Here is a 112,148-nt window from a genome sequence, read left to right as displayed (position 1 = left end):
GGCCATGGCGGAGGTCCGCAAGAAGATTCTGCGTCTTGCGGATACCTCCGTGTCGGTGCTGATCACCGGCGAAACGGGCACGGGCAAGGAACTGATCGCACGCAGCCTGCACGACTTCAGCGCGCGGCGCGACGCGCATTTCGTGGCGCTCAATTGCGGCGGTTTGCCCGAGCAGGTGTTCGAGAGCGAACTGTTCGGGCACGAGGCGGGCGCGTTCACGGGCGCGATCAAGAAGCGCGTTGGCAAGATCGAATGGGCGAATGGCGGCACGCTCTTTCTCGACGAGATCGAAACGATGCCGATGGCGCTGCAGATCAAGATGCTGCGCGTGCTGCAGGAGCGCGTGGTCGAGCGCCTGGGCGCAAACGAGCTGATTCCGGTGGATTGCCGGATCGTTGCCGCTTCGAAGGCCGACCTCGCCGAAGTGTCTGCCGAGGGCGGCTTTCGCGCCGACCTGCTGTACCGGCTGAACGTCGCGCAGATCGAATTGCCGCCGCTGCGCGAGCGGCGCGAGGACGTCCCGCTGCTGTTCGAGCATTTCGTGCTCGCGGCCGCGCGGCGCTTCGGTACGCCGGCACCGGTCGTGACCGCTGCACAGGTGTCCGAACTCATGACGCACGCATGGCCCGGCAACGTGCGCGAGTTGCAGAATGTCGCCGACCGCTTCGTGCTCGGGCTGACCGGCGACAGCCTGCTTTCCGCGGGCGCGGCTACCGTGAAAGGGGAGACGCTGGCGGATCAGCTAGCGTATTTCGAGCGGATGCTGATCGAGAACACGCTGCGCCGCCATCACGGCAACGTTGCCCAGGCGAGCGAGGAGCTTGGGATGCCGAAGAAAACGCTCTATCACAAGCTGCGTCAGCTGAAGATCGCGGACCGCGACTCGCTGGGCGACGAGAAGGACGACAAAGACGCCTAACCGGCTAGTTGGTGCGGTACGTGGTCGTTGACGATTGCAGCTTGGTGAGCGCGCCGTTCTTGAGCCGGAACCAGCCCTCCGAGCCTTGCATCACGACTTCGTCGGGCTGCCAGAACACGCGCTTGATCGTCATGCGTGTGGTCACGTGCTGCACGAGCGGCGGATTGCGTCGAAAGTCGTACAGCACCGGACCGTAGGCGGTCTGCACGAGCATGCGCGTAATCGTGCTGTTGTCGTGGCCCACTTCGTCGAAATGCGCGAGCGTCTTCGCGTCGAAGCGGTCGAAGATATCCTTGCCGAGGACCGCCACGAAGTCGCGGTCGTCGCGCACGAATTGCACCGTGCCTGCGGGGGTGGCGAACGAGCCGGTCGCGTCGCTTTGCGCATGAGCGCAGGTCACGAACGAGGCGGCGGTGAGTGCGGCGAGTAACAGTCGTTTCATGTTGCTTTCCAGTTGGTTCGCAGCATTTTCGTTCATTTCTGTCGCTGCGTCGAAAGCTTAAGGGTCGAGAGCGCCGCCAGCAAGCGTCGCGATCGCGTACACCGTGCTGAGCGCAGCTACGCGGCGCAGACGTCTTCAGCCTGATTGCGCCAAACGCAACGCGCGCAGGATTTGCCCCTCGTAGGCTGGCCAGTTCCTTGCTGAGTTTTCGATTGCGAGCTTCACCAGGGGCAGCCGCTCGAACAGTGCATCGGTGAGGCGGCGGTAGTCGCGATAGAGCGCTATCAGCCCCTCCAAATCTTTGTATCCTCTGCGCTCGCAATAAGGCGCCGCGAGCTTCCAGTTCACCTGATAGTCGATCCAGGCGGGACCGCGCTCCGCACATACGGTTCGCACCGCAGCCTCGACATCGTTCTGCCAGAGGTAAATGACCAATGGATCGAGCGGGGCGATGACGGCGGCCAGCGCGTCCGCGTAGTCGAACATGAGCGCGGGCGGCGCTTCCATCAGCAGCAGGTGAGTCAGGTCGCCGTGGAAGAGCTGGCCGTCCATGACGGGGATGGCGTCGCCGCGCTGTCCGGCCTCGACAAAAGCCGTCCACCGGGACAGCGCGCGGGTTGCAAGATGTTGTGGCGTCGCGTCCCGCCAGGGTTCGAACCAGTGTTCGAGTTCGTCTGTCGCGCGAACCGGGTGAGGCGCCGTTCTTTCGTGGATCGGCAACGCCCGTTGTCCCGCTTCGTGCAGGCATCCAGCGATAAAGCGCATGATCGTGGACTTGCCCGAGCCCATGATGCCCTCGACGATCACTAACCGATGAGGCCGTAAAGAACCCATGCAGCCGGATGTCGACGGCGAATTTTCCATGTGCTGGCTCGCGGTTGGACAGAGCGCAAGTATACCGCCGCAAGCGTGCCCCGCCGGTGGTAAACGGAAGAGGCGCCCTGGCCGCGGAACAGTGTCCGCGGCCAGGGCGCCTCAGGGTACGGCTTTTTCGTGCGACCAGGTGGCCGCCCGGTTCGGTCAGTTCGGCACGTAGCCCGTAGGCAGCGTCGCATTGGCGCTCGCCACCGAAGCGTTCTGCGAAATCACATAGACCGGCGATTCGGTCAGGCTCAGCGCGACTTTGCCGTTGCTGTAGCTCTTCGTCGTCGGATTGCCCATTTCGTCGAGCACGGTGACCGTGCCGCTCGTGCCGGGTGCATCCACCGCGAGGCTGTAGCCCACGCTATAGGTCGAGCTGTAGCCGGCGCTCGCGCTCCACACGCTGTTGTTGTGCGTCCAGAGGGCCGTGATGACCGCGCCGTTGCTGAGCTGCTGGAACGCGTAAGCGTAGACCCCCGAGGGCGTTTTCTTCACCGGACCAAGCGTGTTGGTGCCGTCGAGAATACGCGTCATCGCCGCGACGGCCATGGCCGCCGGTTTCGGGCTGATGTTCTGCGCGCCATACTGGCCCTGGGCGTCGGCGAGATCGAAGAACGTGCCGTAGCCCACGAGGCCCGGGAAGTCCGCACCGTAGAAGATCCAGGTTTGATCGGCGCCTTCGCCCAGAATGATCAGGTGGCTGCGCGCCACCACCGCGCCTTGTGCGTACAGGATATTGCCGGTCGGATAGTTGGGACCGTACGACGAACCGTTGTCGTAGCTGATGCCAAGCTCCGTGCTGAACAGCTTCATGCCCGGCTTGTAGTCAGCCGCCATTTCGCTGCGCAGCGCGCGCATTTGCCCCATCAGCGAGCCGGACGCGTTGGCCGGATCGGTTTCTTGACGCTCGGGCGGGAACGAAGGCGAGCTGCCGTTGATGTCGTAGTAGCTGTGCGTCGTCACGCCGTCGATGTCCTGCGCGTAGCCGAGCGGCGCGAGGGCTTTCAACTGGTCGGCGGTGCCGGACGGCGCCGTATCGGTCGGCCCCATCACGACTGCGTGAGGGTCGGTCGAGTGGATACCTTGATAGACGGCTTGATAGAGCTGCACGAATTGCGTGTTCGTGCCTTGCCATTGGGCATCCGGTTCCCAGGTGAGCTGGTAGTAGTTGGCCGCTTGCTGCGGAAAATAAGTCGTCCGAATGATGTTCGATTCCGTACCGATCCGGCTCATGTAGTTCTGGTAATACGCGAGATCGGTGGGCGGAAGCGATTCGTCCTCGAACGCGCCCGTCGGGCTCGCCCAGGCGGGAATGCCGTCCAGACGCACGAGGCGCATCACGTTGCCCGTGGTGTAGAACGGGTCGAGATTGTTGGCGTTCGGGTTGAAGGTGTTGGGGCCGTTCGGCTCCATGTTGTACAGCTCGCGATGGTCGTACGTCCACGAGATGCCGAGCGAGGAGAGCACCGAAGTGTTGTCGTCTTCGCCTTGCATGCCGAAGCGATGCAGGTCCTGGTGCGGATACGTAACGGTCGGCACGATGCCGGCCAGATTGGGCAGCACGCCGAAGGTCGCGGTGCCGGCGGGGCGGGTGCCCAGCTCGGGGAGCTGTCCGCCCGCGGTGGCGAGCTTGGCGGTCACGGCAAAGTAGCCTGCGAGCGTCGACGAGCAGCTCAGCGTGGTCGTCACCGGGCCTGCCGCCACGCGCAGGCTGCCGCTCGTGACCACCTTGCCGAGATGGTCGCTGATCGACCAGTTCACGGTGTCGGCTGCGGGCGCATTGGTGGTGAATGCGAGGGGAAACGCCGTACCCGAGGCGAAGATACGGCCGCTCTGCGTGGTCGGCGTATCGACGCTCACCAGCTCGCTGCTGGAGCTCGCGCTCGATTTCACGGCGGAGCCGCAGTGCAGCGTGCCGTGCGTGCTGGTGGCCGCATTCGCGCTGGCGTCCGTGGCAGTCGCGTCACTCGCGCTTTGTGTCGTGGCCGAGGCATTGGTCGCATCCGTCCCGGAGCTTCCGGAGCTGCCACCGCCGCACGCCGCGAGGAATAGCGACGACGACAGCAAGAGATAGAAGAGTTTCATCGATCGAAAAAAAAAGACAAAACGACGCCCAGCCGGCGACGGCGCGCAATGGCGCTCAGATGCTGGCTAAGGTCTGAAGAATGAGATTTAACGGACGCCGCACAACGGCTCGATGAGCCCTGCGCCCGCTACGTGCGCCGCGCGGCTCGCGCTATTGCGCGAACCTGCGTATCTGTCCTTTTGCTTTCGCGCGGGTAAATATTGCACCCTCGCTACGGCTGCCCCGTCGGGAATTTCGGCCCTGCGCTGGATCCCTGAAGGAGGGGAGACGTGCGCAATTTTTTCGGACGAAGATTACGAAGTCACTGCTTGAAGTCAGACGCGCGGCGGATATTACCGATAATTCCCCCTGGCATGTGAAAATCAGACGTAACAAAATGTCACACGAATTGTGTCTAGTTTCAATTACCGAAACTTAGTCAATTTCCGCCAATAGCAAGGTATTAATTACCTCAAATGCAGACGGTAATGCTTACTGCATAGATTGCGTGTTTCACCTGCTATTGCCCGCAATATCGGCAGTTCTGGGACGGTCTGAAGTGCACGGATGTAATTAATTCTTTGGTCTATATTTCCCTTTTAATTCCCTTTCTGATTTATTCGGGTCGGACGTTAATTGACTCTGCTGATATTATTGCGGCCATGCGAATCGATCCCTATAGCCTCGAGCTGTTCATCTCGGTCGTGGAGGAAGGCTCCATTGCCCGAGCGGCCAGCCGCAACCACATTGCGCCGTCGGCACTGAGCCGCCGCATGGCGGATCTGGAAGCCGCGATGGGGCTGCCTTTGCTGATCCGCTCGCCGTCGGGCGTCGAATTGACGGAGGCGGGCCGGCACGCGTTTTCACGCGCGGCAGCGGTACACGACCAGTTGCAGTCGCTGGCGCGTGAGGTTCACTCGCTCAGCGGCGAGGTGGCGGGTGTGGTGCGCCTGTTCGCCAACGCGTCCGCGATCGTTGGTTTTCTGCCGGAACGGCTCAAGGTCTTTCAGGCGCGCTACCCGCTCGTGCAGATCGCCCTGACCGAACAGATCAGTGACGAAGTCGTGCGGGCCTGTATGGAGGATCGCGCGGACGTGGGGATATCCGCGAGCGGCAGGATTCCCGGCGCGCTGGATTCGTGGCACTTCGCCAACGACCCGCTCATGGTCGTGCTGCCGCCCGAGCATGAACTGGCGGCCATGCAGGCACTCACGTTCAACGACGTGCTGCGTTTTCCGCTCGTGGCGCTGCAGGCGGGCGGCTCGCTCGACCAGATACTCAAGGAGCGCGCCGCCGCTGCGCGCGTGCCGCTCAAGATTCCGGTGACGGTCAACAGCTTCGACGCCCAATGCCGCATGGTCGAGGCTCGCCTCGGCATAGGCATCGTGCCGACCAGTGCGGCGTCGGCCTTCGCGGGCTCGCAGGGGTTCGTGCGCCGGCCGCTCGACGAGCCCTGGGCGACGAGCCGCAGTCTGCAATTGCACGCGTTGCGCAAGTCGACGCGCCTGAGGGCCGTACAAGCCTTGATCGATACACTCGTCCAGCGCGAGGGTTAACGAGAACATCGCGAACGGCGATGCCCCCTTTGCCGATCGAGCACTTCATCGCGCCGCCCACTGCCGTCTAGATTTCCCCTCAAGGAGAAATTGGATGGCAACCCTGGAATTGACTGGCCGCGTACTGTTTCTTTGCAATGACCCGGTGCAGGTCGAGCGCCAATTGAATGGCGCCGCTCTGGAAGGCGTCACGCCGGACGCATTGAGAGACGACGTCTCGACCGACGAGATCACGCCGATGAGCGTGCTCACGCGCTTCGACGATCGCCTCGGCCGCGTGCCCTATCTTGGTTTTCAGGCCGGCGGGCGCAATCCTGTTGGTATGGATTCCGTACGAAATGGCGGATTCAGCGTGACCGTGGCCGGGAATCGCTACGGCAAGGGATCGTCGCGCGAGCACAGCCCGCTGGCCGAATACCGTGCAGGCATCCGGCTCGTCATCGCGCGCAGTTTCGAGCGCATCTATCGACAGAACGCCGACAACATCGGCCTGTTCACCTCGACGGACTTCGGGTTGATCGAGCGCATCCGGCGCGGCGAACCGATCGACATCGAAGAGCTGGTTGCCTCCCGCGACGGCCTTGCGGCTTCGATTCTGCGCAGCGGCGGGTTGTTGAAATACGGCGCGCAATGCATGCGGCAGATCGCGCATGCCACGCAGCGAGCGCAGAACGCGCCGCTCACGTTCGCACAGAAAATCCTCGAACGCCATGTATTGCGCACGGAGCACACGGGCGAGTCGCTCACGCCGGGCGCGGGCATTTTCGTGCGCGCGGACTGGCGTTTCATCCACGAGTACTACACGGGCATGGCGGCGCATATGCTGCATGCCGCGTTCGGCAAGCCGCTTTCGCTGCACGATCCCGAAACCATACTTACGTTCGAAGACCATCTTTCGTATTCGCATAAGAGCGATCTGCATGTGCGCAATGGACTGCTGCCCGATGTGCGTGAGCTTTCGGCTGCGCACCGGCAATTCGCGCACGACTATGGCTTGCGCAATCACGGCTATTTGAGCGAGCTGGATGGCGGCATTCGCGAAGGCTCCGAAGGCATTTCGCACGCGATGATGGCCGAACGCTATGCCCTGCCGGGGCAGCTCGTCGTCGGCACCGATTCGCATACACCGCATAGCGGGGCGCTCGGGTGTCTCGCGTTCGGCGTGGGTACGACCGACATGGCGAATGCGTTCGTAACCGGCGCGGTGCGCATGACGGTGCCGCAGTCGCTGCGCGTGAATTTCCACGGCCCTGTTCCTCGAGGCGTGACGGCGAAAGACCTCGTGCTGCATCTGCTCGCGCAGCCCGCAATTCGCGCCGGCGCAGGCGTGGGAAAGGTGTTCGAGTTCGCCGGCTCCGCGATCGCGCAATCGAGCACCGACGAGCGTACGACGCTCACCAACATGGCGGCGGAACTGGGTGGCTTCACGGGCATCGTCGCGCCCGATGGAGAAACAGTGCGCTTTTTGCGGGAGCGGCGCGGCATCGAATTCGCCTTCGAGCCGTGGATGTGCAGCGACCCGGACGCCGCGTATGCCGAAGTCATCGACATCGACTGCGCGCGCCTCTCGCCGATGCTCGCCGCGCCTGGCGACCCCGGCAACGGCGTTGCACTGCATGACCTCGAAGTGCGTCCGCGTATCGACATCGCCTATGGCGGCTCGTGCACGGCGGGCAAGCGCGAGGACTTCGACCACTACCACGAAGTGCTGGCATGGGCGGCGGCGCACGGCCTGCGCGTGCCCGCGGACGTGAAGCTCTACCTGCAGTTCGGCACGTCCGACGTGCGCGACTATTGCGTGCAGCGCGGCTATATCGAGGCCTTCGAGCAGGTTGGCGTGATTCTCCTGCAGCCCTCATGCGGTGCGTGCGCCAATTGCGGACCGGGGGCCTCCGTCGACGCGGGCCAGGTCACGATCAGCGCGATCAACCGCAATTTCCCGGGGCGCTCGGGGCCTGGCCGTGTGTGGCTCGCGAGCCCGCCGACGGTTGCGGCGAGTGCGCTCGCGGGGGAGATCGCCTCGTTTGACGAATTGAAAGCGCGATATCCGTGAGCCACGTGCCACGAATCATTGATGCCAACTACTACATTGGAGACAAACATGGCCATTCTGGAGGGCGCGGCGAATCTGCGCGCCGCTGACCATGGAACACCCGCTGATGCGAACGCGGTTGCCGACGGCAGTGCGCAGTACGGCGCGATATCGGCCCGTCTCGACCGGCTTCCGGCCACGCGCGCGGTCTGGAAGCTGATCTTGCTGCTCAGCCTCGGATTCTTCTTCGAACTGTACGATCTGCTCTTCACCGGTTATGTCGCGCCGGGCCTGGTCAAAAGCGGCATTCTCACTTCGACCACGCCTGGCCTCTTCGGCACTTCGGGCGTGGCGAGTTTCATTGCCGCGCTGTTTTGCGGCCTCTTTCTCGGCACGGCCGCGTGCGGCTTCCTCGCGGACCGCTTCGGGCGGCGAGCCATCTTCACGTGGTCGCTGCTGTGGTACGTCGCGGCGAACACGGTTATGGCCTTCCAGGATACGGCGAGCGGCCTGAACCTTTGGCGTTTCATCTCGGGAGTGGGCATAGGCGTCGAACTGGTGACCATCGGCACGTACCTCTCCGAGCTAGCGCCCAAACACCTGCGCGGCAGAGCGTTCGCCGTGTGCCAGGCGATCGGCTTTTCGGCGGTGCCCGTCGTGGCGTTTCTTTCGTGGCTTCTAGTGCCGCGTGCGCCGTTGGGGCTCGATGGATGGCGCTGGGTCGTGCTGCTGGGCGGTATTAGCGCGCTCTTTGTCTGGTACTTCCGGCGCAATCTGCCCGAGAGTCCGCGTTGGCTCGCGAGCAAAGGCCGCACCGAAGAAGCCGATGCGGTGCTGGCGGACCTCGAAGAAAAGGTTGCGCGGCAATACGGAGCGCCACTGCCTGCAGTCGGCCCGGCCGACCCGGTGCCGCGAAAAGCAGGATTCGCGGACATGTGGAAACCGCCATACGGCAGACGCACCGTTATGCTCATCGTCTTCCATATCTTCCAGACAGTGGGCTTTTACGGCTTCGCGAACTGGGTGCCCACGCTGCTCGTGAAGCAAGGTATTACGGTCACGTCGAGCCTCATGTACACCACGGTGATCGGTCTTGCCGCGCCGCTGGGACCGCTGCTCGGCTACTGGATTGCCGACCGCTTCGAGCGCAAGCATGTGATCGTCGGTATGGCGGCGATCAATATCGTGAGCGGGTTGCTGTTCAGCCAGGCGTCGGCGGCGGTCGCGATCGTGACGCTCGGCGTGCTCCTGACGCTCGCCGGCAACATCATTTCGTTCACCTATCACACATACCAGCAGGAGCTTTACCCCACCGCCATCCGTGCGCGTGCCGTGGGCTTCGTCTATTCGTGGAGCCGGCTCTCGGCGGTGTTCAGTTCCTTCGTCATTGCCTTTACGCTCAAGGAGTTCGGCGTGACAGGCGTATTCGTTTTCATAGCGGGGGCGATGGCGCTCGTGATGGTGTCCATCGGCTTGATGGGGCCCCGCACGCTCGGCAAGTCGCTGGAGAGCATTTCGCATTGAGCGATCCCCGCTTTCTACCCAGGCATGTTTACGCAATTTTTTCGTAAGAGAGCCACCTTTTTCTGAAATTGTTCGGTCGACCGGCGTAGCCTTCCAAGGAGTTTGATCAGTAAAGCGCTAACGCATATGAACAACAATCCCGGTGATCGGCGAGGCGCTCGTTCGCATGGCCTTCGCGCTCTCGTTCTGGCGGCGATCCTGGTGGGTGGTTCGCTCAGTGGAACGACCTATGGCGCCGACGCATCGGTCGTTGCGCCGCCCGAGCCAGCCTACGACGCCGTCCCACAGGGCATACCGACAGCCGAAGACATCGCGACGATGTTGAACGTGCGGTTTCATATCGGCCTGCACGATGCGCTGAGAATCGGTGAGGCGGTGCTGCAAGCCGCACGACGCGACACGATCTCGCCGATTCTGCTGCTCGCCGTCATCGCCGTCGAATCGAATTTCAACCGCTTCGCCGTGAGCGTCGCCGGCGCCAGGGGGCTCATGCAGATCCTGCCGTCGCAGCACAGGGATGTTGTCCTTCATGCTTCGGATCTGACCGACGCGGGCACCAACGTCAGCATCGGCTCGTCGATCCTGCGCGACTATATCGAGGCGTCCGACGGGGACGTTCATGACGCGCTTCTGCGCTATAGTGGTGGCGCTAAAGACTACCCGCGGCGCGTGGCCGATCGCGTAAGCGTGATCAAGACGGCATTCCCCGGCGAGCCGCGTATTCCGGCATCCGAAGCGGCGGCGCAATTCAAGTATTGACGCTTGCGTGGAGGTACAACAACCATGATTCAGCCAACTGCTCACCTTACTGAACCCATCCTGTCCGCGGACTCGTCCGTATGGTTTTCGGCGTATCGGTTCGGGTGGGGATATTGCGCTTATTCACTGCCTTGTGAGGTGGTTTGTGAAAAGCTCGGTGCGACGGACGAGTCCCCGAAACAACTCATGCTGGCATTTGCGCTCAATAAATCGAGGCTTGTTCGCGTAATCGAGCGTCGATATCCTCTACTAGTCAACGAGCGGATCACGCTGGCAGCCGCCGATCTCTGAGTGCGTTCTGGCTGGCTCGCCAATATAGACCCGACTGATCAGGGCGAATCCCCCGGGACTCTACGTCAACGGGGGCTTCGCTTTTGCCAGTTGCAGTTCGTTCATCCGCTCGCACTAACGGCGTTGCATCTTGATGACGCGCGACACCTGCGCGGACGTCAATCCACATTTTTGCACATACGGCGCGCAGGAAGGCGGGGTGACGAAGGACTCGCCCGCAGCAAACAGGCCTGCAAACCGGTACGAGTCGGTGTCCGTCTTGATGAATACCGGGATGGCATCGCGTTGTGCCGAGAGCGTTCGCCCCGCCGCATTCGCAGAAGCACTGCTGTTGCAGATGATGACATCCGGCGCTTGCGGATTGAGGTCCGTCCGCAAACAGGCGGCGACGACCTTTCCGTTCTTCGTGGGAAGAAATGCCTGCTTGTTGCCACCGCAGACCTGGTGAATGAATTCGCGAGTGTAGTTCTTGTTAATTTCAAACATGGAAAAAGCTCCTGAATCGACTGCTGTTGATTTCCACTCGGGGTATGGCCGAGCGGAATGAGGGTCCTTTGCGTATTGCAGTGACGTGCGAACCGATCGGGTACGAGCCGACGGCTGATCAACCGCAATCGCGGTGTTCAGATAACAATGAGGGTCACGCGGAAATGCTGCCGGGACGCGCACCGTTCGCCTGCTGGCAAGACGGTGGCTTGAGGAGAAAGCTCAGACGTCTTGTCTGTCAGGCAAGGAACAACCAGGGGGGCGAGGACATCGGATGTTCATGGAACATCTCCGTATTGGATTACCGCAATATTTTAATGCGCTATCTTTTTGCGGCAAGTAAAAAGAGCGTAAAGCCGTTCACAGGATGGTGAATTCAGTGCCGCTCTATATATGCGTTATCGGTCGTGCTGCAAGCGACGGCTAGCGTGCGACGCAGGCGCATGCCGCCAGCCAATTAAGGTAGGACGACTGAGTACGGCGCTGTCATCGGCACACCCAGGGAAGTGGACCGTATCGACGAGCCTGAACCCTAACGTATGGTAGAAGTCGAGAAGGCTGCCCGCGGCAACTGGGGTATCGAGAGCCAGTTGCGCATACCCCAGGGCTGCTGCCCACCGATTGGCAAACGACAGTAGTGCCCGGCCAATGCCCAGGTGTTGCCAACGCGGATCGACACCGTACCGGTGAATCGTTGCAACGTCCTGGCGCCGGTAGTGGCGGCAGGGTGAGGAGAGGTTAGTCCCCTCGATGGTCAGCGTTCCCACGAGCTGACCCTTGCACGCGGCGATAAAGCACGCCTCTGCTTTCGCGCTTCGCCGCCGGCCGGATTCGCGGCTTGCGTAGTAGCTGCTAATTTCCTCTTTCCTGTCGAGGCTGGAAGCGGCGCTGCGAAGCAGCTTCGCAATCAGTTCCGATGAATCGTGATGGATGTCGAACCGGCGGATCTGGAGCCGGACCATTTCAGATGGATCCAGGCTGAGCCATTCGTCGTGTTCTTCTGTTGCGATCATGAATGAATTGGTTTTGGAGTAAAAGAGCCGGTGCCTCAATGCAGCAGCGTGACGGGCGTTGCGCGCAGACGCCAAACCTTCATGAGCATGCCGAGCTTGCGTAGCATGCCGAGATGGCTGGCGTCGACGACGACGATGTCGGCATGTCCGCTTTCAACGCAACGGGACACGCTTCGCACGAACGGGCCGCAAATATAGCTCGATGTGTAGGGCACCCCGGCATCGTCGAGAATCGCGCAGGTTTCGCTGAGCGCGTGGCTCAGGTGACGCTGACTTTGTTCGCGTAGCTCGTCTTCCGACCAGAACGCGCTGGTGCGCTCGATGGTGACGTCTTCAAGGACTTCCAGGATCTCGACTTCAGCCACGCAATGTTCGGCGAACAGGAAAGCACTGTGACGGGCCGCCTCGGCCGCGCCACGCGCGTCAAAAATGGGAATCAGTATTTTCAGCACGTTCGCTCTCGCCAGAATGGGGCTCAGCGTTGCCGCGTGAGCACGGAAGCACGGAGATCGATCGAGTGATCGCCTTCGTACAGCGTAGAACGAAGCCCGTAAACATGGTGCAAAAAGATGGTGCTTCACGGCATGGCGCATGCGCCGCTCGCCGTGTTGAGCGCGCTAAGCGTCTTGCGTGGCAGGCGCGCGAATGGGGGCGCACGCATAGCGTGCGCCAGGTGGAGCGGCGCATCAAGGCGTACAGCGGGCGTTCGCTGCGCGAGTGGCACTCGCTCGTGAAGGCCGAAGGTGCGTATTTCGCGGCCACGGAGCGCCTCGTCAACGGTCAGGCCTTCGACTGGGCGGCGTTCGCCCAGGACGAAGGCTTCGCGGATCAGGCGCACCTGAGCCGAACGACCCGCCGCATGACCGGCTTCTCGCCCACCGACTTCGCACAGCGCTATGTCGAGGACGAGTCGTTCTGGATGTACCGGTTGTGGGTGTGAGCCGGCGCGCGCGCAGGCTAGCGATCCACCCGCTGCTGCCACTGGGCCGGATAGCGGTCGCCCACGACCTGGATCTCGTTGAGCGCCGCTTCGATGGCGGCGAGATCACCGGCGCTCAACTCGACACTGGCCGCGCCCACGTTCTCGTCGAGCCGGGAAAGCTTCGTGGTGCCAGGAATCGGCACGATCCACGGCTTTTGCGCGAGTAGCCAGGCCAGCGCGATCTGCGCGCGCGTCGCGCCTTTGCCGTCGGCGAGGCGGCCAAGCACGTCGACCAGCCCCGCGTTGGCCTTGCGGTTTTCCTCCGTGAAGCGCGGCACCATGGCGCGGAAGTCGCTCTGGTCGAACGACGTGCGCTCGTCGATCGCGCCGGTCAGAAAGCCCTTGCCGAGCGGGCTGAACGGCACGAAGCCGATGCCCAGCTCCTCCAGAACCGGCATCACCTTGTGTTCCGGCTCGCGCCACCAGAGCGAATATTCGCTCTGCAGCGCCGCGACGGGCTGCACGGCGTGGGCGCGGCGGATGGACTGCTCGCCCGCTTCGGAAAGGCCGAAATGCTTGACCTTGCCCTCGCGGATCAGGTCCTTGACCGTGCCGGCCACGTCTTCCATGGGCACGTTCGGATCGACGCGATGCTGATAGAACAGGTCGATGCGGTCGGTCTTCAGGCGCTTGAGCGACGCCTCGGTCACGGCGCGGATGCGCTCGGGGCGGCTGTCCATAGGCTTCTTCGAGTCGCCGTCCTGAAAGCCGAACTTCGTGGCGATCACCACCTGGTCGCGAATCGGCGCGAGCGCCTCGCCAACCAGTTCTTCGTTGACGAAGGGCCCGTAGACTTCAGCCGTGTCGAAGAACGTGACGCCACGCTCGAACGCCGTGCGGATCAGGCGGATCGCGTCGTTCTTTTCGGTGGCGGGCCCGTAGCCGAAGCTCAGGCCCATGCAGCCAAGGCCCAACGCGGAAACTTCGAGGCCGTTCTTGCCGAGTGTGCGCTTTTGCATGTCTTGCTCCTGTTTGTGTGAACTGAAATGACCGGCGCTCCCATTCGCGCGGGAGCCGTCTTCTACCCGACCGAGTGTAGGTTGCTGCACACTGCTCAACAATCCCGCTAAACTTGCATGGGGTATTGAGGAAAATTCACAAATGGTGCGCACCGGCTTATCTGAACTGACGGCCTTCGTGACGATCGCCGAGCAGCGCAGCTTCAGCGGCGCAGCGCGCGTGCTGGGCGTTTCGCCTTCCGCGCTCAGCCACACCGTGCGCAACCTCGAGGCGAAGCTCGGCGTGCGCCTCCTGAACCGCACCACGCGCTCCGTGGCGCTGACCGAGGCGGGCGAGCAACTGCTCAGCCGCGTGCGGCCCGCCATGGCCGATCTCGAAGACGCCGTGAACGACGTCGCGACCGCGAGCAACCGGCCTTCGGGATCGATCCGCATCAGCGCCTCGGAATCGGGGGCGCGCCCGCTCATTCGCCATGTGCTGCCGGGGTTCCTCGCCCGCTATCCGGACATCCGCGTTGAATTCGTGGCGGACTCGCGGCTCGTGGACATCGTGGCCGGCGGGTTCGACGCCGGCGTGCGCGTGCTCGAAGACGTGCCGCGCGACATGATCGCCGTGCGCTTCACGCAGGACATGCGCTTTGGCGCGGTGGCCTCGCCCGCGTATCTGGCGCAGCATGCGCCGCCGCGCGCGCCGCACGACCTGGAGCACCACCGCTGCATCCGCTTTCGCTTCGAGAGCGGCGCGCTGTTCCGCTGGGATTTCGCGCACCGCGGCAAGAGCGCCAGCATCGACGTGGACGGGCCGCTCACGCTCGGCAATCTCAACCTGATGGTCGAGGCGGCGCTCGCCGGGGTGGGCGTGGCCTGGGTGCCGGAATCGCTCGTGGCCGACCATGTGGCCGCCGGGCGGCTCGTCCACCTGCTGCCCGAGTGGGGGCCGGTGTTTTCGGGGCTCTGCCTTTACTATCCGGCCAATCGCCATCCGCCCGCGGCGCTGCGCCTGTTCGCGCAGGCCGTGCGCGAATGGGCCGATGCCGCACCGCAGCGCAAGCCGCAAACGTGAAAGGACGCGATGAATCGAACGGGCCTGCAATGTATTGTGTCCCGCGCCCGCGCCGATACAGTGAGATACAAAGCCTCTCGCGGCATGCGGTATAAACCCATCATTCCCTGCACACGGAGTCCGAACATGCACGCCGATGGATTTGCGGTCCGCCGCCGCACACCGCTGGTTTCGCGGGCGGCGCGGCAATGAGCGCGCTGCACTGGCCGCGCACGCTGTTCGCGCGCCTCGCCCTGATCCTTTGCGTCGGCCTCGCGCTCGCGCAGGGGCTGTCGTTCAAGCTCACGATGACCGAGCGCAACGACGCCACCGCGACCATGATGACCGATTACATCTCGCGCGAAGTCGCCATCTCCGTGGCGCTGCTCGACCACCTGCCCGCGGCCGAACGCGCGGCGTGGCTGCCGCAGCTCGCGCGGCGCACCTATAGCTTCATCCTCGGTCCCGGCACGCCGGGCGAGCCGCCCGAGGCGAGCCGCTCGAAGAGCGTGGCCTCGGCCATCGCGGCGGGCCTCGGCGACAAGTACGCGCTCACGACCAATTCGGTGCCCGGCAAGCGCGAACGCCTGCAGATCCACCTGCGGCTGTCCGACGGCTCGCCGCTCACCATCGACTACCGCCCGGGTCCCGCGCTGCCCTTGTCGGGCTGGCTGCCGGCTGTGCTCGTGGCCCAGCTCGTCGTGCTGGCGGCGTGCTGCTGGTTCGCGGTGCGCACCGCCACGCGGCCGCTGCACGAACTTGCGCGCGTGGCCGACGCGCTCGGCCCGGACCTGAAGGCGGAGCGCCTCGAGGAAGAAGGGCCCTCCGAAGTGGCGCGCGCGGCGCGCGCGTTCAACGCGATGCAGCAGCGCATCTCCGCGCACGTGGCCGAGCGCATGCAGATTCTGGCGGCCATCTCACACGATCTGCAGACGCCGATCACGCGCATGCGGCTGCGCGTGGACCAGATGGACGACGAAGCGCAAGCGGGCAAGCTCGCGCAGGACCTGCACGAGATGGAGCAACTGGTGAAGGAGGGCGTGGCCTACGCGCGCACGCTGCACGGCACCGGCGAAGCGCCCGCCCGCGTCGACCTCGACGCGCTGCTCGACAGCCTCGTATGCGACTACGTGGATGCGGGCTCGCCCGTGACCTTCGAGCGCCGCCTGAACGTGGCGATCGTCACGCGCGTGCAGGCGCTGCGCCGCATCGTCGGCAATCTCGTCGACAACGCGCTGAAGTACGGCAGCACCGCGGCCATCGAGGTGAGCGCGTCGCCGCAGGACAAGACCGTCACGATCTCGGTGCTCGACAGCGGCCCCGGCATTCCCGAGGAAGCGCTCGAAAAGGTATTCGAGCCGTTCTACCGGCTCGAGACCTCGCGTAACCGGGGCACGGGCGGCACGGGCCTGGGCCTCGCGATCTCGCGCCAGCTCGCCGTGGCGATGGGCGCGCAGCTCACGCTGCGCAATCGGCCCGAAGGCGGACTGGAAGGGCGGCTCGTGCTGGGCGGCGCGCAAGCGTGACAGGCGGCGCGCCATAAGCGCCCGGTCGTGTGAGTCAAGCGCTCACTCAAGCGAGCGGAATGAACACGTTGAACTGGCCTTCCTCGGGGTGGCGCGAGCGATGGCCCTTGCCCACGGTGTCTTCGCACAGCACGACCGTGCCCGGTTCGCAGTGGCGCGTGTCGCCGTCGCTCGTTTCGAACTCGACCCAGCCGGTCATCCAGATCACGAACTGACGAACCGGCGTGGTGTGCCAGTCCGCCTCCTTGAGGCCCGCCGGCACCCAGCCAAAGCGCACCGCCTTCGCCGGCTCCCACGTCGAGAGGTAAATGGGCGGGATGTTGGGAAATAGCTCAAGCGGGGTGAGCGGGATATCGATGTCCTCGAAATGGGACTCACCCTGGGCGTCGGCATAGATTCGCAGACATTTCATAGGGATCTCCTGGAGCCGTTCTCTCAGTTTCGCTCGCTATCAGCTTGCGAGCATAAACAATGCCGGTTTGTTGCGGGCCGGCTGCGGTCATTGCCGGCCGTTTCAGGTCGATATGCTGCGCGCCGAATCTGCGCTAGCGCACATTGTCGTCCCGAATCGGGCGGCGCGGTTCCGGTTTGTACGCGGCACGTAGCAAGTTCAATCACCCAACGAAATCAACCGAGCGGAGAGCAAGATGAGCACGTCGACGAACACGACCAACTGGAAGGGTTCCTGTCATTGCGGTGCGGTACAGTTCGAAGTCCACACGGCGATCGAGCCGGCCGGGCGTTGCAACTGCAGCCTGTGCCGGCGTAAGGGCGCGCTGATGAGTCCGCCGTTCGAGGGCGGCGAACTGACGATCCTCGCGGGCGAAGACGCGCTCACTCTGTATCAGTTCAACACGCGCGTGGCGAAGCACTTTTTCTGCAGGCACTGCGGCATTTATCCGTTTCACCAGACGCGCAGGGATCCGGCGCGCTGGCGCGTCAATCTCGGCTGCCTGGAGGGCGTGGACGTCTACGCGCTCGAAGCGTCGGTTGCCGACGGTGCTAGTCTTTCCCTGGTGGAGGACGCATGAAACGCCTGCTCGCCATCCTGTTCTTCGCGGCGAGCGGCCTGGCTGCGGAGATCGCGCATCCGGTGTACTGTTCGTGCATTGCCGAAACCCGTTCACGCCTCGCGCGCAAGGAGAAAAACACCAATGACGGAAAAGATGGATCACGTTCTGGTCGTCGACGACGATCGCGGCATACGTGAACTGGTCGGGGCCTACCTCGAAAAGAACGGCATGCGCGTGTCGCTGGCCGCGAACGGGCGCGAAATGCGCTCGCTGCTGGAGGGCGGCGCGCCCGACCTGATCGTGCTCGACCTCATGATGCCCGGCGACGACGGGCTCGTGCTATGCCGCGAGCTGCGCGCGGGCAAGTTCCGCGCCGTGCCCGTGGTGATGCTCACTGCGCGCAACGAAGAGACGGACCGCATCGTGGGCCTGGAAATGGGCGCCGACGACTATCTGCCCAAGCCCTTCGCCGTGCGCGAACTGTTCGCGCGCATCCGCTCGGTGCTGCGCCGCACACGCATGCTGCCGCCGGGCATGGAAGTGAGCGAGGCGGCGCAACTGCTCGCGTTCGGCGACTGGCGGCTCGACACGACGGCGCGGCATCTGCTCGACGCCGAGGGCACGATCGTCGCGCTGAGCGGCGCGGAATACCGGTTGCTGCGCGTGTTTCTCGACCATCCCCAGCGCGTACTGACGCGCGATCAGCTGCTGAGCCTCACGCAAGGCCGCCAGGCCGATGCGTTCGACCGCTCGATCGACCTGCTCGTGAGCCGGCTGCGCCAGCGCCTGCGCGACGAGGCGCGCGAGCCGCGTTACATCAAGACGCTGCGCAGCGAGGGGTACGTGTTTTCCTCGGCGGTCACCACGGTCGAAGCGCCGGAGTAACGCAGGCCCGAGTCAGGTCTGGCCGAAGAAACGCAGCAGTTCTTCGGCCACGGCTGCGGGCTGCTCCTCCGGCAGGAAATGGCCGCAGTGGGCAAGCGTCGCGCCTTGCACCTCTTCGGCGTAATGGCGCAGCGGACCGGCCATGTCGGCAATCGAGCCCTGATCGGCGCTCAGCGCGAGAACGGGCATTGGTAATTTTCCGCGCGCGCTCAACTCGCGATTCTGGCGCGCCGAAACATCGGCCGCGCGGTAGTAGGCCAACCCCGCGCGCAATCCGCCTTCTTTCGTGAACACGCGCAGATATTCGTCGATATCGGCATCCGTGAACGATTGCGGATGCGCCGTTTTGCGGCGCAGAAACCACTCCAGATACGCGCGCTCCTTGCCCGCTATCAGCAGCTCCGGCAGATCGGGAACTGCATGGAAGGCAAAGTGCCAGGTGCGCCACGCGCGCTCGGGCGCGACGGGCAGCGCGTCCGGCAGCGTGATGCCGGGAATGCCGGCGTCGAGCAACGCGAGGCTCGACACTTCAGCGCCGAATAGCGCCGCATAGGGGTAAGCCACCCAGGCGCCGACATCATGAGCGGCGAGGTGGTAGCGGCGTGCTTCGAGCTTGCCGAGCAGCGCGTGCAGGGCGGTTGCGAGCGATTGCGTGTCGTAGCCAACCGGTGGCCGATCGGAGTCGCCCTGGCCGGGCAGGTCCGGTGCGATTACGCGATACCGCCCGGCGAGGAGCGGCATGACCTTGCGCCACGCGAACCAGCTTTCCGGATAGCCGGCCAGCAGCACGACTGTTTCGCCATCCTTATTTCCGCCGATTACGTAGTGAAGCCGCGTGCCATCGATGGTTTCGAAGCGATGCGCGAAGCCGGGCAGGATGGGGTCGGCCAGCGAGGCTGGACCGTGGTCAATGATGCGTGAGGGCGTACTCAAGGTGTGACACTCCTATGGGTTCAGGGAACGTTGACATTGATTGGAAATAATCATTTCCAAATTAGCCAAAAAAATTTCAACGCAGTAGACGCATGGCTTCGGCGGCGACGGCTAGCATGTCACGCTGCGTGCGGCCGGATTTGCCGATCAAACGAAAGCCGTGGAGCAGGGCGAGCAAGGTACGCGCCATGGCCGGGACATGGATTTCCGCTGCAACCGAACCGTCTTGCTGGCCTTGCTGAAGGAGTTCGCGCAGCATCTCTTCGGTGCGCCGCATGGCGGCTTCGACGCGCGTGGCGACTTCGTCGTCGAAAGTGGCGAGCGCCGTTGCGCTGGAAACCACGAGGCAGCCGTGCCGGCCCTCGCTGCCGTGGGACGATTCGGCATAGAAGAGGAAGATGACGCGAATCTTCTCGCTTGCTTTGGACTGCTTGTCGATGCGATGGCGCAATTCGGCGTTGCGCGTGGTGACGTAGTGGTCGAACGCGGCGAGAAAGACGCCGCGCTTGTCGCCGAAGGCCTTGTAGAGGCTCCCTGCGGTCAGGCCCGTTGCTTCGCTGAGATCGCCCACGGAGGTGGCGTGGTAGCCGCGCTCGCGGAAAACGCGCACGGCGCCGTCCACGACGGTTTCCATGTCGAATTCGCGCGGTCGGCCGGGGGAGCGGGCCAGGGGTTGGGATGGGTGGTCGGATGCCATGGGGATGATTATAGGAAATGTTTATTTCCTAAACAAGGGGGCCGTCCGAAAACATTTCAAGATGAAAACCGGACTTGGAATTCCTCCCTGTCATCGCACACTCGACAGCCTTGCCACGATTCGCCGACACCGCTCGCCGGACTTCATCCGTTAACCCGGCATCATGTTCCGGGGCTCCTCGAAGCCGCCAGTTGTCAATCTTTGACCCGCTAGCACTGAGATGCATCAAAAGATCCCCAGTTTCAGTCTATACCTCATTGAGACCGTGTCGCCCGCACTATATAACCGAGATGATCCGAAAGCGAACATCTTCGCGGTCTTCTCAAGCCCAGATCGCGTTTGAAATCTTGGTCTCGCCTCCCCAAAACCAGTTGCGAAGTCAATTTCCATAAAAGACAAAGAATGCGGACTTTTCCAGAGAGGGGAGTGACCGGCATCTTACTCCGCCTCTTATTTGCCCTGATTCTCGAAGGTTGCAAGAAAGAGCCCTATATGCTTGGGTTGGTCGGGTACAACTATACAGACCGAGAAATTGCTGATTTTTCGGTGAATGGTCAATGGGTGCAAATCTCGTGCTAAGTACGCCGACCTCCGGTGGAGGGAGCAACATGTGTTGCGTAGTTATGAGCCGTGACACGAAGACGCCGTTCTGGGTCGATGTCGACTACAAAATGAGCGCTCTCGAATCCTATCCACCGAGAAAGATTATTGAGCCGTCATCGCCTTACAGAAAAGCGAGGGTCGAGGTGACCGGTCCTGTTCCACAAGATCCAAGCTATATCGAGATCCACTTTTATCCGGACGGTCATATCAAGGCGGCGCTATCAGGCCGAGATGGCCCGTCACCGCCACGGCTGAAGCTTGAGCGCCGCTTACCCTTCGTGCGTTGAAACGCAAGGACATCAAATGAAAACGAAGAGCGCCTTTCTGCTGCTTCTATTTTTCGTCCTGCCAGTTATGGTATTTAAGGGTTGCAAGAAAGAGCCTTATATTCTTGCGATTATCGGCTATAACTACACGGATCGTGCTATAGCGGATTTCTCAGTTAATGGTCAAGGGGGAAGTAACGTCGAACTTAGTACGCCTGATGCTGGTGGAGGAAAGGAATCCTGTTGTGTCGTTATGAATAGCGACACGAAGACGCCAATCTGGGTCGATGTCGACTACAAAATGAGCGCTCTAGAATCCTATCCGCCGAGAAAGATTATTGAGCCGTCAGCGCCTTACAGAAAAGCGAGGGTCGAGGTGACCGGTCCTGTTCCACAAGATCCAAGCTATATCGAGATCCACTTTTATCCGGACGGTCATATCGAGGCGGCGCTATCAGGCCGAGATGGCCCGTCACCGCCGCGGCTGAAGCTTGAGCGCCGCTTACCTTTTGTTCGTTGAAACGCAAGGACATCAAATGAAAACGAAGAGCGTTTTTCTGCTGCTTCCATTTTTCGTCCTGTCAGTTATGGTATTTCAGGGTTGCAAGAAAGAGCCTTATATGCTTGCCATTATCGGATATAACTACACGGATCGTGCTATAGCGGATTTCGCAGTTAATGGTCAAGGGGGAAGTAACGTCGAGCTCAGTACACCTGATGCTGGTGGAGGAAAGGAATCCTGTTGTGTCGTTATGAATAGCGACACGAAAACATCATTTTCGGTCGACGTTGAGTTTCAAATGGATGCACTCGAAGCGTATCCTCCCCGGAAGATAATTGAGCCAGCAGGGCCATACAAAAAGAAGAGGGTTGAAGTCACAGGCCCCATTCCGTCAGACCCAAGCTACCTCGAGATTCACTTTTATCCGGATGGGCATATTGAGGCGGCCCTATCAGGCCGAGATGGCCCGTCACCGCCGCGGCTGAGGCTTGAGCGCCGCTTACCTTTCGTTCGATAGAGGATAGTCATGCTTGACGATACCCAGGTTCCGCAAATCGCAGGTCTGCGCCCGCTGACTTTGCTTGAGCGAGAGGCGCGCGCTGCTGCGATGGCCTGTATGGACCCCGCGAAAAAACCGGGAATGGCAGATTGCTCACAATCGATTTGGATTTCATTCTTTTTCGACGGTACTGGAAATAACCGGTTCGTAGATACCCCCAAGTCGAAGCATAGTAACGTTGCACGTCTTTTTTTTGCACACGAAGCAGATACGGGGGTTAACGGTCGATATCCGATTTATATCAACGGCTTGGGCACACCATTTCCAGAGATCGGCGAGCATGCGTACAGCCCCATAGGTTCGGCATTCGGAGCCGGTGGCGAAAAGCGCCTGCAATGGGCGCGCAAGCAGTTTGACGAGCGCATTCAAAAGGCGAGGGCACGAGCAAGGAATCCGAGGCAGCCAATCCGGATGATCAACGTCGCCCTGTTTGGCTTTTCCAGAGGTTCGGCGCTCGTGCGTGCCTTCGCTGTGAGGCTTGCAAGGGAGTGTCGGAAAGTGGGGGACGGCTGGCAATATCAAGGGTACCCAATTCGCCTATACTTCATGGGCTTGTTCGACACAGTTGCGTCGGCCGGACTGCCGGCGAGCTTCCAGCTTCTGGATCGAAGTCCGATGATCCAGATTGCGACTACGACGGTTTCCGCAGTCCTGAGTTCCGCTCTGGTGTATGTCCCAAAGGACGGGCACTACACCTGGGCAAAGGACCTGAAGATTCCACCGATGGTTGAGCAATGCGTCCACTACATTGCGGCACATGAGGCTCGGGATTCGTTCCCACTCGATTCGGTGCGTGACGGCAAGAGTTATCCACCCAACTGTATCGAAATCGTCTATCCCGGTGTGCACTCCGATGTTGGTGGCGGATACGCACCGGGTGAGCAAACCCGTACGCTGAAAGAAGACGAAAAACTGAGCCAGGTTCCGCTGCTGCACATGTATCGAGCCGCAAGCGCCGCTGGTGTTCCGCTTCAGGCATTGAACACCATGGCTGGAAAGGTTCAGGAGACATTCAATCTTTCCCCGAAAACCGCGTCACTTTTCGACACTTACCAAAAGTTTGCCCACGCATCCGGCCCGGTTGAAAATGTGGTCGCCGAGCACCTTTATCCGCTGTATCTAGCGCGTAGCTACCTGTCCAAACTAACGGCCGACGAGGCCGCGCGCGCTCGTATACCCGCAGCAAAACAGGTTCTCATGCGAACGGGAAACCAGAAACTTGCAGATGCCCTGGAAAAGGAACTGGCCAGAATCACTGCCGGCGGGAATGCCGTGAACGTGGCGGCAGCAGACGCGGAAACGCGCAAAATCGATGGCAAGTCGCTCAGCTTGCGTGAGGCGATGCTGGCGCGCGCGTACGAAGACGTGTCCTTGATCACCGGCTCCAGTGAGACGCGCCAGGCGTTGCTAGATTTCTTCGATTACCTTGTACATGACTCCGTGGCTGGCTTTGGTATGGACGCCTCGAAGTTACAAAACTGGAGAATGATTTACTTCGGGAATCAGGGTTATCAACCCGCGAACGACTGGAGCGTAGCGGATGCGAGGGAGCCAGACGAAAACGCGGATGCCATTGCATGACTGGCGACAGCATGCGCCGTTCGCTAGCTTTGGGGGCGAGTGACGTAACTTATACGCCGCCCGTGGTTCCAGCGTGGGCGGCTCTGTCGCGGCAAATGGGTGCGGTGTCAGGCAGTGGCCAGCCAACCCCCCTCACTCCACACTCTCCCCCCGCCCCTTATGCTGCGCCGCCAGCCTTTCCTGATGCGTCGGCGGCACTGGATCGTAGTGGCTCAGCTGGATGCTGTAATTCCCATGCCCGCCCGCGAGCGAATTCAGCCGCGACTGATAATCGTTGAGTTCGGCGAGCGGCACCTTCCCCGCAATGACCATGGCCTGCCCACCCATCGTGCGCGTGCCATGCACCTGCCCGCGCCGCGCGGAAAGATCGCCGATGATGTCGCCCATCGCGGCCTCGGGCGTCATCACCTCGATATCGACAATCGGTTCGAGCACGATAGGCTGCGCTTTCAGCACCGCATCGATAAACGCCTTGCGGCCCGCGGTAACGAACGCCACTTCCTTCGAATCTACCGGATGGTGCTTGCCGTCGTACACAATCACGCGCACGTCCTGCATGGGAAAGCCCGCGAGCGGACCGCTGTCGATCACCTGCAAGATGCCTTTCTCCACCGCAGGCATGAACTGCGAAGGAATCGCGCCGCCTTTCACGGCATCCACGAACTCGAAGCCCGCCCCGCGCGGCAGGGGCTCGACGCGCAACATGACTTCGCCGAACTGGCCCGCGCCGCCCGTCTGCTTCTTGTGGCGGCAATGGCCCTCGGCTTTGCCGCCAATCGTCTCGCGCCACGCAATCGTCGGCGGACGCGTCACGACGTCGAGTTTGTACTGATCGGTGAGCCGCTCCAGCATGTAGCGCAAGTGCAGTTCGCCCAGCCCACGGACAACGGTTTCATTGGTCCCTTCGGGGTGATCGATCTGCAGGCAAGGATCTTCCGCCGCGAGCTTTTGCAGCACTTCCCACACGCGTTGCTCATTGCCAGGCCGCGCCGGCTCGATAGCAAGCCCGTAAATCGGATTGGGAAACGCAGGCGGCGTGAGGTGAATGTTGCCGTCCTCGGGCGCGTCGTGCAGCACGGCGTCGAAGCCGATATCGTCGGCCTTCGCCACCGCGCAGATATTGCCGGGCCCCGCACGCTGCACCTCCGTATGCTCCTTGCCCTGCAGCATCAGCAGATGCGCCACCTTGAACGGCTGCCGCGCGTTGCCGATATAAAGCTGGCTGTCGCGCGTCACCGTGCCTTGATGAATGCGAAACACGGCGACCTTGCCGATATACGGGTCGATCACGATCTTGAACACATGCGCGAGCACGTGCTTGTCGGCATCCGGCTCGGCGCGCACGGGTTCCTTGCCTTCCTTGCCCTCTACCTCGCGGTAGAACAGCGGCGGGTTGCCTTCGGTGACATTGGGCAAGAGCCGCACGAACACGTCGAGCAGTTGCGCGATGCCCGCACCGGTCGCCGTGGAGGTGAAGCACACCGGCACGAGATGCCCTTCGCGCAACGCGCGTTCGAACGGCTCGTGCAGTTGCTCGGGGCTAACGGCTTCGCCTTGTTCGAGGTACAACTCCATCAACTCGGGATCGAGTTCGATCACCTGGTCGACGAGCGCGTTGTGCGCGGCTTCCACCGAATAGAAATCGGCTTCGCCCGCCGGGTTGAAAAAGCAGTCCACCACTTCGCGGCCGCCTTGCGCAGGCAGATTGATCGGCAGGCAAGTCTTGCCGAAGGTCTCCTGGATCTGCGCGAGCAGCCCCGGCAAATCGACCTTTTCCGCGTCGATGCCGTTCACGATGATCATCCGGCATAGCTTGCGCTGCTGCGCATACGCCATCATGCGGGTCGTCGTCATTTCGATGCCGGTGCGCGCATTGATGACGATGGCCGCCGTCTCCACCGCAGGCAGCGCGCTCATCGACATGCCGGCGAAGTCGGGGTAGCCGGGTGTGTCGAGCAGGTAGATGCGCGTGTCCTGGTGGTCGAGATGGGCGATGGCGGAGTTGAGGGAGTGGTGGTACTTGCGTTCGAGGGGATCGAAATCGCAGAGGGCGGTGCCGCGATTCACGCTGCCTGGCGCGTGCAGCGCGCCGCCCTGGTGCAGGAGCGCTTCGGCAAGCGAGGTCTTGCCGCAGCCGGCATGGCCGACCAGAGCGATCGTGCGGATGGCTTCGGGACTGTAATCCATGGCCGCCGTCGTCCGTTAGTGGATGTTCGGCAATTATTGGCGATATTTCCGCGCTCTGCCAATCCCAAGCTCAAAAGAAGCGTGCACGAGGGCGCGCACTGCGGCGGTCGACAGTTTTCGCTGCGCTGCAATATTCAGGTGAACTGTCGAAGATGCCGCGAGGGCGCAAGCGGCTCAAAACTGAGGGGACGGATCACTCAACGTTCGCGCGGCGGGCCGGACCGCTCGATCAGCGCATTGAGCAGTTCGATCGGCAGCGGGAAGACGATGGTGGAGTTCTTGTCGGCGGCGATGGTGGTGAGCGTCTGCAGATAGCGTAGTTGCATGGCCTGCGGCTGCTTCGCGAGGCATTGCGCGGCCTGCAGCAATTTTTCGGACGCCTGCAGTTCGCCTTCCGCGTGAATCACCTTCGCGCGGCGCTCGCGTTCGGCTTCGGCCTGGCGGGCGATCGCGCGAATCATCGTTTCGTTGAGGTCCACGTGCTTGATCTCGACGTTCGACACCTTGATGCCCCACGCGTCCGTTTGCGCATCCAGCACTTTCTGGATGTCGGCGTTCAGTTGCTCGCGCTCGGCGAGCAGGGCGTCGAGTTCGTGTTTGCCGAGCACGGCACGCAGCGTGGTCTGCGCGAGCTGGCTCGTCGCGTCGACGTAGCGCGCGACCTGAATCACGGCCTTTTCGGGGTCCACCACGCGAAAATAGACCACGGCGTTCACTTTCACCGAAACGTTGTCGCGCGTGATGACGTCCTGCGAAGGCACATCGAACACCACGGTGCGCAGGTCGATGCGCACCGCCACCTGCACCACGGGAATGATGAGCACGAGGCCCGGTCCCTTGACCTTCCAGAAGCGCCCGAGCATGAACACGACGCCGCGTTCGTACTCCTTGAAGATGCGGATGGACGATAAGGCGATCAGCACCACCAGCGCGATCAGAAGACCTGTGAAGCCGAACGTGAAGCCGATCATGAACGTTCTCCCTTGTCGTTTGCCTTGTCGTGTGCCGCGCCGTGCAGCGGAGTGACGGTGAGCATGAGGCCGCTGCGCGAGCTCACGCGCACGCGGCTGCCGGCGGCGAGCGGCGTGGCGCACGCCACGTGCCAACGCTCGCCGTGCACGCGCGCCCAGCCCGTGGAAAGGGTTGCGTGGCCGGGGCGCGGGTCGGGGTGCAGGCCCTCGTCGATCACTTCGCCAGTGGCGCCTACCATCGCCTCCGCGCCGGTCACCACGGGCCGCCGCCGCGCGCGCAGCGCCACGCTGGAGACGGTGGCGACGAACGCCGCGCCGCCGAGCGCGAGACCCGCGATGAGCGGGATGGGGATGCCGTAGCCGGGCGCGCTGGTGTCCATCAGCATGAGCGCGCCGATGGCGAACGCCACGATGCCGCCGAAGCCCAGCACGCCAAACGTTGGCAGAAATGCCTCCGCGATGAGGCACGCGAGTCCGAGCAGCACGAGCCCGAGGCCCGCGTAGTTCACGGGCAGCAGCTGCATGGCGAAGAGGCCCACCAGCAGGCAGGTCGCGCCCGCGACGCCGGGCAGCACGAAGCCTGGGTTCGCGAACTCGAAGAAGAGCCCGTAAATGCCGATGGTCAGCAGAATCAGCGCGACGTTCGGGTCGGCGACGATCGAGAGGAAGCGGTTGCGCCAGTCGGGCGCGACGACTTCAAGCGGCGCGTGTGCGGTGGCGACGCGCAGCGTGCCCGCCGTCGTCGTGACGGTGCGGCCGTCGAGCTGGCGCGCGAGATCGGCGGGGTCCTGCGCGATCAGATCGATCACGTGCTGGTCGCGCGCTTCTTCGTCCGAGAGGCTCACGGCCTCGCGCACCGCACGCTCGCCCCACGCCGCGTTGCGCCCGCGCAGCTGCGCGAGGCCGCGAATGTAGGCGGCGGAGTCGTGCATGACCTTGCGGGCTTCCGTCGATTCGTTGTCGTCGGGGTGCGGGGCCGAGGCGCCGGAGGCTGTCTCGGGGGCGCCTGGCGCGCCACCTGGAAGGCCACCGCCACCGCCGCCGCCCACGCCGATCTGCACCGGCGATGCCGCGCCGAGGTTGGTCCCCGGCGCCATGGCCGCGAAGTGGCTTGCGTAGACGATATAGGTGCCCGCGCTCGCGGCGCGCGCGCCGCCGGGCGCGACGAACGCCGCGACCGGCACCGGCGAGGCGAGAATCGCCTTGATGATCTGGCGCATCGACGTGTCGAGCCCGCCGGGCGTATCCAGTTCGAGGATCGCAAGCGGCGCGTGCTCGCGCGCGGCGCGCTCCAGCGAGCGGACGATGAAATCGGCGCTGGCGGGCCCGATCGCACCGTTCACCGTCATGACGACGACGGGCGCCCTGGCCGCCGCGAACGCATCCGGCACAGCCAGCGCGGCCGCCAGGGCGGCCCACGCGACCAGCAAGGCGACGAACACGACGGCGCGAGCAAGCCGCGCCGTGAGCGGATGGTGCGGGTGAACGGGCGGTGCGTCGTGCACCGCGGCATGCGAGGGGCGATGATCGCGCATCGGGAGTCCGGAACGTGGCGCACGTTCCGGTTCACAGATGGGGCAAGAGCCGATACCTCAAGATTAGGCGCTTTCCGCCCAAAGCGCGAACCGGCCCGAATGGCGGGAATACGCGCCGAACGTTGCGCCGCACACTGATTGCGCGGCTCCGAAGACAATGGAGGAATCGAGATTTGGCGCGCCGGGCTTCGTGGCGAACATCCGGTGGCCGGCAAGTCGTTGCGATCGCAACCAAATGGCAAGAGGGCTGCGGAAGCGCGCATGGACCCATTCGGCGGCGAGGCCTATGGACGCGCGAACTGGCGGCCGCGTACGACTCGAACGCGGTCGCGCATTGCATCCTCACGCGCTACCAGGATTCGGTGCGGCGGCGATGGCAGGAACGACGTGCTCACCCGGCGGCGTCTGGACGACCGGCCGGTCACGCATGCGTTGCGTGGCCAGGCGCACGCCTTTGCCGGCGCGCTTCTGGCTGCGCCGGGGTGGCGTCCCGATGCGGCGCGCGCGGATGCCCCGGAAGCCGAGGTTTGGTTGGGCGCCGCATAAAACCCGACCGCTCGATGCGGCCGCGTGTTACTTCTCGTCCCTCGTTTGTGCGGGCAGGGACGCTTGCTGCAGTCAGGCGCGGATTAGTACCAGCGGCGCTGAGCTTCTGCGAGCAGTTCGCAGTATTCGAGGTGACGGTTCAGCGCTTCGGCGCCAAGACGACGCAGTGCAGCCAGGACTTGAGTCACTTTTTCGACGATTGCACCCATGATTTCCTCTTTGCTAGGGTTAGTGCCTAAGGGATAACCCTTATTATAGAGATTTCAGGGCGGAATGCAAGGCGCGAGGAGGCTAAGTGTGCAGTGCAGCAACACTTTTGATTCGCCCCTTATTGGCGTGCTAGCGGCCGCGCCCAGCCGCCCGGGCGCCATCTTGTATCGCACTGTGTCTGGCCGTCTGCCCGACAAACGCGCTTGCAAAAACGGGCTCACGTGCAAACAAGCCAGATACATCGCGGCGTTCAAATGTCTCCTACGCAAGGTTGATACACAACAGTGCGCAACCACTCACCCAACGTCAGGAGAAACACCATGAAGCTCGCACACTCGCTCGCCGCCGCCGCTCTTGCTGCCCTCGTTGCCGTTCCCGCGCTCTCGTTCGCGCAGTCGAGCCAACCGGTGACCCGCGCCGAAGTGAAGGCCGAACTCGTGCAACTCCAGAAGGCCGGCTACAACCCCGCCAGCGATAACACGCAATACCCCGCGAACCTGCAAGCCGCGCTCTCGCGCGTGAGCGCCGAAAGCGGTGCAGCGGCGTCGGCGTTCGGCGGAGCGGCCGAGGGTGCGTCCGCAGCAGGCAGCCGCACGCACGCCCGCGCGGCATCGAATGCCGCCGGTGCGAATGAAGCCGGCCAGGACGTCGTTGGCCTCGGCCCGATCTACGCTCACTCGTAATGCGCGCGGCACCACGCCGCGAAGTTTGCCGCGCACCGGCAGGCTTCGCGGCGTTGCCGCGTCTAAACCCGGCCCGCTCGTTCCCAATCGCGCGCCGTGCTGCTGCTACCATGTGCGTGCATGCCCGCGCCGCACACGCGAACGCTTTCACGTTCGAGTTCAAGGCGCATCCATGCGCATCGAGGCGCCATTCGCGCCTGCACCCCGAAGCTCGCACGAGGTCAACATGCCGGGAACCCAGATCCCCACTTCCGCTCGCCCACGCATGATCCTGTTCAGCGCGCGGCAGTACGACGTCGACACGTTCACCGAGGCGAACAGCGCTTTCCAGTACGAGCTGCACTACCAGGAATCGCATCTCGATGCCGATACTGCCGTGATCGCCGACGGCTACGACGTGGTGTGCCCGTTCGTGAACGATACGGTCGACGCCGCCACGCTCGAGCGCCTCCATAAGGGCGGCACGCGACTCGTGGCGCTGCGCTCGGCGGGCTTCAATCACGTCGATCTCGCGGCGGCGCAGCGTCTTGGCATCACCGTCGCGAGAGTGCCCGCGTATTCGCCGCATGCGGTAGCCGAGCATGCCGTCGGGATGATTCTTGCGCTGAACCGCAAGCTGCCGCGCGCCGTGTCGCGCACGCGCGAAGGCGACTTCTCGCTTGCCGGGCTGCTCGGTTTCGACCTGCATGGGAAGACGGCCGGCGTGATCGGCACGGGCATTATCGGCCGGTGTTTCGCGCGCATCATGGCGGGCTTCGGCATGCAGGTGCTCGCCCACGATCCGGGCCCGCCGGCCGCCGACTTGCTGGCGCTCGGCGCGCGCTACGTGCCGCTCGATACGCTGCTTGCGCAGTCCGACGTGGTGAGCCTGCATTGCCCGCTCGTGCCCGCCACCCGACATCTGATCGACCGCCACGCGCTCGCGAAGATGAAGCGCGGCGCCATGCTCATCAATACCGGACGCGGCGGGCTCGTGGAAAGCAGCGCGCTCGTGGATGCGCTCAAGAGCGGCCAGCTGGGGCATCTCGGCCTCGACGTGTACGAGGAAGAAGGCGGCCTGTTCTTCGAGGACCACTCGGATGCGCCGCTGCAGGACGACGTGCTCGCGCGTCTCCTGATGTTTCCGAACGTGATCGTCACGTCGCACCAGGCGTTCTTTACGCGCGAGGCGATGAGCGAGATCGCGCAAACGACGCTGCGCAACGTGGAGGCCTGGCGTAACGGTTCGCCGGGCAATCTCGTGGAAGCGCCGCACGGCTAGAGCGCAACGCGCACGTCAAGACGCAAAAGCAAAGCGGGGCGCGCCATAAGCCGCCCCGCTTCTTTGCATTCTACTGCTACGCGATCACGCCTCGACCACGCTGAGCGTGACGTCGATGTTGCCGCGCGTCGCCTTCGAGTATGGGCAGATCTGGTGTGCCGTTTCGACGATGCGCTGCGCCGTCTCGCGATCGACGCCCGGCAGGGTCACGTTCAGGCGGCCGCGCAGCTTGAAGGCGTCGTCGGCGTTGACGAGGTCGATCTCGGCGTCGACCGCCACGTCGCGCGGCAGCGTCGTGCCGAGCTTCGTGGCGGCGCGGCCCATCGCGCCGATGAAGCACGCCGACCAGCCCGCCGCGAACATCTGCTCCGGGTTCGTGCCCGGCGCGCTCGATCCGGGCGGCGAGAGCTTAACGTCCAGACGCCCGTCTTCGCTGCGGGCCGCGCCGTCGCGCCCGCCGGTGGTGTGGGTCTTGCCGGTGTACAGCACTTTTTCTGCCTGGGTCATGGTGTTTATCTCCTGAGGTTAGCGTCGTGGGGACAAGGATTTAGCTGCCGCGATACAGCTGCTGGAGCGCGGCGAGCTGGCCGTCGTGCTGCGCCTGAACCAGTTCCTGGCGAACCTGTGCACGCGTGATCTTTGCGTTCGCCGCATTGCTGGCGGGCGTCCATGCCTGGCCTGTCTGAACCGCGGGTTGCGCCGCGCTCGATTGAGCGGGCATGGCGGCGAAGACCGGAGCGGCGGTGAGGACTGCGGCGCTGGCGGCAAAGGCGAGGGCGAGCTTCGATACGTTCATGACTTTCTCCTGGGAAGGGTTTGGAAATCCGTCCGGTCATCAGCAAGTTCCGGCGTTGATGCATTAAAACCACCGGACGTATCTGCCGTGTTTCATGAACGCCGCGTTTTGCAAGGGTATGTGTCTGCGCTCTGCGCTTATACATTGCGATACAAACTAGCCGCTTTTGCGTCCCGCTCGCGTCGCATCGATCCTGCCACGCCGACGCTTTTTTGATTTGTTTTGTGTACGCGCTTGCAACAGACACATTGGGATACATGGCGCTTTTCCCGCCCGGTTATAAATTCACCAGGGCGTTTTGCCTGCCGCCGCGAGCGCGATCGACCGAATCGAACGATCCGCTGCCGCCGGCTCATCAACGAGGCCAAGCCGTTCGGGCGCGGCCTGCATGCACAACAAGGAGAAGTGGTCATGTCAGATCCCGTCAATGTCCGGCGCCGTCGCCTTCTCGGCACGTCGCTTGCCGGCCTCACGCTCGCGGACTTCGCATTCGGCGGTCTCGCGCACGCACAGTCGGCTGGCGGCGCGGAAGGCAACACGCGCACTGGCAACGGCGTATCGTTCGGCCCGCTCAAGCAGATCAACGCGGGCCTGCTCAACGTGGGCTACGCCGAGGCGGGTCCGAAAAACGGCCCGGTGGTGATCCTGCTGCACGGCTGGCCGTACGACATCCATAGCTATGTCGAGGTCGCGCCGATGCTGGCCGCATCGGGCTATCGCGTGCTCGTGCCGTATCTGCGCGGCTACGGCAGCACGCGCATTGTCTCGGACGACACGCCGCGCAACGGCCAGCAGGCCGTCACCGCCGTCGATCTCATCGCGTTCATGGACGCCCTGAAGATCGATCAGGCCGTTCTGGGCGGCTACGACTGGGGCGCGCGCACGGCGAACATCGTCGCGGCGCTGTGGCCCGAGCGCGTGAAGGGGATGGTCTCCGTGAGCGGCTATCTGATCGGCAGCCAGGAGGCGAACCGCAAGCCGCTGCCGCCGCAAGCCGAGCTGCAGTGGTGGTACCAGTTCTACTTCTCGACCGAGCGCGGCGCGCAGGGTTATGCCGCGAATCGCGACGCGTTCAACAAGCTGATCTGGCAACTCGCCTCGCCGAAGTGGAACTTCGACGACGCGACCTACGAGCGCAGTGCAGCGTCCTTCCAGAATCCGGACCACGTGGCCATCGTGATCTCCAACTACCGCTGGCGCCTCGGCCTCGTGCAGGGCGAAGCGAAGTACGACAGCCTCGAGCAGCGTCTCGCCGCCGCGCCGGCCATCACCGTGCCGACCATCACGCTCGAAGGCGACGCCAACGGCGCGCCGCATCCCGCGCCGGCCGCTTACGCGAAGAAGTTCACGGGCAAGTACCTGCACCGCAATCTCGACGGCGGCATCGGCCACAATCTCCCGCAGGAAGCGCCCAAGGAGTTCGCGCAGGCCATCCTGCAAGTCACGCATCTGTGACGGGGGCCGCGATGCAAGCCCGTATTTTCAGGCATCGCGCGCCCCTCGCGCTCGCACTGCTCGCGGGTCTCGCGCAGGGTCCCGCCGCATGGGCCCAGCAAGGCGCGCAAGCGCCGGGGCAGGCCGCTTCGCCGATCTACGGCGTGACGGTTCCGCCCGGCTACCGCAAGTGGGAAATGATCGCGCCGGCCGAGGAGGCCGCGCCGCTCGACGAACTGCGCGTGGTGCTCGGCAATCCGGTTGCGATCAAGGCCATCGAGAATTCGACGCTGCCGTATCCCGACGGCACGATCCTCGTGAAGCTTGCGTACAAGCGTAAGCAGTCCGACGATTTCGGGCCGGCCACGGTGCCGGGCCAGCCCACGACCGTGCAGGTGATGGTGAAGGACTCGCGCCGCTATGCGTCGACGGGCGGCTGGGGGTACGGGCGTTTCATCAACGGCGTGCCGGCCAACGCGGCGCAGCATCAAACCTGTTTTGCGTGCCACGCTTCGAAGGTGAAGGATCGCGACTACGTGTTTACGCGATTCGCGCCTTGACGGGATGCCAGGGCTCCTGATTCAGGATCGGTGACATAATCCCGCAGTCGTCTTCAAACGGATCGGGAGAGCCCCATGCAGCGGACATACCGTGGAAGTTGCCATTGCCAGTCGGTGAAGTTCGAAGCCCTAATCGATTTCAGCAAGGGCACGGGAAAATGCAACTGCAGTTTCTGCGGAAAACTCCGTCTTTGGCTCGTCCAGGTTCGCCCGGAAGCCTTCGTTCTGCTCTCGGGCGAAAGCGATCTCACGCATTACGAAGGGAACAACCCGGTAGCCCATCATCCGTTCTGCAAACATTGCGGCGTGCACGTGTTCGACCGCGTCGATATGCCGAACGGGACGGGCTACCCTTACATCAACGTGAATATCATGTGCATCGACGACTTCGACCTGAACGAAGCGCTGGATGCACCGATCTCCTATGCCAACGGTCTCGCGAATGACTGGGGCAATCCGCCTCGGGAAACGCGGCATCTCTGAGTGTTTCAGGGCGCTCGTCCAGCATATTGAGCGACGCCGGGCTCGCGGGCGTCCACATCGGTCTTCTCCCTTTTTGCGGGTACGCGCGCATGTTACGCGTATAGTCGGTCTCTTCGTTCGCGATCTCGCAGGGAAAACATGGCGCAGAATATTTACGACGATCCGGCATTCCTCGCAGGCTACAGCCAGCTCCCGCGCCAGGTGCTGGGGCTCGAAGGCGCGCCCGAATGGCCGGCAATTCGCGCGCTGCTGCCGGATCTGCGCGGCAAACGCGTGGTCGATCTGGGATGCGGCTTCGGCTGGGCGTCACGCTGGATGCGCGAGCAGGGCGCAGCCTCGGTGCTCGGCATCGACATTTCGCAGAGCATGATTGCGCGCGCGAGGGCAGATACGACGGACCCCGCGATCGAGTACCGTATCGGCGATCTCGACACGCTGAGTCTGCCCGGCGAGGCGTTCGATCTCGTGTACAGCGCGCTGGCCTTTCATTACGTGGCGGATTTCACCCGCCTCGTGCGTACCCTTCGCGGCGCGCTCGCAAGCGCCGGCCAACTCGTCTTCACGATCGAGCATCCCGTGTATATGGCGGCGGCGAACCCGCACTGGATCAGCGGCGAGGCGGGCGACCAGCGGGGCCGCAAGACCTGGCCTGTCAACGGCTACGCCATGGAGGGCGAGCGCCGCACCGACTGGTTCGTCAAGGGCGTGCTGAAATACCATCGCACGCTGGGCACCACGCTCAATACGCTGATCGACGCGGGGTTTTCTATTCAGCGTGTGAATGAATTCGCGCCGACGCCCGAGCAGGTTCAGCAAACGCCTGCATTGGCGGAGGAACTCGAACGCCCGATGCTGCTGCTGGTATCGGCGAATACGTAGCGTAGCGCCGTGTGATCGCCGCCGCCCCGCAAGCCGGAGCGGCGGCGCCAGCCGATCATCCCTGCTTGCCCTGAATGCCCAGCAGATCGCGAACTTTCTGCTCGGTCTGCGCGTAGTCGCCCTCGCCGAAGTGGGTATAAACGAGCTTGCCGTTCTGGTCGATGAGGTAGACCGCCGGCCAGTACTGGTTGCCATAGGCGTTCCACGTCGCGTAACCGTTGTCCTGCGCGACCGGGTACGTAATGCCGTATTGCTTAATGGCCTTCTGCAGGTTGCCGGTGTCGCGCTCGAACGAATACTCGGGCGTGTGCACGCCGACCACTACGAGACCCTTGTCGCGATAGCGCGCGTCCAGCTCCTTGATGTGCGGGATCGTGTGCACGCAGTTGATGCAGTCGAAGGTCCAGAAGTCGACGAGCACGACCTTGCCGTGCAACTGCTTGAGGTCGAGCGGCGGGCTGTTGAGCCAGTTGTTGATGCCGGTGAAGTTGGGCGCCTGCGCGCCGGTTTGCAGCGCGGCCGAGCCGCCCGACGGCGCTTCGCCCGAAGCGTACGCGGCGAGCCCGGCGGTGGCGGCGAGGCCGATGGCGACAGCGGCTATCTTGAGACGAGAGATCATGAGCGTTCTCCTTGTGTGGACGACGAGCGTATTGGAACGCTCCCACGTATCTGGCTCGTGTCCCGCTCGCGGCACTGTTGAAACGTAGTGTGTCGCCGCCGGGGCGCGATACGTAGAGATACAAATCGTCCACTGCGCGTGCCCAGTCTCGCGCACGCCGCTGCGCGCGTTGCGCGGGTTTGTATCCGTCTGTATCCAGCCGCTTTCGCGATACATGACGATGCACGACGCCTGCGTTCCAGACATTCCCCGGATACATGCCCGCGCTGAAATACGCCACATGGCAAGTCCGCCGACATTCGTCTGGAGACCGAACTCATGTTACTCATCGTCATCGCATTCGTGGGCGGTGCGTTCACCGTCCTGAGCCCCTGCATCCTGCCGGTCGTGCCGTTCGTGTTCGCACGTTCCGATGAGCCTTTTCTGACTGGCCGGCTGCCCATGCTGCTCGGCCTCGCGCTCACGTTCGCGCTGCTCACGGGGCTCGGCGCCGCCGGCCTGAACGGCGCGGCGCAGTTGAGCGAGTACGGCCGCTGGATCGCGCTCGGGCTCTTCGCGCTGTTCGGCGCGGCGCTGCTCTTTCCCGCGCTCGCCACGCGCCTCTCCGGCCCGCTCACGGCGCTCGCCGACCGCTTCATGGCGCGCTCGCAGGACGACGGCGCGTCGCGCCGCATCGGCTCCGCCGTGCTGCTCGGCGCCGCCACGGGCTTGCTGTGGGCGCCGTGCGCCGGGCCGATCCTCGGCCTCATCATCACCGGCGCGGCACGCCACGGCGTGACCTGGCAGACGTGGGCCGCGCTGGCGGCCTATGCCGTGGGCGCCGCCAGTTCGCTCGCGGTGGTGGCGGGCCTCGGTCATCGCGCGATGGCTGCGCTCAAGCGCTCGCTCGGCGTGGGCGAGCATGTGCGGCGCGCGATGGGTGCGCTCGTGCTGCTCACGGTCGGCGCGATCGCGCTGGGTGTGGATACGCGCCTGCTTGCGCTGGTGCCGGGCGCGCCGACCAATGGCGTGGAGGCGCGCCTCGTCGATTTGCTTGCGAGCCCCGCTGCGGCACGGCAAACGCCGAGCGCGGAGCCGGCGCGTCAGGAGGAGCGGGAAGCCCAGGCACGCCCAGCGGTACAAGACGAACAAGCGGCCCACATCGAGCGCGTGTCGCTGCCGGCCCCGGCGCCCGCCGTCGATCTTGCCGTGGAAGGCCGCCTGCCGGCGCTCGACGGCGCGAACGCGTGGCTCAATTCCGCGCCGCTCACGCCCGAAGCGCTGCGCGGCAAGGTCGTGCTGGTCAACTTCTGGACCTATTCGTGCATCAACTGCTTGCGAACCCTGCCGTATCTTAAGACGTGGGCCGACCGCTACCGTAACGACGGTCTCGTCGTGATCGGCGTGCACACGCCGGAGTTCGGCTTCGAGCACGACACGGGCAACGTCAAGCGGGCATTGGCCAACCTGGACATCCGCTATCCCGTTGCCGTGGACAGCGACTACCGCATCTGGAACGCCTTCGGCAACCAGTACTGGCCGGCGTTCTATCTCGTCGATGCCGAGGGCCGCGTCCGCTATCACCACTTCGGCGAAGGCGACTACGCGCAGGCCGAGCAGGCGATCCAGCAGTTGCTAGCCGACAACGGCCGCGCCGCGCTCTCGGCTACGCCGAAAGCGCCGCAGGCGAGCGGCGCACTGGCCCCCGCGGATCCGCGCGACATCGGCTCGGGCGAAACCTATGTGGGGTATCGCGAGGCGCAGGGCAATGCGAACCCGGAGCGCGTGCAGGCCGATACGGCCGCCGCGTACACGTTGCCGGGGCAGCTCGGCTTGAACCAGTGGGCGTTCGGCGGGCAGTGGAACGTGGGCGCCGAGTCCGCCGTGGCGGGCGCGCCGCAGGCGAGCATCGCCTATCGCTTCCATGCGCGCGACCTGCATCTGGTGCTCGCGCCCACCGCCGACGGCAAGCCCGTGCGTTTTCGCATCAGCATCGACGGCGCGCCGCCGGGCGCCGCGCACGGCGCCGACGTCGCAGCGGACGGCAGCGGCGTCGCCACCAGCGCGCGCCTGTATCAGCTCGTGCGCCAGTCCGGCCGCATTGGGGATCACACCTTCGAGATCCGCTTTCTCGATCCGGGCGCGCACGTCTACAGCTTCACGTTCGGCTGATACGCGCCACGCCATGCCACGCCGCCGGGCCCTCGCGGACCCGGCGGCGTTTGCGTTGCGGCCCGCGCCGCGCATCGTGGCGGGCTTTTTGTAGCGCAATGTATCTGCGCGCATTTCGGACACGTTCATATGCAAACCGCGCCCCAAACGGAAACACGGCAGATACATCCGGACGTTCAAATACCCCTACGCCAGCTCGATACACCACTCGCGCTGAACCGAACCCGGTTTGAACCCGATCGCTGTCCACCTCATTCCTCTTTGGAGAACGTCATGAAAGCCCTCAAGCTCCTCGCCCTCGCTGCTCTCGCCGCCGCCCCGGTTCTTTCGTTCGCTCAGTCGAACGAGCCCGTCACCCGTGCGCAGGTGCGCGCCGAACTCGTGCAGCTGCAGAAAGCCGGTTACAACCCGGCCGCCGACGAAACGCAATACCCGAGCAACATCCAGGCTGCGCTGGCGCGCGTGGAAGCCACGCAGGTCGCGCAGCAATCCGCTTCGTCGTCGTATGGCGGTGTGGCGGACGGCTCGTCCGACGCGTCCGCTCCGCGCGTGCCGCATCGCGCCGCGAAGGCCGCGCGCGCCGCGCAGGACGATATCCCCGGCCTCGGCCCGATCTACGCGCATTCGTAATCCGCCTTTCCCGACCCAACGAACGACCCGATAAGAGAAGAGAGAAAAACGATGGCTTCGATCAAGCAGATTTTCACGTCCGTGGCGCTCCTCGGCGGCCTCTTCGCGCTGCAAGCGGCGCACGCCGCGCCGCCGCAGGACCTGAAAGGCACCAACGTCGTGCTGGTGCACGGCGCGTTTGCCGACGGCTCCAGCTGGAGCCGCGTGATTCCGTTGCTCGAAGCGCGGGGCCTGCACGTCGTGGCCGTGCAGAACCCGCTCAGCTCGCTCGCCGACGACACGGCCGCAACGAAGCGCGTGATCGAGCAGCAGAAGGGCCCGGTGGTGCTGGTCGGCCACTCGTGGGCGGGTGTCGTGATCAGCGAAGCGGGCAACGACGAGAAGGTGAAGTCGCTCGTGTACGTGGCGGCCTTCGCGCCCGACAACGGCCAGTCGATCGCCGATATCACGCAGGGCCAGCCGGACGCGCCCTGGGCGAGCGAACTGCACAAAGATTCAGCGGGCTACCTGACGCTCTCCGACAAGGCGATTCGCCAGGACTTCGCGCCCGACCTGCCGCCCGTGCAGCAACGCATCGTGGCGGCCACGCAGGGCCCGTGGTTCAGCGGCGCGCTCTCACAGAAGGTCACGCAGGCCGCGTGGCATGACAAGCCTTCGTATTTCGTAGTGACGACGCGCGACCGCATGATCGACCCCGCGCTGCAGGAATCGATGGCGAAGCATATCGGCGCGAAGGTGACGCGCGTGAACGGCAGCCACGTTTCGATGCTGAGCCAGCCGAAGGCCGTGGCCGAGGCGATCATCGACGCGGCAGAGCACGCGCAGCAGGACGCCAGGTAACCGGCCCGCGCCGGCCGTGTGGGTGGAAGCGCTTCCACCCGCGCGGCCACGCAGCTGCCACCGACATCGAACCCGAGGAGCACCTGAATGCCGCGCTGGGTACAGGGACTGATAATCTGCAGACTTCCGTCATCGTCCGGAAGTCCCGCCGTGCGCCCATTCAGTGCCCTCATCATGCTCGTCGGCGTCCTGCTCGCATCGGCAGGCTATGGCGCGACGTTCCTGTTCTCCATGCGCGTGCACGCCATCGGCGGGAACGACATCAACACCGGCGTGGCGCTCGCGGGCGCGGCGCTCGGCACCTTCGTGGGCGTCTCGCTCACGGGCTGGGTTGCCCAGCATGTGGGCGCGGCGCGCATTGCCGCGCTCGCGGCGCTCTGCGTGGGCGCGGGCGTGGTGAGCTTCGCGCTCGTCGAGCACGTGAGCAGCTTCGACGTCGTGCCCGGCTTCCTCGTGGGCCTCGGCTGGGGCGCGTTCTGCCTCGCCGCGCCCATGGCGCTCGCCGAGCGCACGAACGACGCCGAGCGCGGCCTGTGGTTCCTCCGCTTCGCCACCATGCAGATGACGGGCATCGGCGGCAGTCCGGCGCTCGCGGGCTTTGCGATCCGCTTCTGGCGCATGCCGCTTGGCGGCGTGCTCTACACGATCGGCGGCCTGTGCGTGCTGGCGGCCGTCCTGCTCGAGCTGTTCGGCCGGCTCGCGCCGCAAGTGCGCTCCAGTACCGCGACGCAAGAACCGGCCTCGCCGGACCCGTGGCTGCTGAAGATGGGCAAGATCGCCCGCACGCGCGCGGTGTATCCCATCATCATCATCGCCCTGGGCGGCTGCGTGTTCTCGGGCCTCATGACGTTCCAGATGTCGCTCGTGCAAGGCACCGAGGCGAAAGCGACGACCTTCTTCAGCGTCTACACGGTGACGGTCATCGCCACGCGCTGGCTGCTCTCGCGCGTGGTCATCAAGATGCGCTCCGAAACCGCGACGAAAGTGCTGCTCATCATGATGGTGATGGGCAGCGCGGCGATGTTCGTCGTGCCGTTTCACGTGCTGTTCCAATCGGCGGCCGCGGTGCTGCTGGGCACCGGGTACGGGCTCGCTTACCCGATCGTCCAGCTCCAGGCCGTCAACGACTCCGTTGCCGCGCACCGCCGCGCCGCGCTCACGTGGTTCGTCGCGGCGTACTTCGTCGGTGCGTTCGGGTTCCCGAGCGTCGGCGGCTGGGTGCTGGTGCACGGCGGCCGCGCGGCGCTGCTCGCGCTCATCGCGGCGTGCGGACTCGCGGCGCTCGCGCTAGCGGTTCTGCGCGACCGGCGGCGTGTCGAGACGTTATCGGCCAGCGCCTGAACAGGCCCTGGCCATTCTCAATTGGCTAACGAACCGGAGGGATCGTGACTGAACTATGGCGTTTATCCGCAACTGAGCTCGCCAAGCGGGTTCGCGCGCGCGAGGTGTCTGCACGCGAGGCCGCGAAGGCCGCGCTGGAGCGTCTCGAAGCCGTCAATCCGCTCATCAACGCGGTGATCGACTACCGGCCCGAATGGGTCTTCGATCAAGCCGACAGGATCGACGCGGCGATAGCGCGCGGCGAAGACCCGGGGCCGCTCGCGGGCGTGCCCGTCACCACGAAGATCAACATCGACCAGGCGGGCTTTGCGACGACCAACGGCACGCGACTGCAAAAGGATCTGATCGCGCAGGTGAACAGCCCCGCTGTCGAAAACCTCGTGCGCGCGGGCGCCGTGCTGCTCGGCCGCACCAATTCGCCGACTTTCGCGCTGCGCTGGTTCACGAGCAACCAGGTCCACGGGCATACGAAGAACCCGCGCAATCCGTCGCTTACGCCGGGCGGCTCGAGCGGCGGCGCGGCGGCGGCGGTCACGGCCGGCATCGGGCATATCGCGCTCGGCACCGACATTGGCGGCTCGGTGCGCTACCCGGCCTATGCGTGCGGCGTGCATGGCCTGCGGCCCAGCATCGGGCGCGTGCCGGCGTTCAACGCGTCGTCGCCCGAGCGGCCGATCGGCGCGCAGATGATGTCGGGCGCTGGCCCGATGGCGCGCACGGTCGAGGACCTGCGCGTGGCGCTAGCGGCGCTTGCCGCGCCCGACCTGCGCGACCCCTGGTGGGCGCCGGCGCCGCTCATCGGGCCCGACGTGCCGCGCCGCGTGGCGCTCTGCCTGCGCCCGGGCGGCATGAGCATCACGAAGGAGGTGGAGGACGCCTTGCTCGACGCAGGCCGCCGACTCGCCGACGCGGGCTGGACGGTCGAACAGATCGACGACGTGCCGCTCCTGCGTGACGCCGGGGAAGTGCAGGAACGCCTGTGGCTCGGCGACGGCTTCCCGGCGCTCGCCGACGCCGTGGCGCGCGACGGCGACCCGGGCGCGCAGGCCGTGGTGGACGGCGTGCGGGCCAAGGTCGCGGCGATGCCCGAGAACGTGGTAGTCCCGTCGCTGGTGCGCCGCACGACGCTCACGCGCGCATGGCGCTTGTTCCTGGCGGATTATCCCGTGCTGCTGCTGCCGGTTTCGGGCGAACTGCCGTTCCCCGACAACCTCGACATGCAGGGCGCGGCGGGATTCCAGCGCGTGTGGGACGCCCAGCTGACCATGCGCGCATTGCCTGCGATGGGCCTGCCGGGACTCGTTGTTTCCACGGGCATGGTGAAGGACGTGCCGGTTGGCGTGCAGATCGTCGCCGGGCACTTCCGCGAAGACCTGTGTCTGCTGGCTGGCCAGGCCATCGAGGAACGCGGCGCGCCGCCTTCGCCCATCGACCCGGCCATGTAAGCCGGGCGGGCGTCATGCGGGCTTCTTGACCACGGTGTCGTGAGGGGTGAGCGCGTGCCCTTCGCGGGTCTGCGGAAACATCGAAAGCAACGGCTTGCCCGTTGCTTTGTCGATCAACCACGAATGCCGTTCGCCGCGCTCGAACAAATGACGCTCGCCCCACTGCTGAAGGGCGACGATCACGGGGAAGAGGCTTTCCCCTTTCTTCGTTAGCACGTACTCCTGATAGGTCGTGCCGTCGGAGGCAGGCCGCGTTTCGAGAATGCCGGCCTCGACGAGATGGCTCAAGCGGCCGGACAGAATATTGCGCGCCACGCCCAGATTGCGCTGAATGTCACCGAAGCGGTAGATGCCGTCGAAGATGTCGCGCAGGATCATCAGCGACCACCGGTCGCCGATCACGTCGACCGAGCGCGCGACGGGGCAGGTCTCCTTCTGCATGGATTTGCGGCTTGCCATGACGATTTCCTCTTTCCAGTCCATGTTGACGACGAAACGCGTACGCCTCACGTAGTTGCATTTTAAAACTGGTCGGCATACCATTCAATCAGTTTTGTTTTGAAACTGGATTGAAGATCATGGAAGCGGATCCCGTTGCGCTTGCACCGTCGGCCCGCGGCGCTCCTGTGCGGCCGCGCGCGCCGATGCCGCGCGGCCTCGTACTGCTGTTCGCCGCGGCCAGCGGCTTGAGCGTCGCCAATGTCTACTATGCTCAGCCCTTGCTGGACGCGTTGGCGCGCGATTTCGCCATTACCCGCGCCGCCGTTGGCGGCGTGGTCACGGCGACGCAGACCGGTTGCGCGCTGGCGTTGCTGCTGCTCGTGCCGTTGGGCGACAGGGTGGAGCGCCGCCGCCTGATGATCGCGCAATTGCTGGCGCTGGCGGGCGCGCTGGGCGTGGTCGGTCTCGCGCGGTCCGTAGCGATGCTGCTGGCCGGCATGCTGGGTGTGGGCATGCTGGGCACGGCCATGACGCAGGGGTTGATCGCCTATGCGGCCGCCGCCGCCGCGCCCGACGAGCGCGGGCGCGTGGTGGGCGCAGCGGGCAGTGGCGTGTTCATCGGCCTGCTACTGGCTCGCGTGTTCTCCGGCGGCGTGAGCGATCTTGCCGGTTGGCGCGGCGTGTATGGCTGTTCCGCCGCCATCATGCTTGCACTGGCCGTGCCGCTGTGGCGCCGGCTGCCGAAACTGCCGCGCGGCGCGCCCGCTACGATGAGCTATGGACAACTGATCATCTCGATGTTCGCGTTGCTGCGCTCGGATCGCGTGCTGCAGACGCGCGGCGTGCTTGCGCTGCTGATGTTCGCGACCCTCAATGTCTTCTGGAGCGCGTTGGTGCTGCCGTTGAGTGCGCCGCCCTACAATTATTCTCACACGGCGATCGGGGCCTTCGGCATAGCCGGGGCGGCGGGCGCGCTAGCGGCCGCGCGCGCCGGCCAATGGGCCGACCGTGGTTGGGGTCAGCGCACCAGTGCTGCCGCGCTGGCGCTGCTGTTGCTGGCGTGGTGGCCGCTCTCGATGCTGGGACATTCGCTAGGGATGCTGCTGGTCGGCATCGTGCTGCTCGATCTGGGCGGCCAGGCGTTGCACGTGACCAATCAAAGCCTGATTCTTCGCAGCAACGCGCAACTGCATAGCCGGCTCGTGAGCCTTTACATGCTGTTCTATGCGGTTGGCAGCGGGCTTGGCGCGATCGGCACGACGGCGACGTATGCCGCGGCGGGGTGGCAGGGTGTGTGTACGCTGGGCGCGGCTATGAGTCTGCTGGCACTCGCGTTTTGGGCCGCCACGGTGCGCAGCATGCCGCGCGCGGCCTCGTGCGCCTGCACATCGAATTGAAGCCTGAATGGAAACACGAACCGGGAGGTAGTGAACACCGACGATGACGTTGCGTGCACAGCGAAGGAGGCAGCATGGCCGCGGACGGCTCACGTCCTCGACTCAACGCAGCAATGCGAAACTCAGCGCGATGCCGGCGGCGTAAGTGCCGAGTGCGCCGAGAAATCGGGCGGGATTGGGCTTCGCCATTGAGGGAAACGCGATCAGCCCGACCACGAGAAGGCACCTGCAGACGGTCGCGGCCACGATCAGCGCGAGCGTGACAGGCGAGGGCGAGCGCGCGCCCAGATAGAGAAAAAGCATGGCCAGGAAGGGCACATATTCGGCAGTGTTCGCATGCGCGCGGATGCACTTGTGCAGCAGGCTAGCCGGGTCCGGCGCGCAGCCAGAGAGCGTGCCTTCGCGAAAGCGAAGCATGGAAATGGACGCGCCGAGGCCAAACAGCAAAAGACCCAGCACGGCCACACAGGCCAGCGCGATTCTGTCCATTAGAGGCTCCTTGGCGAAAGAAGGCGATGCGATTGCGGCGCGCGTTAGCCAACTTCCACGCGGTTGCGTCCGCTGTCCTTGGCCCGATAAAGCGCCACGTCCGCGGGCGGCGAAGAGTTCGTCGCAGCACTGCCTGAGTTCGATATCGAGCAGGCAACGGCCGTGGCCGAGGAATTGCGCCTCACCATCGAGCGGCAGGACTTCGAGCATAAGTTGCGACTGGGTAAGCCTGTCCCGCTTACGGTGAGCATTGGCGTCACCGAGCGCCTGCCGGGCGAGCATGACGTCGGTGCGATCGTCAAACGCGCGGCCATCGAGCCTCCGTTGCCAGGTTGCCCAATTCACTGACGATATCGTAGTCCGCATTGCGCGGCGCGGCAGCGTAATGTGCCCAACGGACGTTTCCGAACATACCGGTTCGCGGGCGCTACTCCGCGGCTCCAGGCGCTGGCCACCGTGCGCCGATGCCAGACGCGCTCGTCGAGCGATCGATGCAGCCGCGAACTCCAGCAGTACACCATTGTGGATCAGCAGTACCGGTACGCGGCGCAGAATATGGACTCGTATAACTCGGCCGCCGCGAGTCAGCGAAGGGCACGCGCTGCGGAGCTGCCGGTTTGCCGGTAACGCAGCGATGACGACGCGTTGATCTCGCGTGATCTCCCGTTGACGCTGGGCGCCGCTAGCGCGCCGCGACGATGCCTCCGTGCAGTTCCACATGCAGCACAACGAGCCACCGCGAAGGGCAGGCGCTCGCGACGCGCACGGCACGGCCAGGGCGAATCGCGGCCGGCTGCACGAAGCCCGACTCTCGCGCTCGCGACCACGCATGGCGCGCGTCGGAGCGTATCCAGACCGCAAGCAGCGTGCAGCACATGAAGCAGAAGAATGCCGTGAGTCCCAGCGCGAAATCGGGGTGATTCGAAAATGCGAAAAATGCGAACGCCGAAGTCAGAATGGGAGTGATCAGCAGAATCAACGCGCACACGCGCAGCAACGCGCGCTTTTGAGTACTGTTGGCGCGTGCGGCGTTCAAGGTGCGCCGAATCGGCGAAGAGATGTTACGCATGCGATGGGACCGATACGCCGTCAATGCAACAAGGTCACGGGCACGCTGCAAAGCCGTCTGAGCCTTGCGAGCATCATCCATTTGCGCAGAAAGCCGAGATGGCTTGCGTCCACGAGAACGATATCCGCGCCGCCACATTCCACGCACGCTGCAATGCTGCGCTCCGCGGGTCCGGGCGCGTGACGCAGCCGGTACGGCACGCCTGCGTCCTTGAGAATCGCGCAGGTGGCGTCGAGCATGTCGCGGCTGTGCCGTTGCCTGCGCTTGCGGGCGCCGTTGCTCGCCGCGGCTTGCTGCATCGTCTCCACGATCTCGACTTCCACCATGCCGCGTTCGGCGAAAAGAAACGCGCTGTGGCGTGCGGCTTCGGCTGCGCCGTGCCGGTCGATGACGGGAATGAGGAGTTTCAACACGAAATGGCCCGGGAAATTGCGGATCAGCATGATCGTAGCGAACGGCGCGTAAACAAGCCGTAAAAAATTGGCCGCCGGCGTGTAAATGCGGCGTTTGTTTACGGCATTTTTTCTTGTGCGACGAAGAACGCCACGCCTACACTGGCGCGTCGAATCCGCCGAGGGAATTGCCATGTTTTGCCACCCGCCGTTCAATCCTGTGTTTCCCCGTTGATCATGCCGATGCGCTTTCGAGGCTGGTTGAAGCTCGCGCTTCTCACGTTTTCCGTGGACCAGATACTGACCGCCGTGTTCGGCTACGTTACCCAGCAAATCGATCCGGGCATTTCGGACTTCGAGACGGTGATCTTCAGTTGCATTACGTGCCTGCTCGTCAGCAACTGGCTGGTGACCGATGCGCGCGCCGCGTGGGCTGCGGCAAAGAAGCAGGGATTCATTGGACCTGCGCGAACCGGTGGAGGTGCGCCCGAAGCGCAATTCGAAATTGCCAACGCGTGCCCGCGACGCTGGCTCGTCGTGCTGCATCTCGAGTTGAATCCCCAACTCGCACAAGGCATGTGAAATTTAGACACGACTCCCCGCTATTTTTAACACCGGTTTTACGCGTTCGGTAATACGCTGAAGTTGTGTTCACAACCTGCGAATAGCAATTCAAATCTCATGGCTTGCGCAAATCCCATCCCCCGTAACGAGATCGTGGCGCCGCGTGCGCGCCCGCTTGCAAAGGTCGTTCCGTTGCGGGCCCCGCGTGCCTGGCTCGAAGTCATGCTGACCGCAAATACCGAAGAAGCCGCGCGGGCGCATCTCGCGGCGCTGCTTCATTCGCCGCTCGGCGTCTACGTCGCGCAAACTGCCTTCGTGCGCGGCGCCATGCGTGTGCAACTCGATATCGCGCCCGAAGACATCGACTTCACGATGCATACGCTGATAGGCAGCGTGCCGCAGGCTACGATCGGCGCGTTGCGCCCGCGCATCGGCAACAAGGGGGCCTGATATGTTCGAGGGAATCTGGTTGCCGATCGTGACGCCGCTGCGTGACGGCGAAGTGGATGTCGAGGCGTTGGAACTCCTGACCGACAAATACGCGAGTGACGGCGTTGCCGGCATCGTCGCGCTCAGCACGACCGGCGAGTCGGCGCTCCTGAACGACGTGGAGCGCGTGACCGTGCTGCAAGCCATCACGGAGGTCGCAGCGGGGCGCGTGCCCGTGATCGCGGGCCTGGGCGGCAGCGACACGCGTGCGTTCGTGCAGGAGCTGCGCACGCTGGAAAGGTGGGACGTGGCGGGCTTTCTCGTTCCGCCGCCGTCGTATGTTTGCCCGGACCAGGCAGGGCTCGCATGGCACTTCGGGCAGATCGCGCGCGCCACGTCGAAGCCGCTGGTGCTCTACGACGTGCCGCATCGCACAGGCGTGTCGATCGAAGTCGAAACGGTGCGCGAACTGGCGGAAATCGACAATATCGTGGCGATCAAGGCTTGCGCGAGCGAGCGCTTCAACGCGCTGGGGCAACTGCCCATCTCGCTGCTTTGCGGCACCGACGAAGCGTTTCTGGAGTGTCTCGAAGCGGGCGCCGCGGGCGGCATACTCGCAAGCGCGCACATTTGCCCGGACTTGCTGCGCGATGTGCACGCGCTCGTGAAGGCGGGTTACGGCGAGGCGGCGGCCCGGCTTTTCGCGCGCTTCAAGGGCGTGCTGCGCCTGTTGTTCGCCGCGCCGAACCCAAGCGCGATCAAGGCCATGCTGGCGCTCGACGGGATCCTGTCGCACGAAACGCGTATGCCGATCCGGCCGGCTTCGCCCGCGCTCGTCACGCAACTGGAATTCGCCCGCGCCGTGCTCGACGACCTGCGCGCCGCCGCGCCTTCGCCCTGATTTCCCTTCGCGCTCGCGCGGATTTTTTTTCGCGTTTTCGAACTTTCATCTTGTCGCGCTACTATCCCCCTACCGTGTCATGGGGAAACCGCGAAGATGAAGTACGAGAACGCTCTGCAGCGAGCGATCAAGGAGCGCCTCGAGCGCGCCATGGAATTGGCCGAATTGTTCGGCCTGTTGATCATCGGCATTGGCACCGTGGCCGCCATGGGCGTGCTGATCTGGCATATGGTGCATTCGGACGGCGTGACGCTGACCGACCTGCTGCTGATGTTTCTCTACCTCGAGATCTTCGCCATGGTCGGGCAGTATCTCAAGGCGGGGCAGCTGCCGGTGCGCTTCCCGCTCTACATCGCCATGGTGTCGATTGCGCGGGACCTCATCCTGCGCGCGGGCGCGAACACGGAGCTGCATTTGCTGGCTTCCGCGGGCGCGATCGTGCTGATCGCGCTGGGCGTGCTGATCATCCGCTTCGGGCAGGCGAAATATCCCAGCAACACCGATGAGCGGCGCGTGGAAGAGGCGAAGTAGGCCAGCCCTGCTGACGTAGTGCCGTTGAGTTATCGCACGCAAACCGGCCCGAGCCGCGCGGCAATGGTGCGGCACGCGGCGAGCAGGGGTTCGATGTAACTGCGCTGCGCGTCCGCCTGGCGGCGGAACATCGGCATGCTGACGCTCACGCAGCCCACTGCGTGGCCGTCGGCGCCGAGAATCGCCGCGCCGTAACACCAGATCGACTGCTCGTTTTCTTCGCGGTCTTCCGCGTAGCCGCGTTGCGCCGTGAGTTCGATCTCGTCGCGGATCGCGCCGAGGTCGGTCATCGTATGCTCGGTGAAGCGCACGCGCGGCGCCTGCGCCAGCAAGGGCTCGCGCTCGTCCGGCGTGAGCGTGGCGAGCCAGGCTTTGCCGACCGAACTCGACGTGAGCGCCACGCGCGTGCCGATACGCGAGGCCATGCGCACGGCGTGCGGACTTTCGAGCTTTTCGATGTACACCATGGCGCCGTCGCTGGGCACGGCGAGGTGCACCGTTTCCGAGGTGGTGTTGCGCAGTTCCATGAGCGCGTCGACGGCGGCGATGCGCAGGTCGGAACGCTCCCAGCTGCGGCTCGCGAGATTCACGAGACGCGGCCCGAGCGCGAACGTGTTGCCGCCACCCACCGCCGCGACGAGCCCTTCGGCCTGCAGCGCGGCGACGATGCGATGCACGGTCGGGCGCGGATAACCGCTCGCGGCCACGAGCTTCGCGATGTTCGGCGGCGTGCTGGCGTCGGCGATGAGCTGCAGCACGGCGATGAACTTCGAAAAGGCGGCCGTGCCGGCAACGCTCTTGGCGTCGCCGGGTTGGGAGGTGGCGGGGGAATCAGTGGTCGACATCGGCAAGCTTGCGGGCACCCTGTGTGGCGCCATTATGCCCGCAATTCCAGCGGATCAGGCGCACAGATAGCCGCCGTCCACGGGTACGATCGCGCCCGTCATGAACGAAGCGGCGGGGGAGCAGAGAAACGCGGCCACGTTCGCGACTTCTTCGGGCTGCCCCCAGCGCTTCATCGGCGTGCGCTCGAGTATGTCCTGCGAGCGGCCACCGTCGTCCTGCAGCGCCTGGGTGAGGGGCGTCGCGATCCAGCCGGGCGCGAGCGCATTCACGCGGATATGGTCGGGCGCATAGGCAATGGCGAGCGAGCGCGTGAGCTGCGCCACGCCGCCCTTGCTGGTGCTATAGGCGGGCACGAGGCCGCCGCCGAAAAAGCTCAGCATCGAAGCCGTGTTGACGATGCAGCCCGAAGAAGCCTTGAGCAGCTCGCGCGCGCTCGAACACACACGCATGGTGCCGTTGAGATTGATGTCGAGCACGCGCTCGAACGCCTCGATCTGGTGCTCGTCGCCGCGGCTGATCACACCCGCGCAGTTCACGACGATATCGAGCCGCTCGAAGCCGTTAATCAGTCGCGCCACGTCTTCGCTCGAACGCACGTCGAGCGAGACGCGTTGCACGCCGGTATCGAGTACGTCCGGCGTGCCGGCGGGAGGCGGCAGTCCGGCGGCTGTGGTACGTGCACCGAGTTGCGCGAGGCGGTTGGCAATGGCCGCGCCGATGCCGGAGTGGCCGCCCGTGACGAGCGCGACCTTGCCCGCGAGAAAGTTGTCCTTGAATGTCATGATGCGTAGTGCGAATGAAGGGGGGAATCAGGTGGGTTGGGTAGCTGCCGCCCGGCGCTCGCCTACAGGAGCGACTTCCCTGACGACGAAGAGATAGACGAACGCGGCGGCAAACGCCACCGCTGCGCTAATGAGCAGGGCGTTCACGAACGAATGCGTCTGGTCGACCACGATGCCGGTGATGACCGGCGCAAACGAGCCGCCGAAATAGCCGCCGAAGTTCTGCATGCTGCCAAGCGATGCCACGAGATGGCGCGGGGCCGCCACGCTCACGAGCGCCCAGGCCGCGCCGCTCGACATGTTCACGAAGAACATCGCCACGGAAACATAGGTAATGGCGAGCGCGGTGCTAGGCGTGTAGGCAGCGGGCACGGTGAACGCCGCCGCGCCGATCAGCCCGACGCACAGTGGCCACTTGCGGCTGCGGATGGGCGCCATGCCGCGCTTGAGCAGGTAATCGGAGATAAAGCCGCTGCTGGCCATGCCGATCGTGCCGAACACATAGGGAATGGCAACGAGCCAGCCCGTATGCGCGATGGAGATATGGCGCTCCTTCTCCAGATAGCCGGGCAGCCACGTGAGATAGAGCCACACCATGTAGATCACGCCCATGAAGCCAAAGATCATGCCCCACGTGTTGCGCTGCTTGAGCAGCGCGCCCCATTCGGCGAAGCTCAGCGCGCTCTTTTTCGGTGCTTCAGTGGCGCCGTCTTCGAGCCATGCGGTTTCTTCGGTCGTGAGCGTGACCTGATCGCGGTTGCGATAGACGACATACCAGCCGAGCGAGACGAGCACACCCAGCACGCCCATGATGATGAACATCGGGCGCCAGCCGAACGTGAGCATCAGCACGGTGAGGAGCGGCGGTGCGATCATCGGTGCGATGGTCGAGGAGGAGACGAACGTACCGGTTGGCGCACCGCGTTCGCGCACGGCGAACCATTCATGAATGACCTTGGCGCCCGCGGGAAAGAGCGGCGCTTCGGCGATGCCCAGCACCACGCGCGCCGCCAGAAAATGATTGAGCGTTTGAATGAAGCCGCCCGTGACCTGCGCAACCGACCACACCAGCATGCCGAGTCCGAGCATCACGCGCGAGCCGAAACGGTCGAGCATCGCGCCCACCGGCAATTGCGCGAACGCATAGGCAAGCGAGAACGCCGAAAGCAGCAAGCCCATTTGCGATGCGTTCAGATGCAGTTCCTCCGCCACCGAATGATTGGCGATGGAAAGCGTGCTGCGGTCCAGATAGTTCACGATGCCCGCTATCGTCAGAAAGGCGATGGCTATTGTCTGTGTGCGTTTAAGCCGTTGCGATTTTTTGGTCATGGGTCGTCTCCTTGTGGCTGTTATCGTGCGTGTGTTCTGGTTTGGGCGGTTCGGGCGTCAGTACGTGGCGCGGCCGCCGGAAAGGTCGAATATCGCGCCGGTGCTGAACGTACAGGAATCCGAACAAAGCCATAGCGCGAGGTCGGCGACTTCGTCCACGGTGCCGAGACGCCCGAGCGGGCTTTTGTCGATCATCGTCTGCACGTGGGCGGGCGACATCTGCGCGAGCAGCGGCGTTTCCACGGCAGCGGGCGCAATGGCATTGACGAGAATGCCCGTTTGCGCGAGTTCCTTGCCAAGCGATTTGGTGAGCGCGATCACGCCGGCCTTCGCCGCGCTGTAGGCGGACGCGTTCGGCGTGCCCTCCTTGCCCGCGAGCGACGCCACGTTGACGATGCGCCCCGAACCCGCGCGGCGCATGGTGGGCACCACGAAGCGGCAAACGTGATAGGTGCCCACCAGATTGACGTCGACAATGCGTTGCCATTCGGCGGGATCGTAGGCGTCGAGTGCAACGGTCGAGCCAGCGAAACCCGCGTTGTTCACGAGGTAGTCGATGCGCCCGAATTCCGCGAGCGTCGCTGCCAGCGCCGCTTCGATCGTCTCGGGGCGCGTGACGTCGGCTTCGATGTGACGGGGCGCATCATGCGTGTCCAGCGAGCCGGGAACGCGGTCCCAGTTGACTGTGCGCGCCCCGCCGCGCGCGAACGCGTTGCAGATCGCGCGGCCTATGCCGCCCGCCGCACCGGTCACGACGGCCACGCGCCCCGCGAAATCGTACTGGGCTCGGCTCATCGGATGAACTGGTCCACGTAGTCCTCGCCAAGACCCACCGCCGCGTAATGCTTGCGGCACAGGTCGATCTTCGTGAACACGTCCTCATAGCCCGTGTAGTCGCCCCACGGATCGCAATAGAACATCACGCCGTTGACCTGGAAGTAGGTGATCATTTCCTCGACGTCTTCCGGTACGTACAGCGTGTGCGTTTCGCCGGGCGGCTCGAACACGTAGCTGCCTTCGGTCGCTTCCCAGTCGTGCTCCAGATAGCGCCAGCGGCCCTTGAGCACCATGCCGTGAACGGCCTGCGGATGCCGATGCCTGCTCAGGACACCTGATTTACGGACGCGCAGCAAATTCATCCAGTAGCCCTGTGCCGTGTTCAGACACAGCGGGCGGAACCACACGTTCTCGGCCTGGGGCACCCACACGCGCTCGTCGGTGGGAATGGCGTGGGGAATGACGATTTCCTGCTGCGCTTCCTTGGGGAATGGAAGCTGATACGGCGTCATGAGGGAATAGGGCTTGTCCGTCATCGGTTGCTCTCGTTTTGTCCACAATATGGACGTTAAGTCCACGATATGGTTCATTGTGCGGGAGGCATTTGATGTAGGTCAATGCCAGGGTTTCTCCGGGTTCGGTTGCGACGCACTCAGAATTCGATGCCCTGCTTGTCGCACAGCGCTTCGATGAGCAGCCGCGCCGCGGGCGCGAGCGGCGCACCTTCGCGCGTGACCAGCTCATACGGTTCGCTTCGGGAAGCGAGGCGCAGCGGCAGGATGCAGGCCATCTGCTGGCTGGCGAAGAACTGCGCGACGTCGATGGACACCAGCGCGACGAACGACGGATTGCCTTGCAGCAGCGCGAGCGTGGCGAACGCGGAGGTCGTTTCGAGCAGATGCATCGGAAAGCGCAGTTCGGCCTCGCGAAACTCGCGTTCGAGCAGCAGACGCATCGGCATGTTCGCGCGGTAGACCACCCAGCGGTACTTCTCCATGTCCTTGAGCGTGAGCTTCTTCGCGCGGTGCAGCGGATGCCGCACGTTGGCGATCACGGCGAGCGTTTCGTCCTGCAGCTTGACGCTCTCGTAGTGCTGCGGCGTCTGGCTGACCGTGGTGCGGCAGATCGCCAGATCGAGCCTGCCCGCATCGATCTGGCTCAGGAGCGCAGCGCTCGTGTCTTCGACGATTTCAACCGACATTTCCGGATGCGCCGCGATCAGCGTGGAAATCGCATCGGTCAGCAGCGGCACCGCGCCCATGATGACCCCCACCGCTACGCGTCCGCCACGGCCGCGCGAGAGTCCGACAAGCGCCTCGCGCAAATGCGTGAGATCGGTGTGGATCAGGCGCGCGTAGCGGATCGCGCAGTGTCCGGCCTCGGTGGGCTCGAGACCTCGATTGGTGCGATTGAAGAGCGCGGTGCCAAATGTCGTTTCGATCTCCTGCAATGCCTTGCTGGCGCCGGGCTGCGTGAGTGCGACCTGTTGTGCGGCCTTCAGCAGCGAGCCGTGATCGCCCAGCGCGATCAAAAGCCGGAGCTGCTTCACATGGAGGCGGGAGATGATCGAATTGAGCGACGGGGTCATGGGGTTGAGGAAAAGTTATAGCTGTATCAAATCTTCTCAATTACCGCGTAATGGGCGTCTCCCTATACTGGCCCAAAACAATAGCACTATGCGGCTGAAATGCGGTAGTCGAATTGCAGTTGTCAGCGATTGTTGCCGCAACGGTCGAATTCACTATAACTGAAGCTCAATCCTATGTCCCTCATCAACTACGTCACGCAGATCCAGTTCGATTTTGGCGCCATTCGTTTGCTCAAGAACGAATGCGAACGTGTGGGCATCAGCCGGCCGTTGATCGTCACGGACAAGGGCGTGCGTGCGGCGGGGGTCCTCGATAGCGTGCTTGGCGCGCTGGCAGGCGTTGCGCCCGCAACGATCTACGACGGCACCCCGTCCAATCCGAACGAAGCGGCGGTGCGCGAGGCCGTGGCGGCCTACCGTGCGGGCGAGTGCGACGGCATCGTCGCCGTTGGCGGCGGTTCGGCAATCGACCTCGCCAAAGGCGTCGCCGTTTGCGCAACGCACGAAGGACCGCTGCAGCGCTTCGCCGTAATCGAAGGCGGCGCGGCGAACATCACGGCGAAGACGGCCCCGGTGATCGCCGTGCCGACGACTGCGGGCACCGGCAGCGAGGTAGGGCGCGGCGCGATTCTGATTCTCGACGATGGCCGCAAGGTCGGTGTGATCTCGCCTTACGTCGTGCCGCGTGTGGCGATTTGCGATCCCGAACTGACGCTGGGCCTGCCGCGCGTTTTGACGGCGGCGACGGGCATGGATGCCATCGCACATTGCATGGAGACCTTCCTCGCGCCCGCCTTCAATCCGCCCGCGGACGGCATTGCGCTGGATGGTTTGTGGCGCGCGTGGCGTCATATCGAGCGCGCGACGCGCGATGGCGGCGACCGCGTGGCGCGGCTGAACATGATGAGCGCGTCGATGCAGGGCGCGCTTGCGTTCCAGAAGGGTCTGGGTTGCGTGCACAGCCTGAGCCATTCGCTAGGCGGCATCAATCCGCGTCTGCATCATGGCACGCTGAACGCCATCTTTCTGCCGGCGGTGCTGCGGTTCAACGAAGAGGCGCCTTCGGTGCGAGAGGAAGGCAAGCTCGACCGCCTGGCGACGGCAATGGGGCTGGGCAGCGGCGCCGAAGTGGCGCCTGCCGTGCGCACGATGACCGAGCGCCTTGGCCTGCCGACGGGCCTCGCGCAGCTTGGCGTGAGCGCTGATATGTTCCCCGAGATCATCAAGGGCGCGCTCAAGGATCACAGCCACAAGACCAATCCGCGCGAGGCCTCCGAAGACGATTACCGCGCCATGCTCGAGTCGTCGATGTAGCGCGGCACGGCGCTTTAATCCCACTGCGGGGCGAGGCCAGCGGGGCTCACTTCACGGCCGTTGCGTTCGAGCGCGGCGATCTGCGCCATGTCGTCGTCCGTGAGTTCCAGCGTTTGCGCGAGCAGGTTGCTGGCCAGGTTCTCGCGCTTCGTCGAAGAGGGAATGACGGAGTAGCCCAGACGCAGCGCCCAGGCGAGCGCCACCTGCGCGGGCGTGGCGTGGCGCCGTTCGGCAATCGCGCCGATGACCGGATCGCCGAGCACCTTGCCGTAGGCGAGCGTCATGTACGACGTCAGGTGAATGCCTTCCTGCTGCAGGAAGGCAACGAGCTTGCGGTTCTGCAAATACGGGCTCAATTCGATCTGGTTGGTGGCGATGTTGTCCTTGCCGACCACCGCGATTGCCTGCTTCGTCAGTTCGATATTGAAATTGGAAATGCCGATCTGTCCGGTCAGCCCTTGCGATTTCGCCTCGGCCAGCGCGCTCATGAATTCTTCGAGCGGCACGCCGTTGTTGGGCGCGGGCCAGTGAATCAGCGTGAGATCGACGGCGTCGATGCGCAGCTTCTTCAGGCTGTCCTTCAAGCTCGGCACCAGCTTTTCACGCGAGTAGTTGTCGACCCAGATCTTGGTCGTGAGAAAGAGATCGTCGCGCGCCATGCCGGAAGCGGCGATCGCTTCGCCGACCTCGGCTTCGTTGCCGTAGATCTGCGCGGTGTCGATGGCGCGGTAGCCGGCTTCGAGGCCGTTACGCACGGAGTCGATGACCACCTGGCCTTGCAGGCGGAATGTGCCGAGGCCGAATGCGGGAATCCTGGTCATGTTGCTCTCCAAAAAAAATGATTGGGTTACCTAAGCGAATAGTGATTTAGCGCGAGCGACGGTTCATGACAATCTGGACGATGACGAGCGCAACGCCGCCAAGCGCGATGAGCGCCCCGACGATCGGCACCGCGCCGTAGCCGAGACCGGCCGAGAGTGCAGCGCTGCCCGCGGTGGCGCCCAGCGCGTTGCCGAGATTGAACGCGCCGACATTGACGGACGAGGCGAGCCCCGGCGCATCGTGGGCGGCGCGCATCACGCGCATCTGCAGCGGGGGGACCACCGCGAAGGTCGCGATGCCCCACACGAGCAGGGCAGCCGCCGCGCCTACATGCGTCGCGGCCAGCGCCGGAAACGCGAGCATCACCACGATCAGCAGCGCGAGGAAACCCAGCAGCGTGCCGTCGAGCGAGCGGTCGGCGAGACGGCCACCCACCGCGTTGCCGATCGAAAAGCCCACGCCGATCAGCACGAGCATGGCGGTCACGAAGCCGGGCGTCGCGCTCGTGAGATGCGTGAGCGTGGGCGTGACATAGGTGTAGAGCGTGAACATCGCGCCTGCGCCGAGCACCGTGGTCGCGAGCGCGCCCAGCACCACCGGGCGCGTGAGCACGCTGAGTTCGGCGCGCAGGTTGGGCATTTCGCCCTCCTCGCCTTTCGGCAGCGCGGCCCACAAGCCCGCGATGGCGAGCGCGCCGAGCCCGGCGGTGGCGGCGAACGACATGCGCCAGCCTATCGTCTCGCCGAGCCAAGTGGCCGCGGGCACGCCGCCGATGTTCGCGATGGTGAGTCCCATGAACATCGTCGCGACGGCGCTTGCCTGGCGCTCGCGCGGCACGAAGCTCGCGGCGACCACCGAGCCGATGCCGAAGAACGCGCCGTGATTCAGGCTCGTGACGAGGCGCGCGAGCAGCAGCGTGGTGTAGTCGGGGGCGATGGCGGAAAGCAGGTTGCCGAGCGTGAAGATGCCCATCAGCGCCATCAGCGCGGTGCGCCGCGGCCAGCGGGCGAGGGCAAGCGTCATGAGCGGCGCGCCCACCATCACGCCGATGGCATAGGCGCTGATCAGCATGCCGGCGCTGGGGATCGACACGCGCACGCCCTCGGCGATCACGGGCAAAAGGCCCATCGGCGAGAATTCGGTCGTGCCGATACCGAATGCCCCAACGGCTAGCGCGAGGAGCGGCAGGGCGGCGCCACGCTGCGCAGGCGGATTGGCGGGATGCTGCTGGCGGGCCGGGCGGGCCGGGCGGGCCGGGCGGCCCGTGGCGGGTAGACTGAGGTCGCGGTCGAGCATGGCATCGTGCCTGGTTGGGCACTGGCTGGTTGGGACCGCTGCATTGTGCGGGTTTTACTTTTGACGAAAAACGGGCCTATAGACCAAAGTGTTTTGATTTCGAGTCAAGAATGAAGGCCACTTAGCCCGATGCGCTCCCGTGAATGGCGTCAAGCGTTATCGCGGCTTCAAAACCGTCGTCATATATTCGATGGCGAATTCGATCAATGCCTGCACGCGCAGCGGCAGCCGCCTTTGCACGGGATAGACGATTTGCGCGGCGAGCGGTTTCGCCTGCCATTTCGGCAAGACGCGCACGAGGCGGCCCGACACCAGATCCTCCTCGATCAGCCATTCCGGCAACACGGCCAGGCCCAGCCCCATGCGCGCGGCCTCGCGCATGCTCGTCACCCCTTCCGAGATCATCACGGGCTCGATCTGCAACGTATGCGTCGTTGCGCCCGAATACAGCGTGACATCCCTCGAACCGCCGAATTGCCGGCTCGAAAGTGCGATCCACGGTAAGGCCTGGAGACTTTCCGGCTTGCTCGCGAACTTGTGATCCTTGAGGAAGGCGGGCGAGGCAACCGGATAGCGGCGGATCTCGCCCAGCGAGCGCGCCACGACGCGATCGTCAGTGAGCGCCCCGGCGACGATACCGGCGTCGCAGCCCTCTTCGATCATGTGCAGCGGGCGGTTCGAATAGGCCAGCTCCATTCTCACTGCCGGGTGTGCCTGGATAAAACTGCTGATCATGCGGCTCACCACGGACTGGCCGAAGTCGATCGTGGAGAACACCCGGATATTGCCGCTCAGCGCGCTCTGGTCGCGCCGCATGCGCTGCGCGGACTCCTCGGCTAGCGCGAGCAGCGCCTGGGCGTCGGCAAGGAACTGGTGGCCGGTTTCCGTGAGGCTCATGCGGTGCGTATCGCGCCGCAGCAGCGCCGCGCCGCATTGATCTTCGAGCGAACGCAACTGGCGGCTCAGCGTGGGCTGGCTCAGGTTCAGCTTGCGCGCCGCCGCGGAGATGCTGCCGCTCTCCACGATGGCAACGAAGGCCTGCAGCAGGCTCAGGTCGTTGAAGATGGTCATACGCGGGAAGCATAGCCGATATTCTGGTTATGCGGCTACCGTGGAGCGTTGGCTGGCGGGAAGATGCACCCATCGCATCACGTTGCATCACCCACCCAACCGGAACGGAGAGTCACCATGAGCACGCAAGCCAACACCAGCAAAGTCGCGATCGTTACCGGCGCTTCCCGCGGGATCGGCGCATCGATCGCCAGACGCCTCGCGGGCGAAGGCGTCGCAGTCGTCGTCAACTACGCCGGCCGCGCGGCGGACGCGAACGCGGTCGTGGAGGAAATCAAAGCCGCGGGCGGTCGCGCCGCGGCGATTCAGGCAGACGTGGCCGTGCCCGCCCAGGTGGCCGCGATGTTCGACCAGGCCATCACGCTCTTCGGCGGCGTGGATATCGTGGTGAACAACGCGGGCATCATGCAGCCGGGCCTCGTCAATCTGGCCGATACCGACGACGCCCTGTTCGACCGGCTCGTCGCGATCAACCTCAAGGGCACCTTCAATACGCTGCGCATCGCCGCGAAGAAGCTGCGCGAGGGCGGCCGCATCGTCAACTTCTCGAGCAGCATCCAGGCGCTCGCGCTGCCGGGCTACTCGGTGTACGCCGCCACCAAGGCCGCCGTGGAAACGATGACCAACATCTTCGCCAAGGAACTGCGCGGCCGCAATATCACCGTGAATGCGGTTGCCCCCGGACCTACCGCAACCGAACTTTTCCTCAAGGACAAGACGCTCGAGCAGATCGAGCGCCTTGCGAAGATGCCGCCGCTCGAGCGGCTCGGCCAGGCGGACGACATCGCCCAGGTAGTGTCGTTCCTCGTCGGCAACGGCGCAGGCTGGATCGACGGTCAAACGATCCGCGTGAACGGCGGCATTGTTTGATGTCCTGATCAAGCGTTTCATTGCGAACAAGGAGCCCATCATGAAGAAGGTCATTGTCGTTACCGGCGCATCGAGCGGTTTTGGCCGCCTCGCTGCCGAAGCACTCGCCAGCGCCGGCCATACCGTCTACGCGTCCATGCGTGCGACCGCCGGGCGCAACGCCCCGGTCGTCGCGCAGATGGCGGAATTTTCGCAGCACAACGGCGCGGATCTGCGCACCGTCGAACTCGACGTGCAGTCGCAGGAGTCGGTGGAAGCGGGCATCGCCCGCGTGATCGCCGCAAGCGGGCGTATCGACGTCATCGTCCACAACGCGGGCCACATGGCCTTCGGGCCGGCCGAAGCGTTCAGCCCGGAACAGTATGCGCACCTGTACGACATCAACGTGCTGGGCACGCAGCGGGTGAACCGCGCGGTGCTGCCGCACATGCGCAAGCGGCGGGAGGGCCTCGTGGTGTGGGTGTCGAGCAGCAGTTCCGCAGGCGGCACGCCGCCTTACCTCGCGCCGTATTTCGCGGCGAAGGCCGCCATGGATGCGATTGCGGTTCAGTATGCGCGCGAGCTTTCGCGCTGGGGCATCGAAACGTCGATCATCGTGCCGGGCGCCTTTACCTCGGGCACGAATCACTTCGCGCATGCGGGCAGCCCGGAGGACAAGGGCGTGGTCGCCGCCTATGAAGCCGGCCCCTATGCCGGGTTCGGCGAGCAGGTCCAGAAGGCGTTCGCCGCCATCGTGCCGCCGCAAGCCGACGTGGGCCTCGTGGCCGAGGCGGTCGTCGATGTGGTCGATGCCCCCTTCGGCAAGCGGCCGTTCCGGGTGCACGTGGACCCGGCCCAGGACGGCGCGGACGTTGGCTTTGCCGTACTGGACCGCGTGCGCGCGGAGATGCTGCATCGCGTGGGCATGTCCGACCTGCTCGCGCCAAGCCGGCACGGCGACGCGTGACGCGACAGGCGGCGGGGCGCGCTCACTCCGTGACGCACTCCGGCGCTTCGAGTCCACGCAATGCCGCCTCGAACTCCTCGACAGGAATCGGGCGGCAGAACAGATAGCCCTGATACGCGTAACATCCGGCCGAGGCGAGGAAGGCGCGCTGCTCCTCGGTCTCGACCCCTTCGGCGATCACGCCGAGGCCCAGGCTGTGCGCGAGCGCTACGATGGTGCGGGCGATCACGGCGTCGTTCGGGTCGACGAGGACATCGCGCACGAATGAGCGGTCGATTTTCAGTTGAGCGAGCGGCAGGCGCTTCAAATACGAAAGCGACGAATAGCCGATGCCGAAATCGTCGAGCGCGAAGACGATGCCGTTCGCCTTCAGCGCCTCCATTTTCTCGATGATCTCCTGCACGTTGTCGACCAGCACGCTTTCCGTCAATTCGAGCTTCAGCCGGTCCGCTCTCGCGCCGGTCTGTTTGAGCGTGGCCAGCACGCTTTCCACGAAGTCCGGCTGGTGCAGCTGTTGCACGCTGACGTTGACCGCGATGGTCAGATGCCCGGTGTCGGGCTGCGTGGCCCAGCGCGCCAGCTGGGTGCAGGCCGCGCGCAGCACCCAGCTGCCCAGCGCGGCGATGAGCCCGGTTTCTTCGGCCACGGGAATGAAGTCGGCCGGATACACGAGCCCGCGCAGGGGATGACGCCAGCGCACCAGCGCCTCGACGCCGGTGACACGGCCGCGGTCGATCTGCATCTGGTAGTGAAGCACGAACTGTTCGCTTTCGATGGCTTCGCGCAGCGCCGCTTCGAGCGCGGCACGCTCCACCACGACCGTCTGCATGTCGGGGTCGAAGAGGCGCACCGCGTTGCGGCCGCGTTCCTTGGACTTGTACATGGCGAGGTCGGCCTGTTTCATGAGGTCGTCCGTCGACGCCTGGAAGCCCTTGAAGACGGTTGCGCCAATACTCGCCGAACTGCGGTAGTCGATCTCGTCGAGTCGATAAGGATTCCCGAGCACGGTGAGAATCCGCTCGCCCAGGGCCTCGGCCTGGCGGGCCGCCTCACAGGGAACGGGATTCAGATTGCCCACCACGACGACGAACTCGTCGCCGCCCACGCGCGCCACGGTGTCGCCCGCGGGTATGCTCGCCGCCAGGCGTTTCGCCACTTCCTGCAGCAGCAGGTCGCCCTTGTCGTGGCCCAGCGTGTCGTTCAGCGTCTTGAAATGATCCAGATCGATGAACAGCAGGGCGCCGCACGTGCCGTTCCTCGCGCTGTCGGTGAGGGCGTCCTTCAGGTTGTCGAGCAGCAGCGTGCGATTGGGCAGGCCGGTGAGCGCGTCGTAGAAGGCCAGCTCCTTGATGCGCTGGTCGGCGATCTTGCGCTCGGTGATGTCGCGCCCGCTCGTGCGAAAACCGATGAAATCGCCCCTGGAGTCGGTAATCGGCACCCACGACGCGCAGAGCCACATGAGCGAGCCGTCCTTGCGCACGCAGCGAAATTCCAGGTTGTCGCCGCGCGAGCCCAGTTGGGCGCCGCGGAACTCGGGTGCGACGTAGGAGGCGTCGCCCGGATAAATCACGGTGCAGGCGAAGTCGCTCATGGTCATGCACTCGTCGACCGTATAGCCGATGTACTGCTCCACCGCCGAGTTGATCCAGCGCGGCTTGCCCTCCGGCGACCACCAGATTTCCCAGTTGACCGTGCAGTCCGCAATGGCGCGGAATTTTTCCTCGCTTTCGCGCAGTTCCTTTGTCATCGACGAGGCCAGCCGTATCGCGCGGCTGCGGCCTGTCATCATGAGGCGCGTGAGCAGCGCGAGCAGCAGGCTCAGGCCCGTGCCGGTGATCGCGATGAGCGTTGCCGCGTCGCGGCCGAAGCGCGCTTTGAAGCCGTCGCGCGCCATTAGCTTGAGCATCCAGTCGTGTCCGCAGACGACGAGATATTCGGTCGCCGAAAGATCGCTCGGCAGGCGATGGGCGGCGGCGCCCGACGTTCGGTAGAGCAACGCGTCCGGCGACGATTCCACGCCGTCGTAGATGGAGACCGAAAGCCCCGGCGGTTCCTCGCCGTAAAGGCTGGCAATGACGTCGTGCATGCGAAAGGACGCGTAGACCCAGCCAACCAGCTGCGCCTGGCGTTCGGTGGCGTTTTCCGGCGCCGGGCCGCGTGTGTAGACCGGCATGTACATCACGAAGCCGGGGTCGGCGCCGGGATCGGTGTCGACCGAGAGGCGCACCTTGCCGGAGATGGTCGCCATGCCGGTGTCGCGCGCCTGCTCCATGGCGCGCCGGCGCACCGGGTCGGCCCAGGCGTCGAAACCGGGCGCCGCGCGATTGGCGCCGATATACGGTTCGCGCTGAATGATGGGGGCGTAATTCGCGCGCGGACCATCGGGCTCGATCGAGTAGCCTGGCAAGCCGCGCTGCTGCATGGCCGTGATATGCGCGGCCTTTTGCGTTTGCGGCACCCACGCGACGATGCCGATGGCCTGGATGCCGGAAAAGTTGGCGTCGAGATTGAGCGTGCTGACGTAAGCCCGGAACGCGTCGCGATCGACCTCGCCGCTGGCGGCAAACAGGCTCTGCACGCCGCGCAGCAACAGCTCGTACGTGCCCATGCGCTGTTCGATGCGGCTCACGACGTCGCCGAGCGAGAAGTCGAACTGGGTGAGCAGTTCGTGGCGGGCCGCTTCCCGCTCGTGGTTCCAGAGCGCCCAGGTCACGCCGAGCGCGGCGGCGAGAACCAGTAGCGGGAGCAGAATGAGGCGCGTCCGGGTCATGGCGGCGTCTAGAAGGGGACCATCGAGTCGGCGAGGTCAGGCTTGAAATACTTCGTGAAGATGCGCCGCACCGTGCCGTCGGCGATCATTTCGTTGACGAGGGCGCGCCACTTGTCCCGCTCCTCGGGCGAGAGCGCCTTCTTCGACATGATGAGACCATGCGGAATGGGTGGATCGTCGAACTCCACGATATTGGTCACGCTCCGAATCTTCGCTTCATCGATGGCGGGATAATCGAACGGCTCGATGATCATTCCCTGAATGCGGCCAAGGATCAGCGCCTGGTAAAGCGGTTCGAGGCCCCCGGCCTGACTCACGCGGTTTTCGGCGGAGAGCGAATCGACCAGCCGGTTGGCCGCCTCGCTATAGCGGAAGCTGCGAATCACGCCGAGCTGAAACTTGTCGTTGTGCTCGAAATCGGCCAGCTGATGGATGCCCGAATCCTTGCGAACCAGCAGATAGTACTTGTTGCTGAAGTACCAGGCAAAGTCCGCGTATTGATTGCGCTCTTCGTTGGCAATGCCCGAAAGACTGAAATCGAGCGCGCCCGATTCGATCAGTTTCCAGATGCGCGCGCGCGACATCAGGCTCACGCGGATCTGGCAGCCGCTGCGCCGCGCCAGGGCGTCGGCGAAGTCCTTGTCGATGCCCGTGTCCGTGTCGACGGAGTAGAGCAGCCCATGATCGTGTAAGGCGAGCGTAAATGAGCGCGAGCAGTCGGGGCCCGCGGCAACCGCGGTGCCAATGCAACCGAGCGCCACCAGCAGGCCCCCAAGGCAGGTTCGAATCACAGCGTCTCCGTTGCTCGATAGTGGCCCGATGGCAGTGCGTCGGGCGGAAAACAGTGTTCACGTCTTATCGGCAGCGTGCTGCAATTCTTGAGACAATTCCAATTGTTTTTTTTGCACGTTTTTGTGCGGGCGCTGGGGGCTTCAGGCAGGACGAGTGCCTGTGCTCGCTGGACTGCGAAGGCCAAAAAAAAAGCGCCGGCGCAAGGCCGACGCAATTTTCAAAACGGGATCGTGTAAGGAAGGCTCACCCAGAAGGTGGCCTTCGCAACGGACGATTTAGCCGATTCGCATAGCGCTCAGTTCTCTTCCACCAGGTCCCGGTTCAGCATGCTTTTCGGAATCGACAGAATCAGAACGCAGCTCACCAGCAGACACGCGCCCAGCGCATAGGTGCCGTTGTTGATGTCGCCGGTCAGGTCCTTCGCCACGCTGGTGATCATGGAGCCCGTGAAGCCGGACAGGTTGCCGACCGAGTTGATGAGCGCAATCCCCGCCGCCGCGGCCGTACCGGAAAGAATCTGCCCCGGGAACGTCCAGTAAATCGGCATGAGCCCGAGAATCGCGCAGGTGGAGATAGTCAGGAATACGATCGAGAGCGGCACGTTGTGCGCGAAGAGTGCGCTCAGAATCAGGCCGACGCCGCCGATACAGGCCGGAATGGCCGCATGCAGCCGGCGCTCGCCCGTCTTGCGCGAGTGTGACGCATTCCAGATCATGGCGACCACGGCGCTGAGATAGGGAATGGCGGTCAGCAAGCCGATATTGAACGTGCTCTTCACGCCGGAAGCCTTGATGATGGACGGCAGCCAGAACGCCAAACCATAGAAGCCGGTATTGAAGGTCAGCAGGATGAACGTCAGCAGCCAGACGCGCGGGCTTTTCAGCGCCGCCGCGGCGCTATGCGTTTTCTTCGCGCTTTCCTGTTCGAGATTCTTCTGAAGCACGGCTTTCTCGGCGGCGCTCAGCCATTTCGCCGACTGAATGCCGTCGCCCATGCGCAACAGCACCACGAAGGCGACGAGAATCGAAGGAATACCTTCGAGCAACAGCATCCACTGCCAGCCGCCCAGGCCGAACAGGCCATGCGTGTTTTCCATGAGCCACCCCGAGATAATCCCGCCGAGCGTGAGGCTCACCGGAATGGCGATCAGGAACCCCGACATCGCGACACTCTGGCGACGCGCCGGAAACCAGTAGTTCAGGTAAAGAATGATGCCGGGGAAAAAGCCCGCTTCGCAGACGCCGAGCAGAAACCGCAGGATGTAGAACATCGTCGAGGTCTGCACGTGGAAGAAACTCGCGAGCGGCGCGATAAATGCGAGCGACGAAGACACGATGCCCCACGTCACCATGATGCGCGCGATCCAGAAACGCGCGCCATAGCGATGCAGGAGCAGGTTGCTCGGCATCTCGAAGAGGAAGTATCCCCAGAAGAAAATGCTTGCGCCCACGGCGTAGATGCTGTCGCTCAGGCCGAGCGAATCGAGCATCTGCAGCTTGGCAAAGCCGACGTTCACGCGGTCGAGGTAGGCGACGACGTAGCACAGAAGCAGAAGCGGCAAGATGCGTTTCAATACCTTGCGGTACAGCCGTTCTTCGGCTTCGTTGACGGCGGCCGGCGAATCCGCAATCTGGGTCAGGGTTGGCATGGGATGTGTCTCCATTCACATGTGCCTTTGATCGGTCCCGCTGATGGGGAGGCTATTTCCACGAACTTCGTGGTGTGTTTGCTGGATCTCTGCGCTGGCTGTGAACAGCGCGCTGTTTTGTTATCGGTAACACAGCGGGCGCTAAATTAGCATGAGACGAGGCGTCACGGCAAGTCGGAGGCCGGCGCCGAGGTCGGGAAAACGCGTGGTCTCACCTGGTGCACAGGGCGAGCGCAAAGTGCTAATATCGAGAAATGTTACCGATAACAAATGGCGTGGACCTGCCCGCCACATCGTCGAGACAAGGAACCAGCAAGTGAGTGATATGACCCAGCCCAACGCACGGCGCCTGCGCAGCCAGGAATGGTTCGACGACCCGGCCCATGCGGACATGACCGCGCTCTACGTCGAGCGCTTCATGAACTACGGTCTGACCCGGGAAGAACTGCAATCGGGCCGCCCCATCATCGGCATTGCGCAAACGGGGAGCGATCTCGCCCCCTGCAACCGTCACCATATCGAGCTGGCGGCGCGCACCAAGGCGGGCATTCGCGACGCGGGCGGCATCCCGATGGAATTTCCGGTGCATCCGCTGGCCGAGCAGAGCCGCCGGCCCACGGCGGCACTCGACCGCAATCTGGCCTATCTGGGTCTGGTCGAAATTCTTCACGGTTTCCCGCTCGATGGCGTCGTGCTGACCACGGGCTGCGACAAGACCACGCCCGCTTGCCTGATGGCCGCGGCAACGGTCGATATGCCCGCCATCGTGCTGTCGGGCGGCCCGATGCTCGACGGCTGGCATAACGGCCAGCGTGTCGGCTCGGGCACGGTCATCTGGCATGCGCGCAATCTGCTGGCGGCCGGCGAGATCGACTACGAGGGTTTCATGGAGCTCACCACGGCTTCGTCGCCCTCCATCGGCCACTGCAACACGATGGGCACGGCGCTGTCGATGAACAGCCTCGCCGAAGCGCTGGGCATGTCGCTGCCCGGCTGCGCCAGCATTCCGGCCGCTTACCGCGAGCGCGGGCAGATGGCGTACGCAACGGGCAAGCGCATTGTCGACCTCGTGCGCTACGACATGCGGCCTTCGCGCATCATGACGAAAGAGGCGTTCGAGAATGCCATCGTCGTGGCCTCCGCACTGGGTGCGTCCACCAACTGCCCGCCGCACCTCATTGCGATCGCGCGGCACATGGGCATCGAGCTGAGCCTCGAAGACTGGCAACGCGTCGGCGAACAGGTGCCGCTCATCGTGAACTGCATGCCGGCAGGCGAGTATCTGGGCGAGAGCTTCCACCGCGCGGGCGGCGTGCCCGGCGTGCTGCGCGAACTCGACCGCGCGGGCCTCGTGCACCGCGAATGCCTCACGGTATCGGGCCGCACCATCGGCGCGATCGCCGATAGTACGCCCGAGCCCGATCGCGAAGTCATCAGGACAACCGATGACCCGCTCAAGCATGGCGCGGGGTTCATGGTGCTCTCGGGCAACTTCTTCGACAGCGCGATCATGAAGATGTCGGTGGTCGGCGACGCCTTCAGGCAAACCTATCTGAGCGAGCCGGGCGCGGAAAATACCTTCGAGGCGCGCGCGATCGTGTTCGACGGTCCCGAGGACTACCACGCGCGGATCAACGATCCGTCGCTCGAAATCGACCAGCGCTGCATTCTCGTGATTCGCGGCACGGGTACGGTGGGCTACCCGGGCAGCGCCGAAGTGGTGAACATGGCGCCGCCGGCGGAACTGGTGCGCCAGGGCATCACGTCGCTGCCCACGCTGGGCGACGGCCGCCAAAGCGGTACGTCGGCGAGCCCGTCGATCCTGAACATGTCGCCCGAGGCGGCGGTGGGCGGCGGCCTCGCGCTGCTGCAAACGGGCGACCGCATTCGCGTGGACCTGAATGCGCGCAGCGTGAACGTGCTGGTCGACGAAGCCGAACTGGCGCGGCGGCGCGAAACGGCGCACTTCGAGGTTCCGCCCGCCCAGACGCCCTGGCAGGAGCTTTACCGCAAGACGGTGGGGCAGCTGTCCACGGGCGGATGCCTGGAACCTGCCACGCTCTATCTGAAAGTCATCGCCGAGCGCGGCAATCCGCGCCACTCTCACTAAACACCGGACACCAAACTGGACGCACCATGACCTCGAACACTCCCGCAAACTGGCTTCCCGGCGATGTCGGGCAGGCGCTGCTCGTTGGCCGCGTGTGGCGCAAGGCTGGCGAGCATGAAGGCCCCGCTGTCGTGCTCGTGCGCAACGGCGAAGTCTTCGATATCACGGCCAGCGCGCCGACCACCGCGGATCTGTTCGACCGCGAGGACCTCGCGCAATTTGCACGCACGGTGAGCGGCGAAACGCTCGGCCCGGTGGAGAAGCTGATCGAAGCGAATCTGCCCGGCAGCGCGGAGCCCGCGCTGCGTCTGCTCGCGCCCAATGACGTTCAGGCCATCAAGGCCTGCGGCGTGACGTTCGCGGTGAGCCTGATCGAGCGCGTGATCGAGGAGCAGGCGGGCGGCGATCCCGCGAAAGCGCAGGAGGTGCGCGCAACCATCGCGGCCACGATCGGCACCGATCTCTCGAAGATCAAGCCGGGCTCGGAAGACGCGATGAAGCTCAAGGCGGAACTCGAGCGGCGCGGCGCGTGGTCCCAGTACATGGAAGTGGGCATCGGGCCCGACGCGGAAGTGTTTTCGAAGTCGCAGCCGATGTCGGCGGTGGGCTTTGGCGCGGCTGTCGGCTTGCTGGCCGCTTCGGTCTGGAACAACCCCGAGCCGGAAATCGTGCTGGCCGTGAACAGCCGCGGCGAGATCGTCGGCGCGACGCTCGGCAACGACGTCAACCTGCGCGACATCGAAGGCCGCTCGGCGCTGCTGCTCGGCAAGTGCAAGGACAATAACGCCTCGTGCGCGATTGGCCCGTTCGTGCGTCTGTTCGACGAGTCGTTCAGCCTCGACGCGGTGCGCAAGACGAGCGTCGCGCTGCGCGTGGAGGGCACGGACGATGACTTCGTACTGGAGGGAATCAGCCATATGAGCGAAATCAGCCGCGACCCGGCCGATCTCGTGGCGCAGACGTGGGGCCCGCATCACCAGTATCCCGATGGCTTCATGCTCTTTCTCGGCACCATGTTCTCGCCGATCAAGGATCGCGACACGCAAGGCGGCGGCTTTACGCATCACCTGGGCGACAAGGTCACCATTTCCGCGCCGGAACTCGGCGCGCTGGTCAACACCGTGCAATTGAGCACGGAACTCGCGCCGTGGACCTTCGGCGTGCGCGCGCTCTATCGCAATCTGGCTGCACGCGGATTGCTGTGAGCCACTGAATCGGAAAACGCGACATGAACCAGTTCGACAATTACATCGGCGGCCAGTGGGTGCGCGGCGCCACGGCATCCACCAACATCAATCCCTCCAACCTCGACGACGCAATCGGCGAGTTCGCGCAGGCAGACGACGCGCAGACGCGCGACGCCATCGCCGCCGCGCGCAAGGCCTTTGCGCAGTGGTCGCTTTCCACGCCGCAGCAACGCTTCGATTTGCTCGACCAGGTGGGCAGCGTCATTCTCGCGCGCAAGGCCGAGTTGGGCCGCCTGCTCGCGCGCGAAGAGGGCAAGACGCTGCCCGAGGCCATCGGCGAGGTCGGCCGCGCCGCGCAGATCTTCAAGTTCTTCGCCGGCGAGGCGCTGCGCCTTGGCGGCGAGATCGTGCCTTCGGTGCGGCCCGGCATGACCGTCGAGGTGACGCGCGAGCCGATTGGGGTGATCGGGCTCATTACGCCCTGGAACTTTCCGATCGCCATTCCCGCCTGGAAGATCGCGCCCGCGCTGGCCTATGGCAACACGGTCGTCATCAAGCCCGCCGATCTCGTGCCGGCCAGCACGTGGGAACTCGTGAAGATCATTGCGGAAGCGGGCGCGCCGGCCGGCGTCATCAACCTCGTGATGGGCCGCGGCTCGGTGGTGGGCGAGGCGATCGTCAGCTCGCCTGATGTCGATGCCTTGAGTTTCACGGGCTCGGTCGCGACGGGCCGCGCGATCGGCGCGAAGTGCTTTGCAACGGGCAAGAAGTTCCAGCTGGAGATGGGCGGCAAGAATCCCATGGTCGTGCTCGACGACGCCAATCTCGACGTCGCTGTGGAAGCCTGCATCAACGGCGCATTCTTCTCGACGGGGCAGCGCTGCACGGCGTCGAGCCGCCTCATCGTGACCGAAGGCATTCACGACCGTTTCATCGAAGCGATGAAGACCCGCATGAAAGCGCTGAAGACGGGCGACGCGCTGGCGGACGGCACGCATATCGGGCCGGTGGTGGACGACAAGCAGCTTCAGCAGGACGAGCGCTACATTGCGATTGCGCGTGAAGAGGGCGGCGAGGTGTACGGCGGCGAGCGCGTAGAAGGCGCCACGCGCGGCTATTTCCTTGCCCCCGCGCTGATCACCGGCACGACTGCGCAAATGCGCATCAACCGCGAAGAAGTGTTCGGCCCGGTCGCCTCGGTCATCAAGGTGAAGGACTATCATGAGGCGCTCGCCGTGGCGAACGATACGGAGTTCGGTTTGTCGGCCGGCATCTGCACGACTTCGCTCAGTTATGCCAACCACTTCCGCCGCCACGTGCAGGCCGGCATGGTCATGGTGAACACCGCGACGGCGGGCGTGGATTATCACGTTCCGTTCGGCGGCCGCAAGGGTTCGAGCTACGGCCCGCGCGAGCAAGGCAGCTATGCCCGCGAGTTCTACACCACGGTCAAGACGGCGTACGTCAATCCGGGCGCAGTGTGAAGCCGCGCGGGCGGCGTACTGAAGACGCCGCCCGCGCCGGTTTTCAGATCATTCCGTGCACCACGGAGTGGGCGAGCCTCAGCAGATCGTCGAATTGCGTGACCAGTTCGAAACTCACGAGAAACGTGAATGCGGCGGCCGCACCGGGAAAGCGCACCATCAGGCGCAGAGCGGGCTCGGCGGTCCGCTTCCTGACTGCATCGCGCGTCATCAGCCAGGTAATCACCACGCCGATGGCGGCGCCCGCGATCAAATCAGTCGGGTAGTGATAGCCCAGATACGCACGCGGCAAGCAGATGATCAGCACAACATATAACATCACCAGCGCGCCGACCACACGCCATACCAGCAAGATCCCCATCGCAATCGCCACCCACAGCATGGCGTGATCGCTCGGAAACGAACTGAAGTCGGTTAGCCCGGCCGCCCTAAGCGACGACGAAGCGAAATGCAGATGCAGATCGGGATTGAAGAGCGGCCGTTGCCGGAACGGCAGAAAACGCGCGAGGAGGCGTCCCACTGCGAGCGCGATCAGGCCGCTGGCCACCGTGGCGATCATCATCTCGCGCCGCCACTCGCGCCGCTCGCTCGGCTGGAACCAGATCCACCAGATGAGCGGGATGAGGAAATATCCCTTGAACGTATAGAGTCCCACCATCACCCGGATCGCGTGATTGAGCAGTGGCGGCAGATCGACTTGGGTGAGGGCTCCCAGAATGACGGTATCGAAGCTGTTCATTTATTGTGGGCCATTCCGCTGGTTCTATTTACGAATGAGAAAGGCGGCCGGAAACGGAGGTCTCCGGCCGCCTTGGGGCCCGATGTTCCAGGCGCTAACAATCGTAAGTTTCAACTCAGCGCGCATAGGTAAAGAATCGAAAGCAAGTGTAAATAGCGCTTGCTCCCGCCCTCACTGCGCCGCAGCGGCAGGCATCGTCCTTTGCGGTGCGCCTGCTGGACTGCTGTTACGTCCCGTCACACATCGTTTCGTTTCCAAACGAACTGTGCCGGACAACGTGTCCGTTATCGGGCATGACCCCATATCATTTCGGGCGATTTGCCCGGTTTTATCGCCTAGGCGGGCAGCAGAGAGCCGCTGCGCAGCGGCGTAGCGCCTGCCACCCACGCGACTTCCATCCCCGCCGTGGCGAAGCGCGTGCGTTGGCGTGCGTACAGCATGCCGGTCACGGAGCTCGTGATCGTGACGACGCGATCGGTCAGCGGATCGACCACATCGGCAATCGGCTGACCCGGTTCGACTCTCACGCCAACCGGCGTGCGGAACACGAGCACGCCGGAGGCCGGCGCGACGAGCGCTTCGGTGCCCGCGAACGGCGTGGCCGCGTATTCGAGCGCAGGCAGCGGCGCGGGCGTGCCTTCGATCACACCGCGATGCGTGAGGTAGTTGATGATGGCGTTCGCGTCGCGTTCGGCGAAGTCGTAGCTCACGTCCGCCTGGCCGCGCAGCTCGATCGTCACGGAAACCGCGCCGTTGGGAATCGGAAAGCGGTCGCCGTAGCGCTCGCGCAGCGCGGACCAGCAGAAGCTGTGAATCTCGTCGAAGGGGTTGCCGTCCGAATTGAGCGCGAAGAGCGAGGCTTTCGCTTCGAGATAGCGCGCGAGCGGCTCGACATCGGCCCACAGGTCGGGGTTCGTGTAGAGATGCATCGCGCCTTCGAAGTCGCAGTGCAGGTCGAGCACGACATCGGCGTCGTACGACAGGCGCTGCAGCGCCAGACGCTGCGAGCCGAGTTCGGTGGTGGGCGTCTGTTCGTCGAGCGCCTCTCGCATCGCAGCGCGCACGGCGGCCACGTTCTGCTGCGCGTCGCCGCTCAGTCGAGGGCCGACACGCGGGAGCACGAGTTCGGCGAGATCGTGGAAGTGGCGGTTGAAGTTGGCCGCGGTGCCGCTTTCAAAACGGCCGAGCAGCTGACCGAGCAGGCGCTGATTGAGGCCGATGGGATTGGGCACGGGCACGACGACGACCTCGCCGCGCAGCTTGCCTGCGGCTTCGAGCGCGGCAAGGCGTTGGCGCAGCGCCCAGGCGACCAGCATGCCCGGCAGTTCGTCGGCATGCAGCGACGACTGGATGTAGATCTTCTGTGCGCCGGTGGGGCCGTAGTGGAAGCTCGTGAGGTGCCGCGCGGTGCCGAGCGCCGGCGAGATGAGCGGATGGGTCTGGATCTGCATGATGGTGTGAGTGCGGGGAGAGGTTCCAGCGGCGGAAAGGGCAAAAGGCGCGGGAGTGCCCGCGCCTTCGTCGCTAATCTCGTGCTCCGGTCAGGCTCAGGAACCGTACACGTCGAACGCGAAGTAGCGCGATTCGATCTTCTTGTAGGTCCCGTCCTTGAGCATGTCCGCGAGCGCCTTGTCGATCTTCACCTTCAGGTCGGCGTCGTCCTTGCGCAAGCCGATGGCGGCGCCGTTGCCGAGGATGCCGCTGGGATCGCTCAGTTCGCCGTTCGTGAACGCGAAGCCTGCGCCGCGCGGGGTCTTCAGGAAGCTCAGGTCGGCTTGCACGGCGTCTTGCAGCGCGGCGTCGAGGCGCCCCGAGAGCAGGTCCGCATAGACCTGGTCCTGATCCTGGTAAGGCACGATCTTCACACCGTTCGGCGCCCAGTTGGCTTTTGCGTAGGCTTCCTGGGTCGTTCCCTGCTCGACGCCGATCGTCTTGCCCTTCAACGAATCGGCGGTGGGCTGAAGGCTCGAGCCCTTCTTCGCGACGAGACGGCTAGGCGTGTGGAAGACCTTCGACGAGAAGGCGATTTGTGCTTCACGCTGCGGCGTCATCGACATCGAGGAGAGCACGGCGTCGAACTTCTTTGCCTTGAGCGCCGGAATCATGCCGTCGAATTCGCTTTCCACCCAAACGCACTTCGCGTTGATGCGCTTGCAGATCTCGTTGCCGACGTCGATGTCGAAGCCGACCAGCTTGCCGTCCGTGCTCTTCGATTCGAACGGCGGATAACTTGCATCCACGCCAAAGCGGACCGTGGTCCAGTCCTTCGCACAGACGGAGGTAGCGACGGCGAGCATCGCGATGCACAGGGCAAACTTCTTCATTGACGTGGAGTCTCCAGTATCTCTTTCGACGCCGCCATGACGGATGGCGGCATGGTCAACAGCGGGCTGTCACGTCAGCCGTGTTGTATAGACAAGATAACGGCTCTCACATAATGAGACAACTAGGGTTTTTGCTGGCGAAGGTGTAAACGCGCTGACATGTGAGCGTTGCACACGGAAAGGAGGGGCAGGAGGCAGGGTGGAGTGCGCGTTGTAAGCGTTTATTGGCTAGACAACTTTGAGGGGCTAGCCGAACAGGCCTGTTGTCGCGGGGAGGGGGCGCGGGACTTGCACTTGAAGGGAGGCAGGCGCGCGCATGAGGTTGCGCGCGCAACGATATGGGTGGCGGGCGCGCCGGTCAATCGTCGTCGCCGTGGTGATGTTCCCAGCCACGATGACGGCCGTGGTCGTGCCAGTGGTGTTCGTCTTCGTCGTGGTCGTAGCGGTAGTAGCCGTACGCGGGGGCCGGCTCGTAGACTGCAGCGGGCGGCGCTGCATAAACGACGGGCGGCGGCGCCTCGTACACGGGCACGGGCGCGGCATAGACCGGACCGGGAACGCCGAGATAGACACCGATATCGGCATGGGCGGATGCCGCTGTGCTGACACACGTCCCTGCGAGTCCTGCGAGGAGATAAAACGTCAGGCGATTCATGATGATCTCTATTCCAGTCAACGGACGCGGTTGCGATGGAAGCGGATTCTAGTCGCTGAGCTTACGAACGGGATGCGCAGATTTGTCAATCGTGTAACCGCTGGTAAAGCTGCGCGAAAAATGTCGGGCTTAAGGTTCCCATAAGGGAATCACGCGGCCCTGAATTGCCGTTTGTGTGGGGCTGCCGCTTTAGGGTCATTACACGTTTGTGCCGTTGCCATTAACCTATAGAGGTTGCTCGCGCCCGAGACAGGTTGCCCATGCGTGCCGACGATCGAACTTCCACACAAGCCTGCATGCCCGAATTCCGGAAACAGGGCGATGTCTGCTCGTTCGGGAACGATGCCGTTGCATTGCGCTGGGCACTCGAGGACGAACACCTCACTCGCTTCTCACTCGTCGATTGCGCTGGGGCACGCGTACTGCCCATCGTCGCGCCGTTCGCGCTGACTTTCGCGGACGGCACCATACTCGGCCCGGCCGGCATGCGCGTGCTTGCACCGGTACGGGAAGACGCGCTCGCGGCCAACCCCCAAGCATCGCGCCTGGCCGAACGCGTCGCGGGCCGGCGCGTGAGCGTCACGCTGGGCGACGCCCAGGGACGCCTCGCGATGCAATGGAGCGTAGAGCAGCGCGACGGCGCGCGATATCTGCGCATGCTGCTGAACGTGACGGCCCTGCGCCAGGCCGAAGCCATTGCCGTCGTTTCATTACTGCAGGCGCGCGTTGTCGGCGCGCAGACCGGCAGCGAACGCAAGGGCACCCTGGTCGTCGCGGGCAACTTCTACCTGGGCTTCGAGTTGCCGCTTGCAACCAGCCACGTGGAAGCGGATAGCGTCGGTTTTACGCTGCAACGCACGTTGCCGCTGCAAAAGAACCGGACGCTGACTTACTCCGCCGTGGCAGGCGTGGCTCGCGACGGTCAGTTGCGGCGCGATTTCGCCACCTGCCTCGAGCAGGAGCGCGCCCGCCCATATCGTCCGTGTCTGCACTACAACAGCTGGTGGGATATCGGTTACCTCACCCCTTATACGCAGGACCAGGCGCTGGAGCGTATCGAAACGGTCGGCCGCGAATTGCATACCGCGCGCGGCGTGCAGATCGACTCGTTTCTGTTCGACGATGGCTGGGACGACCTTGGCGGCGGCTGGCATTTCAGCCAGGCGTTTCCTCATGGCTTCGTGCCGCTGCGCGAGGCGGCGGCACGCTATGGCGGCGCGCCCGGCGTCTGGCTGTCTCCCTGGGGCGGCTATTGCGCGCCGAAGGACGAGCGCGTCACGCATGGCCGCGCCGCGGGCTACGAAGTCATCGACAATGGCTTCGCACTATCGGGGCCGCGCTATTACGAGCGTTTTCACGAAGTCGTGATGAGCCTGCTCGCGAGAGACGGCGTGAACCAGTTCAAGTTCGACGGGACCGGCAACGCGGACCGTGTATTTCCCGGCAGCGTTTTCGATAGCGACTGGGACGCTGCGATCCAGCTGATCGGCGACATTCGCGCGGCGAAGCCGGAAACCTTCATCAATCTCTCGACCGGCACGCAGCCCTCGCCGTTCTGGCTGCGCTACGCCGACGCGATCTGGCGCGGCGGCAGTGACGACGGTCAGGCAGGCAGCGGCACGAGTCGCGAGCGCTGGATCACGTATCGCGACGCGCAGACGTACCGCAACGTCGTGCTGCGCAGCCCGCTCTTTCCGCTCAATTCCGTGATGCTGCACGGCATTGTCCTGGCGCAGTGCAACCCACGCCTGAATACGCCGGCAGGCGATGCATTCGCGCACGAGGTGCGGTCCTTCTTCGCGAGCGGGACGCAATTGCAGGAGCTGTACATCACGCCTTCGCTGCTGGGCGAAGACGACTGGAACGTGCTCGCGCAAGCGGCCCGATGGGCGCGCGTGAACGGCGGCGTGTTGCGCGACAGCCATTGGATCGGCGGCGCGCCCGACGAAGCGGCCATCTACGGCTGGGCCGCGTGGGCGCCGCACAAGGCAATCGTGACGCTGCGCAATCCGCACGATCAGGCGCAGCGCTTTGCGCTGGCGCTGCGGCATCAGCTGGAACTGCCGGCTGCGGCGGCGGGACGATTTCATGCGCGGAGTCTCTGGCATGCAGGCACCACCGGCATTCCCGCAATACTGGACGCGGACGTGCCGTGCGAAATCCAGCTCGCGCCATTCGAAGTGCTCACGCTGGAACTACTGCCGACCGATGGCGGCTAGTACAACGCATTCGCCAGACGCACCGGCTTCGTTTCGGTCTGGTGCAGGTCGAAGATCAGCACCTCGTTCTCGCCCTGCGTAAGCCACGGCGCGGGGCAATACAAGCGCTGTTGCGGGCCGATACTCCAGTAGCGCCCGAGATTGTGCCCATTGACCCAGACCACGCCCTTGGTCCAGTTGCCCATATCGAGCCAGGTGTCGCCGATTTCATCCAGAACCAGGCGCGCCTTGAAAAAGAGTCCGGGTTTCAGCGGATTCGTGCAGCGTGCCTGCAACCCGGCGATGTACGCCTCATCCATCGGCAGCAAAAAGACTTCCCATTCCTCGAGCGATGAAGCGGACCCGTCGGCGTATTGCATTTTTACGGGCGCTAGCAGTCCTTTGCGGTCGACGATCGCCGGCCCGAAGTTGACGCGCCCCATGGCCTCTACCAGAATTTCCAGCGCGCCTGGCGCGCCGGCCACGGTGGTGGGCAACGCGAGCGGCGCGCGATGTGTCACACGTAACTGTTGCGCATAGCCGTGCGGAATACGCGCGCGCGAGACGCCGCCCGCGTAGCGCTCGCCGACAAAAACCGCCGCATAGTCATGAACGCCGCTGATATCCAGCGCGCCAACCGGTTGCTCACGCAACGTTTTCCGATACAGCATGAAGCCGGATGTCTGGTCGTAGTGCTCGAACGGCTGCGGATCGACGCTCGAGTCGCACGGCAGGGGCGCGGGCAGGTTGTCCCAGATCGAGGTGTAGAGCGTTGGCGTCAGGGTGTGGCCCGCGACTGTGGCGATGGCGTCGGGAATGTCCGGCAAAGGCTCGGCGAGATATCGGGCGATGATGTCGCGATACTTCAGGTATTTCGCCGTAGCCGCCCCTTGCTCGTTGATCGGCGCGCCATAGTCGTAGCTCGTGATATCGGGTTGATAGTTGCCCGAGTCGTCCACATTCGCGCCGGCATAAAAGCCAAAGCTCGTGCCGCCGTGAATGACATAGAGGTTGAACGACAAATGCGACTGCATGAATGCCGTCAGGATGGCGGAAAGATCGTAATGGAGTCCAGCGAATTCCGGCTCGCCCCAATGCGTCAGCCAGCCCGGGTAGACCTCGCCCGCCATCGCGGGCACGGCAGGAAACGCGCGCCGCACCGTGGCGATTTGCGCCGCGTTGCCGTTGCTCAACGCGATGGCGCCACCCGTCACCGTAGTGCGATTGCGTTCGAGTTGCGCGAGACCGTCCTCGGTGTAGAAGGGCCCCGTTATGCCGCCTCGCAGCCAAAGCTGCCTGAGTTCTTCGAGGTAAGCGGGATTGCTTGCGTACGAACCGAATTCATTCTCTATCTGGATCATCAGGATCGGCCCGCCTGCATCGATCATCAACGGCTTGATGCGCGGAGCGAGTTCGCCGATGTAGCGCGCAACCGCCACCATGTAACGGGCATCGGTGGCGGAGTCGGTACGCAGCTGGATGTCCGGTTCGCTCAGCAGGTAAGCGGGAAGGCCTCCCAGGTCCCACTCGGCGCAAACGTAGGGGCCCGGGCGCAGCAGCACCCACAGCGCTTCTTGCTGACACAGGCGGATGAAGGCTTCGATATCGCGGTTGCCGCTTGCGAAGTCGAACACGCCCGGGCGTGTCTCGTGGTAGTTCCACATGATGTACAACGCGATGCAGTTCATGCCCATCGCCTTGGCCATGCAGATGCGATGCAGCCAGTACTCGCGCGGTATGCGCGCGGGATGCATCTCGCCGCTGCGGATCTGCAAGGGCTCGCCGTCGAGCAGGAAGTGCTCGCCGTTGGGGCTGAACGAGAAGGTGTGGCTGCGTTCGAGGTTCACAGTGCAATCGCGCCCTTGTATTTGCACACTCACGCACTATACTTCCACGGCTGATAGTAGAACGCTTAATTTCGCTTAAGCCTATAATTCGGCAAGAATACGCGCAAGTCAGATATGCCGAGCTATGTAACCGTATTGACGCAGTTACATTCGAATATGAAAAAGCGTTCTATTTTTCCGATTGCCAGCTCAACGCTTCTCATCGCGGCGGGAATTTTCTGCATCGTCTTGTCGCTCTCGACAAGGTCCTTGATTGGCACGCTTTTCATCGCAAGGATGCTGCTGTTCTGCGGCTTCGTGCATGCCTTGAGTCTCTTCACGACGAAAGACTGGAAACTCGCAGTCAGGCGCATTCCGCCAGTCATCGTGCCCATACTCATCGGCATTCTCATTCTGGTCAATGACAGCGCACGGGCGCGCGGGCTTACCGTGATGCTGATGATCTTCTTCGTGCTCGACGGCTTCTTCAAGATCATTGCGTCGGTCGGGCAGGACGTGAAGGTCAACAATATCGGCATTGTCAGCGCGGCGCTCTCGTTCCTGCTGGCCATTTTTCTGGCCGCCAATTTCCCGAGCGTGCCGTTACCCTTGCTCGGATTGTTCCTCGGGCTGGATCTCATTTCCATGGCCGTGGTGCCGTTTGCCGGCCGGGAGCGCAGGCGCGGCCTGATCTGACCTGACGAAAGCGCAGTCGGCTGCCGCGTCACGTCCGAGCATCACGTTTCGCGCGCACACGGTGTCGCCATCGATGCCCGTATCAGCCTGCAGTTGCCGTTTTACACACGCAAAACCGACGGAGGCGATTCATGATCTTCGCAAATGGCTTTACGTTTTCGAACTTTATTATCGATGCGTTTTCGATATTCATGTTCATTCTGTGGTTCTGGCTGTTCATCACGATCACGAGTGACCTGTTCCGTCGGACCGATATATCGGGATTCATGAAGATCGTGTGGGTGATCTTTCTGATTGTTTTGCCCTATATCGGCATATTCGCCTATGTCCTCACGCAGGGCAGAGACATGGCGCATCGCAACCAGGAGCGGGCACAGAAGGCGCGCGAAGAACTGCGCCACATCGTGGGCTACAGTGTCGCGGACGAAATCGAGAAGCTCGACAAGCTGAGGACGACAGGCTCGATTACGGACGACGAGTACAAGCGCCTGCGCGCGCGGCTCGTCGATTGAGAAGGGCGGCAGGCATGGCAACCGTCCATGCCTGAATCATGCAGCAATCGCGCGGGCTACGGCAACGTAGCCCGTCTCGTGATCCCGGTCATTCAGTACCCGGTACGATCTTCGAGATCTTCCAGTTGCTTCTCGTCACCAGCACGTAGTCGCCGTTCACGCCAAGCCACTGCTGGCCGCGCTTCGGTGCGTCCAGGTTATGCGACTTCCAGTCGTTCATCTGATAGTTGTAATGCCGGTACTTCGAGGGAACCTGTTGGCCCTCATGCCAGTCGCGATGCGGCATGGTCGGCATGACCTGCTGGCGACCTGTCCCCTGGCTTTGATCTCCACCGGATGTGCCTTGCGCAATTGCGGAAGAGGAGACACCGACGAGGAGCGCAGCGATGACTGAGAGGACGAGTTGGCTTTTCATGATTCGATCTCCTGAGGCAAGAAGATGATTGACGTCGCCATGACCAATGGCTTCTTCGGTTATAGAACATCCCGAAAGCCGTGATATCCAGCTGTGCGAACGTGCCCTTAAAAGCAAATGGGCAATGGCTGGAAAACGAAAGAATCCAGCGGTGTGAATAAGGGTGTGAAGCGTCTATCCATAGTAGTAAACGGAATTCCGACTTCAAGAAATTTACGAGTGATTGATTTTGTGGCGGTTTTGCGTAAATCCCGTGAATGCATGAAAGCGATATCTGTTAGATAACGATTGAAACATTGTGCGCTTCTTCCACGCTTCTGCGCTTGCGGACTGCGCACATCGGGGGCCGTAAATCGCGGTTTGAGTGAACATCGCAATGATCCGGTCGAGTACTGCGCAATGAGCCGTTCCGGGCGCGCGCGTACCGTCTCTATTTTTCGGTGGAGCCTCGCGTGCCAAACTGCGAACCCAGACGCTGTAGACCGTGGCTGATCGGCATTGCGGCAATGCTGCTGCTGGCGGGCAATGGATGCCGCGACCGGCAAGCCCAGGGCGGCGCAGCGCCACCGCCGCCGAGCGTGCTGGTTGAAACGGTTGCGGCGCAATCCATTCCCCGCGAGATCGAACTGCCGGGGCGTATCGAAGCGATCCGCTCGGCGGAGGTGCGCGCCCGCGTGGACGGGATCGTCGAGCGGCGGCTCTTCGAGGAGGGCACCGACGTGCGTGCCGGCGCGCCGCTCTTCCTCATCGATTCGCGCGACTACGAGGCCGCGTTGCAGCAGGCCCAGGCGGCGCTCAACCGGGCCCGGGCCGTGCAGGGCAATGCGGCCTCGGAGGTTGCACGCTTCAAGCCGCTGGTGGCGCGCCAGGTCGTGAGCGCCCAGGAATTCGAGGCCGCGACGGCCGCCCTGCAGCAGGCCGACGCGAACGTTGCGGACGCACGCGCCGCGGTGACGCTCGCACAGCTGCGCCTCGATCGATGCACGGTTCGCGCGCCGATCGCGGGCCGTGTGGGGCGCGCGCTCGTCACCGAGGGCGCGCTGGTCAGCGCGGCCGGGGCGACCTTGCTCACGCAGGTCAATCAGCTCTCGCCCGTGAACGCCGTATTCACGCAGTCGAATATTTCGTTGCTGGAGGTACGCAAACAGATCGCCTCGGGCACGCTCGCGGCGCCGGCCTCGGACCGCGCACAAGTGTGGCTCACGCTCGCGAACGGCGACGACTATAGCGAGCCGGGCGTGCTCGACTTCACCGATCTCGTCGTCGATCCTTCCACCGGGACGCAGGTGCTGCGCGCGCGCTTCAACAATGCGTCGCGCATCTTGTTGCCGGGGCAGTTCGTGCGCGGGCGCGTTGTGATCGGCACGATACCGAACGGCCTGGTCGTCCCCGCGCGCGCGGTGCAGTTCGACAACAACGGGGCGAACCTCTCGCTCGTTGCCGACGACGGCACCGTCGTGCGGCGCAATGTCGTGCTCGGCCCGCAGGAAGCGGGGCAATGGGTCGTGAAGGACGGGCTGGAGCCGGGTGAGCGCGTCATCGTCGACGGCTGGCAACGGGTGCAGCCGGGGCAGCGCGTGGACGCCCATCCCTTCGCCGCGCCGGGCCACTCCTGAGCGGCGCGCCTCATGAACCGATTCTTCGTCTACCGGCCAGTCTTCGCGTGGGTCGTTGCGCTCTTCGTCACGCTGTTTGGCGCCCTCGCGCTCATGCTGCTGCCGGTCGAGCAGTACCCCGACGTCGCGCCGCCCTCGCTTACGATATCGGCCGTCTACAGCGGCGCCGACGCGAACACGCTGGACCGCACGGTCACGTCGATCATCGAAGACGAGATGAACGGCGTCGAAAATTTCCTCTACATGTCGTCCCAGAGCCGCTCGAACGGCACGGCGCAGATCACGGTCACGCTCAGGCCCGGCACGAATCTCGACGTTGCGCTCTCGCAGGTCCAGGACCGCTTGAGCCGCGTCGAGCCGCGCCTGCCGCTTGAGGTGAGGCAGGTCGGCGTGAGCGTCACGAAAGCGTCGTCGGGCTTTTTGATGCTCGTTGCGCTGCAGTCCGCCGATGGTTCGATCCCGGCCGTCGAGCTGGGCAACTTTGCCGCCAATAACATCGTCAACGAATTGCGCCGCATTCCCGGCGTCGGCGACGCGCAGCTGTTCGGTTCGTCGTATGCCATGCGGATCTGGATCGATCCGGAAAAACTCGGCAGCTTCGGTATTTCGGCTAACGAAGTGATGACTGCCATCCAGGAGCAGAACAGCCAGACTGCGGGCGGCAGCCTCGGCGACCAGCCCATTGCGCCGGGCGCCGAACTCAATGCGCAGATCGTTATGCGCGGCCGCTTTTCGACGCCCGAGCAGTTCCGCGAGGTGATCGTGCGTTCGAACCCGGATGGCTCGACGGTGCGCGTGGGCGACGTCGCTCGCGTGGAGCTGGGCAACGACAGCTATGGCTTTCGCTTTCGCGTGAACGGCAAGGAGTCCGCCGGGATCGCCATCCAGCTCGCGAGCGGCGCGAACGCGCTGGCCGTGGCGAGCGCCGTGCGGCAGCGTCTCACGCAATTGCAGCCGACTTTCCCGAAGGGCGTGGCGTGGGTCGTGCCGTTCGATACGACGCCGTTCATCACGACCTCGCTGAGCGGCGTGCTGCGCACGATGATCGAGGCATTGCTGCTCGTGACGGTCATCGTGTTTCTCTTTCTCCAGAAATGGCGCGCGACGCTCATTCCCACGCTGGTCGTCCCGATCGCGCTGATCGGCACGTGCGTCGGCATTTTTTTGTTCGGGCTCTCGATCAATCTGCTTTCGCTGTTCGCCATGGTCGTGGCGATCGGCATTCTCAACGACGACGCGATCGTGGTGGTGGAAAGCGTCGAGCGCGTGATCCAGGAAGAGGGCTTGAGTTCGCGGCGGGCGACCGTCAAGGCCGTCGGGCAGATTGCGGGCGCCGCCATTGCGAGCACACTCGTGCTGATTGCGGTGTTCGTCCCCATGGCGTTCTTTCCGGGCTCGACGGGCGCGATTTATCGCCAGTTCTCGGTCACGCTCACCGTCTCGATCTTTCTCTCGACCCTGCTCGCGCTGACGCTGGGCGTGGCCATGTCGGCAACGCTGCTGGGCAGCAGGACGAAGACCGGTGACGGCACCGGCAAGGCCGCCGCCACGCACTGGCCGGCCCGCATGCAGCGGCGCGTGTTCGATGGGTTCAACCGCGGTATGGAAACCGCCACCGAGCGCTACGTGCTGGCCGTGCAGGCCATGCTGCGCAAGCCGGTGCGCTGGCTCCTCGTATTCGTCGTGGTGTGCGCGGCGACCGGGTTCCTCTTCACCCAGTTGCCGCGCGGCTTCATTCCGGGCGAGGACCAGGGACACATTTTCGTCGCGTATACGGCGGCGCCCGGCGCGACGGCGCAGCGCACGCAACAGGTCGTCGATCAGGTCGAGGCCTATCTGAGGCAGCAGCCGCAGGTGCGCAATATCGCGTCCGTCACGGGATTCAGCTTCTTCGGCCAGGGGCAGTCGGCGGCGATGTCGTTCGTCGACCTGAAGCCGTGGTCGGAGCGGCCGGGCGCGGCCAATTCGGCGGGGGCGCTGGTTGGGCGCGCGAACGCGGCGTTCCGCAATATTCCTCAAGCGCTCGTCTTCGCGCTCGATCCGCCGGCCATTCCCTCGCTCGGCAATGCGAGCGGCTTCACCATGAAGATACTCGACCGCAGCGGCGTGGGCGGCGCGGCGTTGCAGCAGGCGAGCGCGCGCATGCTGGCGGAGGCCGCGCGCAGCCCCTTGCTGGTGGGCGTGCGTCCCGACGGTTTGCCGCCCGCGCCGCAACTCTATGTCGATATCGACCGCGTGAAGGCGCGCGCGCTAGGGTTGCAGATCGGTCAGGTGAACAGCGCGCTCGCGCTCGCATTCGGCTCGAACTACGTGAACGATTTCGTCTACGAGGGGAATGTGCTGCGCGTGCTCATGCAGGCCGACGCCGATCAGCGCATGCGGCCCGAGGATATCGGCGCGCTGCGGTTGCGCAACAACGTGGGCGAGATGGTGCCGTTCTCGGCGTTCACGAGCGTGCACTGGAGCGCGGGGCCGCAGCAGGTCGAACGCTACAACGGCTTTCCCTCGGCCACGATCTCGGGGCAGGCGGCGCCGGGCCGTTCGAGCGGCGCGGCGCTCGCTGAGATGGAGCGCATTGCGGACCACGTTCTTTCCGGCAACCTGACCTACGAATGGACCGGCACGGCGTTCGAGGAACAGCAGGCGGCCGGGCAGATCGGTGCGCTGCTGCTGCTTTCCCTCGTCGTGGTGTTTCTGTTGCTCGCTGCGCTCTACGAGAGCTGGGCGATTCCCATTGCCGTCCTGCTCATCATTCCGCTGGGCGTGCTGGGAGCGGTTCTCTTCACCATGGCGCGGCGTTTTTCCGCCGACGTCTACTTCAACATCGGCCTCGTGACCATCATCGGCCTCGCGGCAAAAAACGCCATTCTGATCGTGGAATTCGCGATCAAGGAGGAGGCCGCGGGCAGCGATACCGTGAGCGCGGCCGTGAACGGCGCGCGTCAGCGCTTGCGGCCGATCCTGATGACGAGCGTGACCTTCGTGCTCGGCATGCTGCCGCTCGTGCTCGCCACAGGCGCGGGCGCGGCGGGCAGGCAGGCGGTGGGCACGGGCATCATGGGCAGCATGCTCACGGCCACGCTGTTCGGCATCTTCTTTACGCCGGTGTTCTATGTGGTGGCGCGCCGATGGTTGAGCCGCAAACGCTCGCCCGGCGATGACGAAGAAGACGCGCGGCCCGCGGGAGCGCACGATGTTTAAGACTGCCAGGTGGATGGCGATCACGGCGTGCCTGGCGCTCGCGTCGTGCAATTTCGCGCCGCGCTACCAGCAGCCGGAGTTGCCGATTGCGGGCACCTACGAGAGTGCGGATATCGCCGCGCCGGGCGGCGAGCGCCTCGCTTCGGAGCTGGCGTGGGAGACGTTCTTTCGCGACCCGGCGCTCAAGCAGCTGATCGCCATGGCGCTGGCGCATAACCGCGATCTGGCGGCATCGGTTGCGCGCATCGAGCAGGCTCAGGCGCTCTATCGCGTGCAGCGCTCCGCGCGGTTTCCGCAAGTGGCCGCGGGCGCCGACGCAACCCGCACCAAAACCCCGCTCAACACCATCGAGCCCGAGCTGCCCAACAACAACACGTCGATTCACTTCAACCAGTACAGCGTGCAGGTGGCCGTCACGTCGTTCGAACTCGACTTCTGGGGGCGCGTGGCCAACCTGAGCGAGTCGGCGCGGCGCAACTATCTGGCGACGATGGAGGCCAACGAAGCGTTTCGTCTCTCGCTCATCAGCAACGTGGCGGCGACCTACTACGCGATCCTCTCAGGCAACGAGGGCATCGACCTGGCGCAGCACACGCTGGAAACGCGCCAGTATGCGCTGGAGGTCGCGCGGCTGCGCCTCGAAGCGGGCGCGACCTCGCTCGTGGACTACGAGCAGGCGCGCATTCTCGTCACACAGGCTCAGACGCAGCTTGCCGAACTGCAAAGAACGACGGGCCAGCAGCGCGATCAGTTGGCTGTCCTGATCGGTGGTCCGCTGCCGGACGCCGCGAATATGACGCAGCGCCACGTGCTGGCCGACGCCGATCAGTTCGGCACGCTCGACGCGGGGCTGCCTTCTTCGCTGCTCGCGCTGCGCCCCGATATTCGCTCGGCCGAGCAGTCGCTGCGAGCCGCCGACGCCGATATTGGCGCCGCGCGCGCCGACTATTTCCCGCGTATTTCGCTAACGGGCAATTTCGGCTATGTGTCGCCGGAGTTGAGCGACCTCTTCGTGCCCGGCAAGCAGGCATGGCTGATATCCGGGTTCGTCACGCTGCCGATCTTCGACGCGGGTCGCCGCAGCGCGCAAGTGCGCCTGTCCGAAGCGCGTCAAACGGAACTCGTGGCGAACTACCAGAAAACCGTTCAGGTGGCGTTCCGCGAAGTCTCCGACGCGCTGATCGCGCGCCAGCGCCTGCAGGAGCAAATCGCGGCACAGGAGCGCGCGGTGGCCTCCGAGTCGCGCCTGGCCGAAGCGGCGGAACTGCGCTACGAGAACGGCATTTCCATCTACCTGGAAGTGGTCGATGCGAAGCGCAGCCTGTTCGCGGCACAACAGCAACTGATCCAGCTACGCGCGGCGGCGCTGCAAAACGGCGCGTCGCTCTATGTGGCGCTGGGAGGCGGGCAGGACGCGCCCCGGCCCGATCACGCGAGCGAGGCGTCTAACAGCGTTGCCAATCCCTAGCCGCGCGCGTCAGGCGCCGCACATGGCGACGCGGTTGCGGCCGCGCGCCTTCGCGTCGTACAGCGCCTGATCCGCCGCCTTGATGATCTGCGTGACATCGACATCCTGGTCCGGCGACCAGCTTGCGGAGCCAATGCTCGCCGTGACGCGCCCGTACTCGCTGCCCGCATGCTCGATCGCGAGTTCGCTGATCGCATTGCGGATCTTCTCCGCAATCGCGCAGGCGCCTTCCAGCAGCGTATCGGGCAGCACGACGACGAACTCTTCGCCGCCGTAGCGGGCGGCGGTGTCCGCGGGCCGGCGGATGTTTTCGCCGATGCAGCGCGCCACGGCGGCGAGCGCGTCGTCACCGGCCTGATGGCCGTACTGGTCGTTATAGGCCTTGAACCGGTCGATATCGACGAAGAGCAGCGAGAACACGCTGCGCGCGCGCCTGGCGCGCCGCCACTCCTGTTCGAGGATTTCGCCGAGCGTGCGGCGGTTGTTCAGACCCGTGAGGCTGTCGGTGCGCGCGAGCAACTGCAGTTCGGACTCGGCGCGCATTCTGCGCCGCAACTGCGTGGCGAGCACGAACGAGAGGCCGACGAAGCCGATGGCGAACGTGCCCATGAGCGTACCGATGGTCAGCGCGCGCCGCCGCCACGCGGCGTAGATATCGGGTTCGGCTTCCGCCACCATGATGATGAGCGGCTGGCGCGGGAAATTGCGGAAAAAATACATCCGGCGTGCGCCGTCTATCGACGACGTGTCCGAGAAACTGCCTTCCCTGGCAGTCAGAAAGCGGCGGAACGTACTCGCGTTGCGGATGTTGCGTCCCACCACGGCCGGATCGTAGGGCTGGCGCATGATCATGGTGCCGTCCTGCGCGATCAGCGAAATCGCACCGTGCCGGCCGAGCGAGAGCCCGGCGAACAGCTGGTGAAAATACTCGAGGTTAATGGCGATCATGACGATGCCGGCGAACGACCCATCGGGGTGCGACAGCCTGCGGCTCAGCGCAATGCTGGGCGTGCCGTTGCGCAGGCGCGAACGGTAGGGCGCACTGACGTAGAGGCCGGCATGGGGATGGTCGCGCTGAACCTCGAAGTAGTCGCGGTCGGCGAAATTGGCCTTGAGCGGTGTGCCGGTGGCCGAATTCATGACGACGTTGCCCGCTTCGTCGAGCACGAGCATCGAGCCCAGATATTCCGCGGTTATGGCGTGGTCGAACAGCAGCTCGCTGCGCAGATTCGCGGGCAACGCCATGACGTCGGGCCGGCCGATGCCGTCGACCACGGCTTGCAGCGAAAGCGCGTAGAGCTCGAAGTTGCGCTCGATGTCGCGTTCGGCAACGAGCGCGACGTTTCGCGAGTTCTCTTTCGCGCGCTCCAGGGCGTCGTGGCGGCTCTCGTAGAGCACCGTCGCGCAGAGCGACGCCATGATGAAGGCGACCGCGAGGCTGCCATAGAAAATGGCGCGCGGCCCCGTGAGCCACCTGAGCAGGTTACCGTTGGTGAACGCTGGCCGCATGGCTCGCTTCCAGGTAGGACTGCGCGCTCGCTGCATCCACAGGGCGCGAGAACCAGTAACCCTGCGCCTCGTTGCAGCCGTTCTCGATCAGGAATTCCAGTTGCTGCAGCGTTTCCACGCCCTCGGCCACCACCCGCATGCCGAGCGTATGGCCGAGGGCGAGCACGGCCTTCACGATGACCTCGTCCGCGCGCGAGTGGCCAATGCCCCTTACGAACGACATGTCGAGCTTAAGGCGATCGGGCATGAAGCTGCGAATGTACCCGAGGCTCGAATAGCCCGAGCCGAAGTCGTCGATGGCGACCGAAAGTCCCATCTCGCGAAGGGCGCGCAGCGTGGCGAGCGAACGGGGCGCCATGAGCACGCCTTCGGTGATCTCCAGCTCGATATTGCGCGGGCTCACGCCGGTGCGCGCGAGCGTATCCGCCATCATGGCGGGCAAATCCGCGCGCACGAACTGGACAGGCGAAACGTTGACCGAAACGACGATGTCCGGGTGCTGGCGCGCCCACTCGCGGGCCTGGCGGCAGGCCTCCTCGAATACGAATTCGCCGATCTGCACGATCAGGCCGTTTTCCTCGGCGAGCGGCACGAACATCGCCGGGCTCACCTGGCCGCGCTCCGCGTCGTGCCAGCGAACGAGCGCCTCGAAACCCATCGTCTCGCCCGTCCTCGGGTTGACTCTCGGCTGCCACGCAACGGCAAACGCGCGCGACGCCACGGCCAGCCGCAACGCCTGCGCGAGGCTCGCCCGCTCCAGGTTCTGCCTGGCGATGGCCATGTCGAACACCTGCATGCTCCCGGGCCCCACCGATTTGGCGCGGTACATGGCGGAGTCGGCGTACTTGAGCAGCGAGTCCGGATCGCTCGAATGATCGGGGAACACGGCGAGGCCGACACAGGCGAGCGGCACGATGACCTTGTTGCCGATCAGCAGCCCATGTGTCAAGGATTCCTGCATGCTTGCCGCGGCGGCGACGAAGTGATCGACGCCGCCACGACCATACAGCACGGCGACGAACTCGTCGCCCGCATAGCGGGACACCATCTCGCCCTGGGCGATATGGGTGGACAGGCGGCGCGCCACTTCGCACAGCACCTCGTCGCCCGCGGTATGGCCGAGCGAGTCGTTGACCTCCTTGAAGTTGTCGAGGTCGATGAACACCAGCGCGAAATTCTGCTGCGCGTCGAGCGCCGTCCTGACCAGTTCGCGCAAACGCGCCTTGAGGCCGAGCCGGTTCGGCAGATGCGTGAGCGAGTCCTCGTTCGCCTGCAGGCGCAACTGCTCCTGATAGCGGATGCGCTCGGAAACGTCGTTGAACACGGTCACGCAGTGCGTGGGGCGATTGCGCTCGTCGAGTACCGGGGCGACATGCAGCTCGATCCAGTAGGGCGAGCCATCGGGCCGGCAGCATTTGAGCAGGCCCTCGCCTTCTTGCTCCGATTGCATGGCACTGCGAACGATGTTGGCATCGGCGGACGATTTATCGCAATCGAGCATGTCCCAATGCCCGGCGCCATTCGCTGTGGCCACGGCGCGGCCGGTGATGCGCTCGAACGCAGCGTTGGCGTACGTGATGATGCTTTCGCCGTCGACCTTTTGCGAAATGATCACGGCGTTTCTCGAAGCCTCCAGCGCGCGGCTGCGAACGCGCAAATGCTCTCTCGCCTGTTCGTGCGCCGTGACGTCGTGCGCGGTGATGAAACACGCATCCTGGCCCGCATAGTCCAGCAGATGCCAGGCGATATCGACGTGGATCACTTCTCCGTCGATGCGCACATGCCGGTGCACGCCGCCTGCGCCGCTTTGCGCGCCGGAATTGACGTAGCCGTGCAGGTCGCGGCGGAACGCGCCGGTCTCGGCCCGCGGGCGAAGCTGCTCGACCGACATGCCCTTGAGCCGCTGTAGGCTCGCGCCGTATTGGCGCTGGGCCGCGGCATTGGCGGTGAGGATTGCATAGGAGCGCACATCGAAAATGAGCATCGCGACCGGATGCTGCTCGAAGTACTCGCGAAAGCGCCGCTCGGCCTCGAGCGCGACGATCTTCGCAGCGCTGCGGGAAAGCGCCGCGCGGTGGCTCGTAAACAACGTGAAGAGCAGCAGCAGCGCGCCGGCTGTCGCCGTGCCGATCAGCGAGATTTTTTGCCGCGCGAGCTGCGCCTGCGCGCCGAACTGCACGACCTTGATCTGCTCGCGCTGCTCGGAGCGCAGCGCGGTGAGCAGCGACATGATGGAGCTGAGCGTTTCGTTCGCGTGCTGCATCAGGGCGGGCTCGAGCTTTGCGCCCGCGTCTGCGAGCGCGATATTGCGCGCGGCCGCGTCGAGCTGCTCGGGCCAGACGGCGCTCAACTGCCGCAACTCGTGGATCGCGCGCTCGTTGCGCGGCGCGCCGGCAAAGTCGTGCTCGAGCCGGTCATAAGTGCCGGCCACGACTGCGGCCCGCTTGATCGGCCACGCACGCGACGTGTAGCCTGCCGTGCCCACGCCTTTGAGGAAGTCGGTATTCGCCGCGATATGCAGCGTGAGCAGGGCTTCGAGTTCCGACGTGATGTTCAGTTCCTGACGCAGCCGCGAGTCGGCCGTGCCACGCGACAGGTTCGCGCTCAGGATCGCGCCGATTGCCACGCATACGATCAGCGCCACGGCTAGCGCTACGGCGACGCCCTTGCTGGGCGCGCGGGACGGTGCCTGTGGAGGGGTTCCGGATATTTCAGCTACGTTCATCGCCACGCAACGCGATTCGGCACATCGCCACTCGCGCCGCGTTGCTCGGCCGGAGTGGGCAGGTTACTGGTGAAGGCACCGGCGGGCGGAGGGGCCATGGTGTTCCAGGCATGCAGACGGCGCAGGCACGGCAAGTCCGTGATCGGTCGCTACTGTCTGAATAACGGGTATTCGGCGTGCCGCTTTGATTGGTGTTTTTACCTAGGTGCCTGGATGCTGGCGCCACGCGCGGGGCAGGCATCCGGAACGCATTCGATGCCCGTGCTTCAATATGCTCATGGCGTGACGGGACCGCGAACGGTCCGCCGTTTTCGCCTCTCGCTTCTGCCCCTCGTTTTTGCCCCTGTTACTCGTTCAAGGGACTCTCATGAAGAAACTCGTCAACGACCCGTCGTTCGTGGTGCGCGAAATGCTCGAGGGCATTGCGCGCACTGCGCCGCATGTCGCCGTGCTCGGCGACGAAAACGTGCTCGTGCGCAACCCGCTGCCCAGCCAGCCAGAGCGCCCCGTCGCCGTGATTTCGGGTGGCGGCAGCGGCCACGAGCCCGCGCATGGCGGTTATGTCGGACAAGGCATGCTCACGGCCGCCGTGTGCGGCGAGGTGTTCACGTCGCCCTCCACCGACGCCGTGCTGGCCGCGATTCGCGCGAGCGCGGGTCCGAACGGCGCGCTGCTCATCGTGAAGAACTACACGGGGGACCGGCTCAATTTCGGTCTCGCGGCCGAACTGGCGCGAGCCGAGGGCATTCCGGTCGAAATCGTCATCGTGGCCGACGACGTGTCGCTGCGCGGGCATACGGAGCGCAATCAGCGGCGCGGCATTGCAGGAACGGTGCTGGTGCACAAGATCGCGGGCGCGGCGGCGGCGCGCGGCGACGCGCTGGGCCTCGTGGCCGCGATCGCGCGCGGCGTGGCCGGGAATCTCGGCACGATGGGCGTGGCGCTCGACGGCTGCACGTTGCCCGGCGCGGAGCAAGCCGGCTTTCGCCTCGCCGACGACGAGATCGAACTTGGCATGGGCATTCACGGCGAGAAAGGCGTGGAGCGCACGGTGCCGATGGCGGCGGGCGAATTGACGGAAACGCTGCTCGCCAACATCGTCGAAGACCTGGCGCTGAAAGGCGGCGAGCGCGTCGCGCTGCTCGTGAACGGGCTGGGCGCCACGCCCGCGATGGAACTGGCGATCATCATGCGCGATGCATTCGAGAGCCTGAATCGCCGTCATGTGACGGTCGAGCGGGCGTGGACCGGCACGTTTCTTTCGGCGCTGAACATGCCGGGCTGTTCGATCTCCGTGCTCCGGCTCGACGACGCGAAGCTGACGCTGCTCGACGCCGCCACCGAAGCGCGCGCGTGGCCCGGGGTCGGCAAGGTGAACCGGCAGATCCGCATCGAGCCGGCGTTTTCAGCGGCCGATGCGCGCGCCGAGGCGGGCGCGACGCCTGCGGACGCGGCGAGCGTCGCATGGGCGCAGCGTCTGAAGCCGGCGCTCGATGCCGTTGCGCACGCATTGATCGAGAACGAGGCGCTGTTCACGGACCTCGATTCCCGAGCCGGAGACGGCGATCTGGGCGCAAGCATGGAGCGCGCCGCGCAGGCCATGCTCGCCGTGCCGCAAGGCGCGCTCGGCTCGCCGGGCAGCGCGCTCGCCGCGCTCGGCACGGCATTGCGCCGCGCGATAGCGGGCAGTTCCGGGCCGTTCTACGCAACGGCGCTGGTGCGCGCCTCGCGCACGCTTGGCGAGAAGGCGCAGCCCGATGCGCGGGATTGGGCGGCCGCCATGCGCGGCGCGGCCGAGGCGATCAGTGAACTCGGCGGCGCGAAACCCGGCGACCGCACGATGCTCGATGCGCTCGTGCCCGCCGTCGAGGCACTGGAAAGCGCCTTGAAGTCGGCGCGCCCCGTGGGCGAGGCGTGGGCGCAGGCGGTGAGCGCCGCGGAGTCCGGTGCGAAAAGCACGGCGCAAATGACGCCGCGCGCGGGCCGGGCAAGCTATCTCGGCGCGCGCGCGATCGGGACGCCCGATGGCGGGGCGGTGGTGGTGGCGTGCTGGCTCAAGGCGCTGCAGCCGCATATCGGCGCGGGGTGAGGCGCGGTTGCGGCGAAACGCGTGGCTCAGAGCACTTCGAAAATGCTGTAGACCGGGCCGCCCGGAAAGCGATGGCCTGTGCCGACGGCCATGACGCGGTTGAGCCACTCATACTTGCCCGCTGGCGCTTCGAAGACGGGATTGGTACGAAAGTAGTAGCTGGCGGGGTCGACGGCTTCGCCACGGTCCAGCCGCTTCAAGACTTCCGGGTCGCCGTGGCGCACGCCGCGATACGACATCAGCAGGTTCGTGCCGTCGTCGGTGCGCAGGAGCAGCCGCACGTCGAGTGTCGTGCTGCCGTCGCCGCGCACGCTCTGCCAGTCGCTGCCGCCATCGAGCACGACGCCCGCGAGGCGTTCGCCCGCGAATGTGCCGGACGGCACGATGCCGACACGGCGCAGCGCGGCTCCGGTCTGGCCGACGATCTCGATCGGCTTGACGTCGAGCCGCATCACGAAGAGCGGACGTGTTTGCACCGCTTGGAGCGCGGGCGGGAGTTCATCGAAACGAGGCGTGGACATGGGGTCACCTTGGGGGCCGTTCATGTTGATGGCGGGCTTGCGGACGTCGTCGAATACCGCTTCTTCAGCGGCGGGAAATCGGCGGGCCGCATTAGTGTATGCGAGGGGCCTGCGGCCGAGCGCGGTGGCGCAACGAGCATTACGCTGCCGTGCGCCCGCCGTTCACGCGCAGCACTTCGCCCGTCATGAAGCTGGCCGCGCCGGAGCCGACGTAGCGGATCGCGTCGGCAATTTCCTCGGGGCTGCCGGCGCGCCTGAGCGGCACGTTCGCGAGCGCGGTCGCCTTGCGATCCGGGTCGGGCATGAAGCGGTCGAGCATGGCGGTCTGCACGGGGCCGGGCGCCACGGCATTCACGCGCACACCGAACGGCGCCGCTTCGAGCGCGGCGGATTTCGTCAGGCCTTCCACGGCGTGCTTATGACCCGCCTGCGCACGATCCAGCCCGGCGACCGACGCGGATCTCGTTGCTTTTGGCAGGCATTTCTCGTCAAACCCGGATTTGCCGTATCGTGCTGAAGCACAAGCTGCCGCTTACGCCCTATGTACGCGCAGCATTCTGGGGCGGCGACGAACAGCACTATTCGGACTTCCCGGTTCATCAGTCGAACTCACGGGCCGCAGCGACCCTGTGATGCGCTCATTACGTCCTCGTCAATCGAAACAGGAGTCAGTCATGTCACGGACAGTCAGGTTTGCACAGGCAGGTGGCCCGGAAGTGCTGCAATTCGTGGATGAACCGGTACGCGCCCCCGGCCCCGGCGAAGTTCGCATCACGGTGAAAGCGATTGGTCTGAATCGCGCGGAATCGATGTGGCGCGCCGACCAGTACATCGAGCCCGTGCGCTTTCCGGCAGGCCTCGGGTACGAAGCGGCCGGCATGGTCGACGCCGTGGGCGAGGGAGTAGTCGGCATCGCACCGGGAGACAAGGTCAACGTGATCCCGTCGTTCTCGATGAATCAGTACTTCACGTACGGAGAAAGCATCGTCGTGCCGGACTATGCGGTCGTCAGGCATCCTGAATCGCTTTCGTTCGCTGAGGCCGCGTCGGTGTGGATGATGTTCGTCACCGCATACGGCGCGCTGATCGAAGATGCGAAGGTGGGCGCCGGCGACTATGTCGTCGTGCCGGCCGCGTCGAGCAGTGTCGGACTCGCGGCGATCCAGATCGCGAACTACGCCGGAGCGACTTCAATCGCGGTCACGCGTCACGCCGCCAAGAAACAGCCGTTGCTCGACGCGGGCGCGGCGCACGTGGTCGTGACCGATGAGACGGATCTGCTGGACGAGATCATGCGCATCACCGGCGGAAAGGGGGCGCGCGTCGTTTTCGATCCGGTCGGCGGCCCGAACTTCGCGAAGCTGATCTCGGCGCTGTCTTTCCAGGGGATCGCGTATCTCTACGGCGCGCTCGATGAACGTGCCACGACGCTGCCCGTGCTGGAGATGATCGCGAAGGTCGTGAGCGTGAAGGCCCACAACATCTGGCTCACCAGCGGCGACGCAGAGCGCCGCAAGGCCGCCGTGGAATATGTGCTAAAGGGACTCGAAAGCGGCGCGCTCAAGCCCGTGATCGACCGCACGTTCACCTTCGAGCAGATTGTGGATGCGCACCGCTACCTCGAAACCAATGGGCAGTTCGGCAAGATCGTGGTGACGGTGTAGTCCGCCGATGCGCGGCGCCCAGCATCGGCAAAAACGATCAGCAATACCCGGTGCGAAGTGCCGCTGCCCAGTCGGGGCGGCCATTGGCGGCGGCACGTTCGGCCACCGCGTGCCAGTCGTACTCGACGGCGCGAAACTCCACCTCCCAGCCGCGCGGGGTACGGGTGACGCTCGCGTAGCGCGCGTGCGGCGTCCCCGTTTCCATACGATGCGCGAAGGGATGCGTGTCCTCGTACGCGGGCAGGCCGACACCGCCTGGGTTCACGATGAAGCGGCCATCGGCGAGCTGCATCGAGCGCGCGAGATGCGTATGGCCGCACAGAATCAACGCCGCCTCGACCTCGGCCGCGCGGCGTCTGACCTCGCCATGCGTGGCCGTTCGGCAGCCACTCGCCGTGACGGTTTCGAGGAAATAGGAGAGGTCGTCCTGCGGCGTGCCGTGCACGAGCAGCACGTCGCTTTCGAGCCATAGCGTGGCAGGCAATGCGCCGACCCACGCCAGCTGTTCTTCACTCAGCACGCCGCGTGCAAAGCGGTCCGATGGCCCCATGCGAGTGCCATCCGCGCCAAGCAGCTGTCTTTCGTGGTTGCCGCGTATCGTGGGCAATCCAAGCTGCATCAGCCGGTCCGCTGTTTGCGACGGATAAAGCGGGCCAGAAAGGATGTCGCCGAGATTGACGATCACGTCCGCCCCTTGCCGCTCGATATCGTCGAGCACCGCTTCGAGAGCGGGCAAATTGCCGTGAATGTCGGAAAGCGCCGCGATTTTCATGGTGCGAACGGAGGCCGGCCGCGAAAGTCGTGAATTGGGCGATTCTGGACGATTTGCCACCCGGTGTCCACGGCCGATCCTGTCAATAAAGGAGAGGCAGATGGAAGCATCTGTCGCACTCAAGGGAAAAACTGCGCTCGTATTCAGCCGTTCGCGGGGCATTGGCGCCGCGGCAGCGCGACGCCTGGCGCAAGAAGGCGCCGATGTCGCGCTGACCTATGTTTCGGCGCCGGAGCGTGCGGCCGAAACCGTTGCGGCAATCGAAGCCGAAGGTCGTGCGGGTATCGCCATTCGGGCCGATAGCGCCGATCCGGCCGCCTCCAGAGCGCCGTCGTGCAGACCGTGTAAAGATTCGGAAAACTGAACATAGCCGTCGTCAACGCAGGCATCCTCATGCTCGGAGACATTGCGACTGTGAGCGTCGAAGATCTCGATCGCATGCTCAGCATCAACGTGCGCGGCGTCTTTCTCGCTATTCAGGCTGCCGCCGCGCAACTGAACGAAGGTGGCCGCATCATCACGATCGGCAGCAACACGGCGGTGCGCAGCGGCCACCCGGGCTCGAGCGTGTACTCGATGACGAACGCCGCCGTTGTCGTCATGGTGAAGGGCGCGGCCGTGGATCTCGCGAGCCGCGGCATCACGGTGAACAATATCCAGCCGGGTCCGACGATCACCGACATGACCGCCGAACACATCGACGCGATCAAGCCGCTCATTCCGCTCAGGCGCGCGGCGGACCCGGACGAGATTGCCGGGCTCGTTGCGTGGCTCGCGCGCAAGGAGTCCGGCTATATGACGGGGTCGAGCCTCACCATCGACGGCGGCATGGCGCTGTGAGCGTGCGCGGTGGCGCGCGCTCAGGCCCGCTGGGCGTAGACGTTGCACCAGCCATCGGCAGCAACGGCCTTGCTGGGGAACATCGGGCACGCGCCAGCGGCTTCGCCCGCCGCGCCGGCGTAGAAGCGGCAACTCGCGCAGCGCTGACCCGCGGCGTACTTCGGAAACTTGCCTGCGTCGACGCTGCTGGCTTTGGCGCGATAGCCCAGCGACTTTGCGGTAGTGTCGTTCTCGTCGACGAGGGCGGGTCCGGCGAGTGCGCGCCCGGCCGTGGCGAGCGCGGCGCAAAGGCCGGCGGTGTGAAGGATGAAGGTTCTGCGATTGCGGGAGATCATGCTGGTTTCCTGGGTTGTGTTAGTGGCGCGGCCCGGCGTTGAGCGGCGTGGTCGACGATTGCGCGGCTTCGGAAGTGAGCTTCGCGTTGCCCGCGTCATAGCCGTTCGTGTAGAGCAGGAAAGCCATCAAATCGGCGTACTCCTGATCGGACATCTTGCCCGGGCGGTCGGCCGGCATGTTGGTCGACATGTACTGGTAGATGCCGCCGATGGTCAGATGCGAATTCGCCGCCGGGGCGAAGGCCGGGCCGCTCAGCGCGGGCGCGGTGATGCCTTCGAGTTGCGCGCCGTGGCACTTTGCACAGGAATCCGAATAAAGATGCTGGCCGTGCTCGACCTGTTCATGATCGAATGCGGGCGCATTGCCGCCAGTCGTTGCGGAGACCTTGATGAAGGCGCCTTGGCTGTACATGGCGGCGCGCCGATATGAAGCCTTCGTGCTTCCGGGCGAGGCCGCATTCGAGCGCGCCTCGCTGGCTGCGCTTTCCGGCAGCGTCCAGCCGCGCGTGAGTGCGGCGAGACGGCCGTCATCATTCATGCGCGCAAGGGCCGCGTCAATGCGCGTTTGCAGCGCGCGCATGCCAGGCCCCGAAGCGAACACGAGATGCCAGTCGGCATACGGCGAAGTCGTCGCCGCGACCGCGAATTGATGCTGCGGATGCGCGCGCTGGTAAGCCACGACGGCCGGATACCAGACGATCGCGCGCTGCGCGCGGCCTTTCGCGACCGCGTCGACGGTCAGTTCGGAGGTGTTCTCGAGGTCGAAGCGCGCGTTCTTCTGCTGCACGGCGATGAGTTGCGACGGGCTGGACCAGGTCGCCGCGACCGTTTCCTTGCCGTCGGCAGCGGGTGCTGCGGCGCGCGGGTGGCGTAGCGTGACGCTGACATAGCCCGAGCGCAGGTAGCCTTGCGAGAAAATCATCTGCGAGCCCGATGCGTCGGCGACGCTCGAGCGCGGGAAGCCCGCAACGAGGTCGCAGTCGCGGCCCAGCGCGCTGGCGAGTTCGTGAGCCGAGATGCCGTCGTCGCCGCCATCGTCGTCGATGCCGCGCGTGACGAACGTTGCGGCCACGCCAGCAGTTTTCAGTACGGCGCGCGCGACGGCCTGGTCGAGCGCGGCCGTGGGGCTGCCCGGCAGCGTGCAAACACGCACCGCGTTCGCCGCCGCATGGGCGCTGGTGTGCGCGCCGCCTGCCGCGAGCGCGGCAGCCACGGCGAGCCAGGTGATCCGGATGTTCATGATCGTGTATTCCAGTGAAGTCGGGGCCGCACGCAAGTGCGGTGGCTAGCGCACGTGCGTGCGGCCGAAGGCGAGAGCGTCGTTCAGCCCTGGTTCAGCCCCGGTCCAATGCGAACACGTAGAGCGTGCCGCCGCGCGGGACATCTTTCGCTACATCGGCCATCGGGCCGCCCCAAATCGGATTTGCGCCGCCGTAGCCCGCAAGCACGGCGACGTACTCCTTGCCGTCGACTTCGAACACAGAAGGCTGCGCGATGATGCCGCTCGCGAGCTGCGGGCTTTCCCACAGCACCTTGCCGGTGGCGACGTCGAACGCATAGAGATGCCCGTCGAGCGACCCGCTGAACGCAAGACCGCTGGCGGTGGTCGCCACGCCGCCGTTCCAGGGCATCTTGCTCCAGTGGCCCCAGAGCTTCTTGCCGGTGTTCACGTCGATGGCCTGCAACTCGCCATAGCCTTCGCTGCCCGGTTCAGGCTTGATTTCGAAGCCTTCGCCGAGATAGGGCAGGCCTTCCATATAACTCACCGACTTGCCCGAGAGGCTCATGCACGCGTGCAGCGAGGGCACCACGGCAATGTGCCGCTCCGGATCGTAGGACACCGACCACCAGTTCTTGCCGCCCAGGAAGCTCGGGCAAGTGTCGATGGTCGTGCCGGCCTTCGGGTATTTCAACGGGTCCTGAACCGGCTTGCCGTCGTCCGTGTAGCCCGTGACCGAGGTCGCCTTCACGAATGGCTCCGCGTAGATCAACTTGCCCGTTCGCCGGTCGATAGCGTGGAAGAAGCCGTTGCGGTCGGCGTGGATGATGGCGTCGTAGTCCTTGCCTTTGTACTGGATGTTCGCGAGGACCGGCGTGTTGACGCCGTCATAGTCCCACGTGTCGTTGCTCGTATACTGGTAATGCCATTTGAGCTTGCCGTCTTTCGGGTCGAGCGCGAGAAGTGAATCGGAGTACAGATTGTCTCCGGGGCGCAGCGCGGCGAGCCACGGACCGGGGTTGCCCACGCCCCAGTACAGCGTGCGGCTCGCGGCGTCGTAGGTGCCGGTGAGCCAGGCGGCGCCGCCGCCGTGCGCCTGCATGCCGTCGGGCCAGGTCTCCGCGCCTTTTTCGCCGGAGCCCGGAATGGTGTAGCGCTTCCACACGATCGCGCCGTCGTCGGGGTTCAGCGCGGCGATGTAGCCGCGAATGCCGTACTCGCCGCCCGAGGTGCCCACGACGATCGAGCCGTCGAGCGCGAGCGGCGCGAGCGAGAACGCGTAGCCGAGGCCCGGCTCGAACATTTGCTTCTTCCAGACTACCTGGCCGGTCTTCGCGTCGAGCGCGGCGATTTCGCCGCTGAGCATGGCGATATAGACGTTCTTGCCGTACAGCGCCACGCCGCGGTTCACCACGTCGCAGCACGCGGTCTTGAACGACTCCGCGCCGAGCTTCGGCTCGTATTTCCAGAGCTGCCTGCCGGTCTTTGCATCGAAGGCGTAGACGTTATCTTTCGGCGTGCTGACGAAGAGATAGTCGCCGTTGACGATGGGTGTCGCCTCGAATCCCTGCTTCAGTTCGGCGGGAAACGGGTAGCTCCACGCCTGTTTCAACTCGCCGACGTTCGACGCGTCGATCTGCTTGAGCGGCGAGTGCGACTGGCCGTTGTAGCTCCGGTAGTACGTGAGCCAGCCCGGGTCGCTTTGCGCGCGGGTCAGGCGGTCGTAGGTCACGGGCGGATAGTCCGAGGCGGCATCCACTGGGCCCGCGTTCAAGGACATCGCCGCCGCGATGGCCATTGCGCAGGTCGCAAGCCGGCTTGCCGCAGCCGAGCGTCTCTTCATCTTCGTCTCCTGGATATTTGTCGATGCACGGCCGGGAAGCGGTCAGGCTGGATGCGCGAGGGATGGGGCCGGTCCGGGTGCGCTGCCGTTCTTGCAAGTCGTATGCCATTGGCCGCGCAGCATTGCGTGGCGGGCGATGCAGCCTGTTGATCGGCTTTCCGGCGAGGTGCCCCCGGTGTGGCCGATGTGTTGCATTCCGGTACAGGCCGCGGCGAAAAGTGTTGGCGAACGTGACAGTGGGCCGGTCGCGCAGGAGAGCGCTGCGCGGTATCGCGCGGGCCGATGCACAAGCGCGGCCCAGTAAAGGGCGCCGCCATGCACGCTGGCACGTTGCTGGCTAGATCACGGCAAAGAGGAGACGGTTGTGTGCGCATCGGTCGGCGCACGACGCTTCGGCGTCGAGCCGCACGAGCCCATAAAACAGATGGAGACGAAAGTTGATCCTGGAGAAGGCGGTGGACGTAAACCGAGGCAGTGCGAGGCGCGCGTTTGCGACGCTTGGCACGAGCCTCGCCCTCGGCGCGCTGTGCGTCGCCACGCCCACGCTGGCTATCGCGCAGGCACAGAGCGCAGCGGATAAAAGTGCGGCGAGCGAAACGCCGAACCCGACCGTACTGCCCGCTGTCGTGGTGGTCGGCACGACGCCGCTGCCCGGCATCGGTACACCGCTTGCGAAGGTGCCGGCCAACGTGCAGACCGTGAACGCGCAGGACATCGCGACACAGCACCGCGAAACGTTGACCGACTTCTTCGCCGCGAACCTGCCGGGCGTGAGCGTGACCGACGCCCAGGGCAATCCTTTCCAGATGAACCTGAGCTATCGCGGCTTCACGGCTTCGCCAGTGCTCGGCACCCCTCAGGGATTGTCGGTGTTCGTCGACGGCGTGCGCGTGAACGAGCCGTTTGGCGACGTCGTGAACTGGGACCTGATACCGACCGGCGCGATCGACAAGATCCAGCTCATTCCAGGCTCGAATCCTGTCTACGGCCTCAACACGCTGGGTGGCGCCATCGCGATCACGACGAAGAACGGGCGCACGAGCCCCGGCGGCGATATCGATCTCTCAGGCGGCTCATGGGGGCGCAAGAGCGCGCAGGTTGAGCAGGGCGGCACGCTCGGGCCGCACGTCGACTACTATGCGAACGCGAACGTCACGAACGACAACGGCTGGGCCGACCACAACGCGAGCCGCGTGCGCCAGGCATTCGGCAAGCTGCGCTACACCGACGACGACACGACGCTCGCGATCTCGGGCGGCGGCGCGGACAACCAGCTGTACGGCAGCCAGACCATTCCGCGCTCCTTTCTGGACAACCCGAAGCAGGCCTACACGTTTCCGGACCTGAACCGCAACAGCGTGGGCTACCTCACGCTCTCGGGCGACCACTTCTTCAACGACAACGTGGAACTAAGCGGTAACGCCTACTATCGCCATCTGCGCAACGAGAACCTGAGCAGCAACAACAACACGGACTACGGCTCGATCGACGCGGACGGCAACGTCGACACGCTGGAGGGCAGCAATGTCGATTCGGTCGTCACGACGGACAGCTTCGGCGCGAGCCTGCAGCTGACGCTGCTCGGCAAGCTGGGCGGCATGGGGAGCCAGCTCGTTGCGGGGGTGGCGGCGGACTTTGCGAACTCGCGCTACGTCTCGTCTTCGCAGGACGCCGCCTTCACGCCCGACCGCGCGACGGTCGGCATCGGCAATTTCGTTCAGCAGACCGATGCCAGAACGCGCAACGCGAACTATGGCATCTACCTGAACGAGACGCTCACGCTCACGCCGCAATGGACGCTCACGCTGTCGGGTCGCTACGACTGGGCGAGCGCTCGCATTGCAGACGAAAGCGGCGTGCAGCCGCTGCTCGACGGCTATCACACGTTCTCGCGCTTCAATCCGGCCGTGGGGCTCAACTGGAATCCGCTGCCCGCCGTCACCGTCTACGCGACCTATAACGAGGGCATGCGCGCGCCCACCGCAATCGAGCTTGCGTGCGCAGACCCGGCTGCGCCATGCTCGCTGCCGAACGACTTCGTGGCCGATCCGGCGCTGCAACCCGTGGTCTCGAAGACTTTCGAGGCCGGTGCGCGCGGCCGCATCGGCGCGCAGACCACTTGGAGCGCCGCCGCGTTCAGCACCACGCTCTCCAACGACATCGAGTTCGTGAGCGCGGCGGGCAGCACGCAGGGCTATTTTCAGAACGTCGGCAAGACGCGCCGCCAGGGTGTCGAGCTGGCGGGGCACACGGTGTTCGGCCCCGTTGGCATCGGCCTGAACTACAGCTACGTGGACGCGACCTATCGCTCGACATGGACCGAGCAAAGCCCTGCGAATTCCTCGGCGGATGCGAACGGCGTCGTCACGGTACGGCCGGGCGACCACGTGCCCGGCATTCCGGCGCATGCTGTCAAGCTGCGGCTCGACTATGCGGCCACGGCGAAATGGAGCATCGGCACGAACATCACATGGCGCAGCGGCGTATACGCGCAAGGCGACGAAAACAATCAGGATGCCAATGGAAAGATCGCGGGCTATGTGCTCGTGGATCTCGACACGCGCTATCACGTCACGAAACGGCTGGAGGTCTACGCGAACGTGACAAACCTGTTCGACAAGCGCTATGCGAGCTTCGGCGTGCTGGGCCAGAATTTCTTCAACGGGCCCGGCCACACGTTCGACGGCGCGAATCCGGTGAACGAGCAATTCGTCGGGCCAGGTGCGCCGCGCGGTTTCTGGGTGGGCCTCCATTACGCCTGGGATTGAACGGAGGGGCCGAGTGCACGCATCGGGGTGAGTCCGAATTCCTCCACGCGGGCCAATTGCGGTAATACACAGGCTGGCGAATCTCTGCGGCGCGTGTTTCGATCGACGCACACTGCCTTGCATACGATTCACTTACACAGCGTGTTGCGCGTCGCGTGCGCGTTCGGCGCAAACCGGCTGTCTGGAATCGATGGCCGGATGGCCCAGAGCTTGCTAATAGAGGACACCGAGAAATATCGAAGTGTCCGGCAAGGTACCGGCCAATCGTGGAGGAGAGCATGCGCGACGACGTACATATGGCCGCGGGGCAAGCGGTCCAGGTGTCCAATGGCTGGCCCGCGCCGGACATTCAGAAGGCGCATGAGCGCTCGGAGACCTTCGGTCTGTGCGCGACGGCGAGACCGGATTACGATGTGCTTTCGGGCGCGGGGCTAGAGCTCAAGCGCGAGCAGAACCGCGTGCTGTGCATGCATGCCACGCCGGTCATGGAGACGCTGCACGAGCAGATCGTCAACACGCAAAGCATGATCGTGCTGACCAATGCCGAAGGCTTGATCCTGCATTCGATCGGCGATGACGATTTCCTCCAGCGCGCCGAAAAGGTCGCGCTGCGGCCCGGCGCCAACTGGGCCGAGGACCGCCAGGGCACCAACGCGATCGGCACCGCGCTCGCCGAGCGCTGTGCGACGGTCGTGCACGGCGACCAGCATTACCTCGCGGCGAACCGCTTCCTCACCTGTTCGAGCGTGCCGATCTTCGACCCATACGGCGACGTGATCGGCGTGCTGGACGTGACGGGCGACCATCGCAGCTATCACCAGCACACCATGGCGCTCGCGCGCATGTCCGTGCAGATGATTGAGAATCATTTGTTCGCGACGACCTTTCAGGAGACGCTGCAGGTCTCGTTTCATGGCCGCCCGGAATTCCTCGGCACGCTCATGGAGGGCATCGCCGCTTTCACGTGCGACGGGCGTTTTCTCTCGGCCAACCGCAGCGCGCAATTTCAGCTCGGCCTCTCGCTCGCCGCGCTGCGTGCCCATACGCTCTCGTCGCTATTCCAGACCACCAGCGCGCAACTCATCGACCGTATGCGCGCGGGCCTGGAGTCGCACCTGATGCTCAATCTGGCCAGCGGGGCGGTGGTGTGCGCGCGTGTGCAGTTCCGGCGCGCGACGCTGGCCGAAGGCGCCCGACCCGTTGTGGTGCATGGCGCTGCTTCGCAGGCTGCCGCCGGTGCGATGGCGCAGCCGCACTCCATGGGCCTCTCGCGCCTGAGCTACCTCGACACGGGCGATCCGCAAGTGGCGCTCGTGATTGCGAAGGTGCGCAAGGTGATCGGCAAGGACATCCCGGTTCTCGTCACCGGCGAAACCGGCACCGGCAAGGAGCTGCTCGCCCAGGCCATTCACAACGATTCGCCGCGCCGCGACCAGCCGTTCGTGGCGGTGAACTGCGCGTCGATTCCGGAAACGCTTATTGAATCGGAACTGTTCGGCTACGAAGAGGGCGCCTTTACCGGCGCGCGGCGCAAGGGCGCGGCGGGCAAGCTGTTGCAGGCGAACGGCGGCACGCTGTTTCTCGACGAGATCGGCGACATGCCGTATCCGCTGCAAGTGCGCCTCTTGCGTGTGCTGCAGGAGCGCATGGTCAATCCGCTCGGTTCGACGAAGACGATCGCTGTCGATATCGCGATCATCTGCGCGACGCACCGCGATTTGCGCGAGATGATCGCGCAGAACCGCTTCCGCGAGGACCTGTATTACCGGCTCAACGGCCTCGTGGTCCGCCTGCCGCCGCTGCGCGACCGCACGGATCTGGCGGTCGTGATCCAGAAGCTCTTGCACCGCGAATCGCACGGGCGTGCGAACGGGCAGCCCCTCAGCGTCGCGCCGGACGTGATGGCGCTGTTCGAGCGTTGTGCGTGGCCCGGCAACTTCCGGCAACTCGGCAACCTGCTGCGCACGGCCGCGGCCATGGTCGACGACGACGGCCAGATCCGGCGCGAGCACCTGCCCGACGACTTCTTCGACGATCTGCGCTGCCGCGGCCAGACCCAGGCGTTGCTCCCAGCGCATGCCCACGCGGAGCCGTTGGTGCCGGAGGACGCGCGCCTCGAAGACGTGACCGCCTCGACCATCGCGGCCGCGCTCGCGCGCCATGGCGGCAACGTGTCGGCTGCAGCGCGGGCGTTAGGCGTGTCGCGCAATACCATCTATCGCAAGATGCCCGCTGGCGATTCAGGTCGCGGTTCGGGCGACGCCTGAAGCGCCGTTCGCGCGCGCGGCCACGCCACTTCCTTTCTCCTCTTCTGTCCCACGGGTGTTCCATCCTGTAGCACCCGTGTTCCGAAATGCAACACCCTTTCCCACGCCGGCAGAACCAGCCGCATCGGGCGAGCGCGGGCTCTCACCGGCATGCCCCTTGCTTTGAAGAGACTGGCCGCACATTCGATGCGGTATGCAACCTCAATCTCAAACAAGGAGACATGTCATGCAGTGGACTACCCCCGCTTATACCGACCTGCGTTTCGGCTTCGAAATCACGATGTACATCGCCAACCGCTGAGCGCACGGCAGCGTGCCGTCCGCGCGGCCATCAGGGCGTGGTGGGCGGCATGCCGCGAGAACGATCATGAAGATCAGGATACTGGGTTCAGGTGCGGGCGGCGGCCTGCCGCAATGGAACTGCAACTGCACGAATTGCCGCCGCGCGCGGCAGGCGGGCGGCGATGTGCTGCCGCGCACGCAGTCGTCGATCGCGGTGAGCGACGACGGCGTGGACTGGGTGCTCGTCAACGCGTCGCCGGACCTGCTTGCGCAGTTGCGCTCGCATCCCGACCTGCAGCCCGCGCGCGCAACGCGCGACAGCGCGCTCGCGGCCGTCGTGCTGACCGACGCGCAGATCGACCACGTTACGGGTCTGCTGATGCTGCGCGAACGCACCTCGCCGCTGCCGCTCTATGCGTGCGCGCCGGTGCTCGACGATCTGTCGAGCGGGTTGCCGCTCGTGCCGCTGCTTGGCCACTACTGCGGCGTGCAGGCCCATACGGTTATGCCGGGCGAGCCGTTCACGATTGCCGCTAGCGACGGCCTGCGCTTTACCGCGCTGCCCGTGGCGAGCAAGCCGCCGCCTTATTCGCCGCGCCGCGAGGCATCCGCGCCGGGAGACAATATCGCACTCCTCATCGAGGATATCGCGGCGGGCACGCGCGCGTTTTACGCGCCAGGTCTCGCGCAGATGAGTACCGACGTGCTCGGCACCATGCGCAACGCCGACCTCGTGCTCGTGGACGGCACGTTCTGGACTACCACCGAAATGATCGACCTCGGCCTCTCGACGAAGCACTCGGCCGACATGGGGCATCTCGCGCAGCGCGGCGGCGACGGACGGCCGGGCATGATCGACTGGCTCGACACATTGCCGCGCGGCACGCGCAAGGTGCTCACGCATATCAACAACACGAATCCGATTCTCGACCCGCATTCCGTCGAACACGCACAACTGCGTGCACACGGTATCGTCGTGGCCCACGACGGTATGCAGTTTCAGGTATGACGATGAACGCACCTCTCTCGTTGCCAGACACGCACGCAATACCATGGACTGCGAATGAATTCGAATCGCGTCTTCGTGCGCTCGAATCGCGCTATCACATCCACCATCCGTTCAACCGGATGCTCAACGGCGGGCGGTGTTCGCCCGCGCAGATCCGCGGGTGGGTCGCGAACCGCTTTTACTATCAGATCAACATTCCGCTTAAGGATGCGGCGATCCTTTCGAACTGCCCCGATCGCGCCACACGCCGCCGCTGGATCCAGCGTCTGACCGACCACGACGGCCAAGGCGGAGACGAAGGCGGCATCGAAGCCTGGGTGCGGCTGGGCGAGGCCGTTGGCGTCGATCGGGACACGATGTGGTCGCAACGACTCGTGCTGCCCGGCGTGCGCTTCGCGGTCGACGCCTACGTGAATTTCGCGCGGCGCGCGCCGTGGCAAGAGGGCGTGTGTTCGTCGCTCACCGAGATGTTCGCGCCGCAGATTCATCTGGACCGGCTCGCGGGCTGGCCTTCGCACTACCCGTGGATCGAGCCGCAAGGCCTTCAGTATTTTCGCAGCCGCGTGCCGCTCGCACAGCGCGACGTCGAACACGGGCTCGAAGTGACGCTGAGCCATTTCCGCACGCCCGCCGAACAGCGGCGCGCGGTGGAGATCCTGCAGTTCAAGCTCGATATTCTCTGGTCGATCCTCGATGCGGTCGAAAAGGCATGGCCCATATGAACCCGATAGTGCCCGATGCAGCCAGCGGCGTGCCGCTGCGCCCGCGTTTGCGCGGCATGTACCGCTTGCAGTGGGAAGCGGCCCAGCACGCGTACGTCCTGCTCTATCCCGAAGGGATGGTGCAGCTCAATTCGAGTGCGGGCGAGATACTCGCGCGTTGTGACGGCGCGCACGAACTCGACGAGATCATTGGCGAGCTGGAGCGGCTTTTCAGCACCTCAGAACTGGCGCCCGACGTCTACCGCTTCCTCGATCACGCGCGGCTGCGCGGCTGGCTCGACTGACATGGCGACCGCTACCGCCCTCCCGGCCAAGCCGCTCTGGCTGCTCGCCGAGCTGACTTACCGCTGCCCGCTGCATTGCGCGTTCTGCTACAACCCGGTGGACTTTGCGCGGCACGGCGAAGAACTCGACACCGAGGCATGGCGCGCGACCATCAGCGCCGCTCGCGAACTGGGCGCCGCGCAGATCGGCTTTTCCGGCGGCGAGCCGCTGCTGCGCGACGACCTGGAAGCGCTCGTCGCGCACGCGCGCCAGCTTGGCTTCTACACGAACCTGATCACGTCCGGAATCGGCCTGAACGTCGAGCGCATCGAGCGGCTAAAGGCGGCCGGGCTCGATCATATCCAGGTGTCGATGCAGGATTCCACCCGCGAACTCAACGACTTTCTCACGAGCACGCGCACGTTCGAACTCAAGCGCAACGTTGCGCGGCTCGTGAAGGCGCATGGCTATCCCATGGTCCTCAACTGCGTGCTGCATCGTTTCAACCTGCCGCACGTCGCGCAGATCATCGACATGGCGCTCGAACTGGGCGCCGATTATCTGGAGCTTGCGAACACACAGTATTACGGCTGGGCCATGCTCAACCGCGACCAGTTGATGCCGACCGCCGAGCAGCTTCGCGAAGCCGAGGAGACCGTGAACCGCTATCGCGCCCGGATTGGCGAGCGATGCCGCATTCTGTTCGTCGTGCCCGATTACTTCGAACAACGGCCGAAAGCGTGCATGAGCGGCTGGGGGAGCGTGTTTCTCGGTGTCGCGCCGGATGGCGCGGCGTTGCCTTGCCACGCCGCGCGTTCGTTGCCGGGCCTCGTGTTGCCGAACGTGCGCGACGTGCCGCTGCGGCAGATCTGGTACGAGAGCGAAGCGTTCAACGCGTTTCGCGGCGACGGCTGGATGCGCGAGCCCTGTCGCAGTTGCGACGAGCGTCACGCCGATCATGGCGGCTGCCGATGCCAGGCCTACCTGCTGACCGGCGATGCCGCCGCGACCGACCCGGTATGCGCGAAGTCGCCGCATCACGACCGCATCGTGCAGGCCGTGGAAATCGCAAGACGGCCAACGCGCGGCGACGAGCGGCCAATCGTGTTCCGCAGCAGGCAGAACTCGCTCGCGCTTTGATTGGAGAATCGACATGGCGTCGGTCGTTGCGCGCTTCGATCGTGGTGACCGTGCGGTATTCGGCCAAGACGCGTTTGGGCGACGTGCCGCGCTCGCCGGTGTGGTTGCGGGCGTGCTCGCACTGCATGCCGCGCTGATTGCAGTGGCGCGCTGGGAGGTGCCAGCGTCGCATGCCATGCCGGTGCGCCTGAGGATCGTAGACGCTGTGCTGATCGCGCCGAGCTCGCCGGTGCCACATAAGAGCGAAGCGCCCGCGCGAACATCGGCGCCGAGCCGCTCGATTCATGAAGCTATCCGAAATAATCCGGTGCTGCCGCCTCGAGCGCGTCCAGCGGCGTCTGTACATGCGCAAAACCTCGCACGTACGCGGCCGCCGCTAGCACCACCACCGGCCGCACACGCCGCCCCCGAAGCCGCGCTGTCGACGGAACGTATAGCCGGACCGCAGCCGCAACCCGCGTCCGTCGCCCAGGCGCCCGCCGCGGACTCGCCGCGCCACGTCGCCCATCTGGATTGCGCGCTCACGAAGCCCGACTACCCCGCGCAGTCCTTGCGTCGCGCCGAGGCGGGCACGGCCATCATCGAACTCGAGACCGCAGCGGACGGCCACGTGGTTGCCGCGCGCGTAGCGACGACCAGCGGCTACGCGAGGCTCGACGAAGCGGCGCGCGACGCGGCGCTCGCGAGTCGCTGCCAGCCGTATGCCGAGCACGGCAAGCCGGCGCCGGCACGCGCAGACGTGCCGTTCACGTTCACCCTAAGCGAATGAAACGGAGGACCTCATGCCAACCTATGGAATCGCGCATCTGTGGGCCGAGGGCGATCCGATGACGCGTTGCGTTGCGGCGCTGCTCGTAGCGATGTCGGTCGTGTCGTGGTCGGTGATCGTATTGAAGGCGCTCGAGTTCGCGCGTCTGCGCCGCGACGCAGACGCCGCGCAAAGACGCTTCCGGGAAGCAGGCGAAGCTGACGATGGCGTCGACGCGTTGGGCCGCCCCGGCACGCCATTCTTCGAGTTGGCCAGCGCAGGCCAGCGCGCGCTGGCGCATCACGAGGTGAGTGGCGCCGCGCACCGGGGGCGCGTCGACTTGAGCGAGTGGCTGCTGCGCAGCCTCAGGGCCTCGGTGGGCGAGAGCTCGATGCGTCTTCAGCGCGGTCTCGGCCTGCTTGCCTCGATCGGCAGCACGGCGCCGTTCGTCGGCCTGCTCGGCACCGTCTGGGGCATCTATCATGCACTGCTCGCGCTCGGCGCAAGCGGCGACGCCAGCCTCGAACACGTCGCGGGGCCAGTAGGCGAAGCGCTCATCATGACGGCGCTCGGCCTGTGCGTGGCGATTCCCGCCGTGCTTGGCTATCACGCGCTCGCGCGCGTCTCGCGCGATATCGTCGCGCAGCTCAACCGCTTTGCATACGGCGTGCACGCGCTGTTGCTCACAGGCAGCGCGCCTGCGCCGAGCGCGACGATGAAGGAGCGGGTATGAACGACGATTTCGATCTGGAAGACGAAGCGATGCCGGCGGCCGACATCAACATGACGCCGCTGATCGACGTGACGCTCGTGCTGCTCGTCATTTTCATGGTGACGTTGCCGGTTCTGCACCATGCCGCGAAGCTGGCGTTGCCCCACGCGAGCAGCCAGCGCGAGGATCTGGCCGCGCCACACGTCGATATCGTCGTCGATGCGCTTGGCCATATGAGCTGGAACGCGCAGCCTGTTCAGGAGTCCGGTCTATCGGCGCGGCTGGCAGAAGCCGCGCGGCTCACGCCGCAGCCCGAAATCCGGCTCTCGGCGGATCGCGCCACGCCGTACGGGCGCGTCGCGCAGCTCCTGTCGGCTGCGAGCGCCGCGGGACTCGCGAAGGTCGGCTTCGTGACCGAGCCGGACGCGCCGCGGCATGCCCATTGACGGCAAGGTACGTTCGCAAGCCCGTTATTAATGTGAACAGGCCCTAAAACTTCATGCGTTGCAAGACACGATCGTTGAGCACGAAGCGATGAAACAACGCCGCGGCCACATGCAGGCAGATGAACGCGAACAGCACCCACGCGAGCACGCTGTGGACGTCGCCCATGGCGTGCCCGAACGACGAACCCGCAGGGGAGAGCGCGGGCAGCGGGATGGCGCCGAACAGCGTGACGTCCCATGCGCGCGACGAGGCGTTGATCCATCCGAGCACGGGCACCGCGATGAGCAGGGCGTAGAGGCCGACATGCGTGAGGGCCGCCACGGCGCGCATGAACGGCGTCTGGTCGTCGGGCGGCGGGCGATGGGTCGCGCGCCAGACCAGACGGCACACCATGGCGGCGACGAGTGCCGTGCCGACGCCCAGATGCCACGCAATTTCGCCAACGGGGCGCGTGTCGCGGTGCACATCGGGCATGGTCCAGCCAATCACGAACTGCGCCGCCACGAGTGCGACGACAAGCCAGTGAAGTAGGCGCGCAACGAGGTCGTAGCGCGAATCGGCGGCGATTTGCATGGGCGCTCCGTGCTCAGCAATGGTCGGTTGAAAACGGCGATTCTAGCGTGCCGAGATTAACGGATCATTAACTGCGCGGCTTGCGACCCCCTCAAAGCCACGTCCCGCCCTGCCGCTCGTTCGGCTCCTGTGCAAGCGCGTCGAAATCGTGGATCCAGTCCAGATGATTCAGCACGCCCTCGCGCGAGCCGAGCCGGGCGTTGCGCTCCTGCGCGGCGGGGCCATCGGGCAGATGCAACACATCCGCCGTGGTGATCGAAGCGTACTGCACCTTGCGCGTGCGGCCGCGGCGCAGGCGCTCGTAGGCTTCCTGCGCTTCGCGCCAGTTGGCCGGCCCTGCCTTCGCCAGCTGGTCGGCCAGCACCACGGCATCCTCGATCGACTGGTTCGCGCCTTGGCCGTGGTGCGGCACGAGCGCATGCGCGGCGTCGCCGATCAACGTGATGCGACCCTTGCTCCAGCGGCCGAGCGGCGGGCGGTGGAACAGCCCCCAGCGCTGGCTGATCGGTACGGCGGTAATCATCTGCACGACGGCCGGGTGCCAGTCCCTGAAAAGGCGCAGTTGCTCGCCTTCCTGGGCAGGCATGACCCATTCACGCGTCGGCCATGGCGAGGGATGGCGCTCGACCAGCAGGAAATTCTGGTCGCCCTTGTCGCCAATCGGATAGTGCAGCAGATGGCCGCCCGGCCCGACCCAGAACTGAATGGTCTCGGGATCGGGCAACAGGTCCATGCGCTCCGCGGGCACCACGCCGCGAAAACCCGAGCAGCCCGAATACAGCGCGTCGTCGTAGCCCAGCATCCAGCGTCGCGTGATCGAGCGCGCGCCGTCGGCGCCGATCACGAGATCGGCATCGACGCGTTCCCCATTGGCGAAGGTCAGGCTCACGCGATCGGCATGCTGCGCGAGATCGACGAGCCGATGGCTGAGCTTGATCCGCTCGAGCCCGACCGCGCCCGACAGTACCGCTTGCAGATCGGCGCGATGCACGCCCCAGTACGAGCCGCCGAATTGCCCGCGGTAGTCCGGTGCGCCGCGATGGTGGCCGATCACGTCGCCGCTGCGTCCGTCACGATAGACGAGCCCCGGCACTTCCGCGCAGACTTTCTCGAAGGCCGGGCGCAGGCCCATGCGCTCGTAGAAGCGCGTGGCGTTGGCCGAGAGCGCGACGGCCGCGCCGACTTCGCGTAGCTCGTCGGTCTGCTCGAAGAGTTGCGCGTCGATGCCGTGCTCGCGCAGCGCGAGCGCGAGTGTGAGGCCGCCGATGCCAGCGCCGACGATCGCAATCTTCAGATCACCTGGTTTCATGACTGTGTCTCCGATATTCAGATTTGTGGGGTCGGCTGGCGCTGGTTCGTCACGCGCACACCGTGTCCGTATTCTCGGCAGCCACTGCTCATTCCACAATAAAATGGAATGAATCTACTTCATCACTGGATTGAATGAATGGAACTGGGCGATATCGATCTCAACCTGCTGCTGCTTTTTCATCGGCTCATGAGGGAACGGCGCGTGGCGAGCGTGGCCGAGCAGATGAACATGAGCCAGCCCGGCGTGAGCAACGCGCTCGCGAAGCTGCGCCGCCTGCTGGACGATCCGCTCTTCGTGCGCGGGCCGGGCGGCGTGGTGCCCACGCCGTTCGCGCTGCGTCTCGCGGAGCCGGTCGCGCAGGCGCTCGCCACGCTGCACGGCGCGCTCAATCCCGTGACCGGCTTCGATCCGCTGCGCGCCACGCGCACCATGACTATCGGCATGACCGATATCGGCGAGGTCGTGTTTCTGCCCGCGCTGCTCGAGCGCCTCGCGCGCGAAGCGCCGGGTGTCGCGCTCAACACCGTGCGCAATACGGGCGTCACGCTCAGCGACGAGATGGCCGACGGCCGGGTCGATCTCGCCATCGGATTGCTGCCGCAACTCAAAGGCGGCTTCTATCAGCGGCGCCTCTTCGATCAGCGCTATGTCTGTCTCTTCAGGCGCGGCCATCCGCTGGAGAACGCGCCGCTCACGCTCGCGGCCTGGCGCGACGCCGAGCATCTGGTGGTGGTGTCCGCGGGCACCGGGCACGGCCAGGTCGACGAATGGCTGAAACGGCGCGGCGTGAAGCGTCAGGTGCGGCTCTCGGTGCCGCACTTCATG

General features: G+C 64.7%; 107 protein-coding genes and 3 pseudogenes (2 of these 110 only partly in view). 61 read left to right on the top strand and 49 right to left on the bottom strand.

Features of this window, described 5'->3' with window-relative positions; translation table 11 throughout:
* Positions 1-919: the 3' portion of a sigma-54-dependent transcriptional regulator gene (locus A3CW_RS0115495; protein WP_028204390.1), read on the top strand. Its footprint begins 452 nt before the window's first position; 919 of the gene's 1,371 nt are visible here — the last part of the coding sequence; its start codon lies beyond the left edge, outside the window; the stop codon is at positions 917-919.
* 4 nt (positions 920-923) lie between these two features.
* Here A3CW_RS0115495 and A3CW_RS0115490 read toward each other — a convergent pair whose 3' ends face one another.
* The 3 genes from A3CW_RS0115490 to A3CW_RS0115480 form a co-directional block, all read right to left on the bottom strand.
* A complete protein-coding gene (locus A3CW_RS0115490) occupies positions 924-1,361 on the bottom strand; it encodes a hypothetical protein (RefSeq protein ID WP_028204389.1) in 438 nt (145 codons plus the stop codon).
* A gap of 135 nt (positions 1,362-1,496) precedes the next feature.
* Positions 1,497-2,225 (bottom strand): P-loop NTPase family protein, encoded by a 729-nt coding sequence (locus A3CW_RS0115485; protein WP_245623655.1) that lies wholly within the window; start codon positions 2,223-2,225, stop codon positions 1,497-1,499.
* Positions 2,226-2,381: 156 nt separating this feature from the next.
* A complete protein-coding gene (locus tag A3CW_RS0115480) occupies positions 2,382-4,307 on the bottom strand; it encodes a hypothetical protein (protein WP_028204387.1) in 1,926 nt (641 codons plus the stop codon).
* A gap of 642 nt (positions 4,308-4,949) precedes the next feature.
* On the opposite strand from A3CW_RS0115480, the gene A3CW_RS0115475 reads away from it, so the two are divergent.
* The 4 genes from A3CW_RS0115475 (at position 4,950) to A3CW_RS46405 (ending at position 10,158) form a co-directional block, all read left to right on the top strand.
* Complete coding sequence (locus tag A3CW_RS0115475; protein WP_028204386.1) at positions 4,950-5,843, top strand: LysR family transcriptional regulator; 894 nt, start codon at positions 4,950-4,952, stop codon at positions 5,841-5,843.
* A gap of 94 nt (positions 5,844-5,937) precedes the next feature.
* Complete coding sequence (locus A3CW_RS0115470) at positions 5,938-7,896, top strand: aconitase family protein (RefSeq protein ID WP_028204385.1); 1,959 nt, start codon at positions 5,938-5,940, stop codon at positions 7,894-7,896.
* 48 nt (positions 7,897-7,944) lie between these two features.
* Complete coding sequence (locus tag A3CW_RS0115465; RefSeq protein ID WP_028204384.1) at positions 7,945-9,399, top strand: MFS transporter; 1,455 nt, start codon at positions 7,945-7,947, stop codon at positions 9,397-9,399.
* 126 nt (positions 9,400-9,525) lie between these two features.
* Entirely contained in the window at positions 9,526-10,158 is a 633-nt protein-coding gene (locus A3CW_RS46405) for a lytic transglycosylase domain-containing protein (protein ID WP_051481481.1), read from the top strand.
* Between the two features lie 405 nt (positions 10,159-10,563).
* Here A3CW_RS46405 and A3CW_RS0115455 read toward each other — a convergent pair whose 3' ends face one another.
* The 3 genes from A3CW_RS0115455 to A3CW_RS0115445 form a co-directional block, all read right to left on the bottom strand.
* On the bottom strand, positions 10,564-10,935 hold the full coding sequence (locus tag A3CW_RS0115455; protein WP_028204383.1) for a hypothetical protein: 372 nt from the start codon (positions 10,933-10,935) through the stop codon (positions 10,564-10,566).
* Positions 10,936-11,333: 398 nt separating this feature from the next.
* Positions 11,334-11,948, bottom strand: a complete 615-nt coding sequence (locus A3CW_RS46400) for a GNAT family N-acetyltransferase (protein ID WP_051481480.1) — start codon at positions 11,946-11,948, stop codon at positions 11,334-11,336.
* 35 nt (positions 11,949-11,983) lie between these two features.
* On the bottom strand, positions 11,984-12,529 hold the full coding sequence (locus A3CW_RS0115445) for a universal stress protein (RefSeq protein ID WP_245623654.1): 546 nt from the start codon (positions 12,527-12,529) through the stop codon (positions 11,984-11,986).
* A 38-nt stretch (positions 12,530-12,567) separates the two neighbouring features.
* On the opposite strand from A3CW_RS0115445, the pseudogene A3CW_RS46395 reads away from it, so the two are divergent.
* Positions 12,568-12,888: pseudogene (locus A3CW_RS46395) on the top strand (helix-turn-helix domain-containing protein); the annotation flags it as partial.
* Positions 12,889-12,905: 17 nt separating this feature from the next.
* On the opposite strand, the gene A3CW_RS0115435 reads toward A3CW_RS46395, so the two are convergent.
* Entirely contained in the window at positions 12,906-13,889 is a 984-nt protein-coding gene (locus tag A3CW_RS0115435; RefSeq protein ID WP_028204381.1) for an aldo/keto reductase, read from the bottom strand.
* Between the two features lie 142 nt (positions 13,890-14,031).
* Between A3CW_RS0115435 and A3CW_RS0115430 the strand changes: the two genes are divergently transcribed.
* The gene (locus A3CW_RS0115430; RefSeq protein WP_028204380.1) at positions 14,032-14,952 is read left to right on the top strand and encodes a LysR family transcriptional regulator; all 921 of its coding nucleotides are present in this window, start codon (positions 14,032-14,034) and stop codon (positions 14,950-14,952) included.
* A gap of 188 nt (positions 14,953-15,140) precedes the next feature.
* Entirely contained in the window at positions 15,141-16,457 is a 1,317-nt protein-coding gene (locus A3CW_RS0115425) for an ATP-binding protein (RefSeq protein ID WP_028204379.1), read from the top strand.
* A gap of 46 nt (positions 16,458-16,503) precedes the next feature.
* Here A3CW_RS0115425 and A3CW_RS0115420 read toward each other — a convergent pair whose 3' ends face one another.
* Entirely contained in the window at positions 16,504-16,869 is a 366-nt protein-coding gene (locus A3CW_RS0115420) for a cupin domain-containing protein (protein WP_028204378.1), read from the bottom strand.
* A 235-nt stretch (positions 16,870-17,104) separates the two neighbouring features.
* Here A3CW_RS0115420 and A3CW_RS0115415 point away from each other — a divergent pair, with 235 nt between their 5' ends.
* Genes A3CW_RS0115415 through A3CW_RS0115410 form a run of 3 tightly spaced genes read left to right on the top strand, consistent with a single transcriptional unit; the run spans position 17,105 to position 18,355 of the window.
* On the top strand, positions 17,105-17,488 hold the full coding sequence (locus A3CW_RS0115415) for a GFA family protein (protein WP_028204377.1): 384 nt from the start codon (positions 17,105-17,107) through the stop codon (positions 17,486-17,488).
* Positions 17,485-17,667 carry a hypothetical protein gene (locus A3CW_RS50970; RefSeq protein ID WP_081771679.1) on the top strand — a complete coding sequence of 61 codons (183 nt, stop codon included), beginning with the start codon at positions 17,485-17,487 and terminating at the stop codon, positions 17,665-17,667. The genes A3CW_RS0115415 and A3CW_RS50970 overlap by 4 nt, the downstream gene beginning before the upstream one ends.
* Positions 17,612-18,355: a response regulator gene (locus tag A3CW_RS0115410; RefSeq protein WP_028204376.1), complete on the top strand. Its 744-nt coding sequence runs from the start codon at positions 17,612-17,614 to the stop codon at positions 18,353-18,355. Before A3CW_RS50970 ends, A3CW_RS0115410 begins: the two co-directional genes overlap by 56 nt.
* 12 nt (positions 18,356-18,367) lie before the next feature.
* On the opposite strand, the gene A3CW_RS0115405 is transcribed toward A3CW_RS0115410, so the two are convergent.
* The gene (locus A3CW_RS0115405; RefSeq protein WP_028204375.1) at positions 18,368-19,288 is read right to left on the bottom strand and encodes an alpha/beta fold hydrolase; all 921 of its coding nucleotides are present in this window, start codon (positions 19,286-19,288) and stop codon (positions 18,368-18,370) included.
* A gap of 76 nt (positions 19,289-19,364) precedes the next feature.
* Positions 19,365-19,922 (bottom strand): TetR/AcrR family transcriptional regulator, encoded by a 558-nt coding sequence (locus A3CW_RS0115400; protein WP_028204374.1) that lies wholly within the window; start codon positions 19,920-19,922, stop codon positions 19,365-19,367.
* A 620-nt stretch (positions 19,923-20,542) separates the two neighbouring features.
* Between A3CW_RS0115400 and A3CW_RS50965 the strand changes: the two genes are divergently transcribed.
* Genes A3CW_RS50965 through A3CW_RS50165 form a run of 4 tightly spaced genes read left to right on the top strand, consistent with a single transcriptional unit; the run spans position 20,543 to position 23,496 of the window.
* Positions 20,543-20,875, top strand: coding sequence for a DUF3304 domain-containing protein (locus tag A3CW_RS50965; protein ID WP_081771678.1), 333 nt, complete (start codon positions 20,543-20,545; stop codon positions 20,873-20,875).
* A gap of 16 nt (positions 20,876-20,891) precedes the next feature.
* Positions 20,892-21,374, top strand: coding sequence for a DUF3304 domain-containing protein (locus A3CW_RS50960; protein ID WP_081771677.1), 483 nt, complete (start codon positions 20,892-20,894; stop codon positions 21,372-21,374).
* Between the two features lie 16 nt (positions 21,375-21,390).
* Entirely contained in the window at positions 21,391-21,873 is a 483-nt protein-coding gene (locus A3CW_RS50955; RefSeq protein ID WP_081771676.1) for a DUF3304 domain-containing protein, read from the top strand.
* Between the two features lie 9 nt (positions 21,874-21,882).
* On the top strand, positions 21,883-23,496 hold the full coding sequence (locus A3CW_RS50165; protein ID WP_245623653.1) for a T6SS phospholipase effector Tle1-like catalytic domain-containing protein: 1,614 nt from the start codon (positions 21,883-21,885) through the stop codon (positions 23,494-23,496).
* Positions 23,497-23,628: 132 nt separating this feature from the next.
* Here A3CW_RS50165 and fusA read toward each other — a convergent pair whose 3' ends face one another.
* From fusA to A3CW_RS0115380, 3 genes are all read right to left on the bottom strand, one after another.
* Complete coding sequence (gene fusA, locus A3CW_RS0115390) at positions 23,629-25,683, bottom strand: elongation factor G (protein ID WP_028204373.1); 2,055 nt, start codon at positions 25,681-25,683, stop codon at positions 23,629-23,631.
* A 197-nt stretch (positions 25,684-25,880) separates the two neighbouring features.
* The gene (locus tag A3CW_RS0115385) at positions 25,881-26,654 is read right to left on the bottom strand and encodes a slipin family protein (RefSeq protein WP_028204372.1); all 774 of its coding nucleotides are present in this window, start codon (positions 26,652-26,654) and stop codon (positions 25,881-25,883) included.
* The gene (locus A3CW_RS0115380) at positions 26,651-28,189 is read right to left on the bottom strand and encodes an NfeD family protein (protein WP_028204371.1); all 1,539 of its coding nucleotides are present in this window, start codon (positions 28,187-28,189) and stop codon (positions 26,651-26,653) included. Before A3CW_RS0115380 ends, A3CW_RS0115385 begins: the two co-directional genes overlap by 4 nt.
* A 287-nt stretch (positions 28,190-28,476) precedes the next feature.
* Between A3CW_RS0115380 and A3CW_RS54555 the strand changes: the two are divergent.
* A pseudogene (locus tag A3CW_RS54555) lies at positions 28,477-28,566 on the top strand (metal ABC transporter substrate-binding protein); the annotation flags it as partial.
* Between the two features lie 252 nt (positions 28,567-28,818).
* Here A3CW_RS54555 and A3CW_RS54295 read toward each other — a convergent pair.
* Complete coding sequence (locus A3CW_RS54295) at positions 28,819-28,944, bottom strand: hypothetical protein (protein WP_266232470.1); 126 nt, start codon at positions 28,942-28,944, stop codon at positions 28,819-28,821.
* 321 nt (positions 28,945-29,265) lie between these two features.
* On the opposite strand from A3CW_RS54295, the gene A3CW_RS0115360 reads away from it, so the two are divergent.
* Together A3CW_RS0115360 and A3CW_RS0115355 are read left to right on the top strand one after the other, a co-directional pair.
* Complete coding sequence (locus tag A3CW_RS0115360) at positions 29,266-29,628, top strand: DUF4148 domain-containing protein (protein ID WP_028204370.1); 363 nt, start codon at positions 29,266-29,268, stop codon at positions 29,626-29,628.
* 226 nt (positions 29,629-29,854) lie between these two features.
* Entirely contained in the window at positions 29,855-30,889 is a 1,035-nt protein-coding gene (locus tag A3CW_RS0115355) for a 2-hydroxyacid dehydrogenase (RefSeq protein WP_051481504.1), read from the top strand.
* A gap of 84 nt (positions 30,890-30,973) precedes the next feature.
* Here A3CW_RS0115355 and A3CW_RS0115350 read toward each other — a convergent pair whose 3' ends face one another.
* Positions 30,974-31,396 (bottom strand): organic hydroperoxide resistance protein, encoded by a 423-nt coding sequence (locus A3CW_RS0115350; RefSeq protein ID WP_028204368.1) that lies wholly within the window; start codon positions 31,394-31,396, stop codon positions 30,974-30,976.
* 40 nt (positions 31,397-31,436) lie between these two features.
* Entirely contained in the window at positions 31,437-31,685 is a 249-nt protein-coding gene (locus tag A3CW_RS0115345) for a DUF4148 domain-containing protein (RefSeq protein ID WP_028204367.1), read from the bottom strand.
* Between the two features lie 411 nt (positions 31,686-32,096).
* On the opposite strand from A3CW_RS0115345, the gene A3CW_RS0115335 reads away from it, so the two are divergent.
* The 4 genes from A3CW_RS0115335 (at position 32,097) to A3CW_RS0115320 (ending at position 35,041) form a co-directional block, all read left to right on the top strand.
* Positions 32,097-33,140, top strand: a complete 1,044-nt coding sequence (locus A3CW_RS0115335; protein WP_028204366.1) for an alpha/beta fold hydrolase — start codon at positions 32,097-32,099, stop codon at positions 33,138-33,140.
* An 11-nt stretch (positions 33,141-33,151) separates the two neighbouring features.
* Positions 33,152-33,679, top strand: a complete 528-nt coding sequence (locus A3CW_RS0115330; protein WP_028204365.1) for a cytochrome P460 family protein — start codon at positions 33,152-33,154, stop codon at positions 33,677-33,679.
* 75 nt (positions 33,680-33,754) lie between these two features.
* Positions 33,755-34,162 (top strand): GFA family protein, encoded by a 408-nt coding sequence (locus tag A3CW_RS0115325; RefSeq protein ID WP_028204364.1) that lies wholly within the window; start codon positions 33,755-33,757, stop codon positions 34,160-34,162.
* A gap of 138 nt (positions 34,163-34,300) precedes the next feature.
* Complete coding sequence (locus A3CW_RS0115320; protein ID WP_028204363.1) at positions 34,301-35,041, top strand: class I SAM-dependent methyltransferase; 741 nt, start codon at positions 34,301-34,303, stop codon at positions 35,039-35,041.
* A gap of 55 nt (positions 35,042-35,096) precedes the next feature.
* Here the strand turns inward: A3CW_RS0115320 and A3CW_RS0115315 are convergent, their stop codons facing one another.
* A complete protein-coding gene (locus A3CW_RS0115315; RefSeq protein ID WP_028204362.1) occupies positions 35,097-35,660 on the bottom strand; it encodes a thioredoxin family protein in 564 nt (187 codons plus the stop codon).
* Positions 35,661-35,978: 318 nt separating this feature from the next.
* Between A3CW_RS0115315 and A3CW_RS0115310 the strand changes: the two genes are divergently transcribed.
* The 5 genes from A3CW_RS0115310 (at position 35,979) to A3CW_RS0115290 (ending at position 42,067) form a co-directional block, all read left to right on the top strand.
* Positions 35,979-37,811 (top strand): cytochrome c biogenesis protein DipZ, encoded by a 1,833-nt coding sequence (locus tag A3CW_RS0115310; protein ID WP_028204361.1) that lies wholly within the window; start codon positions 35,979-35,981, stop codon positions 37,809-37,811.
* Positions 37,812-38,084: 273 nt separating this feature from the next.
* Complete coding sequence (locus A3CW_RS0115305) at positions 38,085-38,441, top strand: DUF4148 domain-containing protein (RefSeq protein ID WP_028204360.1); 357 nt, start codon at positions 38,085-38,087, stop codon at positions 38,439-38,441.
* A 51-nt stretch (positions 38,442-38,492) separates the two neighbouring features.
* Positions 38,493-39,281 carry an alpha/beta fold hydrolase gene (locus tag A3CW_RS0115300; RefSeq protein ID WP_028204359.1) on the top strand — a complete coding sequence of 263 codons (789 nt, stop codon included), beginning with the start codon at positions 38,493-38,495 and terminating at the stop codon, positions 39,279-39,281.
* Between the two features lie 150 nt (positions 39,282-39,431).
* The gene (locus A3CW_RS0115295) at positions 39,432-40,622 is read left to right on the top strand and encodes an MFS transporter (RefSeq protein WP_028204358.1); all 1,191 of its coding nucleotides are present in this window, start codon (positions 39,432-39,434) and stop codon (positions 40,620-40,622) included.
* Positions 40,623-40,666: 44 nt separating this feature from the next.
* On the top strand, positions 40,667-42,067 hold the full coding sequence (locus tag A3CW_RS0115290) for an amidase family protein (protein WP_028204357.1): 1,401 nt from the start codon (positions 40,667-40,669) through the stop codon (positions 42,065-42,067).
* A 12-nt stretch (positions 42,068-42,079) separates the two neighbouring features.
* Here A3CW_RS0115290 and A3CW_RS0115285 read toward each other — a convergent pair whose 3' ends face one another.
* Complete coding sequence (locus A3CW_RS0115285; RefSeq protein ID WP_028204356.1) at positions 42,080-42,526, bottom strand: winged helix-turn-helix transcriptional regulator; 447 nt, start codon at positions 42,524-42,526, stop codon at positions 42,080-42,082.
* A 119-nt stretch (positions 42,527-42,645) separates the two neighbouring features.
* On the opposite strand from A3CW_RS0115285, the gene A3CW_RS46385 reads away from it, so the two are divergent.
* Positions 42,646-43,905 (top strand): MFS transporter, encoded by a 1,260-nt coding sequence (locus tag A3CW_RS46385; RefSeq protein ID WP_035513049.1) that lies wholly within the window; start codon positions 42,646-42,648, stop codon positions 43,903-43,905.
* 102 nt (positions 43,906-44,007) lie between these two features.
* On the opposite strand, the gene A3CW_RS0115275 is transcribed toward A3CW_RS46385, so the two are convergent.
* A complete protein-coding gene (locus A3CW_RS0115275) occupies positions 44,008-44,394 on the bottom strand; it encodes an MAPEG family protein (protein WP_028204355.1) in 387 nt (128 codons plus the stop codon).
* A 162-nt stretch (positions 44,395-44,556) separates the two neighbouring features.
* Here A3CW_RS0115275 and A3CW_RS0115270 point away from each other — a divergent pair, with 162 nt between their 5' ends.
* Positions 44,557-44,742: a nucleotidyl cyclase domain-containing protein gene (locus A3CW_RS0115270; protein WP_028204354.1), complete on the top strand. Its 186-nt coding sequence runs from the start codon at positions 44,557-44,559 to the stop codon at positions 44,740-44,742.
* Between the two features lie 334 nt (positions 44,743-45,076).
* Here the strand turns inward: A3CW_RS0115270 and A3CW_RS46380 are convergent, their stop codons facing one another.
* Both A3CW_RS46380 and A3CW_RS0115260 read right to left on the bottom strand, forming a co-directional pair.
* A complete protein-coding gene (locus tag A3CW_RS46380; RefSeq protein ID WP_245623652.1) occupies positions 45,077-45,430 on the bottom strand; it encodes a hypothetical protein in 354 nt (117 codons plus the stop codon).
* A gap of 53 nt (positions 45,431-45,483) precedes the next feature.
* A complete protein-coding gene (locus A3CW_RS0115260) occupies positions 45,484-46,050 on the bottom strand; it encodes a hypothetical protein (RefSeq protein WP_245623651.1) in 567 nt (188 codons plus the stop codon).
* A gap of 66 nt (positions 46,051-46,116) precedes the next feature.
* On the opposite strand from A3CW_RS0115260, the gene A3CW_RS0115255 reads away from it, so the two are divergent.
* The 4 genes from A3CW_RS0115255 (at position 46,117) to A3CW_RS0115240 (ending at position 48,280) form a co-directional block, all read left to right on the top strand.
* Positions 46,117-46,437 (top strand): hypothetical protein, encoded by a 321-nt coding sequence (locus A3CW_RS0115255; RefSeq protein WP_245623650.1) that lies wholly within the window; start codon positions 46,117-46,119, stop codon positions 46,435-46,437.
* Between the two features lie 204 nt (positions 46,438-46,641).
* Positions 46,642-46,869: a hypothetical protein gene (locus A3CW_RS0115250; RefSeq protein WP_245623649.1), complete on the top strand. Its 228-nt coding sequence runs from the start codon at positions 46,642-46,644 to the stop codon at positions 46,867-46,869.
* Position 46,870: 1 nt separating this feature from the next.
* The gene (locus tag A3CW_RS0115245; protein ID WP_028204350.1) at positions 46,871-47,749 is read left to right on the top strand and encodes a 4-hydroxy-tetrahydrodipicolinate synthase family protein; all 879 of its coding nucleotides are present in this window, start codon (positions 46,871-46,873) and stop codon (positions 47,747-47,749) included.
* A gap of 96 nt (positions 47,750-47,845) precedes the next feature.
* Positions 47,846-48,280: a phosphate-starvation-inducible protein PsiE gene (locus A3CW_RS0115240; RefSeq protein ID WP_028204349.1), complete on the top strand. Its 435-nt coding sequence runs from the start codon at positions 47,846-47,848 to the stop codon at positions 48,278-48,280.
* A gap of 29 nt (positions 48,281-48,309) precedes the next feature.
* On the opposite strand, the gene A3CW_RS0115235 is transcribed toward A3CW_RS0115240, so the two are convergent.
* The 6 genes from A3CW_RS0115235 to A3CW_RS0115210 form a co-directional block, all read right to left on the bottom strand.
* Entirely contained in the window at positions 48,310-49,125 is an 816-nt protein-coding gene (locus tag A3CW_RS0115235) for an IclR family transcriptional regulator (protein ID WP_028204348.1), read from the bottom strand.
* 54 nt (positions 49,126-49,179) lie between these two features.
* Positions 49,180-49,908 carry an SDR family NAD(P)-dependent oxidoreductase gene (locus A3CW_RS0115230; RefSeq protein ID WP_028204347.1) on the bottom strand — a complete coding sequence of 243 codons (729 nt, stop codon included), beginning with the start codon at positions 49,906-49,908 and terminating at the stop codon, positions 49,180-49,182.
* Positions 49,909-49,935: 27 nt separating this feature from the next.
* Entirely contained in the window at positions 49,936-51,237 is a 1,302-nt protein-coding gene (locus A3CW_RS0115225; protein WP_028204346.1) for an MFS transporter, read from the bottom strand.
* A gap of 57 nt (positions 51,238-51,294) precedes the next feature.
* Positions 51,295-52,032, bottom strand: a complete 738-nt coding sequence (locus tag A3CW_RS0115220; RefSeq protein ID WP_028204345.1) for an SDR family NAD(P)-dependent oxidoreductase — start codon at positions 52,030-52,032, stop codon at positions 51,295-51,297.
* Positions 52,029-52,550 (bottom strand): 2,4'-dihydroxyacetophenone dioxygenase family protein, encoded by a 522-nt coding sequence (locus tag A3CW_RS0115215; RefSeq protein WP_028204344.1) that lies wholly within the window; start codon positions 52,548-52,550, stop codon positions 52,029-52,031. Before A3CW_RS0115215 ends, A3CW_RS0115220 begins: the two co-directional genes overlap by 4 nt.
* 116 nt (positions 52,551-52,666) lie before the next feature.
* Positions 52,667-53,602 carry a LysR family transcriptional regulator gene (locus A3CW_RS0115210; protein WP_028204343.1) on the bottom strand — a complete coding sequence of 312 codons (936 nt, stop codon included), beginning with the start codon at positions 53,600-53,602 and terminating at the stop codon, positions 52,667-52,669.
* 174 nt (positions 53,603-53,776) lie between these two features.
* Here A3CW_RS0115210 and A3CW_RS0115205 point away from each other — a divergent pair, with 174 nt between their 5' ends.
* Positions 53,777-54,916, top strand: a complete 1,140-nt coding sequence (locus tag A3CW_RS0115205; protein ID WP_028204342.1) for an iron-containing alcohol dehydrogenase — start codon at positions 53,777-53,779, stop codon at positions 54,914-54,916.
* A 14-nt stretch (positions 54,917-54,930) separates the two neighbouring features.
* Here A3CW_RS0115205 and dkgB read toward each other — a convergent pair whose 3' ends face one another.
* The 3 genes from dkgB to A3CW_RS0115190 form a co-directional block, all read right to left on the bottom strand.
* Positions 54,931-55,737 carry a 2,5-didehydrogluconate reductase DkgB gene (gene dkgB, locus A3CW_RS0115200; RefSeq protein ID WP_028204341.1) on the bottom strand — a complete coding sequence of 269 codons (807 nt, stop codon included), beginning with the start codon at positions 55,735-55,737 and terminating at the stop codon, positions 54,931-54,933.
* A gap of 46 nt (positions 55,738-55,783) precedes the next feature.
* Positions 55,784-57,034, bottom strand: coding sequence for an MFS transporter (locus tag A3CW_RS46375; protein ID WP_081771675.1), 1,251 nt, complete (start codon positions 57,032-57,034; stop codon positions 55,784-55,786).
* A gap of 156 nt (positions 57,035-57,190) precedes the next feature.
* On the bottom strand, positions 57,191-58,105 hold the full coding sequence (locus A3CW_RS0115190; protein ID WP_028204340.1) for a LysR family transcriptional regulator: 915 nt from the start codon (positions 58,103-58,105) through the stop codon (positions 57,191-57,193).
* A gap of 117 nt (positions 58,106-58,222) precedes the next feature.
* On the opposite strand from A3CW_RS0115190, the gene A3CW_RS0115185 reads away from it, so the two are divergent.
* The gene (locus A3CW_RS0115185; RefSeq protein ID WP_028204339.1) at positions 58,223-58,975 is read left to right on the top strand and encodes an SDR family oxidoreductase; all 753 of its coding nucleotides are present in this window, start codon (positions 58,223-58,225) and stop codon (positions 58,973-58,975) included.
* 40 nt (positions 58,976-59,015) lie between these two features.
* A complete protein-coding gene (locus tag A3CW_RS0115180) occupies positions 59,016-59,921 on the top strand; it encodes an SDR family NAD(P)-dependent oxidoreductase (RefSeq protein ID WP_028204338.1) in 906 nt (301 codons plus the stop codon).
* A 22-nt stretch (positions 59,922-59,943) separates the two neighbouring features.
* Here A3CW_RS0115180 and A3CW_RS0115175 read toward each other — a convergent pair whose 3' ends face one another.
* The 3 genes from A3CW_RS0115175 to A3CW_RS0115165 form a co-directional block, all read right to left on the bottom strand.
* On the bottom strand, positions 59,944-62,691 hold the full coding sequence (locus A3CW_RS0115175; RefSeq protein ID WP_028204337.1) for a bifunctional diguanylate cyclase/phosphodiesterase: 2,748 nt from the start codon (positions 62,689-62,691) through the stop codon (positions 59,944-59,946).
* Positions 62,692-62,699: 8 nt separating this feature from the next.
* Positions 62,700-63,482: a substrate-binding periplasmic protein gene (locus A3CW_RS0115170; RefSeq protein WP_028204336.1), complete on the bottom strand. Its 783-nt coding sequence runs from the start codon at positions 63,480-63,482 to the stop codon at positions 62,700-62,702.
* 296 nt (positions 63,483-63,778) lie between these two features.
* On the bottom strand, positions 63,779-65,131 hold the full coding sequence (locus tag A3CW_RS0115165) for an MFS transporter (RefSeq protein ID WP_028204335.1): 1,353 nt from the start codon (positions 65,129-65,131) through the stop codon (positions 63,779-63,781).
* 325 nt (positions 65,132-65,456) lie between these two features.
* Here A3CW_RS0115165 and A3CW_RS0115160 point away from each other — a divergent pair, with 325 nt between their 5' ends.
* From A3CW_RS0115160 to A3CW_RS0115150, 3 genes are read left to right on the top strand one after another with little or no spacing between them, the layout of a single operon-like run.
* Positions 65,457-67,241 carry an IlvD/Edd family dehydratase gene (locus tag A3CW_RS0115160; RefSeq protein ID WP_028204334.1) on the top strand — a complete coding sequence of 595 codons (1,785 nt, stop codon included), beginning with the start codon at positions 65,457-65,459 and terminating at the stop codon, positions 67,239-67,241.
* A gap of 26 nt (positions 67,242-67,267) precedes the next feature.
* On the top strand, positions 67,268-68,446 hold the full coding sequence (locus A3CW_RS0115155; protein WP_028204333.1) for a fumarylacetoacetate hydrolase family protein: 1,179 nt from the start codon (positions 67,268-67,270) through the stop codon (positions 68,444-68,446).
* 23 nt (positions 68,447-68,469) lie between these two features.
* Positions 68,470-69,912 carry an aldehyde dehydrogenase family protein gene (locus tag A3CW_RS0115150; protein ID WP_028204332.1) on the top strand — a complete coding sequence of 481 codons (1,443 nt, stop codon included), beginning with the start codon at positions 68,470-68,472 and terminating at the stop codon, positions 69,910-69,912.
* Between the two features lie 43 nt (positions 69,913-69,955).
* On the opposite strand, the gene A3CW_RS0115145 is transcribed toward A3CW_RS0115150, so the two are convergent.
* The 4 genes from A3CW_RS0115145 to A3CW_RS0115130 form a co-directional block, all read right to left on the bottom strand.
* Positions 69,956-70,651 (bottom strand): phosphatase PAP2 family protein, encoded by a 696-nt coding sequence (locus A3CW_RS0115145; RefSeq protein ID WP_028204331.1) that lies wholly within the window; start codon positions 70,649-70,651, stop codon positions 69,956-69,958.
* A gap of 335 nt (positions 70,652-70,986) precedes the next feature.
* On the bottom strand, positions 70,987-72,102 hold the full coding sequence (locus A3CW_RS0115140; RefSeq protein WP_028204330.1) for a succinylglutamate desuccinylase/aspartoacylase family protein: 1,116 nt from the start codon (positions 72,100-72,102) through the stop codon (positions 70,987-70,989).
* 96 nt (positions 72,103-72,198) lie between these two features.
* Complete coding sequence (locus A3CW_RS0115135) at positions 72,199-72,975, bottom strand: ABC transporter substrate-binding protein (protein WP_028204329.1); 777 nt, start codon at positions 72,973-72,975, stop codon at positions 72,199-72,201.
* A 358-nt stretch (positions 72,976-73,333) separates the two neighbouring features.
* Entirely contained in the window at positions 73,334-73,630 is a 297-nt protein-coding gene (locus A3CW_RS0115130) for a hypothetical protein (protein WP_028204328.1), read from the bottom strand.
* Between the two features lie 296 nt (positions 73,631-73,926).
* On the opposite strand from A3CW_RS0115130, the gene A3CW_RS0115125 reads away from it, so the two are divergent.
* Positions 73,927-75,849: a hypothetical protein gene (locus A3CW_RS0115125; protein ID WP_035513047.1), complete on the top strand. Its 1,923-nt coding sequence runs from the start codon at positions 73,927-73,929 to the stop codon at positions 75,847-75,849.
* Here A3CW_RS0115125 and A3CW_RS0115120 read toward each other — a convergent pair.
* Positions 75,846-77,675: a beta-galactosidase gene (locus A3CW_RS0115120; protein WP_028204326.1), complete on the bottom strand. Its 1,830-nt coding sequence runs from the start codon at positions 77,673-77,675 to the stop codon at positions 75,846-75,848. The two genes, A3CW_RS0115125 and A3CW_RS0115120, sit on opposite strands and share 4 nt — an antisense overlap.
* Positions 77,676-77,789: 114 nt before the next feature.
* Between A3CW_RS0115120 and A3CW_RS0115115 the strand changes: the two genes are divergently transcribed.
* Together A3CW_RS0115115 and A3CW_RS0115110 are read left to right on the top strand one after the other, a co-directional pair.
* Positions 77,790-78,350, top strand: a complete 561-nt coding sequence (locus A3CW_RS0115115; protein ID WP_154677952.1) for a DUF308 domain-containing protein — start codon at positions 77,790-77,792, stop codon at positions 78,348-78,350.
* Between the two features lie 131 nt (positions 78,351-78,481).
* Positions 78,482-78,862: an SHOCT domain-containing protein gene (locus A3CW_RS0115110; protein WP_028204324.1), complete on the top strand. Its 381-nt coding sequence runs from the start codon at positions 78,482-78,484 to the stop codon at positions 78,860-78,862.
* Between the two features lie 88 nt (positions 78,863-78,950).
* On the opposite strand, the gene A3CW_RS0115105 is transcribed toward A3CW_RS0115110, so the two are convergent.
* On the bottom strand, positions 78,951-79,277 hold the full coding sequence (locus A3CW_RS0115105; protein WP_028204323.1) for an RcnB family protein: 327 nt from the start codon (positions 79,275-79,277) through the stop codon (positions 78,951-78,953).
* Positions 79,278-79,729: 452 nt separating this feature from the next.
* Here A3CW_RS0115105 and A3CW_RS46370 point away from each other — a divergent pair, with 452 nt between their 5' ends.
* The 3 genes from A3CW_RS46370 to A3CW_RS46365 are packed head-to-tail and all read left to right on the top strand — an operon-like array spanning position 79,730 to position 85,562.
* Positions 79,730-80,893 carry an efflux RND transporter periplasmic adaptor subunit gene (locus tag A3CW_RS46370; RefSeq protein ID WP_245623647.1) on the top strand — a complete coding sequence of 388 codons (1,164 nt, stop codon included), beginning with the start codon at positions 79,730-79,732 and terminating at the stop codon, positions 80,891-80,893.
* Positions 80,894-80,905: 12 nt separating this feature from the next.
* Entirely contained in the window at positions 80,906-84,094 is a 3,189-nt protein-coding gene (locus A3CW_RS0115095; protein WP_028204322.1) for a multidrug efflux RND transporter permease subunit, read from the top strand.
* Positions 84,087-85,562 (top strand): efflux transporter outer membrane subunit, encoded by a 1,476-nt coding sequence (locus A3CW_RS46365; RefSeq protein ID WP_063750831.1) that lies wholly within the window; start codon positions 84,087-84,089, stop codon positions 85,560-85,562. The genes A3CW_RS0115095 and A3CW_RS46365 overlap by 8 nt, the downstream gene beginning before the upstream one ends.
* 9 nt (positions 85,563-85,571) lie before the next feature.
* Here A3CW_RS46365 and A3CW_RS0115085 read toward each other — a convergent pair whose 3' ends face one another.
* Both A3CW_RS0115085 and A3CW_RS0115080 read right to left on the bottom strand, forming a co-directional pair.
* On the bottom strand, positions 85,572-87,071 hold the full coding sequence (locus A3CW_RS0115085) for a sensor domain-containing diguanylate cyclase (protein ID WP_081771674.1): 1,500 nt from the start codon (positions 87,069-87,071) through the stop codon (positions 85,572-85,574).
* Positions 87,046-89,796, bottom strand: coding sequence for a putative bifunctional diguanylate cyclase/phosphodiesterase (locus tag A3CW_RS0115080; protein WP_051481476.1), 2,751 nt, complete (start codon positions 89,794-89,796; stop codon positions 87,046-87,048). The genes A3CW_RS0115085 and A3CW_RS0115080 overlap by 26 nt, the downstream gene beginning before the upstream one ends.
* A gap of 367 nt (positions 89,797-90,163) precedes the next feature.
* On the opposite strand from A3CW_RS0115080, the gene A3CW_RS0115075 reads away from it, so the two are divergent.
* A complete protein-coding gene (locus tag A3CW_RS0115075) occupies positions 90,164-91,885 on the top strand; it encodes a dihydroxyacetone kinase family protein (RefSeq protein ID WP_028204319.1) in 1,722 nt (573 codons plus the stop codon).
* A 26-nt stretch (positions 91,886-91,911) separates the two neighbouring features.
* Here A3CW_RS0115075 and A3CW_RS0115070 read toward each other — a convergent pair whose 3' ends face one another.
* Both A3CW_RS0115070 and A3CW_RS0115065 read right to left on the bottom strand, forming a co-directional pair.
* Entirely contained in the window at positions 91,912-92,406 is a 495-nt protein-coding gene (locus tag A3CW_RS0115070; RefSeq protein ID WP_051481475.1) for a DUF3237 domain-containing protein, read from the bottom strand.
* A gap of 139 nt (positions 92,407-92,545) precedes the next feature.
* Complete coding sequence (locus tag A3CW_RS0115065) at positions 92,546-92,848, bottom strand: SDR family NAD(P)-dependent oxidoreductase (protein ID WP_322787959.1); 303 nt, start codon at positions 92,846-92,848, stop codon at positions 92,546-92,548.
* 10 nt (positions 92,849-92,858) lie between these two features.
* Between A3CW_RS0115065 and A3CW_RS50950 the strand changes: the two are divergent.
* Together A3CW_RS50950 and A3CW_RS0115060 are read left to right on the top strand one after the other, a co-directional pair.
* Positions 92,859-93,039: pseudogene (locus tag A3CW_RS50950) on the top strand (alkene reductase); the annotation flags it as partial.
* A gap of 41 nt (positions 93,040-93,080) precedes the next feature.
* The gene (locus A3CW_RS0115060; RefSeq protein WP_028204316.1) at positions 93,081-94,070 is read left to right on the top strand and encodes a zinc-dependent alcohol dehydrogenase family protein; all 990 of its coding nucleotides are present in this window, start codon (positions 93,081-93,083) and stop codon (positions 94,068-94,070) included.
* A gap of 37 nt (positions 94,071-94,107) precedes the next feature.
* Here the strand turns inward: A3CW_RS0115060 and A3CW_RS0115055 are convergent, their stop codons facing one another.
* Positions 94,108-94,842, bottom strand: a complete 735-nt coding sequence (locus A3CW_RS0115055) for a metallophosphoesterase family protein (protein ID WP_028204315.1) — start codon at positions 94,840-94,842, stop codon at positions 94,108-94,110.
* Here A3CW_RS0115055 and A3CW_RS54440 point away from each other — a divergent pair.
* Together A3CW_RS54440 and A3CW_RS54435 are read left to right on the top strand one after the other, a co-directional pair.
* Positions 94,817-95,206 carry an SDR family NAD(P)-dependent oxidoreductase gene (locus A3CW_RS54440; protein WP_322787958.1) on the top strand — a complete coding sequence of 130 codons (390 nt, stop codon included), beginning with the start codon at positions 94,817-94,819 and terminating at the stop codon, positions 95,204-95,206. The genes A3CW_RS0115055 and A3CW_RS54440 overlap by 26 nt on opposite strands.
* Positions 95,207-95,235: 29 nt before the next feature.
* Positions 95,236-95,682: an SDR family NAD(P)-dependent oxidoreductase gene (locus A3CW_RS54435; RefSeq protein WP_322787957.1), complete on the top strand. Its 447-nt coding sequence runs from the start codon at positions 95,236-95,238 to the stop codon at positions 95,680-95,682.
* A gap of 20 nt (positions 95,683-95,702) precedes the next feature.
* Here the strand turns inward: A3CW_RS54435 and A3CW_RS0115045 are convergent, their stop codons facing one another.
* The 3 genes from A3CW_RS0115045 to A3CW_RS0115035 all read right to left on the bottom strand — a co-directional run bounded on the left by A3CW_RS0115045 (position 95,703) and on the right by A3CW_RS0115035 (position 99,079).
* Entirely contained in the window at positions 95,703-96,017 is a 315-nt protein-coding gene (locus A3CW_RS0115045; protein WP_028204314.1) for a high-potential iron-sulfur protein, read from the bottom strand.
* A gap of 19 nt (positions 96,018-96,036) precedes the next feature.
* Entirely contained in the window at positions 96,037-97,257 is a 1,221-nt protein-coding gene (locus tag A3CW_RS0115040) for a c-type cytochrome (RefSeq protein WP_028204313.1), read from the bottom strand.
* A 94-nt stretch (positions 97,258-97,351) separates the two neighbouring features.
* Positions 97,352-99,079, bottom strand: coding sequence for a methanol/ethanol family PQQ-dependent dehydrogenase (locus A3CW_RS0115035; protein WP_028204312.1), 1,728 nt, complete (start codon positions 99,077-99,079; stop codon positions 97,352-97,354).
* Between the two features lie 455 nt (positions 99,080-99,534).
* Between A3CW_RS0115035 and A3CW_RS46355 the strand changes: the two genes are divergently transcribed.
* The 10 genes from A3CW_RS46355 to A3CW_RS0114990 all read left to right on the top strand — a co-directional run bounded on the left by A3CW_RS46355 (position 99,535) and on the right by A3CW_RS0114990 (position 109,437).
* Positions 99,535-101,847, top strand: a complete 2,313-nt coding sequence (locus A3CW_RS46355) for a TonB-dependent receptor family protein (RefSeq protein ID WP_035513097.1) — start codon at positions 99,535-99,537, stop codon at positions 101,845-101,847.
* A 278-nt stretch (positions 101,848-102,125) separates the two neighbouring features.
* Positions 102,126-104,114 carry a sigma-54-dependent Fis family transcriptional regulator gene (locus tag A3CW_RS0115025; protein WP_028204311.1) on the top strand — a complete coding sequence of 663 codons (1,989 nt, stop codon included), beginning with the start codon at positions 102,126-102,128 and terminating at the stop codon, positions 104,112-104,114.
* Positions 104,115-104,340: 226 nt separating this feature from the next.
* Positions 104,341-104,415 (top strand): pyrroloquinoline quinone precursor peptide PqqA, encoded by a 75-nt coding sequence (gene pqqA, locus A3CW_RS50945; protein ID WP_006410019.1) that lies wholly within the window; start codon positions 104,341-104,343, stop codon positions 104,413-104,415.
* A 66-nt stretch (positions 104,416-104,481) separates the two neighbouring features.
* A complete protein-coding gene (gene pqqB, locus A3CW_RS0115020; RefSeq protein WP_028204310.1) occupies positions 104,482-105,405 on the top strand; it encodes a pyrroloquinoline quinone biosynthesis protein PqqB in 924 nt (307 codons plus the stop codon).
* Between the two features lie 2 nt (positions 105,406-105,407).
* The gene (pqqC, locus tag A3CW_RS0115015; protein WP_028204309.1) at positions 105,408-106,127 is read left to right on the top strand and encodes a pyrroloquinoline-quinone synthase PqqC; all 720 of its coding nucleotides are present in this window, start codon (positions 105,408-105,410) and stop codon (positions 106,125-106,127) included.
* Positions 106,124-106,411 carry a pyrroloquinoline quinone biosynthesis peptide chaperone PqqD gene (gene pqqD / locus A3CW_RS0115010; protein WP_028204308.1) on the top strand — a complete coding sequence of 96 codons (288 nt, stop codon included), beginning with the start codon at positions 106,124-106,126 and terminating at the stop codon, positions 106,409-106,411. Before pqqC ends, pqqD begins: the two co-directional genes overlap by 4 nt.
* Before the next feature lies 1 nt (position 106,412).
* Positions 106,413-107,531, top strand: a complete 1,119-nt coding sequence (gene pqqE / locus A3CW_RS0115005) for a pyrroloquinoline quinone biosynthesis protein PqqE (protein ID WP_028204307.1) — start codon at positions 106,413-106,415, stop codon at positions 107,529-107,531.
* 13 nt (positions 107,532-107,544) lie between these two features.
* Entirely contained in the window at positions 107,545-108,300 is a 756-nt protein-coding gene (locus tag A3CW_RS50160; protein ID WP_051481474.1) for an energy transducer TonB, read from the top strand.
* Positions 108,301-108,313: 13 nt separating this feature from the next.
* Positions 108,314-109,012, top strand: coding sequence for a MotA/TolQ/ExbB proton channel family protein (locus tag A3CW_RS0114995; protein WP_028204306.1), 699 nt, complete (start codon positions 108,314-108,316; stop codon positions 109,010-109,012).
* On the top strand, positions 109,009-109,437 hold the full coding sequence (locus A3CW_RS0114990) for an ExbD/TolR family protein (protein WP_035513043.1): 429 nt from the start codon (positions 109,009-109,011) through the stop codon (positions 109,435-109,437). Before A3CW_RS0114995 ends, A3CW_RS0114990 begins: the two co-directional genes overlap by 4 nt.
* A 43-nt stretch (positions 109,438-109,480) precedes the next feature.
* Here the strand turns inward: A3CW_RS0114990 and A3CW_RS0114985 are convergent, their stop codons facing one another.
* Together A3CW_RS0114985 and A3CW_RS0114980 are read right to left on the bottom strand one after the other, a co-directional pair.
* Complete coding sequence (locus tag A3CW_RS0114985) at positions 109,481-110,011, bottom strand: cytochrome b (protein WP_035513042.1); 531 nt, start codon at positions 110,009-110,011, stop codon at positions 109,481-109,483.
* A gap of 91 nt (positions 110,012-110,102) precedes the next feature.
* Positions 110,103-111,320, bottom strand: a complete 1,218-nt coding sequence (locus tag A3CW_RS0114980; RefSeq protein WP_028204303.1) for an FAD-dependent monooxygenase — start codon at positions 111,318-111,320, stop codon at positions 110,103-110,105.
* Between the two features lie 138 nt (positions 111,321-111,458).
* Between A3CW_RS0114980 and A3CW_RS0114975 the strand changes: the two genes are divergently transcribed.
* Positions 111,459-112,148, top strand: the 5' portion of a protein-coding gene (locus A3CW_RS0114975) for a LysR family transcriptional regulator (protein ID WP_028204302.1). 255 nt of this gene lie beyond the right edge of the window; only the first 690 of its 945 coding nucleotides appear in the window; its start codon is at positions 111,459-111,461; its stop codon lies beyond the right edge, outside the window.

It is taken from the genome of Paraburkholderia nodosa DSM 21604, from assembly GCF_000519185.1.
Lineage (GTDB): Bacteria > Pseudomonadota > Gammaproteobacteria > Burkholderiales > Burkholderiaceae > Paraburkholderia > Paraburkholderia nodosa.
The sequence above is the reverse complement of the archived record's forward strand: the minus strand, read 5'-3'. Positions and strand labels throughout refer to the sequence as shown.

Coding starts and splice junctions, on each gene's coding strand:
- A3CW_RS0115490 (WP_028204389.1), bottom strand. CDS start 1,361: ATGAAACGACTGTTACTCGCCGCACTCACCGCCGCCTCGTTCGTGACC.
- A3CW_RS0115485 (WP_245623655.1), bottom strand. CDS start 2,225: ATGGAAAATTCGCCGTCGACATCCGGCTGCATGGGTTCTTTACGGCCT.
- A3CW_RS0115480 (WP_028204387.1), bottom strand. CDS start 4,307: ATGAAACTCTTCTATCTCTTGCTGTCGTCGTCGCTATTCCTCGCGGCG.
- A3CW_RS0115475 (WP_028204386.1), top strand. CDS start 4,950: ATGCGAATCGATCCCTATAGCCTCGAGCTGTTCATCTCGGTCGTGGAG.
- A3CW_RS0115470 (WP_028204385.1), top strand. CDS start 5,938: ATGGCAACCCTGGAATTGACTGGCCGCGTACTGTTTCTTTGCAATGAC.
- A3CW_RS0115465 (WP_028204384.1), top strand. CDS start 7,945: ATGGCCATTCTGGAGGGCGCGGCGAATCTGCGCGCCGCTGACCATGGA.
- A3CW_RS46405 (WP_051481481.1), top strand. CDS start 9,526: ATGAACAACAATCCCGGTGATCGGCGAGGCGCTCGTTCGCATGGCCTT.
- A3CW_RS0115455 (WP_028204383.1), bottom strand. CDS start 10,935: ATGTTTGAAATTAACAAGAACTACACTCGCGAATTCATTCACCAGGTC.
- A3CW_RS46400 (WP_051481480.1), bottom strand. CDS start 11,948: ATGATCGCAACAGAAGAACACGACGAATGGCTCAGCCTGGATCCATCT.
- A3CW_RS0115435 (WP_028204381.1), bottom strand. CDS start 13,889: ATGCAAAAGCGCACACTCGGCAAGAACGGCCTCGAAGTTTCCGCGTTG.
- A3CW_RS0115430 (WP_028204380.1), top strand. CDS start 14,032: ATGGTGCGCACCGGCTTATCTGAACTGACGGCCTTCGTGACGATCGCC.
- A3CW_RS0115425 (WP_028204379.1), top strand. CDS start 15,141: ATGAGCGCGCTGCACTGGCCGCGCACGCTGTTCGCGCGCCTCGCCCTG.
- A3CW_RS0115420 (WP_028204378.1), bottom strand. CDS start 16,869: ATGAAATGTCTGCGAATCTATGCCGACGCCCAGGGTGAGTCCCATTTC.
- A3CW_RS0115415 (WP_028204377.1), top strand. CDS start 17,105: ATGAGCACGTCGACGAACACGACCAACTGGAAGGGTTCCTGTCATTGC.
- A3CW_RS50970 (WP_081771679.1), top strand. CDS start 17,485: ATGAAACGCCTGCTCGCCATCCTGTTCTTCGCGGCGAGCGGCCTGGCT.
- A3CW_RS0115410 (WP_028204376.1), top strand. CDS start 17,612: ATGACGGAAAAGATGGATCACGTTCTGGTCGTCGACGACGATCGCGGC.
- A3CW_RS0115400 (WP_028204374.1), bottom strand. CDS start 19,922: ATGGAAACCGTCGTGGACGGCGCCGTGCGCGTTTTCCGCGAGCGCGGC.
- A3CW_RS50965 (WP_081771678.1), top strand. CDS start 20,543: ATGGGTGCAAATCTCGTGCTAAGTACGCCGACCTCCGGTGGAGGGAGC.
- A3CW_RS50960 (WP_081771677.1), top strand. CDS start 20,892: ATGAAAACGAAGAGCGCCTTTCTGCTGCTTCTATTTTTCGTCCTGCCA.
- A3CW_RS50955 (WP_081771676.1), top strand. CDS start 21,391: ATGAAAACGAAGAGCGTTTTTCTGCTGCTTCCATTTTTCGTCCTGTCA.
- A3CW_RS50165 (WP_245623653.1), top strand. CDS start 21,883: ATGCTTGACGATACCCAGGTTCCGCAAATCGCAGGTCTGCGCCCGCTG.
- fusA (WP_028204373.1), bottom strand. CDS start 25,683: ATGGATTACAGTCCCGAAGCCATCCGCACGATCGCTCTGGTCGGCCAT.
- A3CW_RS0115385 (WP_028204372.1), bottom strand. CDS start 26,654: ATGATCGGCTTCACGTTCGGCTTCACAGGTCTTCTGATCGCGCTGGTG.
- A3CW_RS0115380 (WP_028204371.1), bottom strand. CDS start 28,189: ATGCGCGATCATCGCCCCTCGCATGCCGCGGTGCACGACGCACCGCCC.
- A3CW_RS54295 (WP_266232470.1), bottom strand. CDS start 28,944: ATGGGTGCAATCGTCGAAAAAGTGACTCAAGTCCTGGCTGCACTGCGT.
- A3CW_RS0115360 (WP_028204370.1), top strand. CDS start 29,266: ATGAAGCTCGCACACTCGCTCGCCGCCGCCGCTCTTGCTGCCCTCGTT.
- A3CW_RS0115355 (WP_051481504.1), top strand. CDS start 29,855: ATGCCGGGAACCCAGATCCCCACTTCCGCTCGCCCACGCATGATCCTG.
- A3CW_RS0115350 (WP_028204368.1), bottom strand. CDS start 31,396: ATGACCCAGGCAGAAAAAGTGCTGTACACCGGCAAGACCCACACCACC.
- A3CW_RS0115345 (WP_028204367.1), bottom strand. CDS start 31,685: ATGAACGTATCGAAGCTCGCCCTCGCCTTTGCCGCCAGCGCCGCAGTC.
- A3CW_RS0115335 (WP_028204366.1), top strand. CDS start 32,097: ATGTCAGATCCCGTCAATGTCCGGCGCCGTCGCCTTCTCGGCACGTCG.
- A3CW_RS0115330 (WP_028204365.1), top strand. CDS start 33,152: ATGCAAGCCCGTATTTTCAGGCATCGCGCGCCCCTCGCGCTCGCACTG.
- A3CW_RS0115325 (WP_028204364.1), top strand. CDS start 33,755: ATGCAGCGGACATACCGTGGAAGTTGCCATTGCCAGTCGGTGAAGTTC.
- A3CW_RS0115320 (WP_028204363.1), top strand. CDS start 34,301: ATGGCGCAGAATATTTACGACGATCCGGCATTCCTCGCAGGCTACAGC.
- A3CW_RS0115315 (WP_028204362.1), bottom strand. CDS start 35,660: ATGATCTCTCGTCTCAAGATAGCCGCTGTCGCCATCGGCCTCGCCGCC.
- A3CW_RS0115310 (WP_028204361.1), top strand. CDS start 35,979: ATGTTACTCATCGTCATCGCATTCGTGGGCGGTGCGTTCACCGTCCTG.
- A3CW_RS0115305 (WP_028204360.1), top strand. CDS start 38,085: ATGAAAGCCCTCAAGCTCCTCGCCCTCGCTGCTCTCGCCGCCGCCCCG.
- A3CW_RS0115300 (WP_028204359.1), top strand. CDS start 38,493: ATGGCTTCGATCAAGCAGATTTTCACGTCCGTGGCGCTCCTCGGCGGC.
- A3CW_RS0115285 (WP_028204356.1), bottom strand. CDS start 42,526: ATGGCAAGCCGCAAATCCATGCAGAAGGAGACCTGCCCCGTCGCGCGC.
- A3CW_RS46385 (WP_035513049.1), top strand. CDS start 42,646: ATGGAAGCGGATCCCGTTGCGCTTGCACCGTCGGCCCGCGGCGCTCCT.
- A3CW_RS0115275 (WP_028204355.1), bottom strand. CDS start 44,394: ATGGACAGAATCGCGCTGGCCTGTGTGGCCGTGCTGGGTCTTTTGCTG.
- A3CW_RS0115260 (WP_245623651.1), bottom strand. CDS start 46,050: ATGGCAATTCCCTCGGCGGATTCGACGCGCCAGTGTAGGCGTGGCGTT.
- A3CW_RS0115250 (WP_245623649.1), top strand. CDS start 46,642: ATGCTGACCGCAAATACCGAAGAAGCCGCGCGGGCGCATCTCGCGGCG.
- A3CW_RS0115245 (WP_028204350.1), top strand. CDS start 46,871: ATGTTCGAGGGAATCTGGTTGCCGATCGTGACGCCGCTGCGTGACGGC.
- A3CW_RS0115240 (WP_028204349.1), top strand. CDS start 47,846: ATGAAGTACGAGAACGCTCTGCAGCGAGCGATCAAGGAGCGCCTCGAG.
- A3CW_RS0115235 (WP_028204348.1), bottom strand. CDS start 49,125: ATGTCGACCACTGATTCCCCCGCCACCTCCCAACCCGGCGACGCCAAG.
- A3CW_RS0115230 (WP_028204347.1), bottom strand. CDS start 49,908: ATGACATTCAAGGACAACTTTCTCGCGGGCAAGGTCGCGCTCGTCACG.
- A3CW_RS0115225 (WP_028204346.1), bottom strand. CDS start 51,237: ATGACCAAAAAATCGCAACGGCTTAAACGCACACAGACAATAGCCATC.
- A3CW_RS0115220 (WP_028204345.1), bottom strand. CDS start 52,032: ATGAGCCGAGCCCAGTACGATTTCGCGGGGCGCGTGGCCGTCGTGACC.
- A3CW_RS0115215 (WP_028204344.1), bottom strand. CDS start 52,550: ATGACGGACAAGCCCTATTCCCTCATGACGCCGTATCAGCTTCCATTC.
- A3CW_RS0115210 (WP_028204343.1), bottom strand. CDS start 53,602: ATGACCCCGTCGCTCAATTCGATCATCTCCCGCCTCCATGTGAAGCAG.
- A3CW_RS0115205 (WP_028204342.1), top strand. CDS start 53,777: ATGTCCCTCATCAACTACGTCACGCAGATCCAGTTCGATTTTGGCGCC.
- dkgB (WP_028204341.1), bottom strand. CDS start 55,737: ATGACCAGGATTCCCGCATTCGGCCTCGGCACATTCCGCCTGCAAGGC.
- A3CW_RS46375 (WP_081771675.1), bottom strand. CDS start 57,034: ATGCTCGACCGCGACCTCAGTCTACCCGCCACGGGCCGCCCGGCCCGC.
- A3CW_RS0115190 (WP_028204340.1), bottom strand. CDS start 58,105: ATGACCATCTTCAACGACCTGAGCCTGCTGCAGGCCTTCGTTGCCATC.
- A3CW_RS0115185 (WP_028204339.1), top strand. CDS start 58,223: ATGAGCACGCAAGCCAACACCAGCAAAGTCGCGATCGTTACCGGCGCT.
- A3CW_RS0115180 (WP_028204338.1), top strand. CDS start 59,016: ATGAAGAAGGTCATTGTCGTTACCGGCGCATCGAGCGGTTTTGGCCGC.
- A3CW_RS0115175 (WP_028204337.1), bottom strand. CDS start 62,691: ATGACCCGGACGCGCCTCATTCTGCTCCCGCTACTGGTTCTCGCCGCC.
- A3CW_RS0115165 (WP_028204335.1), bottom strand. CDS start 65,131: ATGCCAACCCTGACCCAGATTGCGGATTCGCCGGCCGCCGTCAACGAA.
- A3CW_RS0115160 (WP_028204334.1), top strand. CDS start 65,457: ATGACCCAGCCCAACGCACGGCGCCTGCGCAGCCAGGAATGGTTCGAC.
- A3CW_RS0115155 (WP_028204333.1), top strand. CDS start 67,268: ATGACCTCGAACACTCCCGCAAACTGGCTTCCCGGCGATGTCGGGCAG.
- A3CW_RS0115150 (WP_028204332.1), top strand. CDS start 68,470: ATGAACCAGTTCGACAATTACATCGGCGGCCAGTGGGTGCGCGGCGCC.
- A3CW_RS0115145 (WP_028204331.1), bottom strand. CDS start 70,651: ATGAACAGCTTCGATACCGTCATTCTGGGAGCCCTCACCCAAGTCGAT.
- A3CW_RS0115140 (WP_028204330.1), bottom strand. CDS start 72,102: ATGCAGATCCAGACCCATCCGCTCATCTCGCCGGCGCTCGGCACCGCG.
- A3CW_RS0115135 (WP_028204329.1), bottom strand. CDS start 72,975: ATGAAGAAGTTTGCCCTGTGCATCGCGATGCTCGCCGTCGCTACCTCC.
- A3CW_RS0115130 (WP_028204328.1), bottom strand. CDS start 73,630: ATGAATCGCCTGACGTTTTATCTCCTCGCAGGACTCGCAGGGACGTGT.
- A3CW_RS0115125 (WP_035513047.1), top strand. CDS start 73,927: ATGCCCGAATTCCGGAAACAGGGCGATGTCTGCTCGTTCGGGAACGAT.
- A3CW_RS0115115 (WP_154677952.1), top strand. CDS start 77,790: ATGCCGAGCTATGTAACCGTATTGACGCAGTTACATTCGAATATGAAA.
- A3CW_RS0115110 (WP_028204324.1), top strand. CDS start 78,482: ATGATCTTCGCAAATGGCTTTACGTTTTCGAACTTTATTATCGATGCG.
- A3CW_RS0115105 (WP_028204323.1), bottom strand. CDS start 79,277: ATGAAAAGCCAACTCGTCCTCTCAGTCATCGCTGCGCTCCTCGTCGGT.
- A3CW_RS0115095 (WP_028204322.1), top strand. CDS start 80,906: ATGAACCGATTCTTCGTCTACCGGCCAGTCTTCGCGTGGGTCGTTGCG.
- A3CW_RS46365 (WP_063750831.1), top strand. CDS start 84,087: ATGTTTAAGACTGCCAGGTGGATGGCGATCACGGCGTGCCTGGCGCTC.
- A3CW_RS0115085 (WP_081771674.1), bottom strand. CDS start 87,071: ATGCGGCCAGCGTTCACCAACGGTAACCTGCTCAGGTGGCTCACGGGG.
- A3CW_RS0115080 (WP_051481476.1), bottom strand. CDS start 89,796: ATGAACGTAGCTGAAATATCCGGAACCCCTCCACAGGCACCGTCCCGC.
- A3CW_RS0115075 (WP_028204319.1), top strand. CDS start 90,164: ATGAAGAAACTCGTCAACGACCCGTCGTTCGTGGTGCGCGAAATGCTC.
- A3CW_RS0115070 (WP_051481475.1), bottom strand. CDS start 92,406: ATGTCCACGCCTCGTTTCGATGAACTCCCGCCCGCGCTCCAAGCGGTG.
- A3CW_RS0115060 (WP_028204316.1), top strand. CDS start 93,081: ATGTCACGGACAGTCAGGTTTGCACAGGCAGGTGGCCCGGAAGTGCTG.
- A3CW_RS54440 (WP_322787958.1), top strand. CDS start 94,817: ATGTCGGAAAGCGCCGCGATTTTCATGGTGCGAACGGAGGCCGGCCGC.
- A3CW_RS0115055 (WP_028204315.1), bottom strand. CDS start 94,842: ATGAAAATCGCGGCGCTTTCCGACATTCACGGCAATTTGCCCGCTCTC.
- A3CW_RS54435 (WP_322787957.1), top strand. CDS start 95,236: ATGCTCGGAGACATTGCGACTGTGAGCGTCGAAGATCTCGATCGCATG.
- A3CW_RS0115045 (WP_028204314.1), bottom strand. CDS start 96,017: ATGATCTCCCGCAATCGCAGAACCTTCATCCTTCACACCGCCGGCCTT.
- A3CW_RS0115040 (WP_028204313.1), bottom strand. CDS start 97,257: ATGAACATCCGGATCACCTGGCTCGCCGTGGCTGCCGCGCTCGCGGCA.
- A3CW_RS0115035 (WP_028204312.1), bottom strand. CDS start 99,079: ATGAAGAGACGCTCGGCTGCGGCAAGCCGGCTTGCGACCTGCGCAATG.
- A3CW_RS0115025 (WP_028204311.1), top strand. CDS start 102,126: ATGCGCGACGACGTACATATGGCCGCGGGGCAAGCGGTCCAGGTGTCC.
- pqqB (WP_028204310.1), top strand. CDS start 104,482: ATGAAGATCAGGATACTGGGTTCAGGTGCGGGCGGCGGCCTGCCGCAA.
- pqqC (WP_028204309.1), top strand. CDS start 105,408: ATGAACGCACCTCTCTCGTTGCCAGACACGCACGCAATACCATGGACT.
- pqqD (WP_028204308.1), top strand. CDS start 106,124: ATGAACCCGATAGTGCCCGATGCAGCCAGCGGCGTGCCGCTGCGCCCG.
- pqqE (WP_028204307.1), top strand. CDS start 106,413: ATGGCGACCGCTACCGCCCTCCCGGCCAAGCCGCTCTGGCTGCTCGCC.
- A3CW_RS50160 (WP_051481474.1), top strand. CDS start 107,545: ATGGCGTCGGTCGTTGCGCGCTTCGATCGTGGTGACCGTGCGGTATTC.
- A3CW_RS0114995 (WP_028204306.1), top strand. CDS start 108,314: ATGCCAACCTATGGAATCGCGCATCTGTGGGCCGAGGGCGATCCGATG.
- A3CW_RS0114990 (WP_035513043.1), top strand. CDS start 109,009: ATGAACGACGATTTCGATCTGGAAGACGAAGCGATGCCGGCGGCCGAC.
- A3CW_RS0114985 (WP_035513042.1), bottom strand. CDS start 110,011: ATGCAAATCGCCGCCGATTCGCGCTACGACCTCGTTGCGCGCCTACTT.
- A3CW_RS0114980 (WP_028204303.1), bottom strand. CDS start 111,320: ATGAAACCAGGTGATCTGAAGATTGCGATCGTCGGCGCTGGCATCGGC.